This window comes from Paraburkholderia phosphatilytica (genome assembly GCF_003443895.1).
GTDB lineage: Bacteria > Pseudomonadota > Gammaproteobacteria > Burkholderiales > Burkholderiaceae > Paraburkholderia > Paraburkholderia phosphatilytica.
The window spans coordinates 55904-169730 of record NZ_QQOA01000015.1 but is presented as its reverse complement, the minus strand read 5'-3'; the positions used below and the strand labels follow the sequence as shown (position 1 = coordinate 169730).

Genomic DNA, 113827 nt, shown 5'->3' with positions numbered 1-113827 from the left:
GATCGCCTCCAGAGCATGAACTGAACCGCCGTATGCGGAACCGCACGTACGGTGGTGTGAGAGGGCTGAGGGGGTAACCCCTCACCCTACTCGATTGTGCCGAGCATGCCCAACAGCTTGGGGGTGAGAGTCCCCTGCCCAACCTGATGGTGGTGAAGGGCTAGTGAAACGCAAGGGCGTCGTCGTGAGGCGGGGTCTGAAGGAAGCGTGTAGCAAAGCCACGACCTGACGAACAGAAACCAGATACGAGGCCTACCCAGTCGGACGAGCGAGCCATTGATCGCGAAGTCCACGACCATCAAGGGCTGAGGTGATAGATCTGGCAGGTGTGTGGTGAAGGCGGTTGGGCTTACCCCGGGAGGCCTGCGCGGCGTCCTGGAATCAGGACTGAGCGGCCCGCAAGGGCCGTTGAGCGCCGTGCAGGAGTCAGCAGAAGGCATAGTAGGGCGGTGGTTATGCCTGAAGGCCTGAACGGAAAGGAGCGGCGAGTAAGCCGGAGAACTCGACATGGGAGCGCAGCAGAAAACGCATCGCGTCCTCGGCAGCGGAGGCAGGGGTGAAGCCCCGAGGGCCGCAGATCGAGGGGCTGAACCTGTGGCGGCGAACCCCGAGCCTGAAAGCCCGTCGGCTTGTGACCGACTGATGGAAGAAGTCTGCGAAAGGGAGAACCTGAAGCAGGCGTTGAAGCGTGTGAAAGCGAACAAGGGTGCACCGGGCGTGGACGGCATGACGGTTCAGGCATTACCGGCGTACCTGCGGGAGCATTGGCCGACGATAGGGGCCTCACTGCTCGAGGGAACCTACCAACCACAACCTGTGAGACGGGTCGAGATACCCAAGCCGGATGGAGGGGGCGTGCGCAAGCTCGGTATTCCCTCTGCACTCGACAGGCTCGTCCAGCAGGCGGTGTTGCAGGTGCTGCAAAGGCAGTGGGACCCGACGTTCTCGGACTCCAGTTATGGCTTTCGTCCGGGACGCTCGGCGCATCAGGCCGTGGCGCGCGCACAGGGTTACATCCAGGCCGGACATGGCTGGGTGGTAGACCTGGATCTGGCGCAGTTCTTTGACCGCGTGAACCACGATATCCTGATGAGCCGGGTGGCCAGCCGGATCAGCGACAGGCGCATGTTGAAGCTGATCCGCGCCTTCCTGACGGCGGGTGTGCTGGAGAACGGGCTGGTTGGTGCAACGGATGAGGGCACGCCCCAGGGCGGTCCGCTGTCACCGTTATTATCCAATCTGATGCTCGACGATCTTGACAAGCTGCTTGAGCAACGCGGACTGCGGTTCGTGAGGTACGCCGACGATTGCAACGTCTACGTACGCAGCGAACGTGCCGGCCAGCGGGTGATGGCAGGGCTGAAGGCCTTCCTCACCGGCAGGTTGAAGCTGAAGGTCAATGAAGCGAAGAGCGCGGTCGCGCGGCCTCGCATGCGGAAGTTTCTGGGATTCACGTTCTCGGGCGGAGACAGGGCCAAAAGGCGTATTGCGCCCAAGGCACTGGCCCGCTTCAAGGAGCGCATCCGGGAACTGACTCAACGCAAACGAGGGATCAGCATTGAGCAGTTGATGGAGCGGCTAAAACGCTACCTCACCGGGTGGCGTGGCTACTTCGGCTTCTGCGAGACGCCAAGTACATTACAGCGACTTGATGAGTGGGTGCGCCGACGAGTTCGCTGCATCTTCTGGCAACAGTGGGGCAACAGCCGCAACCGGTTCCGGGAGTTGACGGGTCGCGGAATTGACCGGCAACTGGCCGCCCAAACGGTCGGTTCTCCTCACGCTGCATGGCGCCTGAGTCATAGTCCGGCCCTGCAACGTGCACTCACCAACCGCTATCTTGGCTCCCTCGGACTTCCATCGTTGCGACTATAGCCGGTCAACCGGTCCGAGCCGCCGTGTACGGACCCGTACGCACGGTGGCGTGGGAGGGGTCGGGCCGCGAGGCTTGCCCCTATCCCGATCCCACGCATTCCGCCGGCATGGCGAAATACCGCCCATTGATTACGCCGGATTGCACGTCTTCTGCCTGTCATACGGCACTGCTAAGTTCGCCCGCGATGTCATATCGACGGAGGAACGATGGACCCACGGCCGGCGCCCGATCTCGCCCAGTCGCATCCCACGATGCGTACCGCGCGTCCCGCAGCCCGAGCGGCAAAAGCGGCAGACAAGGCGGACACGCGAGAGCGGCCATCGGTGCGGCTGCGCCGTCCGCCGATCGATCTGCGCGCGAACGTCGCGCTCGTCGCCCTCGTAGCAGGCGCGTCGCTGTTGCAGCTGTTCGGGCTCGCGGCGCTGCTACATGCGTACGGCGCCATCATGCTGCTGCTGATCGTGCCGATCGTCGTGCTGACGCCGACGCACTGGGGCCTGATTCACGAAGCGATTCACAGCCAGCTGTTCGCGTCGCGGCGACTGAACGACGTGGTCGCGCGCATGCTGTCCGTCGCGCTCGCCGTGCCGTTCGACACCGTGCGTTTCGGACACCTGATGCATCATCGCTTCACCCGCGAACCTTACGATCAGCCCGATCTGTACGACGGCGCCGGTCCGTTGTGGCGCGCGCGGCTCGTCTATTACGTGCGGCTGCTCGGCGGTCTGTACGCGGGCGAACTGGTGGTGCCGCTGCTCGCGTTCATGCCGGCGCGCTTCGCCAGCGCGCAAGTTGCCGCGGCGGTCGGCGCGAAAGGGCCAGTCGGCGAGCAGGTGCAGCGCCTCTTCGTGAACTTCACCGCGGATGCGACGCGCCGCGGCCGCACGCGCCGCGACTGGCTGATGACGATCGCGCTGTACGGCGCGGCGTTCTGGTTCTACGGAGCATGGTGGCCGGCGCTGGCGGTCGCGATGCTGTTGCGCGGGATGTGGATTTCGATGGCGGACAACCTGCCGCACTTCGACGTCGAACTCGACGAGCCCGGCCGCGCACGCAATTTCGACGTGGCGCCGTTCTGGCGCGTCGTTGTAATGAACCATCATCTGCACCGGCTGCATCACGAGCAGCCGACGCTGCCGTGGACCGCGTTGCCCGCCTATGCGGCGAAACTCGCGGCGCAACAGGAAGCCGATGCGGAGCGCAAGGCGACAGCGCGCGCGCCGATGCCGTATTTCCGTTCGGCGCTGCGCCAGTTCTGTGGACCTAAGCGAGTGGGACAGGTGGAAGGCGTGCCGCAGCGCGCCTGATGCGCTGATCGCACAATCACCCCACTGCCGCGAACCCAACGCTCGCAGCAGCGAACAGTGCCCCCGTCAAACGCGCGCGCAATGACGCGCGCGGAGCGCGGCGCGGCTACATCAGCGCCGGCAGCCCTTCGACGAGCACGACCGCGAATGCCACGCCTAGCAGCGCGCCGATCACCCGTAGCACGTTGTGCCGGAACTCCGTCGCGCACGGCAGTGCGCCAAGGAAGAGCGCGCCGGCCAGCGCCATCGGGATGACCAGAATGAAATCGGCGACCGTGAAATAGTTCGTCATTGCTCGTCTCCTTCTAATCGTACTCATCGGGCGAACCGCGTTGTCGCACGTGCATCGCAGCACGACGGGCGGGCGGTTCGGACCGTGAAACGAGTATAGGAGAGCAGATGGCAGCCGCGTCATCTTGCTGCGCCGCGACATGAGCACGTCGATCGGCGCGAAACGCAGACACAGCAAGGGCTCCGAGCGAACGTGCACTCTTCGGCGGATTGCGAAATCGGCACGTTCGATGCTTACGATCGACTTTCGGATTCTCGCTGCCGCAGCCGTCACGCGTCCGTCACGCGCCTGCGAGGCCGATCACCAGCAACCCGGCGACAGGTGCCGCGACACCGTTCCAGCCCGGCGTCGCCCGGAAGTGTCCGTGCGCTTGTCGATCGATCGCGCGTCAGCCGTTGGTCGCTGCTGTGCTTGCCGCTTTCGGCGCCTTCGCGTCCGGATGCACGAGCTGATCGTCGGTGGGCAGATCGGCGCTGGACCAGCCGCCGCCGAGCGCCTTGATCAGCGCGACGCTCGCCGCCATCCTGCGCCGCGAAATCGAAACGGCCTGGCGTTCGTTGGTGAGTGCGGTGGTCTGCGCGACGACCACATCGAGGTAGGTGATCGCGCCGTTCCTGTAGCGGTCCGACACAACGGCGAGCGAGCGCTTCGCCGCCGCGACGGCCTGGTCCTGCGCGGCCGCTTCCTGTTCGAGCACGCGCAACGCGGCGAGATTGTCCTCCACCTGGCCGAACGCGGTGAGCACGGTCTGCCGGTACTGCGCGACCGTCGCGTCGTACTGCGCGCGCGCCTCTTCCTTCACCGCCGCGCGTCCACCGAAGTCGAGGATCGTGCCCGCGATCGACGGCCCGAGCGACCACATGCGGCTCGGCGCGACGAGCCACGAGCTGAAGTTCGTTGCTTCGAGACCGCCCGTGACCGAGAGCATCAGGTTCGGAAAGAACGCCGCCGTCGCGACGCCAACCTGCGCGTTTGCATTCACCACCTGCCGCTCGGCTGCCGCGATGTCCGGCCGCCGTTCGAGCAGCGCCGACGGTACGCCTGCCGGCGCGACCACCGGCACCGCGACGAGCGGCGCGAACGGCAGCGAGAACGTGGACGGCGATTCGCCGGCGAGGATCGCGATCGCGTGTTCGAGCTGCGAGCGCTGCACGTTCAGGTCGATCGCCTGGGCTTCGGTGGTGCGCAGCTGCGTCTGCGCCTGCGCGACGTCCGCGTCCGTCGCGATGCCGCCGGCGTAGCGGTTCTGCGTCAGCGTGACGGCTTCGCGATAGGCCTTGATCGTGTCGTCGAGCAGCTGGCGCTCTTCGTCGATGCCGCGCAGCTCGAAGTAGTCGGTCGCGAGCTCGGCCTGCATCGACAGCAGCACGCTCTCCGCATCGGCGGCGCTTGCCTGCGCGTTCGCCTTCGCGCCTTCGACGCTGCGCGACACGCGGCCCCACAGGTCCGGCTCCCACGATGCGTCGGCCTGCACGAGGTAGTCGTTGATCGTGAGCCCGGCTTTCGACGTGTACAGCAGGTTCTGCGACGTGCGGTAGCGGTCGAAGTCGCCGCCCGCCGTGACGGTCGGGAAGAACGCCGAGCGATACTGCGCGACGGTGGCGCGCGCTGCGCGGAAATGCGCGTTCGCGGCCGCCACGTTCTGGTTCGCGAGCGCGACCTTCTGTTCGAGCGCATCCAGCTGCGGATCGCGATAGACGCTCCACCAGTCGCCGCGCGTCAGTGCGTCGGCAGGCTGCGCGCGTTGCCAGCCGGTGCCTTCGAGTTCCTTCCACGTGGCCGCGGCGGGCGCGTCCGGACGGTGATAGTTCGGGCCGAGCGTGCACGCGGCCAGCGCGGCGGCCGCCAGCATCAGCGCGATGGTGCGTGGCACTGTGTGCAGCGTGCGGATCACCGTCATTCTCCCGATCCCGACGGCTGCGTGCCCGCCTCGCTGCCGGCTTCGGCGGCGGCGGGCGTCGCGCTGCCCGCGTGCGTCGAACTCGCGCCCGCGGCTTCACTGCCGGCTTTCGACGGCACCACGCGCACTGGTGCGCCATCGACGATCGAGTCCTGCGGATTCAGGATCACCTGCTCGTCACCCGTGAGCCCGGACGTCACGGCAACGCGCGTGCCGAAGTCCGTGCCGAGCGTGATCGGCACGAGCTTCACGTGCTGTTGCGCATCGACCGTCGCGACGCGCACGCCGCCCGGCCGGAACAGCAGCGTGTTGCCCGGCAGCGTGAATGGCGCCGCGCCCGCGCCGAGCGCGAAATGCACCTGCGCGTACGCGCCCGGCAGCAGCGCGCCGCTGCGGTTGTCGACGTCCACTTCGACGAGCATCGTGCGTTGCGTCGGATCCACCGCGCCCGCGGTGCGCGCGACGCTGCCTGGATAGCGCTTCGTCGGCGAGTCGGGCATCGTCAGATACGCGGCCTGCTGCGGCTTCACGTCCGGCGCGTAGGCTTGCGGCACGTTCACGTAGACGCGCAGCCGGCTCGCATCGACCACATGGAACAGCTCTTTCGCGGGGCCGCCCGAGCTGCCCGCATCGATCAGCGCGCCGACGTCGACGTTGCGCGCGGTGACGATGCCGTCGAACGGCGCATAGACCTTCTGGAACGACGTGAGCTTTTCGAGCCGCGCGACATTGAAGCGCGCCGCGTCGAGCGAGCCCTTCTTCGCGAGCATGTCGCCGACCTTCTCGTCGGTCTCCTGCTTCGAGACTGAATTGCTCTTCAGCATCGTGGTCCAGCGGTCCGCGGTGCTCTTCGCGAGCGCGTAGTTCGCTTCGGCATTCGCGAGATCGGCGCGCGCGGCGCGCAGCTGGTCGTCCACTTCCGGCGTATCGATTTCCGCGAGCAGCTGGCCCGACTTCACATGTGCGCCGATGTCCGCGTACCACTTCTTCAGGTAACCGTTGGTGCGCGCGTAGATCGGCGTGTCGAGAAACGCCTGCACGTTGCCTGGCAGCACGAGATCGAGCGCGGCCGTCGACTTCTGCGGCTTCACCACCGCGACGCTCAGCGCGCTCGCGTGATCCGCTTCGCGTTCGAGCGCCGCGTGCGCGCTGTGCCGCGACCAGATGCCCTGCGCGGCGAGCAGCAGCACGACTATCAGCGCGACCACGAGCGGCCAGCGCGAGCGCCGCTTGCGCACAGGTGGCTGCGCGTTGCCGCCGTTCGGTGCGTGTTCAGGATCCGCGGACGCGGGACGTTTGCCTTCCATCGAAGCTCCGGCTCAAGGCGACTTGTGGACCACGGACTCGGCGGCCTTGCGGCGGCGCTCGGCGAGCCGTGAATAGATCATCGAAAACACGACCGGCACGAACACGAGCGTCGCGAGCGTGCCGACCGCGAGGCCGCCGATCACCGCGCGGCCGAGCGGTGCATTCTGTTCGCCGCCTTCGCCAAGGCCGATCGCCATCGGCACCATGCCGATCACCATTGCGAGCGCGGTCATCAGCACCGGACGGAAGCGCGTGAAGCCCGCTTCGATCGCGGCGCGCACCGCGTCGCCGTGTTCGAGCAGCTGTTCGCGCGCGAAGCTGATCACGAGAATCGAGTTCGCGGTCGCGATGCCGATACACATGATCGCTCCGGTGAGCGCGGGAATGGACAGCGTGGTGTGCGTGAGGAACAGCATCCACACGATGCCGGCGAGCGCGCCAGGCAACGCGGTGATGATGATGAACGGATCGAGCCACGACTGGAAGTTCACGACGATCAGCAGATACACGAGCACGATCGCGAACAGCAGCCCCTCGAAGAGGCCGTTGAACGATTCGTTCATCGTCTGCACCTGACCGCGCACGACGATCGACGAAGCCTTCGGCAACTCGGCTTTCGAATCCGCGATGATCTTGTTGATGTCGTCGGACACGCCGCCCAGGTCGCGGCCGTCCGCGGTGCCGTAGATGTCGATCGTGGTCTGCGCGTTGTAGTGCGTCGCGACCGCGTGACCCGCTTCGCGATGCATCGACGACAGCGAGCCGAGGATGTTGCTGTGGCCGTTCGCAGTCAACGGAATGTTCGCGAGCGACTGCAGCGAATCGATCGTGTACTGCGGTGCTTCGGTCACCACGTTGTAGCTCACGCCGTTCATCGGGTTGAGCCAGAACGTGGGCGTGGTCTGCTGGCTGCCGGACAGCGTGATCAGCAGGTCGCTCGCGATGTCTTTCTGCGTGAAGCCTGCCTGCTGCGCACGCGTGCGGTCCACGTCGATGAAGATGCGCGGCAGGTCCGCTGGCTGCTGGATGCGCGCATCGGCGAGACCCGGCACGCGGCGCAGCTTGTTCAGAAGTTGCGCGGCGAACGCGCGGTTCGCGTCCACGTTGCGCCCGACGATCTGCACGTCGATCGGCGACGGCATGCCGAAGTTGAGCGTCTGGCTCACGATGTCGGCCGGCAGGAACGCGAACTGCACGCCGGGAAACTCGTCGGTGAGCGTGCGGCGCAGTGTGCGGACGTAGTCGGCCGTCGGGTGATGATCTTCGTTCAGCGTGATCAGCACGTCCGCGTCCGAGGTGCCGATCGTGCCGGTGTTGCTGTACGACAGGTTGATACCCGACACCGGCAGGCCGATGTTGTCGATGATCGAATGCAGCTCTTTGGGCGGAATCAGCTGTCGGATCCGCTTGTCCACCCGATCGGTGACCACGGCGGTTTCCTCGACGCGCATGCCGGTCTTCGCGCGCAGATGCAGCGCGATGGTGCCCGCGTCGACGGCCGGAAAGAAGTCACGGCCGAGGAACGGCATCAGCAGCAGCGAAGCGAGACAGCACGCGAGAAACACCGCGACGAACGGACCCGGATGCGCGACACGCTCGGTCAGGAACACGCGATAACGCTCGCGCACCGACGTGAAGCCGCGCTCGAACGCGAGATGCGCGCGCATGAACGGGTTCCGCGACGGCGGCGCGTGCGCTCCGTGATGCAGGTCCTGCGGCCGGTGGTGATAGCGCAGCAGATACTTCGCGAGCGTCGGCACGAGCGTCCGCGAGAAGAAGTATGACGCCAGCATCGCGAACACGACGGCTTCGGCGAGCGGAATGAACAGGTAGTGCGCGACGCCTGTCAGCAGGAACATCGGCACGAACACGATACAGATGGACAGCGTGGAGACGAGCGTCGGAATCGCGATCTGATGCGCGCCGTCCAGAATCGCCTGTTCGAGGTTCTTGCCCTGTTCGAGCTGATGGCTGACGTTCTCGATCGCAACGGTCGCGTCGTCGACGAGAATACCCACCGCGAGCGCGAGCCCGCCCAGCGTCATGATGTTGATCGTCTCGCCGAGCGCGGAGAGCGCGATGATCGACGTGATCATCGACAGCGGGATCGACACCGCGATGATCAAGGTGGCGCGCCAGTTGCCGAGGAACAGCAGGATCATCAGGCCCGTCAGGCACGCGGCGATCAGCGCTTCGCGCAGCACGCCCTGCACCGAAGCGCGCACGAACAGCGACTGGTCCGCCACCGGGTCGATCTTCAGCGACTCGGGCACGAGATTGCGCAGCGCCGGCATCATCTCCTTGATGCGGTTCACAATCTCGAGCGTCGATGTGTTGCCGCTCTTGTTGATCGTCAGCAGCGATGCGCGCTGGCCGTCCACGCGCACGATGTTGGTCTGTGGCACGAAGCCGTCGCGCACGTGCGCGACGTCGCGGATGTAGACGGTGCCGGCCGCCGTGGTCCTGATCGGGATGTTGTTGAGGCCGGCGAGCGTGTCGGGGCTCGCGTTCATCTCGATCGAGTATTCGGTGGAGCCGATCTTCGCGGTGCCTGACGGCAGGATCAGGTTCTGCGCGCTGATCGCGGTGACCACGTCCATCGGCGACAGGTTGTTCTGCTGCAGCTTGCGCGAGTCGATGTCGACCATGATCTGCCGCTGCTTGCCGCCGTACGGCAGCGGCGCGGACGCACCGGGCACGGTGGCGAGCTGCGTCTTCAGGAAGTTATTGCCGAAGTCGAACAGCTCCTGCTCGGTGAGCGACGCCGACGACAGCGACAGCCGCAGGATCGGCACCGTGGACGCGTTGTAGCGCAGGATGAACGGTGGCGTGATGCCAGGCGGCAGCGAGCGCACCTGGGCCTGTGACAGGGCCGTGACCTGCGCGAGCGCTTCGTCGATGTTCGCGTGCGGCTGGAAGAAGATCTTGACGACGGCGACGCCGTTCAGCGAAGTCGATTCGGTGTGCTCGATGTCGTTGACCGCGACGGACAGGCCGCGCTCGTAGTTGAGCACGATGCGCTTTTCCATCTCGTCCGCCGGCAGGCCGGTGTACGTCCAGATCACCGAGAGCACCGGGATGTCGATGTTCGGGAAGATGTCGGTCGGCGTGCGAAGGATCGTCATGGGCCCGACGATCAGCAACAGCAGCGCGAGCACGATGAACGTATACGGGCGCCGTAGCGCGAGACGAACGATCCACATGAATCGGCGCGATGTTCAGCAGAGCAGTTGAAAAAGGGGCCACGGGGCCGGCAATCCTTACCCACGTGTGCCGCGAGGCCGGTGACGCGTCGCGCCGGCGCGACAGGACTATAACCTTTAAGCCTCGGCTGCCGGTACCTTTCGCCGGAATTTCAGGGTTATCGCTGAGAAGCGCTATATCACGACATGTTACAAGGGTCGCCGTCAGACTTTCGTAAGTCTTATCTGGCGAATCGCGCGGAAAGCCCCGTTGTTTTTGTGCTTTTCAATATGGCCTAAAACGTTAACAATGGGATTACGCCGTGTGGATCGCGCTGTCCGGTTCAGGTTCGCGCGGCGGGATCATCGAAGCGCCGCTTTTTCGTGTCACGCTGACCGGTGCATCACTGAGGGTGAATGAACCGGCAGCAGCAGAACGGGGAAATATCATGCAAGTCGGTTCCATTGTCCGCTCCGTGCATATCGCCGTGCCCCAGGGCGCACGCGGCATCGTCATGCGCATTCTTGGGGACATGGCCATGGTGACGTGGTACGTCGGCGAGCCCGGCGCGTCCGCGCAACTGAACACCGAGCCCTTCTTCCTCGAAGACCTGATCGACACGGGCGATTTCGTGCGCCCGGCCAGTGCCCAGGTTCATTGACGCGCGTTGACGTTGCTTCGCTACGGGTGAGCATTCCGCAGCGCTGCGTGGGCCGCGCTCGTCTTTGACGGCGACGCGGCGCACAATGCGGGGATGAACACACCACTCGACGACACCCCGAACGCGGAGGACTCCACCGGCGTTCCCTTCGCGCGGCTCACGCCTGAATGCGTGCTCGACGCGATCGACAGCGTCACAAGCCAGGCCGGCGCGCGCACCGACGGCCGGATGCTGCCGCTCAACAGCTACGAAAATCGCGTCTACCAGGTGGGCATCGAAGATGGCCCGCCGGTCGTCGCGAAGTTCTATCGGCCGGAGCGCTGGAGCGACGAAGCGATCCTCGAAGAGCACGCATTCGTCGCCGAACTCGCGGCACGCGAAATTCCCGCCGTGCCCGCGAAGGCCTATGAAGGCCACACGCTGCACAGCTTCGACGGTTTTCGTTTCGCGATCTTCGAACGCCGCGGCGGCCGCGCGCCCGACCTCGACCGGCGCGATACGCGCGAGTGGCTCGGCCGCTTCATCGGGCGCATTCATGCAGTCGGTGCGACGCATCCGTACCAGCACCGGCCCACGCTCGACATCCAGAGCTTCGGTTATGAACCACGCGAGTTCCTGCTCTCGCAGGACTTCGTGCCCGACGATGTGCGCACCGCCTGGGACGCCGCGGTGAAGCTCGCGCTGGAAGGCGTCGAGCATGCGTTCGAGCGCGCGGGCGAACTGCCGCACGTGCGACTGCATGGCGACTGCCATCCGAGCAACGTACTGTGGACGGATGCCGGTCCGCATTTCGTCGACTTCGACGACAGCCGGATGGGTCCCGCTATCCAGGATTTATGGCTGCTGCTGCCGGGCGAGCGCAACGAGGCGTCGAAAGCGTTGACGGATCTGCTGGCGGGTTATGAGGACTTCTGCGAGTTCGAGCCGCGCGAACTGCATGTGATCGAGGCGCTGCGCACGCTGCGGCTGATTCACTACTCAGCGTGGCTCGCGCGGCGCTGGAACGATCCGGCGTTTCCGGCCGCGTTTCCGTGGTTCAACACGCAGCGCTACTGGGAAGACCGGATTCTCGAACTGCGCGAGCAGATCGGCGCGATGCAGGAAGGGCCGCTGTGGCCGATCTAGTTTCGAACTGGCGCGTCGCGTGACGAAGGTGCCGCGCTACACGCGGCACGCATCTCCGCTCGCCGTGACTTCACGCGCAGCCTTCGCACCTTCCACCTGCAAGAGCGTGGGCAACGACACGCCGTTCTTCGCCGCCGTCACTTCCGCAAGAATCGACACTGCAATCTCCGGTGGCGTCCGGCTGCCGATGTAGATGCCGACGGGTCCATGCAGGCGCGCGAGCTCGGCGTCGTTCAGATCGAACTCCTTCAGCCGTTCGCGCCGCGCCGCGTTGTTGCGGCGCGAGCCTAGCGCGCCGACGTAAAACGCCGGCGTTTTCAGCGCTTCCATCAACGCGAGGTCGTCGAGCTTCGGGTCGTGCGTGAGCGCGATCACCGCGCAGCGCTCGTCGAGCTTCATGTCGAGCACGGTATCGTCGGGCATCGTGCGTACGACCTTCGTGCCGGGGATGTTCCACTCGTCCGTGTATTCTTCGCGCGGGTCGCACACGGTGACCTGATAGTCGAGTCCCACCGCGATCTGGCAGAGGTAGCGCGACAGCTGCCCCGCGCCGATCACGAGCATCCGGTAGCGCGGCCCGTGAATAGTCAACAGGCGCTCGTCGTTGAAGTCGACGCCATCGGTGGCCTGCGCAGGACCGATGCGCGCGCGGCCCGTTTTCATCTCGACCGTACGCGCCACCAGTTCGCCACGCTCTACCGCATCGCAGAGATCGGCGACGCCGCTCGCCTTCGTCAGCGGTTCGAGCACGAGCTGGATCGTGCCACCGCATGGCAGACCGAAACGATGCGCTTCCTCCGCGGTGATGCCGTACTTCACCGCTTCGGGATGCGTCTGCTCGATGCCGCGCTGGCGCACGCGGTCGATCAGGTCGTCTTCGATGCAGCCGCCCGACACCGAGCCGACCACGAGGCCGTCGTCGCGTACCGCGAGCATCGCGCCTTCGGGGCGCGGCGACGACCCCCACGTCTTCACGACGGTAACGAGCAGCACGCGATGCCCTTCGTCGAGCCAGCGCGCGCTGGACTTCAGGACCTCGAGATCCACGCTGTCCATGATGTGACCATTCCTTTGAGCCTGGCCGCGCCGACGATAGGGCCACCGCGCGCGTACCTGATGCTTCGATTATGCGTCATCGTCCGCGGGTGCGTCGGCGGCTTCGTCGGCGCCTTCGCCGGTCACCTGCGCGCTGAAGCGCTTGAAGAACTGGCCCGCGAGTTTCTTCGCCGCGCCGTCGACGAGCCGCGAGCCGATCTGCGCGAGCTTGCCGCCGATCTGCGCGCTCGCCGTGTAGGTGAGCTTCGTCGACGCGTCGCCTTCAGGCTCCAGCACCACGCGCGCGCTGCCCTTGCCGAAGCCTGCGCCGCCGCCCTGGCCTTCGAACACGATCGTGTAGGTGTGCGGCGCATCGACGTCGGTGAGCAGCATGCGTCCCTTGAAGCGCGCCTTCACCGGTCCGACCGACGCGCTCATCGACAGCGCGTATTCGTTCTCGCCTTCGGCTTCGATGTTGTCGCAGCCGGGAATCGACGCGCGCAGGATCGCCGTGTCGTTGAGCGCTTCCCATGCGCGTTGCTGCGGCACGGGCAGCATGTAGCTTTCCGTCAGTTCCATCGCGTGTCTCCTCCAGATGGTGGGTGTCGCGGCGACGCGTGCGGCACGCGCGCGAGCTGCGCGAGATCCTGGCCGAACGCGGCCAGGCATTCGAGGTTGTGAACCGGCCGGTGTGCGTCGACGTGCGGCAGGATCGCCTGCACGCCGCGCGCTTTCGGCGCGAATGCGGTGTAGCGCAACAGCGGGTTGAGCCACACGATGCGATGCGCGAAGCGGTGCAGGCGCGCCATCTCGTGTTCGAGCACGTCGATCGCTTCGTGATCCAGACCGTCGGTGACGAGCAGCACGGTGGCCCGTCCGCCCAGCACGCGACGTGCCCAGCGGCGGTTGAATTCCGCGAGCGCGCCGCCGATGCGCGTGCCGCCCGACCAGTCGACCACCTGCTCGGCGATCGTCGCGATCGCGACATCGGGATCGCGCTCGCGCAGCGCGCGCGTCGCGTTGGTGAGCCGCGTGCCGAACAGGAACACCTGCAGGCGCTCGCGCGATTGCAGTAGCGCGTGGCAGAAGTACAGCACCGCGCGCGAATAGCTGCTCATCGAGCCGGAGATGTCGAGCATCAGCACGAGCGGCGGTTTGCGTTCGACGACCGCGCGGTACTTCCACACGGTCCAGTCGCCGCCCGCGCGCACCGCGTGGCGCGCGCTCGCGCGCAGATCCGCGTGCGTGCCGCGCGACGATGCCTTCATCCGGCGCGTCGGTTCGGTCGCGAGCGGCAGCCGATGTGCGCGGATCAGATGACGCAGCGTGCGCCATTCGTCGGCGGTGAGCGTGTCGAAATCGCGGTGACGCAGGCGCTCTTCCGCGCTGAACGTGACGTTCGCGTGCAGCTCGCGTTGTTCGGTCTGCTGAGCGTTGGGCCGTGCAGCGGCTGAGGGCGGCGGGCGCACCGCCAGCGCGTCGGCGAGACGGTTGTTGCGCTTCGGCGGCGGCAGGCCACCTTGCACCTTCGGCAGCAGCAGCGCGCGCAGCTTGCCTTCCCAGTCGGGTGCGTGCCAGAAGAGGTCGAACGCGGCGTCGAAGAGCGGCCGTTCGTCCGGTGCGAACACGAGCACGGCGGCGAGCGCGGCGCGCACGTCGTCGCGCTGCGACAGATCGATGTAGCGCAATGCATCGAGCGCATCGACCGATTGCGCCGGCGACATCGGCAGCCCGGCGCCGCGCAGCACGCGCACGAAATGCACGACGTTGCGTGCGATCGGCGGGGCGTGGTCGTACGTCGGCGTGCTCATGATCGTGTCACTGCGCTTCGGCGAGACACTGCGCGATGCGGTCGTGATCGAGCCGCGCGAGGTCGTCCTGGTACTTCAGCAGCACGCCGAGCGTGTCCTGCACCGACTGCGGATCGAGCTCCGTCACTGAGAGCGCCGCGAGCGCGCGGCACCAGTCGATCGTCTCGGCGATGCCGGGCGCCTTGAACAGGTCCATCGTGCGCAGCTGGTGTACGAAGCCGACCGCTCGCCGCTGCAGATCGGCCGACGTCTGCGGGGCGCGCGCGGCGACGATCTCGAGTTCGCGTTCGCGATCCGGATAGCCGACCCATTGATAGAGGCAGCGGCGCTTCAACGCGTCGTGCACTTCGCGCGTGCGGTTCGACGTCATCACGACGAGCGGCGCATGCTCGGCACGCACCGTGCCGTACTCGGGAATCGACACCTGGAAATCGGACAGCAGTTCGAGCAGGAACGCTTCGAACGGTTCGTCGGCGCGATCGATCTCGTCGATCAGCAACACGCGCTGCACGCCGGGCTGTTGTTCGTCGGGCAACAACGCTTGCAATAGCGGTCGCTTCAGCAGGAATTCGCTGCGATAGAGCGTGTCGTTGCGCGGCGTTTCGCCCGCCGCTTCCGCGAGACGCAGCGCCATGATCTGTCGTGGGTAGTCCCACTCGTAAAGCGCGCTTGCGGTATCGAGACCTTCGTAGCATTGCAGCCGCAGCATCGACGTGCCGAGCATGCCGGCCGCCGCCTTCGCGAGCTCGGTCTTGCCGACGCCGGGCTCACCTTCGACGAACAGCGGCCGCTCCATCTTCAGCGCGAGAAAGAGCGCAGTCGCAAGTTCGCGGCTGGCGAAATAGCCTTGCGCGTTCAACTGCGCATGGGTTTCGTCGATCGAGGCTGGCTGCATGGCGGATCCTGATCCGGGCGCGGGAGGGTGCGGCGAGGCGGCCCGGATGCACCGGGCCGCCTGCCGTCACCTGATCTTCTCACGTTGTACGTCCGTGGGTCGCATGCGCGCCCACGGACTGGCCCCGTCTGCGCAGCTAGCTGTTCGCCTTCGCGACCGCGCGCGCCGCGAGCACCGGAATCAGATGCGCGCGGTATTCGGCGCTCGCGTGCAGGTCGGTCTGCAGATCGCCGGACGACACCGTCACGCCGCGCGCCGCTTCCGGCGTGAAATTTGCCGATAGCGCCTGCTCCAGTTCAGGCGAGCGGAACACCGACGACGCCGCGCCCGTGATCGCGACGCGCACGCCTTGGCCCGTCTTCGCGACGAACACGCCGACCAGCGCGAAGTGCGAGGCCGGGTTGCGGAATTTCTCGTACGCGGATTTTTCCGCGGCCGGGAATTCGACCGACGTGATCAGCTCGTCGGCTGCGAGCGCGGTCTCGTACATGCCGACGAAGAAATCCTCGGCGGCGATGCGGCGGCGGTCGGTGACGACCGTGCCGTTCAGCGCGAGCACGGCGGCCGGGTAGCACGCGGCGGGATCGTTGTTCGCGAGCGAGCCGCCGATCGTGCCGAGCGCGCGCACCTGACGGTCGCCGATCTGCGACGCGAGGAACGCGAGTCCCGGCAGCGCGCGCGCCACGTCGGCATTCGCGGCGACGTCCGCGTGGCACACAGCCGCGCCGATCGACACCGTCTGTCCGTCGACGCGGATCGCCTTCATCGCCGCAATGCGCGTGACGTCGATCAGCTTCGACGGTTGCGCGAGACGCAAACGCATCGTCGGCAGGAGGCTCTGGCCGCCGGCGAGGAATTTCGCGTCGCTATCCGCCTGCAGTGCCGAGACGGCGTCTTTCGGTTCGGTGGCGCGTTGGTAGTCGAATGAATACATGGTGGCGCCTCCGTTAATGTTGAGCCGACTGGGCTGCATGAATCGCGGACCACACGCGGTGCGGCGTCGCGGGCATCTGCAGGTCAGTCACGCCGAGCGGTGCGAGCGCGTCGAGGATCGCGTTGATCACCGCGGGCGGCGAGCCGATCGCGCCCGCCTCGCCGCAGCCTTTCACGCCGAGCGGATTGTGCGTGCACGGCGTGCCCTTTGCGGTTTCGACGGTGAACGACGGCAGGTCGGACGCGTGCGGCATCGCGTAGTCCATGTACGAGCCGGACAGCAGCTGGCCGGTCTCGTTGTCGTACACGCAGCGCTCCAGCATCGCCTGGCCGATGCCCTGGCCGAGCCCGCCATGCACCTGGCCTTCGACGATCATCGGGTTGATCACGTTGCCGAAGTCGTCGACGGCGGTGAAGCGCTCGATGCGCGTCTCGCCGGTATCGACGTCGACTTCCACTTCGCAGAGGTACGCGCCGGCCGGATACGTGAAGTTGGTCGGGTCGTAGAACGCGCTTTCGTCGAGGCCCGGTTCGAGCTTGTCGAGCGGATAGTTGTGCGGCACGTACGCGGCGAGCGACACGTCGACGAAGGTCTTCGTGCGGTCGGTGCCGGCCACGCGGAATACGCCGTCCTTGAACTCGATGTCGTCCGCCGACGCTTCGAGCAGATGCGCGGCGATCTTCTTCGCCTTCGACTCGATCTTGTCGAGCGCTTTCATGATTGCCGAGCCGCCCACCGCGATCGAACGTGAGCCATACGTGCCCATGCCGAACGGAATGCGGCCGGTGTCGCCGTGCACGATCTCGACGTTTTCGAGCGGAATGCCGAGACGGTCCGCGACCACCTGCGCGAACGTGGTTTCGTGTCCCTGACCGTGGCTATGCGAGCCGGTGAACACGGTGACCGAGCCCGTCGGATGCACGCGAATTTCGCCGGCTTCGAAGAGGCCCGCCCGCGCGCCGAGCGCGCCCGCGATGTTCGACGGCGCGAGGCCGCATGCCTCGATGTAGCACGAGTAGCCGAGGCCGCGCCGCTTGCCGTTCTTTTCCGATTCCGCGCGACGTGCCGCGAAGCCTTCGACGTCCGCGAGCTGCAATGCGCGGGAGAGGCACGCTTCGTAGTCGCCGGTGTCGTAGGTGAGGCCGACCGGCGTCGCGTACGGGAACGCCTTGATGAAGTTGCGACGGCGAATTTCCGCCGGATCGAGCTTCATCTCGCGCGCGGCGGTTTCGACGAGCCGCTCGACCACATAGGTCGCTTCCGGCCGCCCGGCGCCGCGATACGCATCGACGGGTACCGTGTTCGTGAACACCGCTTTCACTTCGGCGTAGATCGCGGGCGTCGTGTACTGGCCGGCGAGCAGCGTCGCGTACAGGATAGTCGGCACGCTGGACGCGAAGGTCGACAGATACGCGCCCATGTTCGCGATCGTATGCACGCGCATCGCGAGGAACTTGCCGTCGGCGTCCATCGCGAGTTCGGCCTTCGTCACGTGATCGCGACCGTGCGCGTCGGAGAGGAACGCCTCGGAGCGCTCGGCGGTCCACTTGATCGGCCGGCGCACTTTCTTCGACGCCCACGTGAGCGCGACGTCTTCCGCGTACAGGAAGATCTTCGAGCCGAAGCCGCCGCCCACGTCCGGCGCGACCACGCGCACCTTCGATTCCGGCAGCGCCAGCACGAACGCGGCCATCAGCAGGCGCTCGACGTGCGGGTTCTGGTTCGCGACGTAGACCGTGTAGCTGTCGTCGTGCGGCGAGTACGACGCGTTCACGGCGCGCGGCTCGATCGCGTTCGGCACGAGGCGGTTGTTCACGATGTCGAGCGTCGTCACGTGCGCGGCTTTCGCGAACGCGGCATCGGTCGCGGCCTTGTCGCCGTGGCCCCACGTGTAGCAGGTGTTGTCGGGCACGTCGTCGTGCACCGCGGCCTGGCCGGCGTCCGCGGCATGCGCGGTATCGACGACGGCGGGCAGCTCGTCGTAGTCGACCTCGATCAGCTCGGCGGCGTCTTTCGCCTCTTTCACCGATTCGGCGATCACGATCGCGACCTGGTCGCCGACGTGGCGCACCTTCGTATGCGCGATCACCGGATGCGCCGGCTCCTTCATCGGCGTGCCGTCGATGCTGTGGATCAGCCAGCCGCACGGCAGGCCGCCGACGTTGTCCGCCTGCACGTCCGCGCCGGTGAAGATCGCGACGACGCCGGGCGACTGCTTCGCCGCGCTCGTGTCGACGCGCTTGATGCGCGCATGCGCGTGCGACGAGCGCACGAACACGGCATAGGTCTGCTGGGGCATCACGACGTCGTCGGTGTACTGGCCGGCGCCGGTGAGGAAACGGAAGTCTTCCTTGCGCTTGACCGGCGCGCCGATCATGCGATGGTTGTCGGGTGCGTTCATCGTCGTCTCCTCAGGCGGTGGCCGTGGTTCTGGATGCCGCGCCGGCCTTCATGCCTTCGGCGCCGGCGAGCACTGCCTTGACGATGTTGTGATAGCCCGTACAGCGGCACAGGTTGCCGTCGAGCTGTTCGCGCACCTCGGCTTCGGTGAGGTTGGGGCAGTTCGCCGCAAGCGCGGTCCCGGCCATCACCATGCCGGGCGTGCAGAAGCCGCATTGCAGGCCGTGGCATTCGCGGAACGCGGCCTGCATCGGGTGCAGTTCGCCGTTCTTCGCGAGGCCTTCGATCGTCGTCACGTCGGCGCCTTCCGCCTGGACCGCGAGGATGTTGCACGACTTGATCGCGCGGCCGTCCAGGTGCACGGTGCACGCGCCGCACTGCGCGGTGTCGCAGCCGACGTGCGTGCCGGTCAGATGCAGCTGCTCCCGCAGGAACTGGACTAGCAAGGTGTGAGGTTCGACGCTGGCGGTCACGGGATTGCCGTTGACCGTCAGACGGATGCTGATCGCCATGAACTGTCTCCAATGGATGAGACCCGCTCCGGCCCGGAGTCACTACCTGCCGCTACCTGCTATGAGGGTCGGGGTTGGTCGGTGAGGACTTTTATGGTTCTAGCGAAAAGTAAAGCACAAAACAGGGGCGGCGTTTATGGATTTTTTCCCTGCCCGGCCCGGTTCGATTCAAGGTTCTTCTTTGTGGGGTCCGGAATCTTGCGTTCGTTGTTGTGCGTGCTGCGTCGCCGGTGAGGGCGGCGCAGCAGAATCAAACGCGAGTCACGCTCAGTTCGCGAGCAGCGACCTGCGGCGCGAATAGCCGAAGTACACGACGAGCCCGATCACGAGCCACACCACGAACGCGATCCACGTCGTGCGCTGCAGGTTGAGCATCAGGAACACGCACGACGCAACGGCCAGCAGCGGCACGACCGGCACGCCCGGGCAGCGGAACGCGCGCGGCAGATGCGGGTGCGTTCGGCGCAGGATCAGCACGGCGACCGACACCATCGAGAACGCCGCGAGCGTGCCGATGTTGATCAGCTCCGCGAGCACGTTGAGCGGCACGAGCGCACCGATCAGCCCGAAGAAGATGCCGACGAGCCACGTGGTCAGGAACGGCGTCGCAAAGCGCGGATGCACGCGCGACAGTGCGCCCGGCAAGAGCCCGTCGCGCGACATCGCGAAGATCACGCGCGTCTGGCCGTAGCTCATCACGAGGATCACGGTCAGCATGCCGAGCACCGCGCCCAGATCGATGAAGCCCGCCACCCACTTCTGTCCGGCCACCTGCAGCGCGTACGACACCGGGTGCGAGATGTTCGCGAACTGCGCGGACGGCACGATGCCGGTCACGACGGCGGCCACCACCACGTACAGGATCGCGCAGACGATCAGCGACGCGATGATGCCGATCGGCAGGTCGCGCTTCGGGTTCTTCACCTCTTCGGCGGCGGACGACACGGAGTCGAAGCCGATGAACGCGAAGAACATCACCGCGGCCGCGCCGAACACGCCGTTCCAGCCGTTCGGCATGAACGGATGCCAGTTCGCCGGGTTCACGTGGAAGACGCCGACCGCGATCACCAGCAGCACCACGGTGACCTTGATCGCGACCATCACGTTGTTGATGCGCGTCGATTCCCGCACGCCGACCGACAGCAGCGCGGTGATTGCCATCATCACGAGGAACGCGGGCAGGTTGAAGAGCGTCTCGTGACCGGGCACTGCGCCGGGCGCAGCGGTGAGGGCGTCCGGCAGCGACACGCCGAAGCCCGCCAGCAGCGACTGCAGATAGCCCGACCAGCCGACCGACACCGCCGACGTGGCGAGTCCGTATTCCAGCATCAGATCCCAGCCGATGATCCACGCGGCCAGTTCGCCGAGCGTCGCGTAGGAGTAGGTGTAGATCGAGCCGGCGACGGGAATCGTCGACGCGAACTCCGCGTAGGCGAGCGCGGCGAAACAGCAGGCGATCGCCGCGACCACGAACGACAGCATCAGCGCCGGGCCGGCCTGCACGGCGCCCGTGCCGGTGAGCACGAAGATGCCGGTGCCGATGATGGCGCCGATGCCGAGAAAGGTGAGATCCAGCGCGCCGAGCGCTTTCTTCAAGCCAGCCTGTTGCGCGCCGGCCAGCATGTGCTCGACGTTTTTCTTGCGGAAAAGGGACATGTGCGGTGAGTCTTCTCTTGGGCGCGGCTTGCGGCGGCGCCTTGGTCAGGGAAAACCCGCGAGTTTAGCGGATGCGCGCGCCGCGCCTGGCCGGCGGGGGCAAAACGACGCATCGGAGGGATGGAGGGGAAGGCGCGCCGCTCAGGCGGTCATCACCGGATTCAGGTCGACGAGCCGGTTGCTCATCACATAGAAGGTGAGCTCGGCGTTGTTCTTGAGCTTCATCTTTTCGAGCAGACGCGTGCGGTACACGCTGACCGTCTTCACCGACAGCGACAGCGTCTCCGCGATGTCGGTCAGCCGCTTGCCGGACGCGAGCATGCACAGCGTCTGGTACTCGCGGTCGGAGAGCTTTTCGTGCGGAAGCTGCTCGCCGTCGAACGACACGTAGTCGGCGAGCGCCTCGGCCATCGCCGGACTCACGTACTTGCGGCCGGCCGCGACCTGCTGGATCGCGCCCGTCATCTGCGCCGCGTCGACCGTCTTCGACAGATAGCCCGCCGCGCCTGCCTTCAGCGCACGCACCGCGTACTGGTCCTCGCGATACATCGAGAACATCAGCACCGGCATGCGCGGCGACTTGCGCTTGATGCGCTTCAGCACTTCGACGCCGTTCATGTCGGGCAGCGAGATGTCGAGCAGCACGACGTCGAACGGTTCGTTCGACACGCTCATCAGCGCGGCGCTGCCGGTATCGGTTTCCACCACGTGCCGCGCGATCCCGCGATCGAGCAGCAACTGCCGTACGCCCTGGCGCACGACGATGTGATCGTCGACGAGGAGGATGCGCAGGCTCATGAACCCTTCGTGCTGGTCTGCTTGCGCGATGTACGGGGCGCACGCGATGCGCGCGACGTGACGCGCGGCGCGTCGGCTTCGACGCGCGCGAGCAGTGCGCGCCATGCGAAGCTCGCGCGGACCGTGGTGCCTGCGGTGCCGGTCTTGCTGCCACGTGACTTGCGTTCACCCGGCTTCGCGAGGTCGATCTGGAACGTGCCGTCGAAGGCTTCGCAGCGCGCCCGCATCCCGCCGATGCCGAACTGGCCGCTGCGGCGGCGTTCGGTGGCGCCGATGCCGTCGTCCTTGACGATCAGCGTGAGGAACTCGTCGTCGTGTTCGATCGCGATGTCAGCGGCCGATGCCCTCGCGTGCTTCGCGACGTTGTTCAGCGCCTCCTGCGCGACGCGAAACACGGCCAGCGCGGACTCCGCGGGCAGCCGGGCGAGGCGCCGGTCGGCAGCGGTGGTGAGGCTCACGCGCAGCCCGGTGCGGCTCGCGAATTCGCGGGTCCAGCGCGACAGCGCGTTGACGAGGCCGCGCTCGAGCGTCGGGCCATGCAGATCGGCGACGATGCGGCGCGTCGTCTCGCAGACGGCCTGGAGCGAGCGCTGCGCGGCGGCGAGCGCGTCGACGCACTGTGGCGGCGCGTCGGCGGGCAGCCAGGTGTCGATGCCGGCAAGCGAGAAATGCGCACCGGTCAGCTCCGCGCCGGCGCTGTCGTGCAGCTCGCGCGCGATGTGGCGGTGCGCGGCTTCCTGCGCGCTGACGAGCGCCGCGGCGAGCGCGCGCACGCGTTCACGCAGTTCGGCGACTTCGACAGGATCGGGGGATTCGGTGGACAGCGCGGCGGCCGACACTTTCGCGGCGGCGCGGACTTCGACGAGCGGATCGAACGACGGTGGCAGCGCCTCGCCGGCTTCGGGCGATAACGAAACAGCATGCAGGTTGACCGGAACGACGATCGACGTATCCATGACTCTCCCTCTCAGGAAGCGGCTCTGACTGCGAGCCCGGTGCGCGTCGATGGCGCGAATGCAAAAAGCATCATGCGATTTTCTGGCCTGACAAGCTGGACCGTCGCCTACTGCCGCGACGGATGTTTTCGCTACGAAAGACGTAACGAAATTTACAATTGGTTACATGCAGGGCGCGATGCGGATGTGAATGTTAATTCCATACGCATTGCGCCGCGATCATATCTTAAAAAAAGAAAAATTGCAGTTTCTTCAATACTTAGCGTGCACATTTGAAGCAAATCATCATGAGAACAATGTGACAAACGCGCTCGCATGTCGGAAAAATCCGACAGTTCGGGGTAACCCTGGCGTCGGAATTTGTAACCCACCTGGTCCCTTCTGGTCTGCAGTCTTGGAGGTAATGCATATTTGCATTACAATTTAGCCATTGATCAATGGAGGTAGCGACATGAGCACGCTAACCGTCACCGCGCGGGGCCAGGTGACATTTCGGAAAGAGGTACTGCAGCACCTCGGTATCAAGCCTGGCGAGAAGGTCGAACTGGACCTGTTACCCGATGGCCGGGCCGAATTGAAGGCCGCCCGGTCGACCGGAACGATCGACGGCTTTCTCGGCTTGCTTGCGGGCAAGACCAGAAAGGTCGCAACCATCGAGGAAATGAACGACGCCGCCGCCGCAGGTTGGGCAGGTGAGGAATGAAGGTCACCGTCGATACGAATGTGCTGGTTCGCGGTGTCGTGCGGGACGATGAGGCGCAAGCGCGTGCTGCGGACAAAGTACTGAAAGAGGCTTCGCTGATTGCGGTTTCGTTGCCGTGCCTGTGCGAGTTCATCTGGGTGCTGCGCAGGGTCTACAGCTTTGGCACCGTCGACATTGCCGCGGCAATCCGCGCGTTGATCGCCACGGACAAAGTCGTCATGAACCGCCCGGCAGTCGAGGCTGGCCTCGCGATTCTCGAAGCCGGCGGAGATTTTGCGGACGGCGTCATCGCGTATGACGGCACCTGGCTAGGCGCGGAAACTTTCGTGTCCTTCGACAGGAAAGCGGTCTCGCTACTGACGAAGCAGGGACAGGCCGCACGCATGCCTTGACGGCTGGGCGCAACGGCAGCCCGCCTGGACCGTTGGCGATGCTCGAATCAACAAATAAAAAAACCGAAGCCCTCACGAGCTCCGGTTTTCCTGATTCCGCCAGCGGCGCACCCAGGCGCCGCAAAAATCAGCCGACGAACGCCTTTTCGATCACGTAGTGACCCGGCTTGTTGTTGCTGCCTTCCTGGAAGCCCATGCTGTCCAGCAGTTCGCGCGTGTCGCGCAGCATGTGCGGGCTGCCGCAGAGCATCACGCGGTCGTTTTCCAGCGAGAAGTGCGGCAGGTCGAGGTCTTCGAACAGCTTCTTCGTCTCGATCAGGTCGGTGATGCGGCCGCGGTTCGCGAACGCTTCACGGGTGACTGTCGGGTAGTAGACCAGCTTTTCCTGAATCAGCTCGCCCAGATGCTCGTGCGCCGGCAGATGGTCGGTGATGTATTCCTTGTACGCGAGCTCGTCGACGAAACGGCAGGTGTGCGTCAGCACGACTCGCTCGTAGCGGTCGTACACGTCCGGATCTTTAATGATCGACATGAACGGCGCGAGGCCCGTGCCGGTGGAGAGCAGCCACAGCGTCTTGCCGGGCAGCAGGTTGTCGGCCATCAGCGTGCCGGTCGGCTTCTTGCCGATCAGCACCTGGTCGCCCACCTTCAGGTGCTGCAGCCGCGACGTCAGCGGGCCGTCCTGCACCTTGATGCTCAGGAATTCGAGGTTCTCTTCGTAGTTCGCGCTCGCCATGCTGTAGGCGCGGATCAGCGGCTTGCCCTCGACTTCGAGGCCGACCATCGTGAACTGGCCGTTTTCGAAGCGGAACGCCGCGTCGCGCGTGCAGGTGAAGCTGAAAAGCGTGTCGGTCCAGTGATGGACGCTCAGGACGGTTTGTGGATTCAGGTTGCTCATGATTCCTGGATGGTGCGAAAACAGTGCGGCCAGACGAACGTGTCGGCGGGCGCGAAAAGCGCGAGACGGCGAAAATACTCGGCCCGCGGAAACGGCACGCAAAAACACACGGAAAGCGGCGAAGCAGCGCAAATAACACGGCAAGACGATGCGCAATCCGCTATTTTACCGCGCCTGCTGCCGGAGGGTGGCGGCGCGGGTTCGGACACGCCGGGGTGGCGTTGCGTGTCTCGCGGTGTCGAAGCACTGGAGTGAAGCGCTACGGTGCCGCCTACGGCCAGCGGACCGGGATCGCACGTGCGTCAGCGATCCGGACGACGGACCGTCGATGATACTTGAAGTTTCGGGATGGGGCCGATTAGCCGCGCGTCGCGGCGGGGCTTTTGCAGCGTGGATTTTGCGCGCGGTAGCAGGACGAAGGCTCACTGAAGCGCTGAATTCGACGCTCGAACTGCGAAACGCCGCACCGGCTCAGGCAATCCGCAGCCGCGCGATATACGGCAGATGATCGGACAGCCACGCGGTTTCCTGCGCCGGCTGGATCCGCTCGACCGGCTTCATGCCGCGCACGAACATCTTGTCCAGCGCGAGCGCGGGCGAGAACGCGGGAAACGTGCGCGCCGGCTCGCCGAGCAGCGTCGCCACTTCCTGCATGTCGTGCTCGCCGAAGAGGGGCACCGAGTCGTTGCGCCAGTCGTTGAAGTCGCCCGCCAGCACGAGCGGGCCCTCGGGCGCTTCCTTCGCGATCCAGTGGGCGATCCACTCCATCTGGCGCAGCCGCGCCTGGCGCGTCAACGCGAGATGCGCGCACAGCAGCGTGACCGACTGGCCAGCGAAGGTTGCGCGCGCCACCAGCAGACCGCGTCGCTCGAAGCGGTGTGCCGAAATGTCCCAGCGGCCGCCGAGGTCGAGCGGATGCGGCGACAGGATCGCGTTGCCATGCCGCCAGGACGGCTTGAACACGTTCGGGCCGAGCGCGATCTGCAACTGCAGCGAGCGAGCGATCTCGGTCGCCTGGCAGTGCCAGACGTCTTCGAGCGGATCGCCGAGCTGCGCGCCGAAGGTGGACGACAGCACCGGCGCCGGCATGCGCCGCGCCATCGCTTCCTGCAGGAAATACGCGTCCGCGTGCGTGGACTGAACCCAGCGCTGCATCGCCTGCCACGCCTGAAAACCGAGCGGCGAGCGGCCTTTGTGAAGATTCCAGCTGACCGCGATGAAATCGCGGTCAGGCGCGGTATCGGCTACCGCTTGTTCGAGATTTCGCATGCCACGATCCACGTCGTGCGGTGTCAAGGTGCGGCGCTCGTCATGCAGCTTGCGATTGCGCATCACGAGCGCTTTCGCACGCGTCAGGTGCGTTTTCACGGCTGGCTCACGAGATGGGCACGCACGCGGTAGACGAGCTGTGGGTTCTTGTCGACGATCGTCCAGCTGTTCCACTCGTCGCCGTTCAGCACCATGCCGGGGTGGCTCGCGCTCACCTGGCGCGGCTGCGGCGGCAGCTTGCAGCCTTCGATGGTGATCGGATGGCTGTCGTCTTCGAGCGTTTCCTGCGCTTCGATCGCGAGCGTGACGTGATTCGGGTCCGCGTTGAGCGGCGAGACCGTCAGCGTGCGCGACAGGTCGATGCTGCCGGCCGGTTCATTCTTGCAGCCGACATCGTGCGTGACCGGATGGTGGTGCGTATCGGTGCGCGCCTGGCCGACGGTGGTCGTCGCGCTGAACGAGTCGACCATCTGACCGTCGCGCATCACGTCGATCTGCCACTGTACGGCCTGCTGGGCGGGCACCTGAGCGAGCGTCGGAGCGGACTGCGCGATCAGCGTGGCGCCGAGCAGCACGCCGACGAAACTGGTTTTCCACATTGGGTGGCATCTCCAGAAAAGACTGCGCCGTCGGGTACGTTGAACCGCGAACGGCGGAGGTTTATCTTACGCGCCTCGCCTGGGCGCTGCCTTTTCTGACCGCGAATGCGGGGCCAGGTTCAGCGCAGACGCCAACCCGTCCGTGTTAGCAGCAGAGCCTTGCGGCTGCTGGCTTGCGTGCGATCTGTGCGTCGTTACACTGAAACCGGAGCAGCTTTCACGAGAAGCTGCAACGGGCAGGACCGACAAAACGGGGTGAGCGATGACAACAGCCATGGTGAAACAGGAAATCGCGGTGGCATCGTTCAGCAAGGTCTACGATCTCGACCACGTCGAGACCGCGCTGAACGAACTCGGCGATGGCGCGAACGAAGCACTGCGCGCAACTTACGAAAAAATGATCCGGGTCGGCAATCTGCGCTTCTGCGTGAAGCCGAACCGCATGCCGTCGATCAACGACCTGATCGGCACCCTCCCCAACTTTGCCGAGCCGCTCGACGATGTCCGCAAGCAGGTCGCGCTCTGCCTCGAAACCGACGACCGTCTCGAACTGATGCCGATCCTGCTGCTCGGCGACCCCGGCATCGGCAAGACGCACTTCGCGAAGCAGTTGGCGCGCCTGCTCGGCACCGCGTATCAGTACGTCGCGATGAGCTCGCTGACGGCGGGCTGGATCCTGTCGGGCGCGTCGTCGCAATGGAAGAACGCGAAACCGGGCAAGGTGTTCGAGGCGCTCGTGAACGGCAGTTACGCGAACCCGGTGATCACCGTCGACGAGATCGACAAGGCCACCGGCGACTCGCAATACGATCCGCTCGGCGCGCTCTACGCGCTGCTCGAACACGACACCGCGCAAGGCTTCATCGACGAGTTCGCCGAGATTCCGATCAACGCGGGTCACGTGATCTGGATCGCGACCGCGAACGATGCCGCCGCGATCCCCGAGCCGATCCTGAACCGGATGAACGTCTACGAGATTCCCGCGCCCGACCGCGAGGGCGCGCGCCGCATCGCGCAGGCGATCTATCACGAGATCCGCACCGCGCACGGCTGGGGCTCGCGCTTCCCCGAGCAGATCGGCGATGCCACGCTCGACGTGCTCGCCGCCGGTTCGCCGCGCGAGATGCGGCGGGCGATCCTGAATGGCTTCGGCAGCGCGCGGATCGCGAGCCGCGACCAGATCGAGCCGCAGGATATCCGGCTCGATCACGGCACCCGCCGCAAGCCGATCGGATTCTGAGCTTTTTGCAGAATCCGGGCGATTTTTGGCCTGTTTCGCGCATTAAACCGGCCAGTTTCGCGCGTGGCCGGTTTGAGTTGCGGTCTGCAAGTTGAATGCCATGGCAACTATTGCTGATGACGCAACACTATCGGTCATGTTCGACGGCAGACACGGCATGTCGCCGGGAGCACAGTCGGATGCGCGGGCTGCGGCGTACAATTTTTGAAAGCGCGCCGGGTGGACTGAGGCGCGACCGCCGGACTGCCTTGTGCAGGCGGCCAATTTTCAGGCGCGACGCGCGTCGTCGTGCGGGTGAACATGGATCAGATCGAATGTGTGGTGATCGGCGCGGGTGTCGTCGGGCTGGCGATCGCCCGCGCGCTTGCGATGCGCGGGCGCGAGGTGATCGTGCTCGAAGCGGCCGAGGCGATCGGTGTCGGCACGAGTTCGCGTAACAGCGAAGTCATTCACGCCGGCCTCTACTATCCGCGCGGCTCGCTGAAGGCGACGCTCTGCGTGCATGGCCGCGAGATGCTGTACGAGTACTGCGCGTCGCGCGGCGTGCCGCATCAGCGTTGCGGCAAGCTGCTCGTGGCGACGGCGCGCAACCAGGTGCCCCAGCTCGAAAGCATCCTCGCGCGCGGCAAGGAAAACGGCGTGCTCGACCTGATGCGGATCAGCGGCGCGGAAGCGCAGGCGCTCGAACCCGCGCTCGAATGCTACGAAGCGGTGTTTTCGCCGCAGACGGGCATCGTCGACAGCCATCAGCTGATGCTCGCGCTACAGGGCGATGCCGAGCGCGACGGCGCGATCTGCGCGTTCCACTCGCCGGTCGAAGCGATCGAGGCGACCAATGGCCGCTTCACGATCCAGGTCGGCGGCACATCGCCCACCACCCTCAGCGCGAGCTGCGTGATCAACAGCGCGGGGCTGCACGCGAACGCGCTGGCCAAGCGCATCCGCGGTCTGGACCGCCGTCACGTGCCGCCGCTCTATCTGGCGCGCGGCAACTACTTCAGCATCTCGGGGCGCGCGCCGTTCTCGCGGCTGATCTATCCGATGCCGAACGAAGCCGGTCTGGGCGTGCATCTGACGATCGACCTGGGCGGCCAGGCGCGTTTCGGTCCGGACGTCGAATGGGTCGACACGATCAACTACGACGTCGATCCGCGCCGCGCCGAGTCGTTCTACGCGGCGATCCGCGCGTACTGGCCGGCGCTGCCCGACGACGCGCTGCAGCCGGCGTACGCGGGCATCCGGCCGAAGCTGTCGGGGCCCGGCGAACCCGCCGCGGACTTCGTGATCCAGGGGCCGGCCGCGCACGGCGTGCGCGGGCTCGTGAACCTGTTCGGGATCGAGTCGCCGGGACTCACGGCGTCGCTCGCGATCGCGCAGCGGGTGTGCGAGCTGGCCGGGCGCGCATGAGTGCGCGCATGCCTGCTCGGATGGGTGAATTCGTGAGCGCCTGAGCGAGTCGGCATCCCGCGTCACGCAGTACGGATTCGGTTATGTCCGCCATTTCGGTGCTCACGCGCACGACCATCGTTGCTATGCTTGGGGGCCGCCGTCGCAGAACGGTGCGTATCAAAGCAAAGACACAATGGAGTGAGTCCCCATGAAATCGTCCCGTCGTACGTTTCTGATCACGAGCATCGGCGTCGCGTCATCGCTCGCGCTGTCCCGACAGGCTTTCGCCGACGCGCCGAAAGTCGCCGAAACCGATCCCACCGCCCAGGCGCTTGGCTATAAAGCCGACGCATCCAAGGTCGACAAGGCCAAGTACGCGAAGTACGCGGCAGGCCAGGAATGCGACAACTGCAGCTTTTACCAGGGCAAAGCCGGCGATGCGTTCGCACCGTGCCCGATGTTCGCGGGCAAGCAGGTGTCGGGCAAGGGCTGGTGCAGCGCGTACAACAAGAAGGCGTGATCGCGCGAGGCTTTTGCACCGATCGTGGGCGCCCAGGAGCCGATAGTTCGCAGCCCTGACGTGCGGCCACGTTCTATCACGGCATGATGCACCGCACAAGACGCGACCCGCGGATACGGGCGCGTCCGCACATTTCTCATCGGGCGCCTGTTGTCGAATGACACAGGCGCCTTTTGTCGCTTGAAAACGTCTGATGTGCTCTTTACACTCGCGAGTCGCAGGGTGAGTGCATGTGCACCCCTGCCGGCCGCGCGCTGTCATGCACGAAGCGCGGCGCGAAGCGATATCACGGGCTTTTCATGGCGCATGCGCCGCGCGGCACTTCGAACGCGGGCGCGAGTCTTATCCAATGCAGGGCATCGCTCGAGGACGGGAGATCCCGATGGCGTCAGCATTCCGGAGCCTCAACCGACGAGCCGTCGCGGCGGCCGCGATCGGCAATGCGCTCGAGTGGTACGACTTCACCGTCTTCGGCCTGACCACCGTCATCATCGCGGAACTGTTCTTTCCCGCGGCCAACAGCTACTCGTCACTCTTCTACGCCACCGCGACCTTCGGCGTCGCGTTCTGCATGCGGCCGATCGGCGGCATCGTGTTCGGCCTGTACGCGGATCGCGCGGGCCGCAGAGCCGCGATGTCGCTCGTGATCGCGCTGATGACGCTGGGCATTCTGCTGATCGCGATCGCGCCGCCGTATACAGCGCTCGGCATTGCGGGCCCGCTGATCGTCGTGCTCGGACGGCTGCTGCAAGGCTTCTCCGCCGGCGGCGAATTCGCGAGCTCCACCGCGTTGCTGATCGAAGCCGCACCGTTTTCGCGCCGCGGTTTCTACGGCAGCTGGCAGATGTCGAGTCAGGCGGCCGCGCTGCTGCTCGGCGCGATCGTCGGTGCACTCGTCACGCGCGGTTTGCCGGCCGACTCGCTGCGCGCGTGGGGCTGGCGCGTGCCGTTTCTCGTCGGCCTCGCGATCGGGCCGGTCGGCTACTACATCCGCCGTCGTCTCACGGACTCCGAAGCCTTCCTGCACGCGCAGAAGAGCGCGCGCCGCGCGACGCTGCGCGAGGTGTTCGCGGGACACAGCCGCGAGGTGCTGTGCGGCTTCGGCCTCGTGATCGCGCTGACGGTCACCATTTACGTGCTGATCGCGTATCTGCCGACCTTCGCGGTCACGCAGCTGAAGCTCTCGTATTCGGAGTCGTTCTATGCGGTGATCGTCGGCAATCTGCTGCTCGCGGCGCTGTCGCCGGTCGCGGGTGCGTGGTCGGATCGGATCGGGCGCAAGGGCCTGTCGCTGTGGTCGCTGGGTTTGACGCTGGTGCTGATGTACCCGCTCTTCTCGTGGCTCGATGCGGCGCCGAGCGTGCCGCGTCTGATTCTCGTGCAGGCTGTGCTGTCGACCACGCTGTCGGGCTACTACGGTCCGTTCGGCGCGCTGATCGCCGAGCTGTTTCCCGCCAACGTGCGTTCGACGGGTCTCGCGATCTCGTACAACTTCGCGGTGATGGTGTTCGGCGGCGGCGGGCAGCTCGTCGTCACGTGGCTCATCAAGACGACCGGCTCGCCGCTCGCGCCGACGTGGTACGTGATGGCGGGGCTTGCGCTGTCGATGGGCGCCGTGGCCTGCATTCCGGCGATGCGTCACGCGGACCTCGACGCGCGGCGCAAGCCGGCGTGAGGTGTGGGGTTCAACGTCAGCGCGCGCGCACCAGCGGCGGGCGTTTATCGAACCATGGCCGCGCCTGTTCCAGCTGCGCGGCGAGCGCCAGCAGGGTCGCTTCGCCGCCCTCGCGCGCGGCGAACTGCACGCCGATCGGCAGGCCGCGCGCATTCCAGAAGAGCGGCACCGACATCGCCGGCTGACCGGTGAGATTGAAGAGCTCGGTACAGCCCGCCCACGCGAATGCCTTGTTCGACACTTCGGTAAGGAGTTTGCGCATCAGCGCTTCGACTGGCATCGCCGTGACTGCGCGCATCTGCACGCGCTCGAACTGCGTCGGTTGCCGCTCGCCGATCTTCAGCGGCGCGCCCGCGAGCGTCGCGCACAGCAGCACGTCGTAGCGGTTCAGCAGATCGGTGAGCGTCGTGGTGACGCGTCGCTGTTCTTCGAGCGCGTCCGCGAGGCCACGCCGACCGAGGCGCCGGCCGATGTGCGCCATCGCCCATGTCGCGATTTCGAACTCGTCGCGATGCGGTTTCTGTCCGCTGATGTTCGCGGCGTTCAGCACGAACTCTTCGGCCACCACCGACCACAGCATCAGAAACGCTTCGCGCAGCAGAGGGAAATCGAGACCCAGCGACACCGGTTCGATCGTGTGACCGAGCGTTGCGGCGAGCTGCGCGGCATCGTCGATCGCATCGCGTGCGTCGGACGATAGCGCTTCCGCGAACATCGGGTCCGCGACGAACGCGATATGCAGACGCTTGCCGCTTTCCACCGGCGCACCGGGCAGGCCGACTGCACCGAGGAACGTGCCCGGCGCGCCCGGTGGGCGGTCGGCGTTGCCCGACGTGAGGTCGAGCAGATACGCGCTGTCTCGCACGCTGCGCGAGATCACGTGATCGACGCCGAGTTCCCCCGGCGTCGGCAACGTCGCCGATGTCACGCGTCCGCGCGACGGCTTCAGACCGAACAGGCCGCAGCATGATGCGGGAATGCGGATCGAGCCGCCGCCATCGGACGCATGCGCCATCGGCACGATGCCGGCCGCGACGGCCGCGGCCGCACCGCCGCTCGAACCGCCCGGCGTGTGATCCAGGTTCCACGGGTTGCGGCACGGGCCGAACAGTTCGGGCTCCGTAAAAGGCATCTGGCCCAGCTCGGGCGTGTTGGTCTTGCCGAAGATGTTGAGGCCGGCGGCCTTCGACAGCGTGACGATCGGCGCGTCTTCCTTCGGCACGTAGTGGCGATAGTGGCGGCTGCCGAGCGACATCCGCAGGCCCGCGACGGGCGCGCCGAGATCCTTGATCAGATACGGCACGCCGGCGAGCGCGCCGGCCGCGCCCGCGTCGCCGTTCCAGGCCGATGCACGCTTGCGCGCGGCATCGTAGTCCTTCAGCACGATCGCGTTGATTGCGGGATTGACCGCTTCCGCGCGAGCGATCGCGATGTCGATCAGTTCGCGCGGACTGGCTTCGCCGCGGCGAACGAGATCGGCGAGCCCGATCGCGTCGCGGGCGAGATAGTCGTCGGATTGCACGTGCGCTCGGCCTCCCCGGTGTGCATTCCGCGCAAGCTTACAGGCGTTCGCCCAGGAATGTCAGCGTGCGGCCGTGCGCGAGCGCCGACGCGTGCTGGTTGTACGACGCGCGCTCGGAGCAGTTGAAGCCGTGATCGGCGTTCGGGTAGATGTGAAACTCGACGTCGTCGCGGCCGATGAAGCGTTCCTTCACCTGACCCACATCCGACTGCGGAATGTGCGCGTCGAGTTCGCCGTAGTGGAACTGCATCGGCACCTTGACCTTCGCGGCTTCGTCGAGATTGCGCTGGATGCCGCCGCCGTAGTACGCGACCGCTGCATCGACCGTACCCTGCGCGGCCGTCAGATACGCGAGCAGGCCGCCGAAGCAGTAGCCGATCGCGCTGATCTTGCCCGTGACTTCCGGCAGCGAGCGCAGCAGCTTCGCCGTAGCGCCGAGGTCCGCAACCGTCTGTTTGATGTCGGTCTTCTGCATCAGTTCGATGCCCTTGTCGCGATCGGCGCCGGCATAGACCAGCTCGACGCGCGGCTGCGTGCGCCAGAAGATGTCCGGCGCGATCGCGACGTAGCCATCCTGCGCGTACTGTTCGGCGACCGAGCGGATATGCCCGTTCACGCCGAAGATCTCCTGAATGATGACGACTGCCGGACCTTTGCCGGCTTTCGGCAGCGCCAGATAGCCTTCGAAGCCATCTTTGTCCGTCGGGATATCGATCCAGCGGGTAGTCACGCTCACGTTGCTCTCCTTGATCCTTGATACGGGGTGAATACGGGGCGCCCAGTGTGCCACCAAACGTTTCGCGCTGCAGTGCCGGGGCCGCGTGCGCGCCTTTTGTTCGTCTTCCCCGCGCTTTCTTCGCGTGTCCGGTTTTCCTGCGCCGCAAGCCACGTTCTCGTAAGCGGATTGAAACGATCTCGATTATTCATTTTCCCGGCGACGTGCGCTTCGGTAGAGTCGATCGTGTCTACCGTGGCGCGTGCGTCGCGGTTCCGGCCTGGCGCTGTGAGCAGCATGGCGTCGCCGTCGTGTCATGGACGTGTCGGAAAGGAATCCATCATGAATACCAGTCAACACACAGCGCGCTTCGCATCGCCGTTCGCTGAACGGTTCGGCATGCGCGTACCCATCGTGCAGGCGCCGATGGCGGGCGGGCCCACCACGCCGGAACTCGTCGCGGCCGTGAGCAATGCGGGCGGCCTCGGTTTTCTCGCGGGCGCAGCGCTCGACGCAGAACGGATGCAGAAGGACGTCGCGGCGATCCGCGCGCTGACGGACAGGCCGTTCGGCGTGAACCTGTTCGTGCTCGATCGCGCATCGCCGGACGAAGCGACGGTGCGCCGCGCGCTCGACGCCATCGATCCGCTGCGCGCCGAAATCGGCCTGCCGCCGGGCAAGGCGCTCGAACGCTATGCGCCGGATTTTCGCGCGCAGCTCGACATGCTCGTCGAACTGCGCGTGCCGGTGGTCAGCTTCACGTTCAATGTCCTGCCGGATGCGGACGTCGCGCGACTCAAGGCCGCGGGCAGCTTCGTGATGGGCACCGCGACGAACACGGCCGAAGGCATCGCGTGGCGCGATGCGGGCGCGGACGGCATCGTCGCGCAGGGTTCGGAAGCGGGCGCGCATCGCGGCACGTTCATCGGCCGCTTCGAGGATGCGCTCGTCGGCACGATGGCGCTGGTGCCGATGCTCGTCGATGCGACGGGGCTGCCGGTGCTCGCGGCGGGCGGCATCATGGACGGCCGCGGCATCGTCGCGGCACTCGCGCTCGGCGCGCAGGCGGCCGCGATGGGCACCGCGTTTCTCACCACTGCGGAAAGCGCGATTCCCGACGTGTGGAAAGCGCGCCTTCGCACGGCCGACGATACGTCGACAACCGTGACGCGCGCGATCACCGGACGTCATGCACGCGGTATCCGTAATACGATCATCGAACAGTTGAGCGAACACCCGGAACGCATCGCGCCGTATCCGGTGCAGAACGCGCTCACGCAGGAACTGCGGCGAACCGCGGCGGGTGCGGGCAAGAGCGAATATCTGTCGTTGTGGTCGGGACAGGGTGCATCGATGGGGCGGAAGCGCCGCGAAGGCATCGGCGCGGCCGAATTGATGGCGGAACTCGAAGCGGAGTGGCGGGCTGCGCTGGCCGGCGTCGCCGCATCCGCGCAAACGGCCTTACGGTGAATTCCAGCAGAGCACCCGTCTGATGTTGCATCGATGTCGGACTGCTTGAGCATGGTCCGACGTGTGACTTTGAATTGACATTCGCTCGTCACGCACTCAGTGCAAACGCCGATTCGAACCACTAAAAAATGCGCGCGACGCGGTGTCCGGCTGCATGCGGAGGGTTGCGCGCAATCGTTGCACTGCCCGGAAACCCGCATGCAGAGCCATTCTCCGGGGTGTCAACGGCATGGGTTATTCGACCTCGCCGGATAAACGCTATCAGTATTCACACCAGTTTCCCAAAAAAATCCCCTAAATTAATTTGATCGCCTACACTTGCGCGCAAGCGAGGGTTGCCGTCTGCCAAAAACAGGCGGACACGCGAGCTTGTCAAGTGCATAACGATGCATCCGGCGTGGTCGTCCGCGGGACTCATCCAAACTGGATGAGAGCGGGGAAACTGGACGATTGCGTTGTTTTTGGGACCGAAACTGGAGACTTACATGAATACCAAGCTTCAAAAGCTGTTGCCGATTTCCGCCGCTGCCCTGATGTTCGCGGCGATGGCAACGACTGCCGCGGCCGACCAGGTCGTCAAGATCGGTCACGTGGCACCGCTGACGGGTGGCATCGCTCACCTCGGCAAAGACAATGAAAACGGCGCACGTCTCGCAATCGAAGAAATCAACGCCAAGGGTCTGACGATCGGCGGCCAGAAGATCACCCTCGAACTCGACGCACAGGACGACGCCGCTGACCCGCGCACGGCAACCCAGGTTGCGCAGAAGCTCGTCGACGACAAGGTCGTCGCCGTGGTCGGCCACCTGAACTCGGGCACCTCGATCCCGGCTTCGAAGATCTACAGCGATGCTGGCATCGTCCAGATCTCGCCGTCGGCAACGAACCCGGCCTACACGCAGCAAGGCTTCAAGACGACGTACCGCGTCGTTGCGACCGATGCGCAGCAAGGTCCGGCGCTCGCGAACTACGCAGCGAAAGATCTGAAGGTGAAGAAGGTCGCGATCGTCGACGACTCGACGGCATACGGCCAGGGTCTCGCGAACGAGTTCGAGAAGACCGCGAAGTCGCTGGGCATGGACGTCGTGTCGCATGACGCGACGAACGACAAGGCCGTGGACTTCCGCGCGATTCTGACGAAGATCAAGGGCGAAAACCCGGACGCGATCATGTACGGCGGCATGGACGCCACCGGCGGCCCGTTCGCGAAGCAGGCGAAGCAGCTGGGCCTGCGCGCGAAGGTGCTCGCGGGTGACGGCGTGTGTACCGACAAGCTGTCGGATCTCGCCGGCGACGCAACCGACAACGTCGTCTGCTCGGAAGCTGGTATGGCGCTCGAGAAGATGGCGGGCGGCGCAGCGTTCGAAGCGAAGTACCAGAAGCGCTTCGGCCAGCCGATCCAGATCTACGCTCCGTTCACGTATGACGCTGTGTACATCATCGTCGACGCGATGAAGCGCGCGAACTCGACGGATCCGGCGAAGATCCTGGCTGAAATGCCGTCGACGGACTACAAGGGCGTGATCGGCGAAACGACGTTCGATTCGCACGGCGACCTGAAGCACGGCGTGATCTCGCTGTACAACTACAAGGGCGGCAAGAAGACGCTGCTCGACGTGGTCAAGATGTAATACCCACGTCGCGGCGCGCGGGCGGAGTTTTCCGCCCGGCGCCGGCGAACGCAGAAGGCACGCGGAGCTTTTGGCCGCGTGCCTTTTCTTTTGGGCGCTTGCGTGAGATGCTAAACCTCATAACAAATGACACGAGAGAGGGGCAGCATGAACCGCAGTTTCGACGACGAATGGCGCCGGTGGATTGCTGAAAACCTGATGCTCGACGGGCAACCGGATTCGATCCGTGCTGTGCTGTTGGCGAACGGTTTTGGCGAAGTCGACGCGACGCGCGAAATCGAAGCGGTGCTCGCAAGTCCCTATTTTCTGGGCGCGAATCGCCTGCGTAACCGTTTGCGCAAGCGCGACTGGATGCTGTCGGTGTACGGCGCGCTGAACCGGATGCGCGCGGGCGGCGCGACGATCGAGCGGCGCGCGACATTGTCTCGCGGCGAATTCCATGAGCAGTACTACGTTCAGAACCGGCCGGTGATCATCACTGGCATGTTCGACGACTGGCCGGCGCGGTCACGCTGGAACTTCGACTACTTTCGCGCGCGCTGCGGCGACGCCGAAGTGGAAGTGCAGTTCGGGCGCGATACGGATCCGAGCTACGAGATCAACCAGCCGACCCTCAGGCGCACGATGCGCTTTCGCGATTACGTCGATCTGATCGAGCGCAGCGGACCGACCAACGATTTCTACATGACGGCCAACAACACGTCGCAGAACCGCGTCGCGCTCGCGGCGCTGTGGGACGACGTGCGACCGATCGCCGAGTATCTCGATCCGGCTTCGCCTGACACGGGCTTCTTCTGGTTCGGGCCCGCGGGCACGAAGACGCCGTTCCATCACGATCTGACGAATAACTTCATGGCGCAGGTGATGGGCCGCAAGCGCGTGAAGCTGATTCCATTTCATGACACGCCGTTGGTCTACAACCATCTGCACTGCTACTCACAGGTGGATGGCAGCGCGATCGATACCGCGAAGTTTCCCGCGCTAGCGGATGCGCAGGTGCTGGAGTGCACGTTGTCGCCGGGTGAGCTGCTGTTTCTGCCGATCGGCTGGTGGCACTACGTGGAAGGACTCGATGTTTCGGTGACGATGACGTTCATCAACTTTCTCGCGGGCAACGAGTTCGGTGCGTCGTATCGGACGTATCACGAGGTGTGACGGAGTGTGATCTGGCGTGCGTCGACGGCGAACCGGTTGCCCGGTTCGCCGCCTCCCTGACGCTTGTTGCTACCGCTCCCAACTGCCGTCGTTATTTTTTCTGTGACGCGAGGCTGCCGAGCAGCCCGGTCGAAGTCGTGCCGCTGCTGCCTGTTCCTGCTAACCCGCCGGTGAGCGACGTCACGAGACCTGTGACAGGGGCGAGCAGGTTCGCGGTGCCGTTACTTCCGCTGCCGCTTCCGGTGGTCGAGCCGGAGCCGCTTGCCGAGCCGGCGGTGCTCGCGACAGTCGACACCACGGTGGTCAGGGTGGTGGTGATGGGCGCGAGCGGATTGCTGCCGGAGCCGCCGCTTCCGCTCGAACTACCCGGGTTGAAGATGTCGGTGAGGCCGCCGAGCGGATTGCTACCTGTGGCGCCGCCTGCGGTAAGCAGCCCGCCGGCCGAGTTCACCGTGTCGCCGAGTTTCGTCACTACATTGCCGAAGTTCTGCGCGACCGGGTTGCCGCTCGCATCGGTGATCCGCGTGCCGGCGCTGTCGAGCCCGTGGCCGACGGTCGACAGCAGGCCGTTCAGCGGCTGTCCGAGTCCGGTCGTGTCGCCGACCGTCTGCGTCGTCTGACCGAGCGTCGTCGTGATCGGCGTGATCGCGGTGCTCAGCGACTGCGTGAGCTGCTGCACCGGCGCGGTCGAGATCGACGTGCCGAGCTGGGTGCCGAGACCGCTCACCGTGTTGCCGACAGTCGAGACCGTGCTGCCGAGCGGCGTTGTCAGCGGGCTGAGCGGCGCGAGCGATCCGGAGCCGAGGCTCGAGACCAGCTGGCCGGCGCTGTTCACCGACTGTCCGGTGGAGTACACGAGGCCGCCGCTGCTCGCGAGCGTGACGCCGAGCGGATCGGTCGAGTTGCCGAGCTGGCCGAGGCCGTTCGCGGTGCCGAAGCCGAGCGTCGTCACGCCGGTGCCGAGGTTCGACACGATGCCGCCGAGCGAGGTCGTCGTGGCTGGGCTCGTGCCGGGGATCGGCGTGAGACCGCTGATCTGGTTGCCGCCGGCCGTCACCGTTTGGCCCGTCGCCGTGATCACGTTGCCGACCTGCTCCAGCACGTGGCCTACGGCGTTCGCGCTTGGCGTCGGTGTTGGCGTCGGCGTCGGCGTTGGTGTCGGTGTCGGTGTCGGTGTTGGCGTCGGTGTTGGCGTCGGTGTTGGAGTTGGCGTTGGCGTTGGTGTCGGCGTTGGTGTCGGCGTAGGCGTAGGCGTCGGCGTCGGTGTTGGTGTTGGTGTTGGTGTTGGCGTCGTGCCACCTCCGCCGCCCGAGCCCGAACCGCTGCCTCCCGCGCCCGCACCGGATCCGCCGCCGGTGCCTGCACCCGCACCCGATCCGCCTGGCAGCGTCGCGGTCGGAACATGGAGGGTGGTCGAGCCGCACGCGCCGAGCGCGAGCAGCGACGTCACGCTCAACGCGATCGCGGTCAGTTTGAAGTTGAAGCGGTGATGCATGGCTGGTCTCCCCGGAAGATGATTTGGGGGAGCAATCTGCAAGGCCTATGCCATTCGCCACCAATCAAACAATCAGGATGACAAACCGAATGAAATCAAGGCTTGCGAAGAACCGACGCGGTCAGCCGATCGAGCAACACAGCGCGATGTGTCGCGGAACAGAACCGCGTGGGCGATCGGACGTAACGTAACGGGTAACGGCAAGCCGGGCCGTCAGATCTTCAACCGCCGCAGCACTTTCGGCGCGGCCACCGCGACGACCGCCGCACACAGCGCGACCATGCACAACCCGACGCGCAGCCCGGCCGCCTGCGCCACGCCGCCGATCACCACTGGCCCCAGCAGCAGCCCGAAGTACGCGAGCCCCGCGACGTGCGCGAGCCCTTCGGCCGCGTGAATCCCGTCGACGCGCGCCGCCGCCGCGAACAGCACCGGCATCATGTTCGCGAGGCCGAGGCCCATCATCGTGAAGCCGATCAGCGCGGGGATCGTCCACGGCAGCAGCAGCGCGCCGATCATCCCGGCGCACGCGAAGAGCGCGCTCGCCATTACCAGCTGCGGCGCGCCGAAGCGGGCGCGGACCTTGTCGCCGGCGAAACGCGCCGCGGACATGCCGCCGGAGAACGCGGCGTACCCTGCGCTCGCGAGCGCGGGCGTCGAGATCACGACGTCGCGCATGTAGACCGTCGCCCAGTCGTACATCGCGCCTTCGGCGATCAGCGCAATCAGCGCGATCGCGCCGAGCGCCCACAGCGCCGGCGAACGCCAGCGGTTCGCGCGCGGCGCGTGCGGGTCGGCGTGTTCGTCGTGCGGCACGTGGGGCAGCACCGCCGGGCACGAGATCACCAGCACCAGCGCGCTGACCGACGACGCGAGCGCGAGATGCACCGCGCCCCGCATGCCGTGCGACAGCAGCGCGCCGCCGGCCGCCGCGCCCGCCATCCCGCCGATGCTGAACATGCCGTGCAGCGCGGACATGATCGGCCGGCCGATCGCGATTTCGACGGCGCTTGCTTCGGCGTTCATCGCGACGTCGAGCGTGGCCATGCCGGCGCCGAACAGCGCCAGCACGACGAGCAGCATCCAGTACGCCGGCACCACGAGGATCAGCGCGGCGCAGACCGCCATCGTCAGGCCGCCCGCGAAGCAGGCGCGCCGCGTCCCGACCCGCGCGATCCACTTCGCGTTGGTCGCCATCGCCGAGATCGAGCCGCCCGCCACCGCGAACAGCGCGAGCGACAGCAGCGCCGGGTCCAGATGGAAGCGGTCGCGCACGGTCGGCACATGAATCCCCCACGACGCGTACATCATCCCCGCGATGAAGAACAGCGCCATCGTCGCGTAGCGTGCGCGCTGGCGCGCCGCGAACGGCAGGTCGCGATGCGCGGCGGGAGCGGGAGCGAAGCTGGAGGATTGGTCGGACACGGTCGATCTCGGTGAGGCGGGCGGCGCTTCGCGTTTGCGCCACGGGCTGGCGGATGCGAAGCGCATGGAAAGCGCGTTGAAAGCGAAACCACGATTCTATCGAAGCATCGTGCCAGCTGCTGATAGCGACTCAGGCGTTGGATTGCCGATGTCCGCGGCATGTCATCACGCGTGCGCGGCGCGTGGATCCATTAATATCGACTGCACCCGCCCTCACATTCCTGCTCGCGAGGCCATCGTTTGAAGATTCCCGCCCACGCTCCGCTGCATCTGCTGCATCAGGCCGCCGCCGGCACGCTCGCGACGCATTCGCGCGAGCCGCAGGCGGGTTTCCCGTATCCGTCCGTGCTGCCGTTCGCGCCGGACGCGCAGCATCGCCCGACGATCCTCGTGAGCCGTCTCGCCGAGCACACCCGCAACCTGCAGGCGGATGCGCGCGCCGGCTTCGTCGCCGTGCATGCGCCGGACGGCGACGTGCTGAACGGCCAGCGCGTCACCTTGCTCGGCGCGTTCGACCAGGTGGACGCGACGCCGGGCGTGGTGGACCGCTATCTGCGCTATCACCCGGACGCGGAACGGTACTTGGCGCTTGGCGATTTCTCGTTCTGGGTGATGACGCCGGAGCGGTTGCGCTATATCGGCGGCTTTGGCGCAATGGGCTGGCTGGATGGCACTGAACTGGATCCGCTCGAGCCGCTTTCGCATGAAGACGAGCGCGCGCTGATCGAAATCGCGGCGCGCTATCCGCAGCGTCCGGCTGCGCTCGATGTGATTGGCATCGACCGTTATGGCGTCGACCTGACTTTCGACGGTACGCGATCGCGCTTTATCTTCGAAGCGGCATTCGAGGATATCGAGTCGCTTCGCGCCGGCGTGGTGGATTGTATCGAGCGTCATGCGCAATGACCGGCGGCGCGCGGCCGAAATCATGCCATTGCGATCGCGAAGTTCGCATCCGATGAAAGGATGCGGAATGAAATTACCGGCCACATTTCATTTTTCGACAGGTAATTAAGCCATTCGCGAACTTATTTCTCGGTATTTTCCCTTGACGCAATTTTTTCATACAGTTCATCGCGTTGTGCTGGGTTGAACACGACGGCTTTCGATGAAACCCGCGATAATGAAAGCGTGGATTAAATCTTTTCCGTGCTTTCCATTTTGTGTTAATCTCGCGTGCAAATTCCGAGGCATGAACACCTTCAATTGACGAATCGGCTCAGACCGAGGTCACTTAACCATCTGTCAAAGGGAATCTATGTCTTCTTACAAGGAACTGCTCGCACAGCGAGAGAAACTGGAAAAGCAGATCGAGGAAGCCAAGGCGCGTGAATACGCAGAAGTCCTGGGCGAAATCAAGCAGAAAATGGCCGACTACGGCATCACGCTCGCCGAACTCGGCGGCGGTCGTGCGAAACACGCTAAAGCAGCCCGCCCGCGCGCAGGCGTGGCACCCAAATATCGCGATCCGGACTCGGGCAGCACGTGGTCTGGCCGTGGCAAACCGCCGCGCTGGATCGCCGGTCAAGACCGCGAAAAGTTCTTGATCGACAACTAAACTTTGCAGTTCCAGAACTAAACGTTTCGCGGGCTTTCTGCCCGCACCCGCAGAAACCGCGCAGCCGCCAGTGCGCGGTTTTTTGTTTGTGCGTTCGGCGGGTTTGCTCAATCCGCAGGCGCGGCCGGATCCGAATGGCATCATGCGCTGGAATGCGAATGCGTCGCGTTATGATAACCGGCTGATTTAAAAGAGAAATTTACGGTAATTAAAGCTGGGTTTCACATTCGGGCGATAGAATGTCGAGACTGACAAATCCTTCCGCATCCAATCCGACATGACCGCCGCCGCCCAATCCACAGAGAAATACGAGGTCGCGCGTAAAAGCACGCTGGTGAGCATCGTTCTCAACTCTGTGCTGGTGGTGCTGCAAATCGCAATCGGTTTTATCGCGCATTCTCAGGCGTTGATCGCCGATGGCGTCCATTCGCTTGCGGACATCGTTTCTGATTTCGTCGTCCTGATTGCCAACCGGCATAGCGGCACCGGCCCGGATGCCGACCATAACTACGGCCATAGCCGCTATGAAACCGTCGCGTCGCTGTTTCTCGGCGGGCTGCTGATTGCCGTGGGCGTCGGCATGCTGTGGCGCGCGGGCACGCGGCTCGCCGATATCGATTCGATCCCCGCCGTGCACGCAAGCGCACTCGTGGTTGCGATCATCGTGCTGGTTTCGAAGGAAGGGCTCTTCCGCTACATGCTGCGCGAGGCGCAGCGGGTGCGCTCGGCGATGCTGGTGGCGAACGCGTGGCATGCGCGCTCGGATGCGGCGTCGTCGCTGGTGGTGGCGATCGGCATTATCGGCAGCCTCGCGGGCGTGCGGCTGCTCGACCCGATCGCCGCGGCGATCGTCGGCTTCATGGTGGCGCGCATGGGCTGGGTGTTCGGCTGGGACGCGCTGCAGGATCTGTCCGACCGCGCCGTCGACGAAACCGCGGCCGCCGATATCCGCGCGAAGCTGATGTCGACGGCCGGCGTGCGCGAAGTTCACGAGCTGCGCACGCGCAAGACCGGCGATCTCGTGCTGGTCGACGCGCACATCCTCGTTGATCCGCTGATCTCGGTGTCCGAGGGGCACTACATCGCGGAGTCCGCGCGGGCGCGCGTGCTGACCGACGGGCGCGTGCTCGACGCGCTGATCCACGTCGATCCGGAGAACGACGCGCTATCGCGCCCGCCGATCAACCTGCCGCCGCGCGAGCGCGTGGTCGCGGAAGTGGAGTCGGCGCTCGCCGCGCATCACGTGCGCGCGCAGACCATCAACCTGCACTACCTGAGCTCGGGACTCGACGTCGACGTGACGTTGCCGCCCGATCCGCTCGGCGCATCGGAGCGCGATGCGCGTCTCGTGTCGAAGCTCGAACTCGAAGCCGTGAAGCAGCGGCTCGGCGTGCGCCGGCTGACCGTGTTGCGGTCGCTGGAGATTTCGGATGAGCGCGCGCCCGTGAGCGGCGAGCGGCACGACGTGGCGTGAGCCGCGGCGACCGCGGGGCCCACGCTTGCATTCGGATGGCAGCCAGCGCGATAGCAGAGACGGCGCGGCGCGCTATTCACGCACGCCACGCACGCCGCACGCGACCACTCAAAGCGGCAACTGCGTATCGAACTTGATCTCACGCAGCACGACACTCGTTCTCACCTGCGCGACCGCCGGGATCTTGAAGATCCGCTCGTGCAGAAAGGTGTCGTAGGCCTTGATATCCGGCGCGACGATCTTGAGGATGTAGTCCGATTCGCCGGTCGTGCTGTAGCACTCGGTCACTTCCGGGCAGGTGGCGATTTCGCGTTCGAACTGCTCGACGCCGCCTTCGGTGTGACGCGTGAGATGGATATGCGCGAGCGCGCACACGTGCAGGCCGAGCTTCTCGCGATCGAGCAGCGCCGTGTAGCGCTGGATGATGCCCGACTGCTCCATGTCCTTGATGCGACGCCAGCACGGCGTGCTCGACAGGCCGACCTGGTCGGAAATCTCTTGCACGGAACGGCGGGCGTCCAGTTGCAACAGGCGCAGGATCTTCTGAGAGAACGTATCGAGTGTCAACTGCGCCTCCGTTGGCGTCGCCGTTTCCAGAATGTTAGAGGGCGCGAAAACGGAAGGCAATGTAAAACGGTTGGTCTGAGGCAGATTCCCTAATTTGTCTCGCCGTCAGCGGGGTTTTGCCCTGAGTCGTCCCTTTCAGTGGACGCTGTCAAGGTTGCCGCCTGCTGCGCGCGCAGCTCGGCCAGCATGTTGCAGAAGAGGGCGCCTTGCTCGATCGCATCGTCGAGCGCGACGTGGGTGTGCGGATGGTCGTCGAACCAGTGTTTCGGGAAGCGCGGCTTGATGCATTTGCGATAGGGCAGGCCCGTCATCGCGAACGCGAGCGTCTTGATGTCGAGCGCGGACCACGAGAACGGGCAGCGGCCAGCGAAGCGCATCATGTACCAGAACATGAACGTGAAATCGAAGCCCGCCGGCATCGCGACGAACACCGGCTTGCCCGGCAGCGCTTCGACCCATTCCACGTACGCGACCAGCGCCGACGCTGGCGCCTGCAGATCCTTGCGGCAGGCCGCCCACGCTTCCGGCTGCGTCTGCCACCACGCAGCCTGCACCGGGTGCGGCGCCGAGCCTTCCAGCAACTCGAGGTTCGCCGAGAACGTGCCGATCAGCTGCTTGTCCGGCGTGTACGCCGCCGACGCGAAGCTCAGCATCGAGTGGGGGCCGGGGATCGGGCCGTCCGCTTCGACGTCGGTGCTGATGTAGATTTCGCCGATGGCCGTCTGGTTCGCGCTCATGCGCCCACTCCGTCCGCGACGTACGGATTCGTGCGCCGCTCCTCGCCGAACGTCGACGTACGGCCATGACCCGGCACGAACGTGACGTCGTCGCCGAGCGGCCAGAGCTTCGTGCGGATCGCGTTGATCAGGTCCGCGTGATTGCCGCGCGGAAAATCCGTGCGGCCGATCGAGCCGGCGAACAGCACGTCGCCGACGAGCGCCAGCCGATGCGCGCGGCTGAAGAACACTACGTGACCCGGCGTGTGGCCTGGGCAGTGATAGACCTCGAACTGCTCGTCGCCGACCTGCACCGTGTCGTTGTCGTCGAGCCAGCGGTCGGGTTCGAAGTTCTCCGCGGCCGGGAAACCGAAGCGCTTGCTCTGCGCCGGCAATTGCTCGAGCCAGAAACGCTCGTCGACGTGCGGCCCTTCGATCGGCACGCCGAACTCGGTGGCGAGCGCGCGGGCGCCCGCGCAGTGATCGACGTGACCATGCGTCAGCAGCACTTTTTCGAGCGTGACCTGCTGGCGCTCGATCTCGCCGCGGATGCGATCGAGGTCGCCGCCCGGGTCGACGGCCGCCGCGCGACCGGTCGTTTCGCAGACAAGCAGCGAGCAGTTCTGCTGGAACGGCGTGACGGGAATCAGGGTGACTTTCATCGGCGGCTTGAGGGTGACGGTGCGAGCGGGCGGTTGTGAGTCACAGAGAAGCGCAACGCGATCTGACGTGACGGCCCGCAAAAGCTGCGATTGTACCGGCGCGTGTCGCGTTGCGCCGATCCAACCGCTCCTTCAAAACGGCATGGAACCTGCGTCGTTTCATACGACCGTCCCAGCCGCCAGCCCGCCGATTGTCTCAGCAAAGGTAAAGATTGGTTACAACTAGGACCTGGCTGGGAGCACAGAATGCATCTTTAGGTATAATGCGGTCTTTCGCACGGGCACCCCGTGCTTTCAACCGACGATGTGGCACCGGTTTCAACGAACGGGTACCCGTCATCATCAAGTGATTGCCGTCGCGTTTGACGGCATATCCAGCACCGGTTCTTTTGGTGCACACGTCTTGTCCAGCCGGGCGCCACGCGCTCGCAACGGCCTTGCTGCCGTGACGCTGGATGGGGCCTACGCCGCCGTTCCTGCGCGCTGAATTTGCGTGCGCGAGCGTGATGTCCATGCTCAATGGCGGCTTGTGGGGTCTGGTCAGGCTGCCGGGGACAGGTTGCGCCAGACGTGAAAACTAACCAGCGGTCGCGGCGTATACGTCGCATCCGGGCCTTCAGGCGCCAGCGCGTCCGCGTTTGGCCATGCCCGGCCGCAGCGAGCTACAGAGCAGTCGCGCAGCACTTCGAAAGCGTGCTGTGGCTCGGTCATGTAGATAGACACGTCTTATGAATACTCGGCAGACCCGACGTATCGGGATTCTTTTTGCCTTTTTTGTGCTTGGTGGCTGTGCGATGCCCCCGGGCGGTCCTGCCTCCCAGGCTGACAACGCGCTCTCCACCAGGGGCGCGCAGGTTACGAGCGCCGCAAACGCCGCGCCACAGGGCTTCGACTCCGGCATCGCGAAAGTCGCGGATGAGAAGGGCAAGACGTCGCTGGCCGACGCCGAGCCGCTGACGGATCACGACGCAGCCATCGCCGACTTCCACCAGAGCGGCCGCGCGTCCTGGTACGGTCGGCTGTTCCATGGCCGCAAGACCGCGAACGGCGAGCGCTTCAACATGAACGCGCTCACCGCCGCGCACCGCACGCTGCCGCTCGGCTCGTACGTCCGCGTGACCGACAAGGCCACGGCGCGTTCGGTCGTGGTGCGGATCAACGACCGCGGCCCGTACGTGCATGGCCGCGTGATCGACCTCTCGTATGCCGCCGCGCGCGTGCTGCATCTCGCGCACAGCGGGACGGCGGACGTGAAGATCGAAGGCCTGACGCCGCGCGAAGCCAAGCAGGAAATGAACGAGATGCTGGCGTCGAACAACGCGAGCAACGACAGCGGCAAGTAAGCTGCGTTACGTCAGTCGAATGACGGCTGGCGGATTGAGATGTAACCAAATGCAAGTGCGAGGCGGGTGTGCGCGGGTGCTGTTATCCCGCTGCCGTCTCACATAGCGGGCCGCTCGATGCGGCCTTTTTCATTTCTTCAATTCGAGCGCCCGGGCGTACAACGCGTTTTTCGACGCGCCCGTCAGCGCCGCCGCCACCTTCGCCGCGCCCTTCACCGGCATTTCCTCGAGCAGCAGCGTGAGCAGCCGGTCGTGATCGGCTTCGCTCGCGTCCTCTTGCGGCGCACCTTCCACCACGAGCACGAACTCGCCGCGCTGACGGTTCGCATCTTCCGCGAGCCACGTTGGCCCTTCGGCCAGGGTACAGCGATGCACGGCCTCATGTAACTTCGTCAGCTCACGGGCAATCAGCAGACGGCGCGTGCCACCGAATGCATCGGCCAGCGCCTGCACGCTTTCCAGCACACGATGCGGCGCCTCGTAGAACACGAGCGCGTGCGGATGGCTCGCGAGCGTGGCGAGCTCGGATTCGCGCTGCTTCGCCTTTGGCGGCAGGAAGCCGATGAACGAGAACGTCGCGGCGAAGTCGCCCGCTACGGATAGCGCCGTGGCCAGCGCGCTTGCGCCAGGCAGCGGCACGACCGGCAGATGCGCTTCGCGCACCGCGTCGACGAGCTTCGCGCCGGGGTCCGAGATGCCGGGCGTGCCGGCGTCGGAGACGTACGCGATGCGCTCGCCTGCCTGCAGCCGGTCGACGATCTGCTGCGCGGCCGCGCGTTCGTTGTGCTGATGGACCGCGATCAACGGCTTCGAGATGCCGTAGCGCGACAGCAGCTGGCCGGTGTTGCGCGTGTCCTCGGCGGCGATGCGGTCGACGAGACCGAGCACGTACAGCGCGCGCAGCGTGATGTCGGCGACGTTGCCGATCGGCGTCGCGATCACATAGAGCGCGCCCGCTGGATAGTGCTGACCTTGCGCGAGTTCGGAGAGAGGGATCATGAGGCAGAAGACACTGACGGGACACGACGAGGCAAGGCCGGTATTGTGCCACGCGGGCAGCGTGGACCTGGGCGGCGGGCGTGCGACGGTGGATCTGGCGATGCCGCGGCGGCAAGACCGGTCTCGTGACGGGCGAGCGTGACAAGACGCGCGTGTTTGCAGGAGTGCGCGCGGAGAAACGCCGGCGGCGGATTCTCACCGTGCAGCTCTATCCGGTGACTCACGAGATGCCCGTGGGGCGCTTGCCGGCATGCCGCTTCAATGTAATCACGTTCGAGGTCGGACGGGGCGTCTGGCTTCGCGACGCGTTTCGCGCTGTCGACGTCTGGACGAATGATGTATCGAATTGTTCGGTTCCCCGGTACGGCGCAGCGAGTAAGTTAAACTTGCGCTCCGACGGCCTGCGGTCGAACCTGGCACAGGCGCCAGGTGCAAATAAAATGAAGCGGCACAGCGCAATTCGAAGGTGAACGGGGCGGGGATGTCCTGTATCCTGGAGATCGTGCGAGGTGCCTTCGGTGCGCCATCGCCGATGGCTGCCGTGCAGCACACGATAGAGAAGTACACGAAAGAGAGTCGATGTCAGTAGAACGCATTCAACGGCATTTCCGTGAAAGTGCGGAGCTCAAGCAGGCCGCACTCGAAACCCTGTCGGTGCCGATCGCAGCGGCGATCGACACGATGTTCACCGCACTCGCGAACGGCAACCGGATCCTCGCCTGCGGCAATGGCGCCTCGGCGGCGGACGCACAGCGCTTTGCCGCTGGCCTCATCGATCGCTTCGAGCGCGAACGTCCTGGCCTGCCGGCCATTGCCTTGACCACCGATACCGCGGTGCTGACCGCGATCGGCAGCAGCGCCGACACGTTCGACCAGGTCTACGCGAAGCAGGTGCGCGCGCTCGGCCAGCCCGGCGACGTGCTGCTCGCGATCAGCGCGACCGGCGACGCGGCGAACGTGGCTGCTGCGATCGACGACGCGCACGAGCGCGAGATGATCGTGATCGCGCTGACCGGCAGCGGCGGCGGTCACGTGGGCGAAGCGCTGCTCGACACGGATATTCACCTGTGCGTTCCGTCGGAGCGCACGGCGCGCATTCACGAAGTGCACCTGTTAACCATCCACTGTCTCTGTGACGGCATCGATGCGATGCTGCTTGGCGAAGACTGACTGGCAAGGAGATCAAGTTGATGAGCGGAATCCGCATCACGAAGTTGCTTGCGACAGCCACGCTGGTCGCTGGTGTCGCGGCGTCGTTGCAGGGCTGTATCCTCGCCCTGGGCGCTGCGGCGGGCGGCGGCGCGCTGGTTGCAACGGATCGCCGGACGGTCGGCTCCCAGACCGAGGACCGCGAGATCCAGGTGAAGGCGCTCGCGCAGCTGCACAGCGACCTGCCGGACGATTCGCACGTGAACGTTTCGGTGTTCAACCAGCGCGTGCTGATGACGGGTGAAGTGCCCGACGAGCAGTCGAAGCAGAAGGCCGACGCGATCGTGCGCAACATCACGAATGTCGGATCCGTGGCAAACGAGCTGGCCGTGCAGCCCTCGGTTGATTTTTCGTCGCGCACCAACGATTCGTACCTCGAGGGCCGGGTGAAGACGGCGCTGATCGCGGAGAAGGGCATCTCGGCGAACAACTTCAAGGTGGTGAGCGAGCGGGGGATCGTCTACCTGATGGGCCTCGTGACCGTCGACGAGGGCAACCGCGGCGCCGATGCGGCGAGCCGCGTGCCGGGCGTCATGCAGGTGGTGAAGGTGTTCCAGTACATCCAGCCTGAGGATGTGGCGGCGGCGAATGCGGCGGCTTCGGCATCGGGTGCTTCGGGCGCCGCCGCGTCCGCCCAGCCGCCTGCCGCGGACGAGCCGACGGTGGGGGCGGTGCCGGATTCGTCGGTGACGTCGCAGCCGTTGCAGCAGCAGGCGCCGGCGCCGGTTGTTAACTCCACGACTGTGCATCCGGCGGGGGCGTCGCAGTGAGGTTTTTGTTGGGCGTTGGGGTGGTGGCTGGTTTTGCTGCTTCTGCTGCTGTTCCTGTTTCTGTTTCTGCCGGTTCGGCGGCTGTGGTCGATCCGGTTCGGGCGCAGGCGATCGTGCGCGGGAATGCGTGCCTCGGGTGTCATGCCGTCGACCGGCGAGTCGTCGGGCCTTCGTTCCAACAGATCGCCGCGAAATATAAAGGCGATGCTGGGGCTGAGGCTCGGTTGATTCGGAAGGTCAAGGACGGTGGGTCCGAGGTGTGGGGGGCGATTCCGATGCCCTCCCATCCTGCTATGAATGATGCGGATATTCGGACGGTTGTGGATTGGGTGTTGGCGGGGGCGCCTGCTTCTGTGGCTGCGGCCTCTGCTGCTGGTGCCGGGAAGTAGGGCGGTTGCGGGTTGGTGTTTTCCCCGGTGTTTTGGCGCGCTTCTCTCACGTCTGACATGTTGGCACACGCATTGCCCAATGTGCTAGAATCGGCGCTTCATTGGGGCGGTAGCTCAGCTGGGAGAGCGTCGCGTTCGCAATGCGAAGGTCGGGAGTTCGATCCTCCTCCGCTCCACCAAGATTCGTCAAAGAACGGCGCACTGCAAATGTAGTGCGCCGTTTTGCGTTTGGCAGCGGATTGATCACCCGGTTTATTCCTGTACCGGTCGACCGTTCTCGATCCAGCTCATCAGCTCCCTCTGCCTTAGGCGGTAGCGAGCAAAGTTGTGCTCCCCGAGCCGGCTTAAATCGCCTTTGACCTCTTGGATGATTCGACCCGCGTCTTGCTCGTGAAGGCCGAGATCGTCCACGGCTTCGTGGAGGGAGTCTCGTTCACGAACGACTCGACAGACTACCTCGTTGATTGCTTCCCGATGCTCCGTACGAAACTGGTCGGGCAAGCCCGCTGCCTGAATCTGTGCCGCGTATTTCTGGATAGATCGACGATAGGTCCACGCGAAGAGATCCGCCGCGACGCTGGTATCCAGTCGCTCATAGACGCCGATCTTTGCGCGACTGTAGTCGTCTTCACTCACATCGAGAAAGCTTAGTGGCGCACAGTTGTACATCAGAAGCGGGATGTTGGCGCAGAGACGACTGGTTCGCTTGTTACCGTCCTCAAACGGTTGGAGATAGGCGATGTTAATCCAGAGAAAGAACGCGCCTTCCACCGGATTCTTTATGTCTCGAGCTTTGCCCACGATGATCTCCAGCATCTCGCCGAGCAACGAAGGCATCTGCGCAGGCACGTAGACCGTATTGCTGATACTGACGACCTTCTGGCGAACGGCGCCGAGCGCATTTTCATCGTGCAGCAGGCCCTGCATCAGCAGGGTATGGATGTTACGAACGACCATGGGAATCAGTCCGTACATCGGCACTTCGTCGATGAGGAATTCGATCGCGCGCTTGTGATTGAGCAGCATGATCGCATCGGTGTCGTGCGGCTCTGCTTTCCCCGAAGCGAACAGGACCTCCGTGTCGAGTCGGGAGTATCGATTCCCTTCGAGTTTGGATGACGAGAAGGACAGGTCGATCAGCAGAGGTGCGATGACGTGTCTCGCATAGGTGCCAGCTGGCTGCTGCCCCTGCATTCTCCCTTCCCGATAGAGATCATCCGCCAACGATTGCGGCAGCAGAAATGTCTCGTTTGGTTTGTAGTCGTCGACGAAATGTCGTTGGTAACTGACCGGTGTACGGGCGCCAAGAGGCTGATCAAGCGCATCCAGAAGCTCTTTTGCGGCCGGAGACCATGCGGGCAACACCGTCAGTCGCGCTGAGCCTGTCGTCGCCACGAGCCCCGTGGCACCCAAGTTCACCGTCACTTGACGGTGCGTGAGACCGTATCGTGACGCAGACGTATTTCCTGATTGCTGAACCTTCCCGTCGGCCTTCAGTTGGTTCAGGTAACGCAGGATTGTCGATGGCGACTCGCCGAGCGCCGTCGCAATGTCTGTGCGGGACACGCGGTCCTGTCCTACAGCTTGCTGGTCGGCAAGGAACCGCAGGATTGAGTCGTATAGTTCGCGCTTCGCCATGTTTCACCGAGTGTCGCAACGGATTGGTGGAAATTGATTCTTGATTCGATCTTGGGCCAGAAAATTGAGCAAGCTCGGTAAAAATGAATCGAGAGTGGCCTATGAATGGATTATGATTCAAAACTTGGAGCATGTGCATCCGGACATCGAGCCTCGGCCGAAGATTGGGCCGGATTTGCTACGTCGTGGCCGGGGAGTGGGGAAGGCCGAGCAACTGAAAGGTGCGCTCCAGCATTTTCCGGTCATGCGCTCGCGCAAGACGAATGGCGCTCGGACCATCAGACTACAATCTGACTTTCCGGATTCGATCTTTTCCAATCCAGACCGTATGGCGGCATCGACCACCCTCCCGGCTCATTCTGCGCGCGACGTAACACGCAGATGACAGACTCGGACACACCCGTGCGCGTGTTCACCTATACGCCCGGTCGCGGCAGCAAGCTGGCAGACAAGCTGTTCGACGGCATTCGCGAAGGCGCAGTGCTGATGACCGACGGCTACGCCGCATACGACGGTATCGCGCAGCGTCATCGGCTCGTCCATCTCGCATGCTGGACGCACGCAAGGAGGGGCTTTGTAAAGGCGGAAGACAACGTACTGTCATCGAGCACCAACTGGCCCACCAGGTGCCGGATGCGCTCGGAAGCGCTTACAACCAGACCCGGTTTATCGACGACCGGATCGCGATGATGCAGACGTGGGCCGATTATCTGGATCGACTGAAGGCAGGGGCGGAGGTGGGGCCGGTGCGGCCGAGGGGAGCTTGACGATTGATTTCCACCAGCGGATCGCCTACCCTGATACTAGGTAATACCTTTGGATACCATTTGATATGGCAACCTCGATCAAATTAGATACGACCCTGCAGGACCGGGTCCGGCACTTGGCCGAGCTGCGCCGACGCACGCCGCACTGGATTATGTGCGAAGCGATTGCACAGTACGTGGAGCGTGAAGAAAAGCGCGAGTCGTTCAAGCAAGAAGCGATGCAGGCGTGGCAAGACTATCAGGCGACGGGCCTACACGTTACCCACGAGGAAATGGATGCCTACCTCGCCAGACTTGAAGCCGGTGAAGATGTGGAGCCGCCGGCGTGCCACGATTAATCTGGACCCGAACTGCCCAACAAGCGATTGCTCGCCTCCATCGTTTTCTTGCCGACCAGGACGCCGCCGCAGCCAGGCGCGCGATCCAGTCGATTCGCGCTGGCGTCAACGTGCTCGTTCGCCAGCCCCGGCTCGGCCGCCCTGTCGATGATCTCGACGCAGCTTTCCGCGAATGGCTGATCGACTTCGGCGACAGTGGCTATGTGGTTTTGTACCGGATCGACGACGAAGCAGTGACGATCCTGACCATCCGGCATCAACGCGAAGTCGGATATTGAAACAGGGCCAAACCGTTACATCCTTGCGCCATCGATTTGCCGTCTGTCGTTTGCGTCAACTCGACAAACATCGCGCTCAGTTGTTTGCTCGTCACGCATCGTGTCAGCACAAGCCATCAGGTCGTCGAGCGCGATGCGACGATCTGTTCGACCATACGATGATTCAGCCTGTCGCCTTCAAGTTGCCGGATAACGAATGGTTAGCACGCGACAAGGAAATGAGCCGCCTCTACTGCGGTGAACTCGCGGTCAGGTGGCACGACAGTGATCGTGCGGCTAACGCATGCAGTCACCGTCGGACTCGACTGAGACGCGCATGAGCGCGTTGCCGCGAGCTGTCGAGTCGCCGGGTTCTTCCAGCCGAAGCAGGAAATCGAAGTGTCGTTCGGCGAGCTTCGTATACTGTTCCTGTACCGCACCAAGCCTGATCAGGCATTGGGCCTGCCAGTTCATGCCGACAACCAGCCAGCGCGTCACGCCATTCCACTCGCTAAGGAGCACTGCGGCAGTCGTCGCGTACTCCTCCGCAAACCTTTCGATTCGTTGCTCGATGTGGCGCACGTCATCACGCATCAGCGTGCCGGCGATGCGCATTGAAACGGCCTGCGCCACTTTGTCGAGCTTCAGGTGTACGGTCGCGATTCCACCCAGATGCCGCGCGAGCCGGTCGAGCTGCCCGTTGTCCACGTCGTCGTGCACTGGCAGGGCGCCGGAGAGCACATAGCTTGCAGGTTCTTCCATGTTCAGACTCCTGCCGGTTCCACCGCCAGATGAGGTCTGGCGATCACCGGCCGGAACAGGTCATCGTCCCTGCCTTGCCGATTCGGATTCTGAAGTTTCTGAAGGAGCCACGCCTCGCGTCGCAGGAAAGTCCGCAACTGCACATGTTCGTCAGCGAGCTCCTGGAGCAGTCCCACGTGGCAGGCGAGTCCGACGGCAAGGAACGACGGTTCGCCGTACCGCACGCGACTGAAGATGGCGCCGGCCCGAGCCCATTTCTGGGAGAATTGGGAGAGCGCTTTTTCGACCGACTCGATCTCGTCGTCGCAGAGAGCGCCGCGAATGCGGATCACGAGGGAATGAGTGACTGTGTCCGTGGCGAAATAGACGCAGGCCCGTTCAACCAAACCCTGTGCGAACCGCCGGGCATGGTTATGCCTGCAATGAGCGACAACGGGTAGAGCTCCGCTGATCTCGTAGGTGAATGGCATCAGATTTCTCCCGAGACGAAAGACGTCGTTGGACGCGCATGTTCGGATGGCTGGACTGCGACCTGTAGATCCATTTTATATTCAAATGACCATATGTCAACAAAAATGTCGATGTCGGACATATTCGCTATCCGTCTGAGGCATGAGCGCAAGCGGTTGGGGATGAATCAGACGGACTTCGCCGCCGCCGGAGGCGTGCAGCAACATGCACAGGTCAACTATGAGAAGGGAGCCAGGTACCCAGACGCAGGCTATCTGGTCGGAATCGCAGAACTCGGTGTGGATGTCCAATACCTGCTGACAGGAAGACCTGCGAATCTGGGTACGCTCGAGTTGGACGATGATGAGGAACGTCTCCTCGCGGGCTTTCGCGAGCTAAAGGTGCGGGAAAAGCGTGGTGTGCTCGCGCTGGTGGGCGCAATCACTGGAACGCCGTTGGGGGATCCGGAAGACGCCGGGGAATCCTGACGGCGCGGTTGGTGCTGGAGATATCACAACGACGAGCATGAAGTGCCGGATGCCATTAACAGGCGCCACACTCCTGCTCCTGCCTCACGCTTCCTCGAGTACTGTGGCGGAGCACTCTCATGCGCGCTATCCGCTGGGCTCTCGACCGACTGCGGCTGTGCGCCTCAGTGGCGAAGGCGCCCAGCGCCGTCGCCGCCGAACCGTGCTTCGAACACCTTACCTTTCTTGATTGCGACGCAAAGCCACTGGAAGCCGCCGTCTGATGCCTCACTACCGCAACGCCGCGAGGGCTGCGTGTGGAGCCGCCAACGTAGGCGCCAGTGATCGACGCCCCGCTGGCGCGGCAAAGCCTTCCTGTCATGCCGGGTCCGACAGGCGAAGCGTCGTGTTTGCCGTCGTCGCGCGTCTTGCCACTGCGACTCTGGAAAAAGAAACCCCTGACTCACGCCAGCTGCGCGTCGCTACCGTCGGGCCTTCGCGCGGTACGCGTCGAGCCCCTTGAGGGCCCGTGCGCGGATCGCCCGCTGCACGAACGGCGTCCACCCCAGCAGTGCACCCTTGAACCCAAGCGCCTGCCGTGCCCATCGCCAGAGGTCGAACGAGTCGCGATGTACGGCGATCAGCCCGTCACGAAACTCGAAGCGTGCGTCGATCCGGTTCACCACGACGCGCCCGGTCTGACTGAACACGTAGGTCGCAATCCAGCGCGCGCGCCCGTCACGATCATTCGCGACAACGTCGGAAAACGTCAGCGAGAAATCCTTTGCCCGCTGCGTCAGCATGCGCCACATGTCACGCGCTTCCTCGCCGCGCAGCTCTCCAAACGCGGGATCAGAAAAGACAACATCGTCGGCATAACAGCGCGCCATCGCTTCAGCATCGAGCTTCCGGAAAGCCTCATAGAAGCGCGCCACCAGCAAGGCATTCGAATGTCGGTTATCCATGGACATAGCCATAAGCGCACTCACACCGTCCTCAACATGCCGCCATCGACGAAATACGTCGACCCGACGCTGTAGCTCGCCCGATCCGAGCAGAGAAACACGATGAAATCAGCGAGCTCTTCAGGAGACGCGAACCGGCGGATCGGTGCGAACTCATCGGCCACCTGCTGCAGATGACCTTCCCAGTCGCCGCCGCTATCCTGCGTGAGCTGCCTTGCGGTCTTGATCCAGTCGGGCGTCAGCACGAGACCTGGATTGATCGTATTCACACGGATGTTGTCCTTCACCACCTCGTTTGCGAGGTTCTTCGAGAACATCATCAGCGCCGCCTTGGTCACGTTGTAGACTGGCTCGTAGCCGAGCGGCTGCACCGCGCAGATCGATGCGTTGTGCAGGATCGCGCCGCCACCGCGCTGCTTCATCAGCGGCACGAGCCCGCGCGCGAGCCGCACGGCCGCCATCACGTGCAGGTCCCAGTAGGCCTGCCACTTGTCGTCCGGCGCTTCCATGATGGTTTCGTTGCTGCCGGTGCCCGCGTTATTGAACAGGATGTCGGCACCGCCGAACTGCGCGACCGTCGCGTGAACCAGCTGCGCAACGCCTTCCGCGCTCGCCACATCGCACGCCACCGGCAACGCCTGCACGCCGTGACGCGCGGCGATATCGCTGGCGGCGGCGTCGAGCCGCTCGCGCTGCCGCGCGGCCAGCACGAGGCTCACGCCCTCGGCGGCGAATGCGTTCGCAACAGCGAGCCCGATGCCGACGCTCGCGCCCGTCAGCACCGCGACCTTTCCTCGCAGTTTCAGATCCATCAGTAGTCTCCGGTGTCGTGTTGTCCGTCCTGCTGCATCAAGCATGCATCATAGGGCAACGCGGCACACCGTCGACTGCCGTCAGTCACCCACCTTGAACGCCGCCGTCAGCTCGCTCAAACTCCGCGCCTGATCCGCCAGCGATGAAGCTGTCGCCGCACTCTGCTCGACGAGCGCCGCATTCTGCTGCGTCACCTCGTCCATCTGCGTGACGGCCAGGCTCACCTGCCGGATGCTGTCGCTCTGTTCCCGCGACGCCGTCGCAATCTCGCCGACGATCTTCGCAACCCGCGCGATCGCGCCTTCGATGTCGTGCATCGTGCCGCCCGCATCGTCGGCGACGCCCGCGCCACGTTCCACTCGCGTCGTCGCATCCGCGATCAGCGTGCCGATCTCCTTCGCGGCCGCGGCGGAGCGCTGCGCGAGGCTTCGCACTTCGCCGGCCACTACCGCGAAGCCGCGTCCTTCCTCGCCGGCGCGCGCTGCTTCGACGGCCGCGTTTAACGCGAGGATATTGGTCTGGAATGCGATGCCTTCGATCGCCGTGATGATGCCGGTCATCTTCGCGGAGTTCGCGTGGATCGCACGCATCGTGTCGACCATGCTGCCCACCGCGTCGCGGCCGCGCGATGCCATGCCGGATGCGTCGTGCGCGAGCTGGCTCGCGTGCTGGGCGCTGTCGGCGTTGAGCTGCACGGTCGAGGTGAGCTGTTCCATCGCCGAAGCGGTCTCTTCGAGCGACGCCGCCTGTTCTTCGGTGCGCTGCGAGAGATCGAGGTTGCCCGCCGCGATCTGCTGCGTCGACGATGCGATCGCATGCGAACCGGAGCGCACGGACGTCACCGTCGCACGCAGCCGTGTCTGCATCGCGTCGAGCCCGCGCAGCAGCGCGCCCATCTCGTCGTCGGCGCGGACCGGCGCGCGCGTGGTCAGCTCGCCGGCGGCGATCGCGTCGAACTGGCGCAGAGCGTCGTGCAGCGGTGTCATGATCGCGCGGCGCAGCGTCCACCAGCTCAGCACCGCCACCGCGAGCCCCACGACAATGCTCGCCACGCTCGCGACCAGCAGCATCCGGAACAGCGCGGCCGAATGATTACTGGCGGCCTGCGCGGCATCGTCCAGATAGTGTTCGAGCGCGGCCTGGCTCTGGTTCATCGCGGTGTAGAGGCCGATCAGATGCTTCGCGCGGCTCTCGTCCATCCAGCTCGTATCGCCGGCGTGAATGGCCTGGATCAACTGGTCGATGCCATCGTGCAGCACGGCAGCGCGCTTCTGTTCGAGGTCATCGGTCAGGCGCTGCAAGTCGTCGGTCTTCGGCAGCGCGCGGAAGCTGGCCCACCAGCGGTCGGAGTCGGCGAGCAGCGTGCTCGCGCGGTCAAGCTGCACCTGCAGTTGCGACGAGTGCGGATTGCTCATCGCCCAGTCAAGTCCGAAGCGCGCCCGCGACATCGCCGTGCCCGACTTGCCCAGCGCAACGACGGACGCGAAGTGCACCGCGTACGCGTCGCGCTGCGCGCGGTTGCTGGCGTTCATGCCCAGGATGCCGAGCAGCCCCGTTGCGATCAGCAGCAGCCCAAGGAACGCGATCGTCAAAGCGATTCGCGCGTTGATGGTGAGCGTCTTCATCGGAGTAGTCCCCTCGTCGTGCCGCTCGCCAGTTATCACGTACTGGCAGGCGTATGTTCCATAAGTGGATAAAATAACCATGAATGGAATAGTTAACGACACGCTCACGAAAAATTTAAGGGTTAAAAGAGAGGAGGGCCGCTGCGCGCTGTCTGCGGAGCGCCGGGTCGCGCGAGTACCGGGGGTACATCGCCGGGTTCGGCTGCTATGCTCCGCAAGGCGCGCCCGACCGACGTCCACGACCACGGAGAATCCGACATGACCGACAAGCCACCTGTGTCCACCGCGCCGTCCCAGCCGGATGGTCCTGAGGATCCCGAGCGCCGCCGCGTACTGGGTGGCCTCGCCGCGTTCGGGATGGGGCTGGCGCTGGGCGGCTGCCAGACGCCGGGCGCGTCCGCCGCGAACGACCCGCGCGTCGACGCGGCGCTGCGCGGGCAGGTGCGCAACATCGTGGTGATCTACGCGGAGAACCGCAGCTTCGCGAACCTGTACGGCCACTTCCCCGGCGTGCGGCATCCGCTGTCGGACCTTTCGCCGGATCGCTACGTGCAGCTCGACCGCGACGGCAAGACGCCGCTGCCGCAGCTGCCGAAGATCTGGGGTGGCCTCGTGCCGCAGACGCAGACCGTCGACGGCACCGCGTATCACGTTGCCGAAAGCGATGTGATGGGGCTGCGCAACGGGCCGTTCCTGATTCCCGATGCGCAGGGCAAGCCGCTGCCGAACGGTGTGATCACGCGCGACCTGTGGCATCGCTTCTACCAGAACCAGATGCAGATCAACTCGGGGCGCAACGACCAGTTCGTCGCGTGGGCGGATTCGGGTGGCCTCGTGATGGGCCATTACCGCAGCAATGCGGAAGATCTGAAGCTGTGGAATCTCGCGCAACAGTACACGCTGTGCGACAACTTCTTCATGGCCGCTTTCGGTGGCTCGTGGCTGAACCACCTCTTCCTGATTTCCGCGCAGGCGCCGTACTATCCGGACGCGGCGAACAGCAACGTGAAGCATCTGCTCTCCGTGGTGGATGGCGATCCGACCAGCCCGCGTCTGAAGATCGCGGCGGATAGTCCCGCATCGGCGTTGGATGGTCCGCCGAAGTTCGTGCGCGACGGCCTCTTCACTGCGGATGGCTACGCGGTCAACACGATGGCGCCGCCTTACGAGCCGAGCAACGTGCGTCCGGCGAAGGGCGGCGATCCGCGCTTCGCCGACCCGGGCGAGCCGCGCGTGCTGCGGCCGCAGAACTACGCGACGATCGGCGACCGTCTGTCGGACAAGGGCATCGACTGGGCGTGGTATTCGGGCGCATGGCAGTTCGCGCTCGATCACTGGAACGAAGACGGCGCGGTGCCCGACTTCCAGTATCACCACCAGCCGTTCAACTACTTCGCGAGCTTCGCGCCGGGCACCGCGGCGCGTGCGCAGCATCTGCGCGATGGCGGCATGGGCGACGATCCGTCGACCAACCGCTTCATCGCGGATATCGATGCGGGCCGTCTGCCGGCGGTGACGTTCTACAAGCCGCAGGGCAATCTGAACATGCACGCGGGCTATGCGGACGTCGCGTCGGGCGATCGTCACATTGCGAACATCATCGAGCATCTGCAGCATTCGCCGCAGTGGCAGAACACGGTGGTGATCGTCACCGTCGACGAGAACGGCGGCTGGTGGGATCCGGTCGCGCCGCCGAAGGGCGACCGCTGGGGTCCGGGCTCGCGCATTCCGGCGCTCGTGATCTCGTCGCTCGCGAAGACGGGCCACGTCGATCACACGTTCTACGACACGGGTTCGATCCTGCGCTTCATCACGCGCGTGCACCAGTTGACGCCGCTCGATGGCGTCGTCGCGCGCGATCGTTCGTTTGCAGATAGCGGCGCAACGCCGCCGGGGGATCTGACGCTGGCGTTGCAGCTCGTGTGATCGCTCGCGATGAAATGAAGTGAAGGAGCCAGGGCAACCGGTGAAGGTTGCCCTGGCTTTTTTGCGCTCCGCTGCGCCAGACTTCAGAGGCGAACGCGCGAATCAGCCATCGCGGAAGATGAAGCTGTAACCGTTCAGCGCCGGCACGCCGCCCAGGTGCGCGTACAGCACCTTCGATCCTTCCGGAAATTCGCCGCGCCGCACCTTGTCGATCATTCCATGCATCGACTTGCCCTCGTACACCGGGTCTGTCAGCATGCCTTCGAGTCGCGCGCACAGGCGGATCGCTTCGAGCGTGCCTTCGTTCGGCAGCCCGTACTCGGGGCCGCCGTAACGCTCGTCGAGTACCACGTCCTTCGCGGTGATGTCGCGGCCCAGCTCCACCGCTTCCGCGGTGCGCTTTGCAATGCGCGTGATCTGCTCGCGCGTCGCGTCGGGTTTCGCCGATGCATCGATACCGATCACGCGATCCGCGCGGCCATCCGCCGCGAAACCGACCACCATGCCGGCCTGGGTGCTGCCCGTCACCGAGCACACCACGATGTAGTCGAACTTGAAGCCGAGTTCCTTCTCCTGCTGCCGCACTTCCTCAGCAAAGCCGACGAAACCGAGACCGCCCAGCGGGTGATCCGAGCAGCCGGCCGGAATCGCGTAGGGCTTGCCGCCTTCGGCGCGCACGCTTTCGAGCGCGTCTTCCCAGCTCTTGCGAAAGCCGATGTCAAAGCCGTCCGGCACGAGCCGTACGTCGGCGCCCAGAATGCGCGACATCTGGATGTTGCCGACGCGGTCGTACACGGCGTCGGAGTAGTTCACCCAGTTCTCCTGCACGAGTACGCACTTCATGCCGAGATGCGCGGCGACGGCGGCCACCTGGCGCGTCTGGTTCGACTGGATGCCGCCGATCGACACCAGCGTGTCGCAGCCCTGCGCAAGTGCCTCGGGAATCAGGTACTCGAGCTTGCGGGTCTTGTTGCCGCCGAACGCGAGGCCGCTGTTGCAGTCGTCGCGCTTCGCATACAGCTCGACCTTGCCGCCCAGATGCCCGCTCAGGCGCCTGAGCGGATGGATCGGCGTCGGGCCGAAGGTGAGCGGGTAGCGGGGGAATTTCTGCAGGTTCATCGCCTGGCTCCTCCAGTGGGTGATTCGTTGATCAGGGACGGCGGCGTGCCTGGAGCACGGTGTGCCCGTTGCCGCGGTGATGAAAATGGTATGAAATCGCGAAGGAAATGAGCTTGCGAAAAAAATGCCATTCACCTTATTCACGAACGTGACAAGTCAAGACGACTTATCTGGATTGCGGGAGCATCGCGATGTGCGCAACAAAATTACGTCAGCAGGCCAGCAGGCAGGACGACGCCGCGCCGCAGTTCGATCGCATCGACCGCGCGATCCTGCGGCAGCTGCAGCGCGACGCGTCGATCTCGAACGTGAGCCTCGCCGCGAAGGTGAATCTCAGCGCGCCAGCGTGTCTGCGCCGCGTCGAACGGCTGAAGGAGTCGGGCCTGATCCGCGGGGTGGTCGCGCTGCTCGAGCCGAAAGCGGTGGGGGCGGGCATGCTCGTCTTGATCGGTGTGGTGCTCGACCGCTCGACGCCCGAATCCTTCGCCGAATTCGAAAAGGCCGCGCAGAAGGTGGCGGGCTGCATGGAGTGCCACGTCGTCACCGGCGAGTTTGACTACTTCATGCTCGTGCGTACACGCGACAGCGACAGCTTCAACCGGCTGCACGCGGAGCAGCTGCTGTATCTGCCCGGCGTGCGGCAGATCCGCAGCTTCATGGTGCTGAAGGAAATCCTGTCGACCACGCGGTTCCCGGTGTAGACCGCACCCCGGACCTGTCTTGCACCGGAAGCATATCAACGATATGATTGAGCAATCACTCATTAATTATCGCAGCTGAAAGCAGCCGTTTAATGTCCACATGGCCCGTCCCAAAAGCGAAGACAAGCGCAACGCGATCCTTGCCGCCGCGATCCAGGTGATCGACGCGCAGGGCATCGGCGCGCCGACCGCGAAGATCGCAAAAGCGGCGGGCGTCGCGGAGGGCACGCTTTTCACCTACTTCGCGAGCAAGGACGAGCTGCTGAACCAGCTGTATCTCGAGCTGAAGATGGAGCTGCGCGACGTGATGGCCTCGCACTTTCCGCGCACGGGCAGCATCCGCGAGCGGGCGCAGCACGTGTGGAATGCGTATGTGGACTGGGGCGTCGCGCAGCCGCACAGGCGCAAGGTGATGACGATGCTGGGCGCCTCGCACCTCGTCACCGATGCCAGCAAGGCAGCCGGCATGGAGGCCTTCGCGGACGTCAACGCGACGATTCACGAGGCGTTCACGAGCGGTGTACTGAGGAATCATCCGCCGGCGTTCGTGTCGGCGATCATGGGCTCGATTGCAGAAACCACGATGGACTTCATCGCGCGCGAGCCACAGCAGCACGGGCAGTACCGGAACACCGGCTTCGAGGTGTTCTGGCATGCGGTGGCCGCACCGTGACCTTGCGGCCTTTTTTTCGTCTTTTAATGAGTGATTACGCGCTCAACTAATCATCAAAGGAGCAGATAATGTCGAAAGTCTGGCTGGTTACCGGCAGTTCGCGCGGCCTTGGCCGTCTTGTCGTGCAGGCGGCGCTCGCCACCGGCGACCGTGTCGTTGCGGGCGCACGCGATCCGCACACCCTCGCGGATCTCGTCGAGCAGCACGGCAGCGCGCGCCTTCGCGCCGTCGCGCAGGACGTGACGGACCCGGTCGCCGCCGAAGCCGCGGTGCGTACCGCGCTCGATGCGTTTGGCCGCCTCGATGTGCTCGTCAACAACGCGGGTTACGGCCACTTCGCGCCGTTCGAACAGGCCGATGCCGACGATTTCCGCGCGCAGATCGAGACCAGTTTCTTCGGTGCGGTGTACACCACACGTGCTGCGCTGCCAGTCATGCGCGAGCAGAAATCCGGTCATATCATCCACGTATCGTCGGTTGGAGGTCGCTTAGGAACCCCAGGTCTTGCTGCCTATCAATCTGCGAAGTGGGCGATGGGCGGCTTCGCGGAAGTCCTGCGCGAAGAGGTAAAGACTTTCGGCGTGAAGGTGACGGCGATCGAGCCTGGTGGCATGGGCACAGGCTGGGGACCCGAGGCGCGCAACAGCCTGCCGCCTCTCCTGCCGGAGTACGAAGCATCCCTGGGCCCGCTTGTTGCGATGTTCGACCAGTACATCGGCAACGAAACGGGCAGTGCCGCACGGGTCGCAGACGTGATCGTGAAGCTCGCGCGCCACGACGATCCGCCCGCGCACCTGCTACTCGGAAGCGATGCGGTGCATTATGCATCCATGGCCGAAGCCGCTCGCGCGGAAGCGGATTCACGTTGGCGCGAAGTCAGCCTTTCAACTGATCTTTCCCGCAACGATCCGGTTCCGCCGTTTCCTCAAACCTGATGACAAAGGAAGAGTGCGATGCCGAACTGGACGACCAGCGATATTCCATCGCAGACCGGCAGGATCGCGGTGATCACCGGTGCAACAGGCGGTCTCGGGTATGAGACGTCGCTCGGGCTCGCGCGCGCAGGGGCGAACGTGATCCTGACCGGGCGTAACGCGTCCAAAGGAGAGGTTGCCATGGAGCAGATCCTGCGGGCGTGCCCGCAGGCGTCCGTGCGCTACATGGACCTCGATCTCGCGAGCCTGGGCTCCGTGCGCGAGTTCGCGAAGCGCTTTGCCAGCGAATACGGCGTGCTCGATCTGCTCGTGAACAATGCGGGCGTGATGACGCCGCCCAAACGCTACACGACCGCCGATGGCTTCGAACTGCAGTTCGGCACCAACTTCCTCAGTCACTTCGCGTTGACGGCGCGCCTGCTCCCTTCGTTGCGCGCTGCGCAGGCGCCGCGCGTCGTCAACCTCAGCAGCATCGCGCATCGCACGTTCGCGGCGATTCACTTCGACGACCTGCAGTCGATGCGCCACTACCGGCCATGGCGCGCGTACGCGCAGTCGAAACTTGCGATGCTGATGTTCGCGATCGAACTGCAGCGCCGCAGCGATTCACACGGCTGGGGGCTGGTTTCAGTTGCGGCGCACCCAGGCTATGCGCGAACCGACCTGATCGCGAACGGCCCCGGCGACACGTGGATGCAACGGATCAACGCGGTGACGTTCGAGCCGCTCCTGAGCCAGTCCGCGACGCGCGGTGCACTGTCCTCGCTGCTTGCTGCCACGTCGCCCGACGTGGAGCCGGGCTGCTACTACGGGCCGACCGGCCCATTCGAGCTGAAGGGTACGCCCGGCAAGGTGCACATCAGCCATCAGGCGAAGGACAGGACGCTCGCCGCACGCCTTTGGGAAGTGTCATGCGGGCTCACGAATACGTGGTGGCCCGAGCAGCAGGGCGCATCAGCGGAGACGACCGAAGTACTCGGAGGCGCCGGTTGAAGGTCCTGATCTATGGCGCGACCGGGATGGTCGGGCAGGGCGTGCTGCGCGAGTGTCTCGCCGCGCCGGATGTCGAGCTCGTGCAGATCATGGGACGCCGCGCCACAGGCATCAGCGACCCAAAGCTGCGCGAGGTCATCCAGACGGACCCTGGAGACAGCCGTTCGATCGAGGCCCGGCTGGGCGGCTTCGACGCGTGCTTCTTCTGCCTTGGCGTGTCCTCAGTCGGCGTGAAAGAGGCCGCTTACACGCGCATCACCTATGATCTGACGATACGCATCGCGGAACCGCTCGCGCGGCTCAATCCGCAGATGACGTTCGTCTACGTTTCCGGCGCCAGTACGGACAGCACGGAGCGCGGCCGCAGCATGTGGGCGCGCGTGAAAGGGCGCACCGAAAACACGCTGCGCACGATGCCGTTCAGGGCGGTCTACCTGTTCCGCCCGGGTCCGATCCAGCCACTGGGCGGCATCCGCTCCAAAACCGCGCTGTACCAGCTCTTCATCGTGCTCGCCAGGCCGCTCTGGCCGCTCATGCGGCTCGTCGCGCCGGACCGGATCGTGACTACCGCCGAAGTGGGACAGGCGATGCTGGCGGTCGCGCGGCACGGCGCGCCCGTCGCGTTCGTCGAGGCGCCCGACATCCTCGCGCTCGCGCGCGGGCAAGCCCGCGGAGAAGCCGGCGCGACGCCGGCAGCCAGCCGGTCGGACTGAGCCGCACCAGGCCCCCATCCGCATCACGCAGGCAACGTCAGGCGGTCGTAAAACTCCCCAAAAACGCGCACAATAGCCGCTCACCGGCCGACGTTGTCCGGGCCTTTGCCAGACCGCATTGCCGAACCAGCCGCCTGACAGCCTCATCGGCCGCTCCCGTCATCCGCCGCTCCTGCGTGTCGGTGACGCGACCCCCGCGCCTGTCAGGTGATCCCGAACCGCGCCGCGTGCCCGGCATGCCGCGCCAGCTTGCCTGCCACAGGAAACCACCGCCAGCATGGTGACGCGTCGTCCGACCAGCGTGATCGCAATCAGCCTCGTGCTCGCCGCCGCGATCCTCGCCATCACGATCGTCGTGCTGGTCGAGATGCGCGAAGACGCGCTGCGCCGTGAGCAGGAGGCGGCAAACAACATCGCGCTGCTGGTGGACCGCGACACCTCGCGCAATCTCGAAGTCTACGATCTCTCGCTGCAGGCCGTGATCGAGGCGCTCGCGCGCCCCGAGGTGATGAAGCTGCCGCCCGACCTGCGCCGCATGGTGCTGTTCGACCGGTCGACCACCGCGAAGTACATCGGTTCGATCCTCGTGCTCGACGAAACCGGCAAGCTGATCCTCGATTCGCGCGATGAGACGCCGCTTGGCGGGAGTTTCGCCTACCGCGACTACTTCACCGTGCAACGCGATTCGCCGAATGTCGGCCTGTACATCAGCCACCCGTTCGCGCCGCTTCTGCACGAAGGCGGCCCGACCATCGCGCTGAGCCGGCGGCTCACGCACGCGGACGGCAGTTTCGCGGGCGTGGTGGTCGGCACGATGCGGCTTGAGTACTTTCACGACCTGTTCGCAGGCATGAAGCTCGGGCCGAACGGCTCGATGGCGCTGATGCTCGCGGACGGCACGATGCTGATGCGCCGCCCGCTCGATCCGAAGCTGATCGGCTCGAGCCTGAAGCACACCGCGAACTACGAGCGCTTCGTGCTGCAGCCGAGCGGGGAATTCTTCGGTACCGCGTCGATCGACAACGTGCCACGCTGGTACAACTTCCGGCATATCCAGAGCTATCCGCTGATTCTCGACATCGCGCTCGCCACTGGCGACATCTACACCGAATGGCGTCGCCGCGCCTGGATCATCGGCTCGATCGTCGCGGCGCTTGACCTGCTGATCGTCGCGCTCGCGGTGCGTTTCTCGAAGGAGCTGACGCGGCGTCTGAAGGTGGAGGAAGAACTGCGCGTGCTCGCGCGTACCGACGGCCTGACGGGGCTCGACAATCGCCGCACCTTCGAGGCTCACGCCGACGTCGCGTGGCGCAACGCACAGCGCACCGGGCGGCCGCTGTCGCTGCTGCTGTTCGACGTCGACAGCTTCAAGGGCTACAACGACTTCTACGGTCACTCCGCCGGCGACGACGCGCTGATCTCGGTCGCGCGTTCGATTGCGCACTACACGCGCCGGCCGCTTGACTGCGCGGCGCGCTATGGCGGCGAGGAGTTCGCGCTGCTCGCGCCGGACACCGATGAGGATGGCGCGATGCAGCTCGCGGAGAAGATTCGCGCGGCAGTACAGACGCGCTCGATCCATCACGTCGCGAGCACGCACCATGTGCTGACGGTGAGCGTCGGGGTCGCGTGCACGAGCATGCATCCGTTCGGAACCTGGCGCGCGCTGGTGGATGCGGCCGACGCCGCGCTCTACGACGCGAAAGACGCCGGCCGCAACCGCGTGCGCTGCTATCAGGCGAACGCAGCGACCAGTGTGCCGGACCCGGCGGTGCCGCTCGGACAGCTTGGGCAACCCGGGCGCTGACCGGAAAGAACGCCGCGCACGCCAGGATGGATGAACGGCTGAACCGCAAGGCCGCAACGCGCGCGTGTAACCCGGCGCGCGTCCCCCGGCGCGTCACGCAGGCACGCCAGTGTATGGAGCCCCTTTTTATCGCCATATCGGATAGCGCCTGATCCGGAGTGCCCCCACCTTCTTCTCCCCGCAATCTGTTTCGTTCTCCTTTCACTGCGCGATGCTTCGTCGAGGCAGTGGAAGCGCTGTCATCTGTCCCGCGTTATTCCCGCCATCGGTCAGTCAAGTCGCATACGGGCCGGCCGTAAACGACCTTATGCAGGCATGCGTGTGTGCGTTCGACGCATCGCCGTTTCAATTCAGGCTCGCTCAAGGAATCAATAATGAAGTGGTTTGACAGCATGACGGTGTTCAGAAAACTGCTGGTCGCATTTGCCGTGGTGATTGCGTTCGGCATGGTGGTGGGCGCATCGGGGCTGATGTCGCTGTCGTCGGTTCACGACATCACGAACACGATTGCCGATCGCCACATGGACGGCCTCTACTACATGGAAGAGGCGAACCGCAACAAGCTCAGCTCCGATCTCGATGCCGCCAATCTCGGCTACGCGCCGGACGACGCCGCGCGCCAGAAACTCAAGGATGAAATCGCCGCGCAGCTGAAGACGATGCACGACGACTTCGACGGCTATCGCGCGACGATCACCGACTCACGCGCGCAGGAACATTTCGATGCGGTGCTGCGCGGCGCGGCCGCGTGGGAAGCGATCGTGCGCGAGCAGATCGGCGCCGATCCGGTTCCCGCAGGTGTCGACAACGCGGAGCTGGTGCGCCGCGCGATCGCGGCAAGCGAAGCATTGCGCGACGAGATCGCGACGGCCGTTCAATATCGCCGGCAGCAGGCGACTGCATCGAAAGAGACCGCCACGCAGACCTACAGCACGATGCGCGTGACAGTCAGCGCGCTCGTGCTGGTGTCGATCGTGGTGGGCGCGCTGCTCGCATGGTTCATCGCGCGGCGACTCTCACGCCAGCTTGGCGGCGAGCCGGGCTACGCGATGGAAATCGCGAGCCGCATCGCGGGCGGCGACCTGACTGCGCGCGTCGAACTGCGCGACGGCGACCACAGCAGCCTGCTCTATGCGCTGAAGGACATGCGCGACCGGCTCGCATCGATCGTCTCGGGCATCAGCACGTCGAGCGAATCGATCCTGCTCGCATCCGACGAGATCGCACAGGGCAACGCCGATCTGTCGCAACGCACGGAAGAGCAGGCGGCCTCGCTGCAGGAAACCGCGTCGAGCATGGAAGAGCTGACCTCCACAGTGCGTCAGAACGCCGAGAACGCGCAGCAGGCGAGTGGTCTCGCGAACGGCGCATCGAGCGTCGCGCAGCAGGGCAGCGAACTCGTCGACGACGTCGTCGCGACGATGCGCGAACTGGCCGCTGGCTCGAAGCGCATGACCGACATCATCGCGGTGATCGAGAGCATCGCGTTCCAGACCAACATCCTCGCGCTGAATGCGGCGGTGGAAGCGGCGCGCGCCGGCGAGCAGGGCCGCGGCTTCGCGGTCGTCGCGGGCGAAGTGCGTTCGCTTGCGCAGCGCAGCGCCGTCTCCGCGAAGGAGATCAAGGAGCTGATCGAATCGTCGACGTCGCGCGTCGGCAGCGGCGCGACGCTCGCCGAGCGTGCGGGCACCGTGATGACCGAAGTGACGACGGCCGTGCGCCGCGTGACCGACATCATGGGCGAGATCTCCTCGGCGTCGAACGAGCAGAGCACGGGAATCGAGCAGGTGAACCGCGCGGTCGCGCAGATGGATCAGGTCACGCAGCAGAACGCCGCGCTCGTCGAGCAGGCCGCGGCCGCCGCGGGCTCGATGGCCGATCAGGCGAAGCAGCTGCAGAGCGCGGTGTCGGTGTTCGAAATCGAAGGACGGCGCGCGCGGCACGCGTGAGCACATAACGTTCTGGCCTCTGACCTGTTCAGCAGGCCCGTCACAGCCGGACGCCGGCCCGTGCAACGCACGGAGCCGGCGTTTCGCATTCGGCGGCTCCAGCCCTAACGTCATGCCGGACCGATTTTCGTCAGCTTGTCAGCGCCTGCCTGCATCCGTACACTCGCGCCTGACCGCACGACGACGCCGGCCATGCCGCGCAGCCGCAACCACAGCGCCGCATCATGCCGTCGCGTTCCGTCACACCCCACCACCCGCCAATACACAGAGGAGTACTCCCACATGGCCGATTCCTGGTTTCCGCGCTGGCGCGCCCTGCCGCCTTCGACCGAAGCGCGTGTCGTCAACATCGATGAACGCCTGCCCGGCCCGCAGATGATCGCGATGGGCGTGCAGCACGTCGTCGCGATGTTCGGCTCGACGGTGCTCGCCCCGCTCCTGATGGGCTTCGATCCGAACCTGTGCATCTTCATGTCGGGCATCGGCACGCTGCTGTTCTTCGTGCTGGTGGGCGGCCGGGTGCCGAGCTACCTCGGTTCGAGCTTCTCGTTCATCGGCCTCGTGATCGCGGTCACCGGCTACGCTGGGCACGGTCCGAACCTCAATATCCCGGTCGCGCTCGGCGGGATCATCGCGTGCGGCGTCGTGTACGGCGTGATCGGACTGATCGTGTCGGGCGTCGGCACGAAGTGGATCGAAACGCTGATGCCGCCGGTCGTGACCGGTTCGATCGTCACGGTGATCGGCCTGAATCTCGCGCCGATCGCGGTGCATGGCGTGAGCGGCTCGAACTTCGACTCGTGGATGGCGCTCGTGACCGTGCTGTGCGTCGGCGCGGTCGCGGTGTTCACGCGCGGCATGCTGCAGCGCTTGCTGATCCTGGTCGGCCTCCTGATCGCCTACGCGATCTACGCGGTCGTCACGAACGGCCTTGGCATGGGCAAGCCGATCGACTTCTCGATCGTCACGAACGCGGCGTGGTTCGGCATGCCGCACTTCATGGCACCGAGCTTCGATCCGCACGCGATGGCGCTGCTCGCGCCGGTCGCCGTGATCCTGGTCGCGGAGAACCTCGGCCACATCAAGGCGGTGAGCGCGATGACGGGCAAGAGCCTCGACCGCTACATCGGCCGCGCGTTCATCGGCGACGCGATCGCGACGATCGTGTCGGGCTTCGCGGGCGGCACCGGCGTGACGACCTACGCGGAAAACATCGGCGTGATGGCCGTGACCAGGATCTATTCGACGCTGGTGTTCGTGATCGCCGCGCTGATCGCGCTGCTGCTCGGCTTCTCGCCGAAGTTCGGCGCGCTCATCCAGACGATTCCGGGGCCGGTGCTCGGCGGCGTGTCGATCGTCGTGTTCGGGCTGATCGCGGTGACGGGCGCGCGCATCTGGGTCGTGAACCGCGTCGACTTCTCCGACAACCGCAACCTGATCGTCGCGGCCGTCACGCTCGTGCTGGGTGCGGGCGACTTTTCGCTGAAGCTCGGCGGCTTCGGCCTCGGCGGTATCGGCACCGCGACCTTCGGCGCGATCATTCTCTACGCGCTCCTGCGTGGCAAGCCGGTGCAGGAAGCTGCGGTCTGAACGCGGTTCCGCCTACCCCTGCCCCTACCCCTGCCGCGTTCCCCTGAACCTCGTGGCCGGCCTGCTGGACCCGGTGGCGAGGGGGCAGCATCGCAGGCTCAAAGTGTGCGCCGCGCTCCGCATCGCGACAACGGCCTCGCGGCAGGAGTATCAACCAGTGAGCCGACGGGGTGCCGGCGCGCGTCGGGCCTCCTGATGCTGCGCCGGCTGCATCGTCAGCCCTTGTTGCGGCCGCGGGTGGTCAGTGCGGTCTCGGCCAGGTCCACTTCGCGCATCAGCTTGTTCAGCGTCTCGTCGTTGATCTTCGAGCTGTTGCGCAGCGCCAGCAGTTCGGCCCGTTCCGCGCGCATGCCGGCGAGCTTCATCCGGAATTCGAACGCTTCCGCGCGGCGCGCTTCGTCGGCGGGCTGCTTGTCGTCGGTGAGGGTGGCGAGGCGCCGCCGGTACACGTCCATCACGCGGGCGGTCACGTCGGTTGCGTGGGCGGCGGCTGCTTCGTCGAGCCCGGCGGTCGTCGTTTCGTGCAGGCCGTCCACCGCGCGAATCGCCGCCTGCGCCGCGAGCTTGCGCGCGAGCCGTTCCTCCGCCACCGTGCGCGGATCGCGCCCGCGCTTCGCGCCATCCAGCAGCAGCGGCAACGCCACCACGGCGATCGCGAGCGATGCCAGTATCACGCCGGACGCGATGAAGATCGCGACGTCGCGCCCCTGCAGGTCCACACCATTGGCCAGCACCTCCGGCACGGAAAGCACGCCCGCCAGCGTCACCGCGCCGCGCACGCCGGCGAACGTCATGATGCCCACCGTGCGCAGCCCCGGCACCGCGTTGACGATGCCGTGACGCGCGGCGCCGCGGCTCGCGAACCAGCGCAGCAGCCACACCCACGCGAAGCGCAACGCGTACAGCGCAACCGCCACCGCGGCCACGTAGCCGACCAGCCGCCACATCTGCGCATTGCCGGACTCGTGCGCGTCGAGCAGCGCGCGGCCGATGATGTGCGGCAGCTGCAGGCCGAGCATGATGAACACCATACCGTTGAAGACGAACTCGATCATCGTCCACGTGCTGTCCGCGCGCACCCGCGCCGACACCGGCCCCGCGTTCGCGAGGCTCGCGTAGTTCATCGTCATGCCGGCGGAGACGGCGGACAGAATCCCCGAGCAGCCGATGTGCTCCGCGAACAGGTAAGCCGCGAACGGAATCAGCAGCGTCATCACGACGCCGGGTGCGGGGTCGCCCTCCGGCGTCACCGCGAGAAAGCGCGCCGACACGATCGAGAACAGCCACGCGACGGCCGCGCCCACCGCGAGACCGCCGGCCGCGATGATCACGAAGCTGATCGACGCATCGCGCAGCGAGAACACGCCGGTCAACGCCGCCGCGATCGCGAACTTCAGCGCGACGAGACCGGACGCGTCGTTCATCAGCGCTTCGCCTTCCAGGATATGCATCAGATGCGGCGGAATCCGGTCGCGGCCCGCGATACCGGTCAACGCGACCGCATCGGTGGGCGACAGCACCGCGGCGAGTGCGAACGCCACGGGCAGCGGAATCTCGGGCGCGAGCCAGTGAACGAAGTAGCCGATCGCGAGCACCGTCATGAACACGAGCCCGAGCGCGAGCATCAGGATCGCGCGGCGCGCCATGAAGAACTCGCGCTTCGGGATCCGCCAGCCGTCGGCGAACAGTAGCGGCGGAATGAACAGCAGCATGAAGAGTGCAGGATCGAACCGGACGTGCAGGCCCGGGTTCGGCAGATCGAGCAGCGCGCCGAGCGCGATCTGCACGAGCGGCAGCGGCAGCCTGAACGGCAGCAGGCGCACGATCACGCCAGAGAGCGCGACGGCAAGCAGCAGGATCAGAACGGTGAAGACAATTTCCATCGGACCGGGCGTGCGGCGACGCAGAAGGAATACGCGAATGGCGCAGGAAGCGATGACGAAGCAAGACGACATAACGGGACGACAAAGCGCCGCGCGACAGTGTAGCCCGCCACGATGAAAGCCGATCGCAAACCGCGCATCCGGCCGACGGCGCAACACCGCCTTTCCAGGCCACAGACTGCACCGAAGCGGTGCGTCGCGCGCCCCGCCGCGATGCGCGAAGCTTGTACCGGTGCAACCGCAGGTCAAATGATCGTGCAAGTGTGCGGCAGCGCGTGCACGGACCTTGCTTAATAGCGGCCTCTGACGCAGATTGAAGAAAGACAGGCCGTCGCGAACGGATACCTGAGAGGAACGCATGAGCATCGCGCAACAGGAAAGAATGGCGGCATCGCCGTACGGCTTCGAGATGAGCGTGAGCTCGGGGCTGCAACGGTACTCGGCGCGGCACGGCGACCTCACGCTGACGAGCGTCTTCCAGCCGGTCTTCAGCCTCGCGCACCTGCGCGCGGTCGGTTACGAAGGCCTGCTGCGCTCGCACGACGCGCTCGACCGCGCGGTCTCGCCGCTCGACGTGTTCGGCCAGGCGTCGCGCTTCGGCGACCTGCTGCACGTCGACCGGCTCACGCAGGCGTTGCATCTGGAGAACTTCAACGTACTCGGCGCGGAGCGCGAGTGGCTGTTCCTCAACGTGCATCCCGGTACGCTGACGGACCCGTATCACGCTGCGGCGCTGCTCGCGAATCTGCGCCGGCTCGAACTGCCGCCGCGCCGCATCGTGCTCGAAGTGCTCGAGCAGCGCGCCGAAGATCTGGACCGTCTCGCCGATGCCGTGAAGCAGTTCCGCGACCGAGGTTTCCTGATTGCGCTCGACGACTTCGGCGCCGGCCATTCGAACATCGAACGCATCTGGCAGCTGAACCCGGATATCGTGAAACTCGATCGCATCATGCTGTCGCATGCCGCGCATCGCGCCGACATGGCAACGATCCTGCCGGGGCTCGTCTCGCTGCTGCACGAAGCGGGCAAGCTGGTGCTGATCGAAGGCGTGGAGACCGAGCACGAAGCGCAGCTCGCGCTCGGCTGCGATGCGGATTTCGTGCAGGGCTTTTTCTTCGGCCGCCCGAACCCGGGGCTCGCCGACAGCGTGCACGCGACCGAGTGCATCGCCGATGTGACCGAGCGCTATCGCGCGCTGACGGAGGAGCGCGCCCGCCGTAACGCGACGCGTCTTGCGCCGTACATCCGTGCGTTCGAGCGCGCGGCGGAGCGTCTGGTGGCAGGCGAGCCGCTCGAGGAAGTCTGCTGGAATTTCCTCGCGCTCGACGATGCCGCGCGCTGCTTCCTGCTCGATGCGCGCGGACGTCAGGCGGGCCGCAACGTCGTGCTGCGCGCGGACCGCGCGTCGCACGAAACGCGCTTCCTGCCGCTCGCGGACGCGCAGGGCGCGAACTGGCTGCGCCGGCCGTACTTCCATACCGCGATCGAAGCGCCGGAGCGCGTGCACGTGACGCGCCCGTATCTGTCGATCAACGAGGCGGTGCCGTGCGTGACGCTGTCGCTCGCGACGCGTATCGGCGAGCAGATGTGCGTGCTGTGCGGCGATATCGACTGGCACGAGGACATCGCGCCGGCGTGACGCGGCGGATGCGCTCGTCTACCATGGGCGCCGTTGCCGGTTGCGGCGTCGGTGCTCCTTGCCAGCCATGTCATTCGAATCCCCGTTGCTCGAAATCATCGCGACCACGGTCGCGGACGCGAAGCTCGCCGAAGCGGGCGGCGCGGACCGGCTCGAACTCGTCACCGCGATGGGCGAGGGCGGCCTCACGCCGAGCGTCGGGCTGATCGAAGCCGTGGTCGACGCGGTGGCGATTCCGGTGAACGTGATCGTGCGGCCGCACAGCCGCGCGTTCGTGTTCGATGCGGACGACCATGCGGTGATGGCGCGCGACGTGAACGCCGCCGCGGCGGCCGGCGCGAACGGCGTGGTGATCGGCATGCTGACACCGTCGCGTGAAGTGGATACCGAGGGCCTCAAGCGCTTGATCGATGCGGCCGACGGACGGCTCGCGATCACCTTCCATCGCGCATTCGACGAAGCCCGAGACCTGCACGAAGCGCTCGACGTGCTGCTGCGCTTCGACGCGATCACGAACGTGCTGACCTCGGGCGGCAAGCCTTCGGTGCTGCTGGCCGAAGATACGATCCGCGCGTTGCTGCGAACAACCGAAGGCTCGACGTGCACCGTGCTGGCGGGCGCCGGCCTCACCGCCGATGCGGTGGCCGGCTTCGTGGCGCGCACGGGTGTGCGGGCGGTGCACTTCGGTTCGGGCGTGCGGGTGGGCGGCAACGGGCTTGCGCCCGTCGATCGCGAAGCGGTAGCGAAGGTGAAGCGGCTGCTCGCGCAGCGTTAAGCAACACAGCCGCCGCCAGAAACTACTTCGCCACCACCACCGGAATCCCGCGCAACTGGCCGGCGCCTTTCACTTCATCGAGCGCGCGTTGCACCGCAGGGCTCGTCGCCGCGTCGATGCCGAGCCGCTTCGCCTGCTCGCGTTCGCCGCGCTTCACGCCCGCGAGATTCGCGAGCTTCACGTGACCGTATCCGCGCACGCGTGCGTGCAGCGCCGCAAACTGCGCGAACGCTTCGACGTTGTCCGCATCGACTGAAGAGAAAGCACGCGCCAGCGTGAGCTCGTAATCATCGGCGAGCGCGCGTTCCATCCGGCGTTCGGTCGTGCGGCCGAACGGATCGAGTGCGGTGCCGCGCAGCCCGCGCCACTTCGCGAGCATGCCCAGCGCCGGCCACATCCACTGTCCGAACTGACGCTTGCGTGGCACGTCGCCGTGTTTTGCGCGCGACAGCGTTGGCGGCGCGAGATTGAACTTCACGGTGAAGTCCTTGCCCGCTGAGCCTTCGAACTGCGCTTCGAGCGATGCGCGAAACGCCGGGTCGGTATGCAGGCGCGCCACTTCGTATTCGTCCTTCACCGCGAGCAGGCGATAGAACGTGGTCGCGACCGCGCGCGACAGCGCATCGGAACCCGTTGCGCGCTCCGCCGCGCGCGCCGCGTCGACGAGCGCGCGATAGCGCTTCACGTATGCGCTGCCGCCATACGCGGCGAGCCGCGCCTCGCGATCCGCGACGATCCGCTCGACCGTGTCGGGTGCGAGCTCCGGTTGTGCGCTGTGACGCTGCGCCCACAGCGCGTCGAGCGCCGCCGGGTCCGCTGCCGCGAGACGGCCGACCGCGAACGCGAGCTGGTTCGCCGCGACCGCGACGTTGTTCAGCTCGATCGCGCGCATCAGCGCTGCGAACGACACCGGCACGAGCCCGAGCTGCCACGCGAAGCCGAGCATCAGGATATTCGCGCCGATCGTATCGCCGAGAAACCTGCCGGCGAGCGACTGCGCATCGCACATGGACAGCGGTTCGCCGCCGGCAGCCGTCGCGGCTTCGCCGCGCACCGCGTGCCGCATCTTGTCGAGCAGCGCATCCGCGTGCAGGTTCGCATCCGGGTTCTGCACGAACGACGCGTTCGGGATCGCATGCGTGTTCACGACGATCCGCGTGCGGTCTGCCCGCACGGTCTGCAATGCATCGGCGCTCGCGCCGACCACCATGTCGCACGCGAGCAGCAGGTCCGCCTGCTGCGTATCGATACGCACCTGGTTCAGCCATTCGTCGCGCGCGGCGAAGCGCACGAACGACAGCACCGAGCCGCCCTTCTGCGCGAATCCCATGAAGTCCAGCACCGACGCGCTCTTGCCTTCCAGGTGCGCAGCCATGCTGATCAGCGCGCCGACTGTCACGACGCCCGTGCCGCCCACGCCGGTGACGAGAATGTCGTACGGCGCGGCGTCCAGATGGGTCGCGGGCACCGGCAGCGCATCGACGCGCGCGGCGAGCGCGGCTGCATCGAACGCGACGCCCGCGGCCTTCTTCAGCTTGCCGCCTTCGATCGTGACGAAGCTCGGGCAGAAGCCATTCACGCACGAGTAGTCCTTGTTGCACGACGACTGGTCGATGCGGCGCTTGCGGCCGAGTTCGGTCTCGACGGGTTCCACCGAAAGACAGTTCGACTGCACGCCGCAATCGCCGCAGCCTTCGCACACTTCTTCGTTGATGAAGAGGCGCCTGTCCGGGTCGGGGAATTCGCCTTTCTTGCGGCGGCGGCGCTTCTCCGCCGCGCAGGTCTGGTCGTAGATCAGGATCGTCACGCCTTCGGTGTCGCGCAGCTCGCGCTGCACCGTGTCCATTTCGCTGCGATGGTGGAAGGTCGTGCCGTCGGGAAACTGGTCATGGTGGCCGTCGTACTTCTCCGGCTCGTCGCTCACCACGACGAAGCGCGACACGCCTTCCGCCTCCACCTGCCGCGCGATCTGCGGCACCGAGATGCTGCCGTCCACCGGCTGGCCGCCCGTCATCGCGACCGCATCGTTGTAGAGGATCTTGTAGGTGATGTTCGCCTTCGCCGCGACCGCCTGACGGATCGCGAGAATGCCGGAGTGGAAGTAGGTGCCGTCGCCAAGATTCTGGAACACGTGGCGCGTTTTCGTGAACATCGAATGCGACGCCCAGTCCACGCCTTCGCCGCCCATCTGGATCAGCCCGGTCGTGTCGCGCTCCATCCACGACGCCATGAAGTGGCAGCCGATGCCGGCCTGCGCGATCGAGCCTTCCGGCACCTTCGTCGACGTGTTGTGCGGGCAACCCGAGCAGAAGTACGGTGTGCGGCGCACCGCGTCCGCCGCGTTGGAGAGGATCTGCGGTGCGACGAGATCGACCACGCGCTCGCGGCGGTCGAGCGCCGGCTTGTGCTTCGCGAGCCAGCCGGCGAACACCGGCAGGATGCGCGACGGACGCAGCTCGCCGAGCGACGACAGCAGGAGCGAACCGTCGGCGGCATGCTTGCCGATCACCGCCGGCCGCGCGCCTGCGCTGCGGTTGTACAGGTAGTCCTTGATCTGCTGCTCGATCACCGGGCCTTTCTCTTCGATCACGAGCACTTCGGCGAGCCCGTCGACGAACTGTTCGAGCCGCGTCATCTCCAGCGGGAACGACAGCCCGACCTTGTAGATGCGCACACCGGCCGCGTCCAGATCGGCGACGGTGAGATCGAGCCGGCGCAGCGCTTCCATCAGGTCGAGATGCGCCTTGCCGCAGGTGACGATGCCGACGTTCGCGCGCGGGCTCGGCGCGATCCACCTGTCGATGCTGTTTGCGCGCGCGAACGCGCGCACCGCGTCGAGCTTCGCGTGCAGACGCTGCTCGATCGTGAGGCTCGGCAGATCGGGCCAGCGGTTGTGCAGGCCGCCGGCGGGCGGCTGAAAATCATCCGGGTTCGTCCACCCGGTCTGCAGCGCGTCGAGGTCGACCGTCGAGCCGGATTCGACCGTCTCCGAGATCGCCTTGTAGCCGACCCACGCGCCGGTGAAGCGCGACAGCGCCCAGCCGTAGAGGCCGAACTCGAGCATGTCCGCGACGTTCGACGGATTCACGACCGGCATGTGCCACGCGATCATCGCGAAGTCGCTCTGATGCGGCATCGACGACGACACGCAGCCGTGATCGTCGCCCGCCACCACCAGCACGCCGCCGTGCGGCGACGAGCCGTACGCGTTGCCGTGCTTCAGCGCATCGCCGGCGCGGTCGACGCCCGGCCCCTTGCCGTACCACATCGCGAACACGCCATCGACGGTGCGCTCCGGGTCCGATTCCACGCGCTGCGTGCCGAGCACCGCGGTGCCGCCGAGCTCTTCGTTGATCGCGGGAAGAAAACGGATGTCGTTCGCGGTGAGCTGCTTCTTCGCTTTCCACAGCTGCTGGTCGACCATGCCGAGTGGCGAGCCGCGATAGCCGCTGATGAAGCCGGCGGTGTTCAGGTCGCGCGCTTTATCGAGCGCGCGCTGCATCAGCACGAGACGCACCAGCGCCTGGGTGCCGGTGAGGAAGATGCGGCCGCACGTGGCGGTCAGGTTGTCGGTGAGCTTGTAGTCGGCGAGCGCGGGGCTCAGCGTATCGGTGGGGAGGCGGTCGACGCCCATGCCTGTCTCCGGAGCTTGATTGGTCTCTCCGGATTGTTGGGCACACGGGCGAGCAATTTATTGCAAATTTGCTTGAGTGCGCGGCAGAGTCGGCAAGGAATGATTTTGGCGCGCGGAACTTCGAGTGAAATTTTTCTCGCGATCGAACCCCGCCGTGGAAACCCTCAGAACACGCCCTGCGCGGAAGGCGTCGGTCCGGGCGACGGTGTCGCTTCGTCGAGCGCTATGACTTCGTCGAAGTTGTGGTAGTCGATGTGCTCGACGCCGTCTTCCTCGTACATCAGATCGACATAGCGGTGATGCCAGCGGACATTGCCGACCTTCCACGCGTAGCGGGCGGTCATGGTCTGCGACGTGGTCTCGTCCGAACCTTCGATGGTGAGCAGCAGCATCGCGCGGCAGCGGTCCAGACTTTCGGCCGTTTCGCCGAACAGCGGGCTCGCTTCGTCGATCACGTGCATCAGGTTCCAGCCGAGCTGGAAGATCGGATGCTGGTCGCGCACCAGCGTGAGGTCGTGCAGCTTGCGCAGCGTGTAGCCCTCGGCGCTCGTCTCGACCCGCAGCAGGCGCAGCCGCGCGCGCGCTTCCGAGATCACGTTCTGGCGCTCGTTGGCGGCGCGCACCATCAGCGTTCGGCGGCCTTCCACCGGATGCACGACCGCGTAGCGGGCGAACATGATCTTCGCGCGCGGGCGCGAGAAGCGCGCGAAGATCAGCCCCGTCGCCAACGCAATCGACGACATCCCCACGAAGATTTCGAGCGTCGCGATGACATGCGCGTAGAGGGTCTGCGGATGCATGTCGCCGTAGCCGACCGTCGCGAGCGTCTCGACGCTGAAGAAGAACGCGCCGAGGAAGCCCTGCGGAAACTGGTTGGCGATCGGCGCGGCGCCGAGCTGGAACAGCACGGCGAAGACGGTGTTGAGCAGCAGGAACAGCGCGCCGAGCGACGAGAAGAACAGCGGCCAGCTGACGTTCAGCGCGGCGTGATAGAGGTCGCCGAAGCGGTGCTCCGGCAGGCCGTGCACAATGATCTTGCGCGAGCCGGCCTGGATCTGCGCGACGCCGTGCCGCGTGGTGCGCTGAAAGACCGCCTGGGATTCGTCGATGGGGTCGTTGACGGCCATTGCCTGCTCGCGGGATGAGAACGCGGCAAGCGTAGCACCAGGACGCGGGCAGCGGAATGCCGCGCGTCGGCACGGGCGCGTGCTGAACGCGCCGTGTGAACGCGATTCTTCCGGCGAGCGCGAAGCGACGCGTCAGGTCACGGAAAGGCGCGCGGCTTCGGGATGCCGGCGCCGTGCTCGATGTCGATCACGGCCTGGCGGTGCGCGAAGTCCACCGCGGTCGCTTCGTCGTCGTAGCCGGCGTCGCCGCCCACCGTCAACCACTTCTGCACCGTCTTTTCGTTGTGCCGGATCTCGTACTCGGCGTCCCAGCGCGCGCCTTGCAGCGCGAGCGGCCGGACGTGGATCGAGTAGACGCCATAGAGGAAGAGCTGATCTGTCATCATCGCCGTCTCCAGCGGGTTCGTCGAAGAACCTGTGACGTGCCGCAAGCGGCGCGCCACGCGCCTCCTACAGTTCGATCTCGCCGAGGATGCGATGCGCGAGCGCCTTCGCTTCCTCGAGTGCTTCCGCTTCGCTCGGCGAGGCCGACTCGACTTCGTAGACCGTGTTTTCGGTCTCGCTGCCTTCGTCGCGCGCGAGCGTTACAACGCCCTGGAACTGGCCCTGCCCGACCGGGCGCACCGCGGCGGTGGCCGTGTAGATGCCTTTGGTGTAGGTGAGGTCGTCCATGATGCCTCTCCTGCAAGGAGGAGATTTCATCGTAGCACTTGAACATGACGGCCGCGTGGGCCGTCATGTTCCGATGTTACGAGGGCACTCAGATGGACGTTCCGGTGGACGTTCAGGCGGACAGCAGCGCGACCACTTCGTCGAGCGACGGCGAATGCGCGCCCGAATGGCGGCACGCGGCCGCGCCAGCCGCGAGCGCGAACGCGAGATGCTCCGGCCAGCCGCGCTGCGGCGCCGCCATCAGGCTGTAGAGCAGCCCGCCGATCGACGCATCGCCGGCACCGACGGTATCCGCCACTTCCACGCGCGGCGGGCGCGCCTCGAAGCGCTCGTCGCCGACGATCAACGTGGCCGTGTCCGAGCCGCGCGTGAGCAGCACCGTCGCGGCCGGATTCATCTCGTGGATGCGCGTGAGCGCGTCCGCTTCGCTCAGGCCTTTGAACAGCATCCGCAGGTCTTCGTCGGAGACCTTGATCAGATCGGCGAGCGCGGCCATCCGGCGCAGCGTCGGCTCGTAGCCGTGCTCCATCAGATTGCGGTAATTCGGGTCGAAGCTGATCTTCACGCCGCGCGCGCGCAGGTCGGCGGCGAGTGTGGCGAGCGTTTCGCCGAGCGGCTGGCGCACGAGGCTGATGCAGCCGAAATGCGCCCACTTCGCGTGCTCCATCCAGCCGGCCGGCAGATGCGCGGGATCGAACGCGAGATCGGCGCCGTTGTCGCCCATGAAGAAGTAGGTGGGCGGATGGGTCTCGTGCACGATCGCGAGCAGCGGCGGGCGCGATACGCGCTGCATGAAGCGCATGTCGAGACCCGCGGCGACGCTCGCGTCCCACAGTTCGTCGGAGAACCAGTCGACGCCGAGCGAGCCCGCGCTGGCCGTCGGCAGGCCGAGCCGCGCGACCGCGCGCGCGACGTTCCAGCCGGCGCCGCCGGGGCGCGACAGCCACGACGAATCGCCGGTGCGGACGAGGTCGGTCAGGATGTCGCCCGCCGAGATGAAGACAGGAAGTTCGTTGCTCGCGCTCATGATGCTCACCGTTTTGCTCACCGTTGGTCTGCTTGTATCGATCACGCCTGAGGCGTCGTCGAGGCGCTGAAGGCGGCCGTGGCGGTCGCATCGCCGTGCTGCAACGCGTGCATCAGCACTTCGTAGCAGGCGCCCATCGTGTGATAGTCGGTCTTGCCGGCCGGGCTCTTTTCGTCGCTGTACTTGCGATTGTCGCAGGTGAGGATGCGATACCACGCGCCATAACGATGGTCGACGAAATGCGCCCAGCTGTAGCGCCAGATCTCGTCGTACCAGTCCCAGAAGCGCTCGTTGCCGGTGCGCTTGCCGAGCAGCGCCGCGCACGCGAAAGTCTCGGCCTGCACCCAGAAGTACTTGTCGTGATCGCAGACCGTGCCGTCCGGACCGAAGCCGTAGTAGAGGCCGCCGTGGTCGTTGTCCCACGCGTGCGTCATCGCGGCGTCGAACAGCTCGACTGCGCGCGGCATCAGCCACGGCAGCGGACGGTGCCGCTCGAGAATCAGCAGCAGCTTCGCCCACTCGGTTTGATGGCCCGGCTGGAAGCCCCACGGACGGAAGATGTTCGAGCTGTCTTCCTCGTTGTAATGCCAGTCCACCGACCAGTCCGCGTGGAAATGCTCCCACACCAGGTTGCTCGACAGCTTCGCCTGGCGCAGCGTGATGTTCGACGCGACCCGTTCAGCACGGTCCAGATACACCAGATGGCCGGTCGCTTCGTACGCGGCGAGCAGTGCTTCCGTCGTATGCATGTTCGCGTTCTGGCCACGATACGTGCTGACGTGCCAGTCGGCCGTGGCTTCGTCCGCGTAGAGGCCGGCGGCCGCGTCCCAGAAGCGGTGTTCCATCAGCTCGAAGGTCGCGCCGATCATCGGCTTCGCTTCCTCGATGCCGGCCATCGCCGCGTGCGAATACGCGAGCAGCACGAACGCGAGGCCGTAGCAGTGGCGCGTGCCGTCGAGCGTGCGGCGATGTCCGTCGCGCCAGTCGAGTTCCCAGTCGTAGCCTTCGTTCTGCGCGTCCCAATGCGCATCGCGCAGAAAGCGCATGCCGTGGCGCGCATATTCGAGGTACTGCGGATCGCCGAAGTGACGGTACGCCATCGCGTAGTTGAACACGTACCGGCAACTGCTCACCAGATGCCGCGTCGCGCGGTTGTAGATCGTGCCGTCGTCGCGGAAGAAGTGGAAGAAGCCGCCGCTCGGGTCGTACACGTGCGGCGCATAGAAGCGCAGCGTGTCCTCGATGTGCGACAGCAGAAACGCCGGGTCGCGGAAACTCGCGACGGGCGGCACGCTGACGGCGGTCGGGGAGGCGGTCGAGGTGGTGGTTTTCGCGTTTTGCGTCATGGTCATTTCACCAGGGTACTGGCACGGGCAATCAGGTGAACGGGCAGCCGGACTTCGGCTGCGGCGGGCGCATCGTCGAGCAGCAGTTCGACGCCGCTGCGGCCCAGTAATTCCTTGTCGACGGCGATCGTGGACAGCGGCGGGGCGGCGTGCGCGGCGGCGGGAATATCGTCGAAGCCGATGATCGCGAGGTCGTCCGGCACCCGCAGCCCGCGGGCGAGGCACACCCGCAGCGCGGCCAGCGCTGCACTGTCGTTATAGGCGAACACGGCGTCGGGGTGCGGGCCGGGTGCGTCGAGCAGGCGCTGCATCGCGAGCTCGGCGCCGGCATCGGCGTCGAGGCCGGCGTCGATCGTCAGTTCCAGCGACGGGTCGAACAGCAGGCCCGCCTCGAAGAACGCGCGCCGGTAGCCGAGCGCGCGCTGAGCGATGCTGAAGTGCGCGAGCGAGCCGCCGATGAACGCGACGCGCCTGCGCTGCTGCGCGAACAGATGCTGCATCGCGAGCGCGGCGCCGGCGGCGTTGTCGAGGTTCACGGAGCGCAGCCCCGGCGCCCACAGGTCGATCAGCACCAGCGGCCGTTGCAGGGCGACGAGCGTCGCGAGCGTTTCCGGTTCGATGAAGCCGGCCACCGCGATCGCGTCCGGCGCGTGCAGGCGCATCTGCTGCACGACGTCGTCCGTGGGGCCGGCCGTCAGCAGCGACGGCACGATGCCGCGTTCGCGGCACGCGTCTTCGACGCCATGCAGCACGTGCGAGAAGAACGGACTCACCGCGAAGTTGTTGTGCTGGCGGTGTAGCAGAAACGTGAGACGGCGAATGCGCGGACGCAGCTGCGCCGGGTCGTAGCCGAGCTGCCGCGCGACTTCGACCACGCGCACCCGCGTGGCTTCGGAGAGCCCCGGCTGGTTCTTCAGTGCCCGCGAGACCGTGCCGATCGACACGCTCGCCGCGCGGGCGACATCGCGAATGGTTGTCCCCATGTTGTCCGTCTGTGGCGCGGCCTGCTGGTGCTGCCGTGCCCGTTGTCAGGTCGGAGGCGATTGTATAGTAAAACAGGCTGAAAAATGCTCAACCTCCGGGTGATGCCTGGGCGTAGATACCCGTACTGCATGGCAATGTATGCATTTTGTGTGTTTAGTAAAAACGGCTAAACGCGGTGTTGCGGTGGGCTGGGCGCGGGTGGACGGGCGTGTTTAGACAAGCCGGTCGGCTCGAATCCGGAGGGACGGGCAGGGCCGGCGGAGGGGATAGGAAGAACGTGCGACCACGTCCGTCGCGCCTTGCGATGCGCAGGGCGGACGCGTGAGCCGGGAATGGAGGCTGGAGGCCTAGTTCAGCGTGGTGCTGAGCGACGCATCGATGCGCTCATGAAGCAGGTGGATGCTCTGCTGCGCATCGAGCAGCACGATGCCCGAATCTTCCTGCTTGGCGCGCCGCTTCGCGAGCGCGGCGACGGACGCGATCTCCTCGCTCGTGAAGCGCGCGTTGCCGCCGCCCGCGGCTACGTGCACGCAGCCGATTGCCATCGTGACGAAGCCGAAGAAGGTCGGATTGCCGTGCCGGTCTTCGCCGTGGATGCCGCCGGCGATGCGGTCCTCGGGCGCGTAGAAGCGCTGCGCGCCTTCGTTGAAGGTGTCGATCGCGCGGCTTGCGCGTTCGAGGCAGTCCTCGCTCTGGAACAGGATCAGGAAGTCGTCGCCGCCTACGTGACCGAGGAAGTCGCGCGTCGGGTCGCACACGTCGGCGAGCACGGCCGCCGCGAACTTCAGCACTTCGTCGCCTTGCCAGTAGCCGTACTGGTCGTTGAACGGCTTGAAGTGGTTCAGGTCGACGTAGCACGCATGGAAGCCCGCGTCGGCGCCGAGCAGCCGCGCGATGTGCGAGCTGATCGGAATGTTGCCGGGCAGGAAGGTCAGCGGGTTCGCGTAGCGCGCCGCTTCGATGCGCACTTCGGTCACCGCGCGCACCAGGTTCTCACCGGTGCCAAGGCCCGCGTACTTGCCGTTGTCGGTGATCACGAAACCGTCGGCGAGATAGCGCTGGTCGTCGCTCGCGAGGAGCTTCGCCATCTGCTCGACCGTCATCGACTTCTCGATTACCACCGGCGATGCATTCGCGAACTGCAGACATGGCCGCTTGCCGAACAGCTCGCGGTGATACGGCAGTGCGTAGCGGTCCATGAACGCGCGCCGGTTGATCAGCGCAACCGGCTCGTCGTGCTCGACCACCGCGACCGCGTGCAGATCGGGGAGACGGTTGAAGAGTTCCAGCACGTCGTTGTTGGTTGCGGTGCGCGGCAGCGCGGGCGCGGCGACCAGCATTTTCGCGGACGCCATGCCGCCCGACGGCGACGCGCTCGCGTTGCGCGTGGCTTCGGGAAACACCGCGATGTGGCCTGCGCGGATCGCGTCGCGGGCTTTCTCGGCGACGGAACGTGGCGGCTTCGCATGCGGCCGGCCGAAGAAGAAGCCCTGGCCGCAGGCAATGCCCATGTCGCGCAGCACGATCGCGTCCGCTTCCGTTTCGATGCCTTCGGCCACGAGCCGCGCGCCACTCGCGCTCGCGAACTGCTGCATCGCGCGCACGGCTTCGAACTTGAGCGGGTCGTTCGCGATTTCGTGGATAAAGAAGCGGTCGATCTTGATGACGTCGGGCTGCAGCTGAACCCACAGGTTCATGTTCGCGTTCGCGGTGCCGTAGTCGTCGAGCGCGAACTGCGCACCCTCCGTGCGTAGCGCGGCGATGGCGGGCATGAAACTCGTCACGTCGGGAATCGCGCTCTGCTCGGTCAGCTCGATCACCACGCGCCGGATGTCGAAACCGGACGCGCGCAGCAGGCCAAGGATGTCGTCGCTGGCGCACGCCAGTTCGCAGATCGCGCCCGCGCTGAAGTTCAGGAACAGCTTGCCCTCGTAGTCCAGTCGCGCGAAGGCCTCCAGACAGACGACGGCGGCCGTGCGCTCCAGCTCGACCAGCCTGCCTTCCTCGTCGGCCTTCGTGAACAGCGCGAAAGGCGATTCCAGCGGCGAGCCGACCGGGCCGCGAATCAGGCCTTCGTACCCGAGAATGGTGCCATCGACGAAGTCGACGATCGGCTGGAATACGGCGTTCAGGTCACGGCGAGCGATCAGATCGTCGATGCTCGGCGTGGGGTGCGCGAGGGGCGAGCGAGATTGCATGGAACGGAGTTGCCTGAATAGGGACGGTCGGCTTATCGGCGGGTATTCCTCAGACTTGAATGAATTTTTGGTGACAGCGACCAATGACAGGGTTGGGAAGGATGTGTCCCCAGGTTTGCCCGTTTCGGGACCTCGGCCGGACGGGCCAGCGCCCGGTGATTTCCGGCCGAGGCGAGGGCCGGCGCGGACCGGCGTTCAATAGCGAACGGTCAACGGCGGAAACGAACGAAGCCACCGAAGCCAGTCGACGTGGCGGTGGCGGTGGCGGTGGCGGTGGCGGCTTCGGCGGCCCGTCAATCCGCACGGGAAGGAGGAGGGAATGAATACGGCTACGGGTAGGGCTGTGGGTATGACGATAAGCGCGGCTGCGAGTGGGGCTAAACGCAGGCCCGCGCTGGCGGGCAGTTCGCGGCGCGCGTCAGCGCCGCGCGACGGCGGGCGCTGCGCGATGTGCTGCGGCCTGCTTTTCCGCGCTGAGATCGCGCGCGCCCCAGCGCTGCGCGAGCGCCGCGCACACCATCAGCTGGATCTGGTGGAACAGCATCAGCGGCAGCACCACCGCGCCCACGGCATGCGACGCGAAGATCACCTTGGCCATCGGCACGCCGGCCGCGAGGCTCTTCTTCGAGCCGCAGAAGATGATCGTGATCTGGTCGGCGCGCGAGAAGCCGAGCCGCTTGCTGCCGAAGATCGTGATCGCGAGGGCGGCCGCGAGCAGCACGGCGTTCACGATGACGAGGCCGCCGAGCGCGGTCAGCGGAATGTGATGCCACAGGCCTTCGTTGACGGCTTCGCTGAACGCCGCGTACACCACCAGCAGGATCGAGCCCTGATCGACGAACTTCAGCACGTTGCGGTTGTGCTCGATCCAGCGGCCGATCACCGGGCGCAGCAGTTGTCCTGCCACGAACGGCACGAGCAGCTGAAGCACGATGTCGCCGACCGTATGCCAGGCGGAGCCGCCGCCCGCGGCCTGACTGGTCACGATCAGGCTGACGAGCGCCGGCGTGATGAAGATGCCGAGCAGGCTGGACGCCGACGCGCTGCACACGGCCGCCGGCACGTTGCCCTTCGCCATCGACGTGAACGCGATCGAGGACTGCACCGTAGACGGCAGCGTGCAGAGGAACAGGACACCGGTGTACAGCGCCGGCGTAACAAGCGGCGAAAGGACCGGTTTCAGCGCGAAACCGAGCAGTGGGAACAGGACGAAGGTGCTGAGTAGTACGACCGCGTGCAGACGCCAGTGCGTCGCGCCCGCGACGATCGCCTCGCGCGACAGCTTCGCGCCGTGCAGAAAGAACAGCAGGCCGACGGCGACGTTCGTCAGCCAGTTGAAGCCGACCGCGGCCTGCCCGTGCACGGGCAGCACGCTGGCAAGGGTCACCGTGCCGATCAGGCAAAGCGTGAAGTTGTCGGGAAGGAATTTAGGTCGAGCCATTCTGGGATTCTCATGACGCTCTCGAAGCGTCCAGCCTGTTTCATCGAAGTATGTATTGTCCTCGCGACGCTATTGAAAAAGCAAATTCATTTGAAGAATTGATTAATGCGCTTTCAGAATAAGATGCGCCCGGCATGAAATGCGGTTGCGGGAACATCTAACATCAGTCGAAACCGTGGGTTACGGACGGGTCGCAGATGCCGTCCGCGATCGGTCCTGAGGGCCGGTTTCCATGTCGTCTAAATCTAACGTTCGCGTGCGGAAAGCCACTTTTGCCGGTGGCTCCGCAAAGCGCGTTTCCCCTTTTTACACAATGGGTTAGAAGCGAGCCCCGGGACCGGTAACATGGTGTTACAACAGCACCTTGGACCTAACACTTTTCGGCTCGACACCCTCCTGCACCGACCATAAATTACTTGCTCACAGGCCGAAGGGGGCCGGCGGTTTCTCGGCAGTTCGCAAACCGTTGAAGTCGCTCCCCGGCACGGATTTCGCCAACGCCCGGGCGCGAAATTCGCGGTGAGCAGTCGGGCAGGACAACGATCGTGAACGTTGGCAGGTCGAGGACAGGACGCTGGATCATCGGCGTGGCGCTAGCCACGCTGGCGCCGCTCGCCTGTGCCAACGAGTTCGGCCAGCACGGCGGCGGTCATTTCGGCGGCGGTCATGGCGGTGGCGGCGGCAGGGAAATGAGCCGTCCAGCCGGGCCGGCGTTCGGTGGCCATGGCTCGCCGCAGAACGGGCGCGCGGCAAGTGCCGGCAATCATGCGTTCCCGTCGTACGCCCGCCAGGCCAGTCAGGGGCTACGCGCACCGCGCGCGGCGCAGGATTTCCCGGTCAACGGTTTTGCGCCATCGGCGCCGCAGCGCGCGCCCATGATGCGCGATGGCGACTGGCACGGCGACGGGCTGGAAGCCGCCCGTTATGGCGGCGGTATCACGCCGGTGAGCGCGGAAACGCGCGGGGTGCCGCGCCCGCCCGCTGATTCCGCGATGGTCCGCGCCGGCTCCATCCGCGAGGACGTTGCGCGCTACAACGAAGAGCGCTCCACGCGCCCGGTGCCGCGCCCGCCGGAAGATATGTCGCGCGCGCCCGGCCCCTCTCCCTACCGCAACTAATTCGTCGCACTGATTGAGCGAACGGGCGGCGCGCGAAGCGTCGTCCGCGCGTCCGTTTGCGTTCGTGTACGCGTTCGCGCGGAGCCTGCGGCCGCACCAGGCGTCTCAAGCACCCATCGGTAGCACCCCTCACCACTGCCTCGTCCATTTTCCGGCGTCCATCGCGACGCGGGCCGGTGACGTGCGCGCGCCACACATTTTTGAAAATTCTCGTCATAAGACAGACGAATGACATTCAATCGCCATTCGTTGTGGCGGTGCGTCAATGTTGCGGCCGATGTCGGCGAAAGGGGCGGAAACCTCCAGTCGGCGCGGGTGTCGGGCGTGACGGACAGGGATGACGCGCCGCAGCGCAAAAGTACCGCATGCGCCGCTAGCAGCATCATTTTTCGCGAGCTTATGCAGAACGATATACCGGCGATAACCCCCGGTATTTTTGTTCCGGGAAATGGTCCGCAAAGATTGACCGGCCCAGATTGGCTCGGCAGTCGATGAAGCAGTGAAGCGCAGAACAAACGGTCAGCTCGAGTCCCCCCTCGCACAGCCACACCCACTTTTGACAAAGACAGGAGAACCCATGAAAACAAGCGTCAGCCGTGCGCTGAAATTCACGTTGAAGACGGGCGCCATTGCCGGCGTGCTCGCCGCGGCGTCGTCGTCGGTGTATGCGCAATCGAGCGTGGATCTTTACGGGCAGGTCGACGAATGGGTCGGCGCGCAGAAATTTCCGGGCGGGCAGCGTGCGTGGCAGGTATCGGGCGGCGGCATGTCGACGTCCTACTGGGGCATGAAAGGCGCCGAGGATCTGGGCGGCGGCTACAAGGCGATCTTCACGCTGGAAAGCTTCTTCCTCGCGCAGAACGGCAACTACGGCCGCTTCACCGGCGACCACTTCTTCGCGCGCAATGCGTACGTCGGCATCGAATCGCCGTACGGTACCTTCACCGCGGGCCGCCTGACGTCGCAACTGTTCGTCTCGACGATCCTGTTCAACCCGTTCATCGATTCGTACGAGTTCTCGCCGATGGTGTTCCACACCTTCCTCGGCCTGGGCACGTTCCCGACCTACACGACCGATCAGGGCGTGGTCGGCGATTCGGGCTGGGACAACGCGGTCCAGTACTCGTCGCCGGACTTCAATGGTCTGACGGGCTCGGTGATGTACGGTTTCGGCAACAACGCCGCCGACAACGGCCTGAAGAAGTGGAGCGCGCAGGCGTTGTACTTCCACGGCCCGTTCGCCGCGACGGCGGTGTACCAGTACGTTAACTTCAACACCAGCGTGCCCGCCAGCACGACGGACCTGACCGATCTCGTGTCCGGCATGAAGAGCCAGAGCGTCGCGCAGCTGGGCGTGAGCTACGACCTCAAGTTCGTGAAGCTCTACGGCCAGTACATGTACACGTACAACGACCAGCAGCTCGGCAGCTGGCACGTGAACACGGCACAGGGCGGCGTCAGCGTGCCGCTCGGCACGGGCACCGTGATGGCGTCGTACGCGTACTCGCGCGACCGCGGCGGTCTCGACCAGACGCGCCAGACGTGGGCGCTCGGCTACGACTATCCGCTGTCGAAGCGCACGGACGTCTACGCCGCGTACATGAACGACCACTTCACGAGCCAGTCGACCGGCGACACCTTCGGCGTCGGCATTCGCGCGAAGTTCTGACGTGCTCTGAAGCGGGCGGGCTGCGCGGTTTGCGGCCTCCCTCCGTCACGCTCATGCAACTCGAAGCCCCGTGTTCCATCAGGACACGGGGCTTTTTCATTGCGCCGCCGGTGCCAGAGCCGGTGCTGGCTCACTGCGTTTCACGCAGCTTCTTTGATAAAGTCCGCTCGTGCGTCGTCATTGATTCCCGCTGTGAACGAGTGAGCGAGTGAGATGGATACCCTGATCAGCCTGAAAGTGTTTCGCCATGTCGTCGAGATCGGCAGCTTCGTCGGGGCGGCCGAGAAGATGGACATGTCGGCGGCGATGGCGAGCAAGCACGTGATGCATCTCGAACGCTATCTCGGCGCGCGCCTCCTGAACCGCACGACGCGCCGCGTCGCGCCGACCGAAGCGGGCCGCGAATACTACGAGCGGCTGAGCCAGGTGCTGGGCGAACTCGAGGAGGCAGAGCAGGCCGTCGGCGCGGCGACGGTGATGCCGCAGGGGCGGCTGCGCGTGTCGTCGCTGTCGGCATTCGGGCTCAAGTACGTGATGGGCGCGGTGGCCGACTACGCGGCGGCGCACCCGCAGGTGAACGTCGAAATGACGTTCGCGGACCGCGTGGTCGAGCTGATCGACGAAGGCTACGACGTGGCGATCCGCGCGGCGCCGACGGGGCTCAAGTCGTCATCGCTGGTGGCGCGGCAGATCGCGACCGCGCACATCGTGCTGTGCGCGTCGCCGGAGTACCTGCGCGAACACGGCGCGCCGAAGACGCTCGCCGATCTCGCATCGCACAACTATCTGCAGTACGCGGGCGTGTCGTTCGCGGACATGGCGCAGACCGAAGCGGCGCGCAGCTCGCGCGTGCGGGTGGTCGGCAACATCTCCGTCAATCATCTGGAGGCGATGCGCGTTGCCGTGCTGCAGGGCGCGGGCGTTGCGATGCTCGGCAGCGAGGCGATCGGCGCGGATATCGCGGAGGGTCGTCTCATTCCGCTGCTCGTCGATGAGATCGGTCCGCGCGAGCTGCCCATTCATGTCGTGTATGCGAGCCGGCGCTATCTGTCGGCGAAGGTGCGCTCGTTCGTCGACTTCATGGTGGACCGCTTCGCGGGCCAGAAACTGTGGCCGACGCTCGACGAGATTCGCGAGGCGGCGGAGCGACATCGTTGAACGATCGGCGATACACTCCAGACGGACACCCACAAGGTGTGACGATCTGGGGGAGACATGACCGATCTATCCACGCCGCAGCGCACGTCGCGACACACGCCGCAGCGCATCGACGGCGACGCCGCGGTGCGCGCCGGCACACAGCGCCTGCGTTTCGTGACGGCTGCCGCGCTGTTCGACGGACACGATGCGTCGATCAACATCATGCGCCGCATCCTGCAGGCGAGCGGCGTCGAGGTGATTCATCTCGGCCACAACCGTTCCGTCGACGAAGTCGCCACCGCCGCGTTGCAGGAAGACGCGGACGGCATCGCGGTGTCGAGCTATCAGGGCGGCCACATCGAATACTTCCGCTACCTGGTCGACCTGCTGCGCGAACGCGCCGGGTCGCGTATCAAGGTGTTCGGCGGCGGGGGCGGCGTGATCGTGCCGCACGAAATCGACGAGTTGCAGACGTATGGCGTCGAGCGTATCTATTCGCCGCAGGACGGGCAGCGGCTCGGCCTGCAGGGGATGATCGACGACATGATCGCGCGCTGTGCGGCGGCGGCGCGCGAGCGGGAGGTTGCGAGGCAATCGCAGTCGCAAGGTCAGGGCTCGGATGAGCCGCAGTTTGCACTCGGCGCGTTGAACCGCGCATCTAATGGCAGCGCCAAAGATCCTGCGCAAACCGCCGCGGTGTTCCGCCAGCTCGCCGAACTCATCACCTCACTCGAAGCGGGGCATGCCTCCTCGGCATTGCGCGAATCGCTTTCCCACTACGCGCAGACCGCGCGCATTCCGGTGCTCGGCATCACGGGCACGGGCGGCGCGGGAAAGTCGTCGTTGACTGACGAACTCGTGCGGCGTTTCCGCCTCGACTACGACGACACGCTGAACATCGCGGTGCTCGCGATCGATCCGTCGCGACGCAAATCCGGTGGCGCGCTGCTCGGCGACCGTATTCGCATGAACGCGATCGGCGACTGGGGCGCGGGGCCGCGCGTGTTCATGCGATCGATGGCGACGCGCGAAGCGTCGAGCGAACTGTCCGCCGCGCTGCCCGATGCGATCGCCGCATGCAAGGCGGCGGGCTTCGATCTGATCGTCGTCGAGACGTCGGGCATCGGGCAGGGCGACGCGGCGATCGTGCAGCACGTGGACCGTTCGCTCTACGTGATGACGCCGGAGTTCGGCGCCGCGAGCCAGCTCGAAAAGATCGACATGCTCGATTTCGCCGATACGGTCGCGATCAACAAGTTCGATCGCAAGGGCGCGGCCGATGCGCTGCGCGACGTCGCGAAGCAGGTGCAGCGCAACCAGGCGCGCTTCAGCGAAGCGCCGGACGCGATGCCGGTGTTCGGCACGATCGCGTCGCACTTCAATGACGATGGCGTGACCGCGCTCTATCAGCACCTCGCGGCATCGTTGCGCGAGCATGGCCTGCGAGAAGGCGGACAGCGCTTGCCGTCGCTGACGGGCGTGCGTCATTCGACGGGCCGCAACGCGATCGTGCCGCCACCGCGCGTGCGTTATCTGTCCGAGATCGCGGATACGGTGCGCGCGTATCGCGAGCAGGTCGACGCGCAGTCGAAGCTCGCGCGCGAACGCTGGCAGATCGACGAAGCGCGCCGGATGCTGCGCGAAGCGGATGGCGTGTCGAACACTGCTCAACCAAACGATCGCCTCGACGCGCTCTACACGCAGAAGCACGCACAACTCGGCGAGCGCGAAAAAGCGTTGCTTGCCGCGTGGCCCGACACCGTTGCCGCGTACAGCGGCGACGAACACGTGACGCGCGTACGCGATCGCGAGATCCACACCACGCTCACCGTGACAACGCTATCCGGCTCGCAGGTCCGCAAGGTCTCGCTGCCGAAGTACAGCGACCCCGGTGATCTGCTGCGCTGGCTGATGCTCGACAATCTTCCGGGTCATTTCCCGTTCACCGCGGGCGTGTTTCCGTTTCGTCGGGAGAACGAAGATCCGACGCGGATGTTCGCCGGTGAGGGCGATCCGTTCCGCACGAATCGCCGCTTCAAACTGCTGTCCGAAGGTATGCCGGCGAAGCGCCTGTCCACTGCATTCGATTCCGTCACGCTCTACGGCGAAGAGCCGCACGAGCGCCCGGACATCTACGGCAAGGTCGGCAATTCGGGCGTATCGGTCGCGACGCTCGACGACATGAAAACGCTCTACGACGGCTTCGATCTGTGCTCGCCGCAGACATCGGTGTCGATGACGATCAACGGTCCCGCGCCGTCGATCCTCGCGATGTTCTTCAACGTCGCGATCGATCAGCAGATCGCGGCCGCGCGCGCGAAAGCGAAGGACGATGGGCGCGAAGCGACGGCGGAAGAACTGCTCGCCGCGCAACAGCACGCGCTGGAAAATGCGCGCGGCACCGTGCAGGCCGACATTCTCAAGGAAGACCAGGGGCAAAACACCTGCATCTTCTCGACCGAGTTCAGCCTGAAGGTGATGGGCGACATTCAGGCGTACTTCGTCGAGCATGGCGTGCGCAACTTCTATTCGGTGTCGATCTCGGGCTATCACATCGCGGAGGCCGGCGCGAATCCGATCTCGCAGCTCGCGTACACGCTCGCGAACGGCTTCACGTATGTCGAGGCGTACCTCGCGCGCGGTATGAAGATCGACGACTTCGCGCCGAACCTGTCGTTCTTCTTCTCAAACGGGATGGACCCGGAATACACGGTGCTCGGTCGTGTCGCGCGCCGCATCTGGGCCGTCGCGATGCGCGAGCGCTATGGCGCGAACGAGCGCAGCCAGAAGCTGAAGTATCACGTGCAGACGTCGGGCCGCAGCCTGCACGCGCAGGAGATCGACTTCAACGACATCCGCACCACGCTGCAGGCGCTGATCGCGATCTACGACAACTGCAACTCGCTGCACACCAACGCGTTCGACGAAGCGATCACCACGCCCACTGAAGAATCGGTGCGCCGCGCGGTCGCGATCCAGCTGATCATCAATCGCGAATGGGGCTTGACGAAGAACCAGAATCCGAGCCAGGGCAGCTTCGTGATCGAGGAACTCACCGACCTCGTCGAAGCCGCGGTGCTCGCGGAGTTCGATCGTCTGACGGAACGCGGCGGCGTGCTCGGCGCGATGGAGACGGGGTATCAGCGCGGACGCATCCAGGACGAGTCGATGCTGTACGAACACCGGAAGCACGATGGCTCGTACCCGATCGTCGGCGTGAACACGTTTCTTGCCGCGCATTCGCACGATGCGCCGCCGCCGATCGAACTCGCCCGTTCCACCGATGAAGAGAAGCAGAACCAGCTCACGCGCCTGCGCGACTTTCAGGCGCGCAATCAGCACGCGGCGCCCGCAGCGCTTGGCAAGCTTCGGCAGACGGTGATGGACGACGGCAACGTGTTTGCCGTGTTGATGGAAGCGGTGCGCGTGTGCTCGCTCGGGCAGATCACGCACGCGCTGTTCGAGGTGGGCGGACAGTACCGGCGCAACATGTAGCGGTTGCGCCGGCTTTGGATGTAGAACGAAGCGGGAAAAGAAGCGCGGAACGAAACCTCAGCGAATCGCGAGCCGCGCTTTCGCCGCGTCGTATTCATCTTTCAGACGCGCGACGAGCGTCGCGACGTCGGGCACGTCGTCCATCAGGCCGACGGCTTGCCCCGCGCCCCAGATGTCCTTCCACGCCTTGGCCTTGTCGCTGCCGAAGTTCATCTTCGTCTTGTCCGACTCCGGCAGCGCATCGGGATCGAGGCCCGCATTCACGATGCTTTCGCGAATGTAATTGCCGTGCACGCCGGTGAAGAGATTCGTGTAGATGATGTCCGATGCGTTCGCGCCGAGGATGGCCTCCTTGTAGCTCTCCACCGCGTGCGCTTCCTTCGTCGCGATGAAGCGCGTGCCCATGTACGCGAGGTCCGCGCCCATCGCCTGCGCGGCGAGGATCGAGCCGCCGTTCGCAATCGCGCCGGACAGCACGATCGGCCCGTCGAACATGCGACGCACTTCGCCGACGAGCGCGAACGGCGACGTGGTGCCCGCGTGGCCGCCGGCGCCGGCCGCGACGAGAATCAGCCCGTCGACGCCCGCTTCGAGCGCCTTCTGCGCATGGCGCAGGTTGATCACGTCGTGCAGCACGATGCCGCCGTAGCTGTGCACCGCGTCGACGATCTCACGCGCCGGCGCGCGCAGGCTCGTGATGAAGATCGGCACCTTGTGTTCGACGCACACGCGAACGTCGTGCTCGAGCCGCGCGTTCGACTGATGCACGATCTGGTTAACTGCGATCGGGCCGATGATCGCATCCGGGTTCAAGCGTTGGTGTTCGGCGAGCGACGCCTGGATCTGCGTGAGCCATTCGTCGAGCAGTTCGGCGGGGCGCGCGTTCAGCGCCGGAAACGAGCCGACGATGCCGGCCTTGCACTGCGCGAGCACGAGCTCCGGGTAGCTGACGATGAACATCGGCGATGCGACGACAGGCAGCGCGAGGTTCTGCAATACGGCGGGCAAGGCCATGACGGAAGTCTCCTTGTCTTGTGCATTGTTCGGATGTGGACAGCATGCGATAGCGTGACGCGCCCCGCATGTTTTTGCACGATCGTTCGATTATAGGTGAAGCGTGCTGTGCATGTGCATCGTTCGACACGTCAAGCGTTCGAATAAGTGCTCGGGTTCTACGCATTAGTGGCCTATCCAACGAGGCACACGTTTGGCGCGCTCTTACAATGGCCGCACCGACCACGACGGGAATGCACAACATGCCTTTCGAGGACTTCACGCCCTTCCGTTTGAGAGAGGGCGACGTCGACATCTACGGTGTCAAGGGCGGATCGGGGCCACCGCTGCTGCTGCTGCACGGCCATCCGCAGACGCACATGATCTGGCATCGCTGCGCAGCGGCGCTTGCGCAGCACTTCACGGTGATCGCCACAGATCTCCGCGGCTATGGCGCGTCGGGCAAACCGCCGAGCAACGCCACGCACTCCCCGTATTCGAAACGCACGATGGCGGCTGAGCAGGTCGCCGTGATGCGGCACTTCGGCTACGAACGCTTCCTTGTCTGCGCACACGATCGCGGCGCGCGCGTCGCGCACCGGATGGCGCTCGACTTTCCGGAAGCCGTCGAGCGCCTGATGCTGCTCGACATCGCGCCGACGCTCGCGATGTACGAAGCCACCGATCGCACGTTCGCGACGCTGTACTTCCACTGGTTCTTCCTGATCCAGCCGGCGCCGTTGCCGGAAACGATGCTCAGCGCGAACCCGGACGTGTACGTGGAGCGCGTGATGGGGAGCCGCTACGCGGGCCTTGCGCCGTTCGCGCCCGAAGCGCTCGACGCGTATCGCGCCGCGCTGCGCCAGCCGGGCGCGGTGCACGCGATGTGCGAGGACTATCGTGCATCCGCCACGATCGATCTCGAGCACGACCGTGCGGATATCGAGCGCGGGCATAAGCTTGGGTGTCCGGTGCGCGTGCTGTGGGGCGAAGAAGGCGTGATCGCGCGCTGCTTCGATGCGCTCGCCGAATGGCGGAAGGTGGCGCGCGACGTGAGCGGCCGCGCGCTGCCGTGTGGCCACTACATCCCTGAAGAAGCGCCGGACGCGCTCGTTGAAGAAGTGCTGTCGTTCTTCGAGCCGCTCGCGCGCTGACAGTGGTCTTCAGACGAGCGGCGGCAGCCGCCTCGCGATCGGCGTCGACTTGATGATCGCCGTGCTGGTCTCCGCGCGCTCGGTCACTTTCCCGAGAATGCCATCGAGCTGCTCGATCGAACGCAGATAGAGGCGGCAGACGAAGCAGTCGTCGCCCGTCACCTTGTCGCATTCCACAAACTCCGGAATGCGGCGAATCACCTCCTCCACCAGATGCAGCTGACCCGGCAGCGGCTTCACGCGCACGATGGCCTGCAGCGTGTAGCCGAGCGCGCGCGGGTCCAGCTCGACCGCGAAACCTGCGATCACGCCTTGTGTTTCCAACCGCCGTATCCGGTCGGTGGTACTCGGCGCTGACAGGCCGATGCGCTTCGCGAGCTCGCTGACCGGCTGCCGAGCGTCTTCGGCGAGCGCGGCGATCAGCTCGCGGTCGGTGTTGTCGAGGGTGGCGGGTGCCACGGTTTGCGGTGAAAGGCGTTTGCTCATCTTGACCTTCGATTGCAAGGTGAATGGATCGTACAGCCTTAGTTTAGCCATAGTTTTGCGCTTGTCGAGTTCCTAAACTGGTCTCCATCGGCTCGCGGTACGGGCCTTCGATCCAATGGAGCGGGAACATGGCTTCTGCAGAAATTCGTCGCGGCGCGCTGGAGATGTCGGTCGCGATGCTGATGTCGGGGACGATCGGCTGGCTCGTCGTGTCGTCCGGGCAGTCCGCGTTGAACGTGGCGTTCCTGCGCTGCGTGTTCGGCGCGGTCGCGCTGACCATCGTGTGCGCGAGCCGCGGCCTGTTCCGGCGCGAGCTGTTCTCGTGGCGGATGATCGGCTTCGCGGTGCTGGGCAGCGCGGCGATCGTGTTCAACTGGGTGCTGCTGTTCGCGTCGTACTCGCGCGCGTCGATCTCGATGGCGACCACCGTCTACAACACGCAGCCGTTCATGCTGGTCGCGCTGGGCGCGGTGATCTTCCGCGAACGGATCACCGCATCGACGATCGTGTGGCTGCTGGTCGCGTTCGCGGGGCTCGTGCTGATCGTCAGGGTGGAGCCGGCCGTGCTCGCGATGCCGGGCCAGTACCTGACGGGCGTCGCGCTCGCGTTCGGCGCGGCGCTGCTGTGGGCGGTGTCGTCGATCGTCACGAAGCATCTGAAGGGCACGCCGCCGCATCTGCTCGCGTTGATCACCACGATCTCCGGCATCGTGCTGCTGGCGCCGTTCGTGCATTACGGTGCATTACCCGATACCGGCGCGCACTGGCTCGAAGTTGCGACGCTCGGCGTGGTCAACACCGGCGTGATGTACGTGCTGATGTACGGCGCGATCCAGAAGCTGCCGACTTCGATGACGGGCGCGCTGTCGTTCATCTATCCGGTGGTCGCGATCGTCGTCGACCGCGTGGCGTTCGGGCAGAAGCTTGCGTGGGTGCAGTTCGCGGGCGCGGTGCTCGTGCTGGTGGCTGCGGCGGGCGTGAACCTCGGCTGGCGGATCGTGCCGCAGAAACTGCGCGCAATAGCGGGCTGAAAGCCTGGTGAATGCAGGGTACCCGACGATTAGTATGGATTCCGGAGTATTTTCCGTAAGGTCCGACAGGTAAGTTCTACCGTCATCGACGTCATGGACATTTAACGAATTCGCGTTCGCCGCGCCTTGTCAAGGTTTTGTAGGGAAATCACCGATGCGTCGCAAATTTGGCGGCGCGTATCATTTCATCGACGCTTGATCACGTCATCAAAATTCCGCCGTTCGCCAGTTGCTGGCGAGCGGCTTTCTTTTTGTGGGGCGTGAAAAAGCGCGTCAGCGCGCCTTAAGGGACGCTTAAGCGCCCGACACGATCCGTTCGCCGTCAGCGTGCAGCGCGCCGTTCTTCACGAGCTCGTCGACCAGCGTGCGCAGCAGCGCGGACCAACCGGATGCCGGCGCGAGCATCGCCGCCGCCGCGCGCATGGCCTGCGCGCTGTCAAGCATCCGCAGCAGCGCATCGAAGGTCATCGCGCGTTCGTCGAGCAGACGGAACACGATCAGCACCTTGAGCGCGTTCTTTGCGTTGCGCGCGGGGTCGGCGCGCAGCCACGCGACGCGCGAGCGCGCGCGTTCCAGCGCAAGCCCGACGTTGGTAAAGGGCGCGCCGTGCCCGGGAATGACGATGTCGACCGCGAGCGTCGCAATCAGCTCCAGCACCGCCTGCTGTTCCGCGAAGCCGCTCTCGCCTTCCAGCTCTGGAAAAATCACGCCGAAGCCGTTTTCCCACAGCGCATCCGCGCTGATCAGGATGCGTTCGTCAGCGCTGTACAGCATCAGCGAATGCGGATCATGACCCGGTGCGCCGAGTACGTCCCACCGTAGGCCGCCGAGCGTCAGCGCGTCGCCCGGCGTGAGCGTACCGGTGAATCCGAAGCCCGCGCAGTGCTGACCCGTCGCGCGAAATGTCAGACGCGCTTCGTCCCAGTTGCGCACCGCGTCTGCTTCCGCGTCGGGAATGACGGTGCGGCACGGCCATGCCGCCTGCAGGATCGCGTTGCCGCCGCAGTGATCCGAATGCAGGTGCGTGTTGACGATCAGATCGAGCGGACGATTGCCGAGCGCGTTCTGCACGAGCGCGAGCGTCTGCTGTGCATGCGACGCGTAACCGGTATCGACGAGCGCCGTCGCGGCATCGTCGACGAACAGCACGTTGTTCGACGACAGCCAGCCGCGCTCGAACACGCGCATCGTCGGCGGCAGCTTCATGATGCGGTGCCGTCGCGGTCCGGCTTCGGCATCACGAGGATCGTCGATGCGCCGACCACCACCGTCTCGCCGCGCTGATTGACCACCGTTCCTTCGAGCTTCGTAAGATCGCCGTTGAGGCTGGATTTCCAGTACGCGTCACGCACGGTCCACGTCATCGTGAGCGTGTCGTTCGCGTGCGCGGCCTTCTTCAGCTTCATGTCGAATTCGAGGCCGAGCGGCTGCGCGTACTGCGAGAAATGCGTGGCGAGCAGCGCCATGAAGTACGCGGTGGGCTGCGTGCCCGATGCGATCAGTCCACCGAAGCGACTCGCGGCGGCGTAGGCGTCGTCGTGATGCAGCGGGTTCAGATCGACGACGAGCGTCGCGAACGCCTTCACCGATTCGCACGACAGCGACAGCGTCGTGCTGAACGACTCGCCGATGGTGACGATGCGTGGCGGCGCGTTCATCGGTGCGACTCCAGCCACGCGGCGTGACGCGCATCGATCGCATTCCACACCGCGCGCTTCGCGTCGTCGTCGAAGGTCGACCAGTTCGCGATTTCGTCGATGGTGCGCAAGCACCCCTCGCACAGCCCCGTCGATGCATCCATCCGGCAGATGTCGATGCAAGGCGACGGCACCGGCGTCATGTCTTGCGGCCGCCGCGTGGGCTGCGATGCGCCACCGCCGCTCATGCGGTTTCGCGCAGCGCGACGTCGACGACCGGCGCGCCCGTCAGCGCGACGAGTTCGTCGGCGGTCAGGTTGAACACCGCGTGCGGATGACCGGCCGCGGCCCACAGGCTGCCGAGCGCGAGTAGGTCGCCGTCGATTAGCGTGACGGGCGTGACCGCATGTCCGATCGGGCACACGCCGCCAATCGCATAGCCCGTTTTCTCGCGCACGAACTTCGCATCCGCGCGCCCAACTTCACCGACGTGCGCCGCGACCTTCTTCTCGTCGACGCGGTTCGCGCCGCTCGCGATCACGAGTACCGGCGCATCGTCTTCGCGACGGCGAAACAGGATCGACTTTGCGATCTGCGCGACCGAGCAGCCGAGCCCCGCCGCCGCTTCGGCGGAGGTCTTACCGGTCTCGGCAAGCATCACGACATGACCCGCATGGCCGCGTTCGCGCAGCAGCAGGGCCACGCGGCGCGCGGAATCGGGCAGCGTGTCGAAGTTGTCGTGAGCGGGCGTGGCGGTCGTACTCATTTCAGGCGGTTCCTTGTCGTTGCTGTGGTTCGCTTTGATTGCGCGTCGTTCAGGCGCAGGTATCACGCGCAATCGATCTGCTGGCTGCGCGCCTTCGCGAGCAGCGCCTTGCCGGCGCGCGACACGTTCGGCCGGCCGATCGCGGTCGAGATGAAGTCGCCGATTTCGACGACCTGCGCGAGGTCGATGCCGGTCCTGATGCCGAGGCCGTCCATCAGGTACAGCACGTCCTCCGTCGCGACGTTGCCGGTTGCGCCCTTCGCATACGGGCAGCCGCCGAGCCCTGCCACCGACGCGTGATAGATCTCGATGCCTTCCTGCAGCGCCGCGTAAATATTCGCGAGCGCCTGGCCATAGGTGTCGTGAAAGTGCCCGGACAGCCGCTCGCGCGGAAACACGCGCGTCACCGCTTCGAACACGCGGCGCACGTGGTCCGCGGTGCCGACGCCGATCGTGTCCGCGATGTCGATCTCGTCGCAGGCGAGCGCCTTGAAGCGCTCCACCACGTCGACCACCGACGCGATCGGCACGTCGCCCTGATACGGGCAGCCGAACGCGCACGAAATGCTGCCGCGCACGCGCAGCCCCTGGTCTTTCGCGGCCTTCGCGACCGGCACGAAGCGCTCGATGCTCTCCGCGATGCTGCAGTTGATGTTCTTCTGCGAGAAAGCCTCGCTGGCCGCGCCGAAGATCACGATCTCGCCCGCGCGCGCGGCGATCGCACCATCCAGGCCGCGCATGTTCGGCGTCAGCACCGAGTAGATCGTGCCGCGCCGGCGTTCGATGCCGGCCATCACGTCGGCGGCATCGCCCATCTGCGGTACCCATTTCGGCGACACGAACGACGTGGTTTCGACGTTCGGAAAGCCTGCCGCGGCGAGCCGGTTCACGAGCTCGACCTTGGTCTGCGTCGGCACGAATTCCTTTTCGTTCTGCAGGCCGTCGCGCGGGCCGACTTCGACGATCTTGACTCTTTGAGGTAACGCCATGATGTGTCTCCTGCCGCGCGTTCGCGGCGTATCGAATGCAACGTCGTTACAGCATCAGTAGCCGCGCGTGAGATCGACGATGCCGCCGATCGTCTCGCCGTTTTCGAGCGCGTGGATCTTGCGCCCGATCTGTTCGATCGATTCCGCGCGCAGCGTCAGCGCGGCCGAATGCGGCGTGATCGCGATGCGCGGATGCCGCCAGAACGGATGCTCGCGATCGAGCGGCTCTTCGCGAAACACGTCGAGCATCGCGCCGGCGATCTGGCCGCTATCGAGTGCCGCGAGCAGATCCTCTTCGACGAGATGCCTGCCGCGCGCGAGATTCACGACGTACGCGCCGTGCGCGAGTTTCGCGAACACACTCGCGTTCAGCACGTCGTGCGTATCCGGCGTGTAGGGCAGCAGATTGATCAGCACCTTCACGCCATCGAGGAACGCATCGAACTGCGCCTGGCCCGCGAAGGTCGTCACGCCTTCGATGCTGCGCGCGTTGCGGCTATAGCCGCGCACCGGGACGCCGAGCGTCGCGACGCGCTCGGCGACGTGCGTGCCCAGCAGACCGAGCCCGAGCACGCCGACGGTGAAGGTTTCGCGCGGATGCGGCTCCAGCATCTCCCAGTTGCGCTCGTTCTGCAGCAGCGCATATTCGTCGAAGCGGCGCAGGTAGCGCAGCACTGCGTGCATCGCGTACTCGGCCATCTGCGGTGCCATGCCGCTGTCTTCGAGGCGCACGAGCGGCACGTTGCGCGGCAAGGTGCCGGGTTCGCGCGCTTCGATCGCGAGAATCGCATCGACGCCCGCGCCAAGGTTGAACACCGCGCGCAGCGTGTCGCGTCCCGCGAGCATCTCGTGCGGCGGACGCCAGACGATCGCGTAGTCGGCGGCCGCGTGGTCGCCAGGCTGCCATTCGCGCACTTCGGCATCAGGCATCGCGTGCACGAGATCGTGCAGCCAGAGCTCAGCGTCGCTGGTCGGCGAATAGAAAATGATCTTCATGCGAAGGCTTGCAGCGGGCGCTGCAGAACGGATGGGGATGATGCTGCTGCTGCGAACATGGCGGCTCCAGATCGAGGCAAGCCCTCATTTTACGGTCTCGCGCGCGTTGTCGCGCGGCTCGCGGCAAGTAGATGGCACTTATACGGTCCGTCGCGGCGCGCTTGTACCGCTGCCCATAAACTAAGCACGAAAAATTGGTTCGGCTGCGCGCGACCCGGCGCCACAATGATCTACGGATGCCCGCAGCGAGGAACAATCATGCTTTCATGCAGCACATCGGCGTGGCCGCCACGGCTCGTCACGGTGCCAGGCCTGCACGGCAGCGAAGGCGCGCATTGGCAGAGCTGGCTCGAGCGGCAGTTCGCGAGATCGCTGCGAGTCGAGCAGACGGACTGGGACGCGCCGGATCTGGCGCGCTGGGCGCAGCAGGTGCGGGCGCTGCTCGCGCGCGAGCGCGGCCCGTTCGTGCTGGCCGCGCACAGCTTCGGCTGTCTCGCGGCCGCGCAGGCGTTGCAGCAGGGCCAGCATGCGGCGGATGTGGTGGGCGTGCTGTTCGTCGCGCCCGCGAGCCCGAAAAAGTTCGAATTCGCGGGGGCGTTCGACGCGCGGCGGCTGGGCGTACCGTCGATCCTGATCGGCAGCGAGACCGATCCGTGGATGCCGGTCGCCGATGCGCGCGATCTCGCGCGACGCCTCGGCAGCGCGTTCGTGAATCTCGGCGACGCGGGGCATATCAATACCGCGGCCGGTTATGGTCCGTGGCCGCGCGCGAAATACTTCATCGATACGCTCGTGCACTGCGCGGCGCCACTGCGCTTCGGCGAAGATCCTTTCGAGCTCAAGCATCACGCGTTCGTCTGAACGCGTGAGCGCGCGCTGCGGCGCGCTGCTTTAGTTCGCCGCTGAGCGTGGATGATCGCAGCCGCGGTGCTCGCAGCCCGCTGCATCGGCGGGGAGCTGCTGTGCCGTCTCCGCGCGAATGCCGAGGCGTGCGAGCAGCTTGCGGTCGGCCTCAGCCTGCGGGTTGCTGGTGGTCAGCAGCTGATCGCCGTAGAAGATCGAGTTCGCACCCGCCATGAAGCACAGCGCCTGCAGCGCCTCGTCCATCTGCTCGCGTCCCGCCGAGAGCCGCACCATCGCGCGCGGCATCGTGATACGTGCCACCGCGATCGTGCGGACGAACTCGAACGGATCGATCGCTTCCGTGCCGGTCAGCGGCGTGCCTTCCACCTTCACCAGATTGTTGATCGGCACCGATTCCGGATACGGGCTCATGTTTGCGAGCTGCGCGATCAGGCCCGCGCGTTCGCGGCGCGATTCGCCGAGACCGACGATGCCGCCGCAGCACACGTTGATGCCCGCATCGCGCACGCGTTCGAGCGTGTCGAGGCGGTCCTGATAGGTGCGCGTCGAGATGATCTGCCCGTAGAACTCCGGCGACGTGTCGAGGTTGTGGTTGTAGTAGTCGAGGCCCGCATCGGCGAGACCTTGCGCCTGGTGCGGTTCGAGCATGCCGAGCGTCACGCAGGTCTCGAGGCCCATCGCCTTCACGCCGCGGATCATCTCCTTGATCGGCTCCAGATGCCGGTCCTTCGGATTGCGCCACGCGGCACCCATGCAGAAGCGCGTCGCGCCGTTGTCCTTCGCGACGCGCGCGGCGGCGAGCACGTCGTCGACGGGCATCAGCTTTTCGGCCTGCAGACCGGTGTCGTAGTGCGCCGACTGCGGGCAGTACTTGCAGTCTTCCTCGCAGCCGCCGGTCTTGATCGACAGCAGCGTGGAGAGCTGCACCGCGTTCGGATCGAAGTGCTCGCGATGCGTCTGTTGCGCGCGGAACAGCAGGTCGTTGAACGGCAGCTCATACAGCGCGACGACGTCGACGACTCGCCAGCGGGCGCCCGATTCGTTTGCGACAGGCTGCGAGGCGGCGCTCGGGGATGCGGTGGACTGGATCTGGCTCATGGTGTCGGATTCGTTTGTTCGTTATGTGCGATGGAAGTGATGCTCACGCCGCGTGCGCGCGCAGCGCGGCGAGCAATGCATCGGTATCGAGGTGATTCGCGGCGGCTTCGGGCGAAGGCGGATCGAGCCGCGGCACGACGCCCAGCAGCGGCGCGTGATGATCGCGCTGCAGCCACGCGCGGATCGTGGCGATGTTCTCGTCGGCGAACTGCATCGACGGGTCGACACGATTCGCGACCCAGCCCACGAGTTTCAGGCCGCGCGCCTTGATCGCATCGGCCGTCAGCAGCGCGTGATTGATGCAGCCGAGCCGCATGCCGACCACCAGCACGACGGGCAACTGCAATGCGCGCGCGAGATCGGCAGTGTCGCGCTCGCCGTCAAGCGGCACGCGAAAGCCGCCCACGCCCTCCACGACCACGACGTCCGCGCGCTCCAGCGCCTGCTGGTGACACGCGACGATGTGCTCGATATCGAGCGTGACCTGCTCGCGTTCGGCGACGATATGCGGCGCGGCCGGTGCTTTCAGCAGATACGGCGTGCGCAGTTCCGGCGGCAGCGGCGCGTTCGCGGCGGCATCGAGAACGTCCGCGTCTTCGTTGTGCCAGACGCCGTCCACTTCGACGGCGCCCGCCACGATCGGCTTCATCGCCGCCGCGTGCAGGCCGAGGTGGGCGAAACCGCGCAATAGCGCAGCCGAAACGAGCGTCTTGCCGATCTCGGTGTCGGTGCCGGTGATGAAGACGGAGAGGGCTTTGGTCATCATGCCTCCCGCCGGGCCGCCCCAAGGGAGGCATGCGCCCCCTCGGGGGGCAGCGAACGAAAGTGAGCGTGGGGGTCGTTCATCATGCCGCCTCCTGTGCGGCACTGGCGTCGGCGGCCCTAGACAACGCCGCCTCAAGCCGATCCAGATCTTCATGCGAATGCGCGGCGGACAGCGACACGCGCAGACGCGACGTGCCGACCGGCACCGTCGGCGGCCGGATCGCGGGCACCCAGAGTCCTGCATGATCGAGCTCGGCGGCGAGCGCGAGCGTCGCTTCGTTGCTGCCGATGATGAGCGGCTGCACCGCGGTGTGCGAATCCACCGGCTGCCATGGCGTGCGTTTCAGGAGCGTGCGCGTGCGCGCAATCAGCTCGCGCAGATGCGCGCGCCGCGCGTCGCCTTCTTCGCCGCCGATGATGCGCAGGCTCGCCGACACCGCGAACGCCGACGCGGGCGTCGACGCGGTCGTGAAGATGTACGGCCGCGCGCGCTGCACGAGCCATTCGATCACCGTGTCGTGCGCGACGACGAACGCGCCGGACACGCCCGCCGCCTTGCCGAGCGTGCCGACCATCACGAGATGCGGTGAGCGCAGCGCGGCTTCGGCAATCGCGCCACGACCAAGCGGGCCGAGCACGCCGAAGCCATGTGCGTCGTCGAGCACGAGCCATGCGCCGTGCTGCTCGGCCAGTGCGAGCAGACGCGCGAGCGGCGCGACGTCGCCGTCCATGCTGAACACCGTGTCGCTGACGATCACCTTCGTTTCGGCATCCGATGCATCGAGCAGCGCGCTCAATGCGTCGACGTCGCCGTGCGGATAGATCTTCACGTCGGCGCGCGACAGGCGTGCACCGTCGATCAGCGACGCGTGATTCAGCGCATCGGAGAACAGCGTCGCGCCGCGACCTGCGAGCGCGGTCAGCGTCGCGAGGTTTGCCATATAGCCGGTGCTGAAGTACAGCGCGCGCGGCGCGTCGACGAAACCGCCGGCAAATGCCGCGAGATCGTCTTCGAGCTGCGCGTGCGCGCGCGAGTGGCCGCCCAGCAGATGCGAGCCGCCGCTGCCCGCGCCATAGCGGCGCGCGCCTTCGGCGAGCGCGTCGATCAGCTGCGGGTGCGCGGCGAGACCGAGATAATCGTTCGACGCGAAGCCGACGATCGGTCGGCCATCCACCGTCATGTGTGCCGCGCACGCGGTGTCGGCCGTGCGGCGGCGACGACGCAGCCCTTGCGCGTCGATGTCCTTCAGGCCCTGTTCGAGCTGGCGGAGCAGTTCCATCAATGCACCTCGTCTGCGAGTGTGGCGTCGAGCGTGTCACGCGTGCGCGCGGCGAGCCACGCAAGTTCGTCGTCGCTCAGGATGTACGGCGGCATCAGGTAGACCGTGGTGCCGATCGGGCGCAGCAGCAGTTCGCGTTGCAGCGCGTGGTCGAAGAAGCGGCGCGAGAACGTGCGCGCGGCTTGCGCATGATCGATCGCGACGTCGAAGGCGAACAGCGTGCCGCACTGGCGCAGATGCCGCACGTGCGGATGCGCGCGCAGCGGTTCGAGCGCGGCGCGCAGCACAGCGGATTTGCGCGCGTTCTCCGCGAGCACGTTGTCGCTCGCGAACAGATCGAGCGTCGCGAGCGCCGCGCGGCACGCAAGCGGATTGCCGGTGTACGAGTGCGAGTGCAGGAAGCCGCGCGTCGTGTCGTCGTCGTAGAACGCATCGAAGATGGCGTCGCGCGACAGCACGATCGACAGCGGCAGATACCCGCCGCTGATGCCCTTCGACAGGCACAGCAGATCCGGCCAGATGCCCGCCTGCTCGCACGCGAAGAAGGTGCCGGTGCGCCCGCACCCCACCGCGATTTCATCGGCGATCAGATGCACGTCGTACTCGTCGCACAGCGCGCGCAGCCCCGCGAGATACGACGGATCGTGCATCGCCATGCCGGTCGCGCACTGCACGAGCGGCTCGACGATCAGCGCGGCCAGCTGCTCGCCGCGCGCGGCGAACAACGCGCGCACGCTGTCGAGCGCGCGTCGCGCGACGTCCGCGGCGGATTCGCCGGGCGCGGCAAGCCGTGCATCCGGCGATGCGACCACGTGCGCGTGGCGGATCAGCGGGTCGTACGCGTCCTTGAACAGCGCGACGTCGGTCACGCCGAGCGCGCCGATCGTTTCGCCGTGGTAGCTGTTCGCGACGCACGCGAACTCGCGCTTCTCCGCGCGGCCGCGATTGCGCCACGTGTGGAAGCTCATCTTCAGCGCGATTTCGACCGCCGATGCGCCGTCGGACGCGAAGAACGCGTGGCCCAGCGTGTGATCGGTGAGGGCGGCGAGACGTTCCGCGAGTTCGATCGCGGGCTCATGCGTGCAGCCCGCGAGCATCGCGTGTTCGAGCGTATCGAGCTGCGTTTTCAGCGCCGCGTTGATGCGCGGATTCGCGTGGCCGAACAGGTTGACCCACCACGAACTGATCCCGTCGAGAAAACGGCGGCCGTCGCGATCATAGAGCCACGGGCCGGCGCCGCGCGCGATCGGGATGAGCGGCATGCGCTCGTGGTGCTTCATCTGCGTGCAGGGATGCCACACGGCGCGCAGGCTGCGGGCGACCCAGTCTTCGGTTGCAAGTGTGTCCAAGAACAGCTCCAGCTTAAGGCGGGCGAAACGGACCGCGGCACGCGATCCATCCCGGCGGGAGCGAGATTAACGCGTTCCCGGACGACCGGGAACCCACCTTCAGGTGCCTGGATTTAAGACCCGGCGCGAGGTTTGGAGCCGTTTGCGACGGCTCGGAACCGTTCGGATGTGATCGCGAGAGATGGGTGGAGATGGCGACGGCAAAGTTATGGGAGGTAGTGGAAAAAAATCTGGGTGGGAGGCGGTGGCGCGGCGGTGCCTGTTGTCGCACAGAGTCGCATTTCGAGGGACGAACCGGCCAATTTGTCGTTTTCCTTCGCACAAGGACGCGCTTTCGTCGTTTTCCCTCGCACTTAGCCGTGAAGGGGCCCCGACGCCTGGTCGGGCGGAAAGTCATCAAAGGAAACCGACCGCGCGAGCGGACCAAAGTCCAATAGAGGGGAGATGAGCGCACGCCGCGAACGGGCGCGCGATGACAGCGTTAATTACGGCTTGCGAGCGCGTGCGCCTGATCCGGTTGATCGCCGCCGATGTCCGAAGCGCCGGCGGGCTTCGTGCCCGCGATGTTGGCTTTGGCGTTGTTCGCGGCATCCTGCTGGTTGCCAGCAGCATCATCCGCCGGCTTCGAATCGGCCACGCTGGTCTTGCCCGCCTGGTCGTTCCACACCACCTGGTCGTTGACCGCGTAGAGCTTGCACGGCGAGCTGCTTTCCTTCTCGCAGTTCGACACGGCCACCGACATCGGATTGTCGCCGCCCTCGGCCCACGACCACGCGCCGGAGGTCGACACCGCGAACGCGCGGCTCGGGTATTGGTGCAGGAAGTTCTGATAACCCTTGCGGCCGGAGTCGTCGAGGTAGGGCACCGCGTCGACGGAATCGAGTTTTGCGAAGTGCGTGGCCTTCGGCATGGCTGGGTCCTGCACTTCGTAACGGATACCGGTGGGCATGCCGTTGCGCGCGAGGAACGATTCGACCGACGGCCACCACACCGCGACGCCGTCGCGATCGCCGACCAGACGGTGCGAGTCGTTCTTGTACGAGCCGTAATCGACCATCCGCGCTTCGGCGCCGTGCGCGGTGTACGCGGTGTACATCTGCGTGATCAGCTGCGACGACCAGATCGAATCGTTATCGCCGTACAGCCACAGCGACGGCACGCGCACCTTCGAACCATACGAGCCGAACGCGTCGGTCAGGTTGTGCTGCCAGCCGTCGCAGGCATCCTGGCGGAGGCCGCCGGAGAAGTTGATCAGCGCGCGCACGCCGGGCGCGGCTTCGGTGCCGTAGGCCATCGTCGCAAGGCCACCATGCGACGTGCCCGCCACCGCGATGTGCTGCGCGTCGACGTACGGCTGCTTCGCCATGTAGTTGACGGTCGTGGCGACGTCCGCGGCCTGGTCGATGCCGTTCTGCGTGACGTCGCAGCCGTCCTGCTCGTAGGCGCCGCCGGAGCCCGCGAAGCCGCGGCGGTTCGGCGCGACGACGACGTAGCCGCGGCGCACGAATTCGCGCGCGAACGGAACGGGATCGCTGCGCGCCTGGTCGCGCGGGTCGCCGTGGATCTTGCCGTGGTTGAACACGATCATCGGGAACGGACCCGGGCCGTCGGGACGATAGATCGTGGTTTCGAGCGAAACGTTTGCCTGACCGTCCACAGGAATGCGGATGACCTGCTCGTTGAGATTGGTCTTGACGGTGGGGAGCCAGTTGTCGTCGAGCGCGATGCGCGGCACGCGGGCGCTGCCGAGCGGGCCCGCCGCGGGTTCCGACGAATAGACGAGCGGATCGGCGTGAGCGAAGGATGCGGCGATGAACGCGCAAACGATCGCGGACCCCGTCAAGAATTTACCAAACACCATCCGTCTAACCCATCCCGCCGTGAAGCGCCTGCTGAATACCGAGGCTTGCTGCCGTCCAACGAGTTGTGCGTTTTGGAGAGCACAACAAGCCTCGCGCACAGTGCGTATTCGCGTGTGCGCCGTTGCAAGCGCCATTGATGAAACCCGAAACCGGCCGGTCACGCGTCTGCATGCCCGTTGAGATGAAGCGTTGCGTTCGACCTTCGCGAAGTGACCGTTTCAATCGCCGCTGAACTCACACCCAGCGATGGATCGGACCCCTCTGTAAGGGCGTCGTAACGCTTGCACTACCCAGCATTAATACTGGCATGACAATTTTCTCTTGCGCAATCCAGGACAATCCCCGCACTGCAAAAAATTCCGCATTCACCGAATGGGGCCGGTTGGCAAAGTCAGCCATCGAGCCCGCTTCGGCGCGATCGGTATCGTCTACCGATGTGGTGTCTCGCCAACAACGCTGTGCTTTCCAATGCTTAACGGCAAACGTGAGATTGCGCTTGAGGTCCGCGCCCAGCAATTTGCACTCCGTTGCTATCTTTGTGAAAGCAACGAATGGGTTCGCAAACTGGAAAGGATTACCGAACGATTGTACGGGCGGCATGCGAAGTGTGCATGACGCAAAGCAGCAAGATGGACGGAATTCAGTGGTCGCTCACATCGCCGTCGACGTAGCGCCAGCGCCCATCTTCGCCGCGTGCGAAGCGGCTGGTTTCGTGCAGCCGTTGTGCGCGGCCACCGGTCTTGAAGCGGGCGACGAATTCGACCTCGGCATGCGTTGGGTCGATCGCCGCGTAGCGTTTGATCTGCAGACCGAGCCACTTCGGCGCGCCGGGCGCGTCGGCGTCCACGTCGAGATCCGCGGGGCAGGTCGACGCGTCCCAGGTTGCGCGCAGATACGCCGTGTCGCCGAGCACGTACGCGCTGTAGCGCGAGCGCATCAGCTCCCACGCGGTGGGCGCGGCCTCGCCGCCATCGATGAAACGGCCACAGCATTGTGCGAAGCGCGGCGGCTTCGTATTGCCGCGCTGATCGGGTGCGGCGCCGCCGCACGGACAGTCGAGCGGGCGCGCCGCCGGGGATGACGTTGTCATGAGCGGATGGGTCGCAAGATCAAGCGAGGCTGCGTGCGATCAGGATCTTCTGGATGTCGCTCGTACCCTCGTAGATCTGGCACACGCGCACGTCGCGGTAGATGCGTTCGACCGGAAAATCGTTCAGGTAGCCGTAGCCGCCGTGAATCTGCAGCGCGTCCGAGCAGATGCGCTCCGCCGCTTCCGATGCGAACAGCTTCGCCATCGCGGCTTCCGCGAGGCAGGGCTGGCCGGCGTCCTTGAGCGCCGCCGCGTGCCAGATCAGCTGGCGCGCGGCTTCCAGCTTCGTCGCCATTTCGGCCAGGCGGAACTGCACCGCCTGGTGCGAGAACAGCGGCGCGCCGAAACTCTCGCGCTCCTTCGCATACCCGAGCGCCGCCTCGAACGCCACGCGCGCCATGCCGACGCTTTGCGACGCGATGCCGATGCGGCCGCCTTCGAGTCCCGACAGCGCGATCCGGTAGCCTTCGCCCTCCGCGCCGATCCGGTTCGCAGCGGGCACGCGGCAGTCCTCGAACAGGATCTGCGCGGTATCCGACGAATGCTGGCCGAGCTTCTCTTCGAGCCGCGCGACGTGATAGCCCTGCGTGTCCGTCGGCACGATGAACGCGCTGATGCCGCGCTTGCCGGCGGATTTATCCGTGACCGCCATCACGATCGCGACCTGGCCGTGCTTGCCGCTCGTGATGAACTGCTTCACGCCGTTGAGCACATAGTGGTCGCCATCGCGCGTCGCGGTGGTGCGCAACGCCGATGCATCGGAGCCGGCCTGCGGCTCGGTCAGGCAGAACGCGCCGAGCATCTCGCCGCGCGCGAGCGGCGTCAGCCAGTCGCGCTTCTGCTGGTCGTTGCCGTAGGTGAACAGGATGCTGCACACCGGACAGTTGTTGACCGAAATCGCGGTGGACGTGCCGCCGTCGCCCGCGGCGATCTCTTCGAGTATCACGGCGAGCGCGAGCGCATCGAGCCCCGCGCCGCCGTAGCTGTCGGGCACCATCACGCCATACGCGCCGAGTTCGGCGAGCTGGCGATGCACGTCGTGCGGAAAGGTGCGCTCGCGGTCCCATTGCGCCGCGTGCGGGGTCACCGCCTCGCGCACGAAGGTCCGCACCGCGTCGCGGATCATCGTGTGATCCTGATCGAGCACCATGTCGTTACGTCTCCTCGAATGTCTCTGACGACCGATGAGCGCGTGGCGCTTACCAGTCGAGCTGGGTGCCGTCGTACTGGACGAAGCACCCGTTGTAGTCGCGATGGCTGCCGCCCGCGAGCGCCAGCACCTTTCGCATGCCGGTCACGCTCTCGCGCGGATCGACCGCGGCCTGCGCACCACCCATGTCGGTGCGGACCCAGCCGGGATGCAGCGCGACGCAGGTCGCGCGGCGCGTCTGCAGCGACGTCACCTTCAGCGCGCTGTTGAGCGCCGCCTTGCTCGCGCGATACAGCCAGCCGGTGGTGCCGGTTGCCTCGCTGATGCTGCCCATCCGGCTCGACAGCACCGCGAGCACGCCGTTCGCGTCTTCGACGAACGGCAGCAGCACGGGCATCAGTTGCATCGGGCCGCGCACGTTGGTGACCATCACGTGATCGAAGTCTTCCGCGGTGATCGTCTCGACGTCCTCGGTGCGCGGGCCGTACACGCCCGACACGAGGATCGCGACATCGAGCCGCTCGCCGTCGAGCTTCCAGCCGAACGCGGCGATTTCTTCCGGCTCGGTCACGTCGAGCGGGAAGGTTTCGGCGCCGAGTGCGCCGAGCGAATCGAGTGCGGCGCCGTCGCGCGCGGTGGCGACCACGCGCCAGCCGTCTTCACGATACTGGCGCACGAACTCGTGCCCGATGCCGCGCGAGGCGCCGACGATCAGCGCTGTCTTCATGGTGAGGTCCTTTTCGTTTTTATCGAGGCGGCGTGGGCCGCCTCGATCGGGCGCATCAGATCAGCTCGATGCCCATCGCCGTCGCTTCGCCGCCCCCGATGCACAGGCTCGCGACGCCGCGCTTGCCGCCGCGCGCGCGCAGCGCGCCGATCAACGTCACGAGAATGCGCGCGCCCGATGCGCCGATCGGATGGCCGAGCGCGCACGCGCCGCCGTTCACGTTGACCTTGTCGTGCGGCAGGCCGTGCTCTTTCATCGCGGCCATCGTGACGACGGCGAACGCCTCGTTGATCTCGTACAGATCGACATCCCCAGCCTTCCAGCCGTTGCGCTCGAACAGCTTGCGGATCGCGCCGACCGGCGCAGTGGTGAACTTCGCGGGCTCCTGCGCGAACGTCGAATGGCCGACCACGCGCGCGAGCGGCGTCACGCCGAGCCGCGCGGCCGTCGACGCGCGCATCATCACGAGCGCCGCGGCGCCGTCGGAAATCGACGACGAGTTCGCGGCCGTCACGGTGCC

At 65.6% G+C, this 113827-nt stretch carries 100 protein-coding genes, 1 tRNA gene and 3 pseudogenes (1 of these 104 only partly in view); 44 read left to right on the top strand and 60 right to left on the bottom strand.

The features are described from left to right. Positions 1-507: 507 nt before the first annotated feature. Positions 508-1875: a group II intron reverse transcriptase/maturase gene (gene ltrA / locus DVS29_RS18165; protein WP_118181860.1), complete on the top strand. Its 1368-nt coding sequence runs from the start codon at positions 508-510 to the stop codon at positions 1873-1875. A gap of 207 nt (positions 1876-2082) precedes the next feature. Continuing rightward, positions 2083-3183, top strand: coding sequence for a fatty acid desaturase family protein (locus DVS29_RS18160; protein WP_240655675.1), 1101 nt, complete (start codon positions 2083-2085; stop codon positions 3181-3183). Positions 3184-3289: 106 nt separating this feature from the next. On the opposite strand, the gene DVS29_RS18155 is transcribed toward DVS29_RS18160, so the two are convergent. The 4 genes from DVS29_RS18155 to DVS29_RS18140 form a co-directional block, all read right to left on the bottom strand. After that, on the bottom strand, positions 3290-3475 hold the full coding sequence (locus tag DVS29_RS18155; protein WP_118181858.1) for a hypothetical protein: 186 nt from the start codon (positions 3473-3475) through the stop codon (positions 3290-3292). 388 nt (positions 3476-3863) lie between these two features. Beyond that, entirely contained in the window at positions 3864-5375 is a 1512-nt protein-coding gene (locus DVS29_RS18150; protein WP_118181857.1) for an efflux transporter outer membrane subunit, read from the bottom strand. Then, a complete protein-coding gene (locus DVS29_RS18145; protein ID WP_118181856.1) occupies positions 5372-6682 on the bottom strand; it encodes an efflux RND transporter periplasmic adaptor subunit in 1311 nt (436 codons plus the stop codon). Before DVS29_RS18145 ends, DVS29_RS18150 begins: the two co-directional genes overlap by 4 nt. A 12-nt stretch (positions 6683-6694) precedes the next feature. Beyond that, positions 6695-9886: an efflux RND transporter permease subunit gene (locus DVS29_RS18140; protein ID WP_118181855.1), complete on the bottom strand. Its 3192-nt coding sequence runs from the start codon at positions 9884-9886 to the stop codon at positions 6695-6697. 428 nt (positions 9887-10314) lie between these two features. Here DVS29_RS18140 and DVS29_RS18135 point away from each other — a divergent pair, with 428 nt between their 5' ends. Both DVS29_RS18135 and DVS29_RS18130 read left to right on the top strand, forming a co-directional pair. Beyond that, complete coding sequence (locus DVS29_RS18135) at positions 10315-10527, top strand: hypothetical protein (protein WP_118181853.1); 213 nt, start codon at positions 10315-10317, stop codon at positions 10525-10527. Positions 10528-10620: 93 nt separating this feature from the next. Then, entirely contained in the window at positions 10621-11652 is a 1032-nt protein-coding gene (locus DVS29_RS18130) for a serine/threonine protein kinase (RefSeq protein ID WP_118181851.1), read from the top strand. A 36-nt stretch (positions 11653-11688) separates the two neighbouring features. Here DVS29_RS18130 and DVS29_RS18125 read toward each other — a convergent pair whose 3' ends face one another. The 10 genes and pseudogenes from DVS29_RS18125 to DVS29_RS18080 all read right to left on the bottom strand — a co-directional run bounded on the left by DVS29_RS18125 (position 11689) and on the right by DVS29_RS18080 (position 22649). After that, complete coding sequence (locus DVS29_RS18125; protein ID WP_118181850.1) at positions 11689-12708, bottom strand: XdhC family protein; 1020 nt, start codon at positions 12706-12708, stop codon at positions 11689-11691. Continuing rightward, positions 12681-13266 (bottom strand): annotated as a pseudogene (locus DVS29_RS18120) (CoxG family protein). The gene DVS29_RS18125 and the pseudogene DVS29_RS18120 overlap by 28 nt, the downstream one beginning before the upstream one ends. Further along, on the bottom strand, positions 13257-14498 hold the full coding sequence (locus DVS29_RS18115; protein ID WP_118181847.1) for a vWA domain-containing protein: 1242 nt from the start codon (positions 14496-14498) through the stop codon (positions 13257-13259). Before DVS29_RS18115 ends, DVS29_RS18120 begins: the two are co-directional and overlap by 10 nt. A gap of 7 nt (positions 14499-14505) precedes the next feature. Then, the gene (locus DVS29_RS18110) at positions 14506-15393 is read right to left on the bottom strand and encodes an AAA family ATPase (RefSeq protein ID WP_118181845.1); all 888 of its coding nucleotides are present in this window, start codon (positions 15391-15393) and stop codon (positions 14506-14508) included. Between the two features lie 136 nt (positions 15394-15529). Continuing rightward, the gene (locus DVS29_RS18105; RefSeq protein ID WP_118181843.1) at positions 15530-16327 is read right to left on the bottom strand and encodes an FAD binding domain-containing protein; all 798 of its coding nucleotides are present in this window, start codon (positions 16325-16327) and stop codon (positions 15530-15532) included. Positions 16328-16340: 13 nt separating this feature from the next. Then, complete coding sequence (locus tag DVS29_RS18100) at positions 16341-18728, bottom strand: xanthine dehydrogenase family protein molybdopterin-binding subunit (protein ID WP_118181842.1); 2388 nt, start codon at positions 18726-18728, stop codon at positions 16341-16343. Positions 18729-18738: 10 nt separating this feature from the next. Next, positions 18739-19239: a (2Fe-2S)-binding protein gene (locus DVS29_RS18095; RefSeq protein WP_118181841.1), complete on the bottom strand. Its 501-nt coding sequence runs from the start codon at positions 19237-19239 to the stop codon at positions 18739-18741. Between the two features lie 267 nt (positions 19240-19506). Next, a complete protein-coding gene (locus DVS29_RS18090; protein WP_118181840.1) occupies positions 19507-20895 on the bottom strand; it encodes a branched-chain amino acid transporter BcaP in 1389 nt (462 codons plus the stop codon). Positions 20896-21036: 141 nt separating this feature from the next. Then, positions 21037-21693: a response regulator transcription factor RqpR gene (gene rqpR / locus DVS29_RS18085; protein ID WP_118181839.1), complete on the bottom strand. Its 657-nt coding sequence runs from the start codon at positions 21691-21693 to the stop codon at positions 21037-21039. Further along, complete coding sequence (locus DVS29_RS18080) at positions 21690-22649, bottom strand: sensor histidine kinase (RefSeq protein ID WP_118181838.1); 960 nt, start codon at positions 22647-22649, stop codon at positions 21690-21692. Before DVS29_RS18080 ends, rqpR begins: the two co-directional genes overlap by 4 nt. 451 nt (positions 22650-23100) lie before the next feature. Here DVS29_RS18080 and DVS29_RS18075 point away from each other — a divergent pair, with 451 nt between their 5' ends. After that, the gene (locus tag DVS29_RS18075; protein WP_118181837.1) at positions 23101-23352 is read left to right on the top strand and encodes an AbrB/MazE/SpoVT family DNA-binding domain-containing protein; all 252 of its coding nucleotides are present in this window, start codon (positions 23101-23103) and stop codon (positions 23350-23352) included. Continuing rightward, positions 23349-23744 (top strand): type II toxin-antitoxin system VapC family toxin, encoded by a 396-nt coding sequence (locus DVS29_RS18070; RefSeq protein WP_118181836.1) that lies wholly within the window; start codon positions 23349-23351, stop codon positions 23742-23744. Before DVS29_RS18075 ends, DVS29_RS18070 begins: the two co-directional genes overlap by 4 nt. A gap of 127 nt (positions 23745-23871) precedes the next feature. Here DVS29_RS18070 and DVS29_RS18065 read toward each other — a convergent pair whose 3' ends face one another. From DVS29_RS18065 to DVS29_RS18055, 3 genes are all read right to left on the bottom strand, one after another. Then, entirely contained in the window at positions 23872-24642 is a 771-nt protein-coding gene (locus tag DVS29_RS18065) for a ferredoxin--NADP reductase (protein ID WP_118181835.1), read from the bottom strand. Between the two features lie 471 nt (positions 24643-25113). Then, the gene (locus DVS29_RS18060) at positions 25114-25911 is read right to left on the bottom strand and encodes an endonuclease/exonuclease/phosphatase family protein (RefSeq protein ID WP_118181876.1); all 798 of its coding nucleotides are present in this window, start codon (positions 25909-25911) and stop codon (positions 25114-25116) included. 95 nt (positions 25912-26006) lie between these two features. Beyond that, entirely contained in the window at positions 26007-26510 is a 504-nt protein-coding gene (locus tag DVS29_RS18055; protein WP_118181834.1) for a hypothetical protein, read from the bottom strand. A gap of 262 nt (positions 26511-26772) precedes the next feature. On the opposite strand from DVS29_RS18055, the gene DVS29_RS18050 reads away from it, so the two are divergent. The 4 genes from DVS29_RS18050 (at position 26773) to DVS29_RS18035 (ending at position 31334) form a co-directional block, all read left to right on the top strand. Beyond that, the gene (locus tag DVS29_RS18050; protein ID WP_118181833.1) at positions 26773-27750 is read left to right on the top strand and encodes an AAA family ATPase; all 978 of its coding nucleotides are present in this window, start codon (positions 26773-26775) and stop codon (positions 27748-27750) included. Positions 27751-28050: 300 nt separating this feature from the next. Next, the gene (locus DVS29_RS18045) at positions 28051-29157 is read left to right on the top strand and encodes an NAD(P)/FAD-dependent oxidoreductase (protein ID WP_118181832.1); all 1107 of its coding nucleotides are present in this window, start codon (positions 28051-28053) and stop codon (positions 29155-29157) included. A gap of 190 nt (positions 29158-29347) precedes the next feature. Continuing rightward, positions 29348-29659: a high-potential iron-sulfur protein gene (locus DVS29_RS18040; RefSeq protein WP_118181831.1), complete on the top strand. Its 312-nt coding sequence runs from the start codon at positions 29348-29350 to the stop codon at positions 29657-29659. A 382-nt stretch (positions 29660-30041) separates the two neighbouring features. Further along, on the top strand, positions 30042-31334 hold the full coding sequence (locus tag DVS29_RS18035; protein WP_118181830.1) for an MFS transporter: 1293 nt from the start codon (positions 30042-30044) through the stop codon (positions 31332-31334). 16 nt (positions 31335-31350) lie between these two features. Here the strand turns inward: DVS29_RS18035 and DVS29_RS18030 are convergent, their stop codons facing one another. After that, on the bottom strand, positions 31351-32856 hold the full coding sequence (locus DVS29_RS18030; RefSeq protein ID WP_118181829.1) for an amidase: 1506 nt from the start codon (positions 32854-32856) through the stop codon (positions 31351-31353). A gap of 37 nt (positions 32857-32893) precedes the next feature. After that, entirely contained in the window at positions 32894-33592 is a 699-nt protein-coding gene (locus tag DVS29_RS18025; protein ID WP_118181828.1) for a dienelactone hydrolase family protein, read from the bottom strand. A 321-nt stretch (positions 33593-33913) separates the two neighbouring features. On the opposite strand from DVS29_RS18025, the gene DVS29_RS18020 reads away from it, so the two are divergent. The 3 genes from DVS29_RS18020 to DVS29_RS18010 all read left to right on the top strand — a co-directional run bounded on the left by DVS29_RS18020 (position 33914) and on the right by DVS29_RS18010 (position 37827). Further along, positions 33914-35041: an NAD(P)H-dependent flavin oxidoreductase gene (locus DVS29_RS18020; protein ID WP_118181827.1), complete on the top strand. Its 1128-nt coding sequence runs from the start codon at positions 33914-33916 to the stop codon at positions 35039-35041. A 485-nt stretch (positions 35042-35526) separates the two neighbouring features. Continuing rightward, on the top strand, positions 35527-36672 hold the full coding sequence (locus DVS29_RS18015; RefSeq protein ID WP_118181826.1) for a branched-chain amino acid ABC transporter substrate-binding protein: 1146 nt from the start codon (positions 35527-35529) through the stop codon (positions 36670-36672). Positions 36673-36819: 147 nt separating this feature from the next. Next, positions 36820-37827, top strand: coding sequence for a cupin-like domain-containing protein (locus tag DVS29_RS18010; protein WP_118181825.1), 1008 nt, complete (start codon positions 36820-36822; stop codon positions 37825-37827). 91 nt (positions 37828-37918) lie between these two features. Here DVS29_RS18010 and DVS29_RS18005 read toward each other — a convergent pair whose 3' ends face one another. Then, entirely contained in the window at positions 37919-39322 is a 1404-nt protein-coding gene (locus DVS29_RS18005; protein WP_118181824.1) for a collagen-like triple helix repeat-containing protein, read from the bottom strand. A 213-nt stretch (positions 39323-39535) separates the two neighbouring features. Beyond that, positions 39536-40813, bottom strand: coding sequence for an MFS transporter (locus DVS29_RS18000; RefSeq protein ID WP_118181823.1), 1278 nt, complete (start codon positions 40811-40813; stop codon positions 39536-39538). Positions 40814-40987: 174 nt separating this feature from the next. On the opposite strand from DVS29_RS18000, the gene DVS29_RS17995 reads away from it, so the two are divergent. The 3 genes from DVS29_RS17995 (at position 40988) to DVS29_RS17985 (ending at position 43779) form a co-directional block, all read left to right on the top strand. After that, positions 40988-41653 (top strand): HugZ family pyridoxamine 5'-phosphate oxidase, encoded by a 666-nt coding sequence (locus DVS29_RS17995; protein WP_118181822.1) that lies wholly within the window; start codon positions 40988-40990, stop codon positions 41651-41653. Between the two features lie 352 nt (positions 41654-42005). Next, positions 42006-42305 carry an H-NS histone family protein gene (locus tag DVS29_RS17990; protein ID WP_118181821.1) on the top strand — a complete coding sequence of 100 codons (300 nt, stop codon included), beginning with the start codon at positions 42006-42008 and terminating at the stop codon, positions 42303-42305. A 277-nt stretch (positions 42306-42582) separates the two neighbouring features. Then, positions 42583-43779, top strand: a complete 1197-nt coding sequence (locus DVS29_RS17985; RefSeq protein WP_118181820.1) for a cation diffusion facilitator family transporter — start codon at positions 42583-42585, stop codon at positions 43777-43779. Between the two features lie 108 nt (positions 43780-43887). Here DVS29_RS17985 and DVS29_RS17980 read toward each other — a convergent pair whose 3' ends face one another. From DVS29_RS17980 to DVS29_RS17970, 3 genes are all read right to left on the bottom strand, one after another. Continuing rightward, positions 43888-44346, bottom strand: coding sequence for an Lrp/AsnC family transcriptional regulator (locus DVS29_RS17980; protein ID WP_075155524.1), 459 nt, complete (start codon positions 44344-44346; stop codon positions 43888-43890). 89 nt (positions 44347-44435) lie between these two features. Next, on the bottom strand, positions 44436-45083 hold the full coding sequence (locus DVS29_RS17975; protein ID WP_118181819.1) for a 3'-5' exonuclease family protein: 648 nt from the start codon (positions 45081-45083) through the stop codon (positions 44436-44438). Next, on the bottom strand, positions 45080-45724 hold the full coding sequence (locus DVS29_RS17970; RefSeq protein WP_118181818.1) for an MBL fold metallo-hydrolase: 645 nt from the start codon (positions 45722-45724) through the stop codon (positions 45080-45082). The genes DVS29_RS17975 and DVS29_RS17970 overlap by 4 nt, the downstream gene beginning before the upstream one ends. Before the next feature lie 728 nt (positions 45725-46452). Between DVS29_RS17970 and DVS29_RS17965 the strand changes: the two genes are divergently transcribed. Further along, entirely contained in the window at positions 46453-47067 is a 615-nt protein-coding gene (locus DVS29_RS17965; protein ID WP_118181817.1) for a septal ring lytic transglycosylase RlpA family protein, read from the top strand. A 129-nt stretch (positions 47068-47196) separates the two neighbouring features. Here the strand turns inward: DVS29_RS17965 and rsmI are convergent, their stop codons facing one another. Then, on the bottom strand, positions 47197-48066 hold the full coding sequence (rsmI, locus tag DVS29_RS17960; protein ID WP_118181816.1) for a 16S rRNA (cytidine(1402)-2'-O)-methyltransferase: 870 nt from the start codon (positions 48064-48066) through the stop codon (positions 47197-47199). A gap of 579 nt (positions 48067-48645) precedes the next feature. On the opposite strand from rsmI, the gene DVS29_RS17950 reads away from it, so the two are divergent. From DVS29_RS17950 to DVS29_RS17935, 4 genes are all read left to right on the top strand, one after another. Continuing rightward, positions 48646-49236 (top strand): phosphoheptose isomerase, encoded by a 591-nt coding sequence (locus DVS29_RS17950; RefSeq protein WP_118181815.1) that lies wholly within the window; start codon positions 48646-48648, stop codon positions 49234-49236. A gap of 20 nt (positions 49237-49256) precedes the next feature. Next, positions 49257-50045: a BON domain-containing protein gene (locus DVS29_RS17945; RefSeq protein ID WP_118181814.1), complete on the top strand. Its 789-nt coding sequence runs from the start codon at positions 49257-49259 to the stop codon at positions 50043-50045. Continuing rightward, positions 50042-50434 (top strand): c-type cytochrome, encoded by a 393-nt coding sequence (locus tag DVS29_RS17940; RefSeq protein ID WP_240655673.1) that lies wholly within the window; start codon positions 50042-50044, stop codon positions 50432-50434. The genes DVS29_RS17945 and DVS29_RS17940 overlap by 4 nt, the downstream gene beginning before the upstream one ends. A gap of 103 nt (positions 50435-50537) precedes the next feature. Next, a tRNA-Ala gene (locus tag DVS29_RS17935) sits at positions 50538-50613 on the top strand. Positions 50614-50686: 73 nt separating this feature from the next. Here the strand turns inward: DVS29_RS17935 and DVS29_RS17930 are convergent. After that, complete coding sequence (locus DVS29_RS17930) at positions 50687-52072, bottom strand: Fic family protein (protein WP_118181813.1); 1386 nt, start codon at positions 52070-52072, stop codon at positions 50687-50689. Positions 52073-52450: 378 nt separating this feature from the next. On the opposite strand from DVS29_RS17930, the pseudogene DVS29_RS17925 reads away from it, so the two are divergent. The 4 genes and pseudogenes from DVS29_RS17925 to DVS29_RS17910 form a co-directional block, all read left to right on the top strand. Further along, positions 52451-52669: pseudogene (locus DVS29_RS17925) on the top strand (IS66 family transposase); the annotation flags it as partial. A 2-nt stretch (positions 52670-52671) separates the two neighbouring features. Then, positions 52672-52839, top strand: a pseudogene (locus tag DVS29_RS17920) (integrase); the annotation flags it as partial. 65 nt (positions 52840-52904) lie between these two features. Continuing rightward, a complete protein-coding gene (locus DVS29_RS17915) occupies positions 52905-53177 on the top strand; it encodes a CopG family ribbon-helix-helix protein (RefSeq protein WP_118181812.1) in 273 nt (90 codons plus the stop codon). Then, positions 53165-53455 (top strand): type II toxin-antitoxin system RelE/ParE family toxin, encoded by a 291-nt coding sequence (locus DVS29_RS17910; protein ID WP_118181811.1) that lies wholly within the window; start codon positions 53165-53167, stop codon positions 53453-53455. Before DVS29_RS17915 ends, DVS29_RS17910 begins: the two co-directional genes overlap by 13 nt. Positions 53456-53731: 276 nt before the next feature. On the opposite strand, the gene DVS29_RS17905 is transcribed toward DVS29_RS17910, so the two are convergent. Both DVS29_RS17905 and DVS29_RS17900 read right to left on the bottom strand, forming a co-directional pair. Beyond that, a complete protein-coding gene (locus DVS29_RS17905) occupies positions 53732-54196 on the bottom strand; it encodes a hypothetical protein (RefSeq protein ID WP_118181810.1) in 465 nt (154 codons plus the stop codon). A gap of 2 nt (positions 54197-54198) precedes the next feature. Next, entirely contained in the window at positions 54199-54666 is a 468-nt protein-coding gene (locus DVS29_RS17900) for a hypothetical protein (RefSeq protein ID WP_240655672.1), read from the bottom strand. 162 nt (positions 54667-54828) lie between these two features. On the opposite strand from DVS29_RS17900, the gene DVS29_RS17895 reads away from it, so the two are divergent. Further along, entirely contained in the window at positions 54829-55134 is a 306-nt protein-coding gene (locus tag DVS29_RS17895) for a helix-turn-helix domain-containing protein (protein WP_240655671.1), read from the top strand. A 461-nt stretch (positions 55135-55595) separates the two neighbouring features. Here DVS29_RS17895 and DVS29_RS17890 read toward each other — a convergent pair whose 3' ends face one another. The 3 genes from DVS29_RS17890 to DVS29_RS17880 all read right to left on the bottom strand — a co-directional run bounded on the left by DVS29_RS17890 (position 55596) and on the right by DVS29_RS17880 (position 58516). Continuing rightward, a complete protein-coding gene (locus DVS29_RS17890) occupies positions 55596-56078 on the bottom strand; it encodes a nuclear transport factor 2 family protein (protein ID WP_420816124.1) in 483 nt (160 codons plus the stop codon). A 20-nt stretch (positions 56079-56098) separates the two neighbouring features. After that, on the bottom strand, positions 56099-56890 hold the full coding sequence (locus DVS29_RS17885) for an SDR family NAD(P)-dependent oxidoreductase (protein WP_118181807.1): 792 nt from the start codon (positions 56888-56890) through the stop codon (positions 56099-56101). 81 nt (positions 56891-56971) lie between these two features. Continuing rightward, on the bottom strand, positions 56972-58516 hold the full coding sequence (locus DVS29_RS17880) for a methyl-accepting chemotaxis protein (protein WP_118181806.1): 1545 nt from the start codon (positions 58514-58516) through the stop codon (positions 56972-56974). 258 nt (positions 58517-58774) lie between these two features. On the opposite strand from DVS29_RS17880, the gene DVS29_RS17875 reads away from it, so the two are divergent. Next, complete coding sequence (locus DVS29_RS17875) at positions 58775-60442, top strand: acid phosphatase (RefSeq protein ID WP_118181873.1); 1668 nt, start codon at positions 58775-58777, stop codon at positions 60440-60442. Positions 60443-60544: 102 nt separating this feature from the next. Here the strand turns inward: DVS29_RS17875 and DVS29_RS17870 are convergent, their stop codons facing one another. Next, positions 60545-61561, bottom strand: coding sequence for a 1-aminocyclopropane-1-carboxylate deaminase (locus tag DVS29_RS17870; RefSeq protein ID WP_118181805.1), 1017 nt, complete (start codon positions 61559-61561; stop codon positions 60545-60547). A 191-nt stretch (positions 61562-61752) separates the two neighbouring features. Here DVS29_RS17870 and DVS29_RS17865 point away from each other — a divergent pair, with 191 nt between their 5' ends. The 8 genes from DVS29_RS17865 (at position 61753) to DVS29_RS17830 (ending at position 70922) form a co-directional block, all read left to right on the top strand. Continuing rightward, a complete protein-coding gene (locus DVS29_RS17865; RefSeq protein ID WP_118181804.1) occupies positions 61753-62262 on the top strand; it encodes an Lrp/AsnC family transcriptional regulator in 510 nt (169 codons plus the stop codon). Positions 62263-62362: 100 nt separating this feature from the next. After that, positions 62363-62935 (top strand): TetR/AcrR family transcriptional regulator, encoded by a 573-nt coding sequence (locus tag DVS29_RS17860; protein ID WP_118181803.1) that lies wholly within the window; start codon positions 62363-62365, stop codon positions 62933-62935. A gap of 68 nt (positions 62936-63003) precedes the next feature. Continuing rightward, the gene (locus DVS29_RS17855; protein WP_118181802.1) at positions 63004-63870 is read left to right on the top strand and encodes an SDR family NAD(P)-dependent oxidoreductase; all 867 of its coding nucleotides are present in this window, start codon (positions 63004-63006) and stop codon (positions 63868-63870) included. Between the two features lie 18 nt (positions 63871-63888). Further along, on the top strand, positions 63889-64863 hold the full coding sequence (locus DVS29_RS17850) for an oxidoreductase (protein ID WP_118181801.1): 975 nt from the start codon (positions 63889-63891) through the stop codon (positions 64861-64863). Beyond that, positions 64860-65576: an NAD-dependent epimerase/dehydratase family protein gene (locus DVS29_RS17845; protein WP_118181800.1), complete on the top strand. Its 717-nt coding sequence runs from the start codon at positions 64860-64862 to the stop codon at positions 65574-65576. Before DVS29_RS17850 ends, DVS29_RS17845 begins: the two co-directional genes overlap by 4 nt. 277 nt (positions 65577-65853) lie before the next feature. Next, positions 65854-67383, top strand: coding sequence for a sensor domain-containing diguanylate cyclase (locus DVS29_RS17840; RefSeq protein ID WP_118181799.1), 1530 nt, complete (start codon positions 65854-65856; stop codon positions 67381-67383). Positions 67384-67757: 374 nt separating this feature from the next. Continuing rightward, positions 67758-69332: a methyl-accepting chemotaxis protein gene (locus tag DVS29_RS17835; protein WP_118181798.1), complete on the top strand. Its 1575-nt coding sequence runs from the start codon at positions 67758-67760 to the stop codon at positions 69330-69332. Between the two features lie 282 nt (positions 69333-69614). After that, a complete protein-coding gene (locus DVS29_RS17830) occupies positions 69615-70922 on the top strand; it encodes a solute carrier family 23 protein (RefSeq protein ID WP_118181797.1) in 1308 nt (435 codons plus the stop codon). A gap of 215 nt (positions 70923-71137) precedes the next feature. Here the strand turns inward: DVS29_RS17830 and DVS29_RS17825 are convergent, their stop codons facing one another. Beyond that, positions 71138-72805 (bottom strand): Na+/H+ antiporter, encoded by a 1668-nt coding sequence (locus DVS29_RS17825; protein WP_118181796.1) that lies wholly within the window; start codon positions 72803-72805, stop codon positions 71138-71140. Positions 72806-73163: 358 nt separating this feature from the next. Here DVS29_RS17825 and DVS29_RS17820 point away from each other — a divergent pair, with 358 nt between their 5' ends. Both DVS29_RS17820 and DVS29_RS17815 read left to right on the top strand, forming a co-directional pair. Then, positions 73164-74444: an EAL domain-containing protein gene (locus DVS29_RS17820; protein ID WP_118181795.1), complete on the top strand. Its 1281-nt coding sequence runs from the start codon at positions 73164-73166 to the stop codon at positions 74442-74444. Positions 74445-74511: 67 nt separating this feature from the next. Next, positions 74512-75219, top strand: coding sequence for a copper homeostasis protein CutC (locus DVS29_RS17815; protein ID WP_118181794.1), 708 nt, complete (start codon positions 74512-74514; stop codon positions 75217-75219). A 22-nt stretch (positions 75220-75241) separates the two neighbouring features. On the opposite strand, the gene DVS29_RS17810 is transcribed toward DVS29_RS17815, so the two are convergent. The 9 genes from DVS29_RS17810 to DVS29_RS17765 all read right to left on the bottom strand — a co-directional run bounded on the left by DVS29_RS17810 (position 75242) and on the right by DVS29_RS17765 (position 87648). After that, positions 75242-78853, bottom strand: a complete 3612-nt coding sequence (locus tag DVS29_RS17810) for an indolepyruvate ferredoxin oxidoreductase family protein (RefSeq protein ID WP_118181793.1) — start codon at positions 78851-78853, stop codon at positions 75242-75244. Positions 78854-79017: 164 nt separating this feature from the next. Further along, on the bottom strand, positions 79018-79980 hold the full coding sequence (locus DVS29_RS17805; protein ID WP_118181792.1) for an ion channel: 963 nt from the start codon (positions 79978-79980) through the stop codon (positions 79018-79020). 137 nt (positions 79981-80117) lie between these two features. Continuing rightward, on the bottom strand, positions 80118-80363 hold the full coding sequence (locus DVS29_RS17800) for a hypothetical protein (RefSeq protein ID WP_118181872.1): 246 nt from the start codon (positions 80361-80363) through the stop codon (positions 80118-80120). A 67-nt stretch (positions 80364-80430) separates the two neighbouring features. Continuing rightward, the gene (locus tag DVS29_RS17795; RefSeq protein WP_118181791.1) at positions 80431-80652 is read right to left on the bottom strand and encodes a hypothetical protein; all 222 of its coding nucleotides are present in this window, start codon (positions 80650-80652) and stop codon (positions 80431-80433) included. A 112-nt stretch (positions 80653-80764) separates the two neighbouring features. Then, entirely contained in the window at positions 80765-81679 is a 915-nt protein-coding gene (locus tag DVS29_RS17790) for a carbohydrate kinase family protein (RefSeq protein ID WP_118181871.1), read from the bottom strand. 41 nt (positions 81680-81720) lie between these two features. Continuing rightward, the gene (locus DVS29_RS17785) at positions 81721-83025 is read right to left on the bottom strand and encodes an AGE family epimerase/isomerase (protein WP_118181790.1); all 1305 of its coding nucleotides are present in this window, start codon (positions 83023-83025) and stop codon (positions 81721-81723) included. Between the two features lie 2 nt (positions 83026-83027). Beyond that, positions 83028-84008, bottom strand: a complete 981-nt coding sequence (locus DVS29_RS17780) for a LacI family DNA-binding transcriptional regulator (RefSeq protein WP_118181789.1) — start codon at positions 84006-84008, stop codon at positions 83028-83030. Between the two features lie 348 nt (positions 84009-84356). Next, positions 84357-86207 carry an EAL domain-containing protein gene (locus DVS29_RS17775; protein WP_118181788.1) on the bottom strand — a complete coding sequence of 617 codons (1851 nt, stop codon included), beginning with the start codon at positions 86205-86207 and terminating at the stop codon, positions 84357-84359. Positions 86208-86625: 418 nt separating this feature from the next. Next, on the bottom strand, positions 86626-87648 hold the full coding sequence (locus tag DVS29_RS17765) for a bile acid:sodium symporter family protein (protein ID WP_118181787.1): 1023 nt from the start codon (positions 87646-87648) through the stop codon (positions 86626-86628). 587 nt (positions 87649-88235) lie between these two features. Between DVS29_RS17765 and DVS29_RS17760 the strand changes: the two genes are divergently transcribed. The 4 genes from DVS29_RS17760 (at position 88236) to icmF (ending at position 95070) form a co-directional block, all read left to right on the top strand. Further along, positions 88236-88766: a hypothetical protein gene (locus DVS29_RS17760; RefSeq protein ID WP_240655670.1), complete on the top strand. Its 531-nt coding sequence runs from the start codon at positions 88236-88238 to the stop codon at positions 88764-88766. A gap of 577 nt (positions 88767-89343) precedes the next feature. After that, positions 89344-90435, top strand: coding sequence for a porin (locus tag DVS29_RS17755; RefSeq protein ID WP_118181785.1), 1092 nt, complete (start codon positions 89344-89346; stop codon positions 90433-90435). A 213-nt stretch (positions 90436-90648) separates the two neighbouring features. Continuing rightward, positions 90649-91593, top strand: coding sequence for a LysR family transcriptional regulator (locus tag DVS29_RS17750; protein WP_118181784.1), 945 nt, complete (start codon positions 90649-90651; stop codon positions 91591-91593). A gap of 57 nt (positions 91594-91650) precedes the next feature. After that, positions 91651-95070, top strand: coding sequence for a fused isobutyryl-CoA mutase/GTPase IcmF (gene icmF, locus DVS29_RS17745; RefSeq protein ID WP_118181783.1), 3420 nt, complete (start codon positions 91651-91653; stop codon positions 95068-95070). A 57-nt stretch (positions 95071-95127) separates the two neighbouring features. Here the strand turns inward: icmF and DVS29_RS17740 are convergent, their stop codons facing one another. Beyond that, a complete protein-coding gene (locus tag DVS29_RS17740) occupies positions 95128-96084 on the bottom strand; it encodes an NAD(P)H-dependent flavin oxidoreductase (protein ID WP_118181782.1) in 957 nt (318 codons plus the stop codon). Positions 96085-96326: 242 nt separating this feature from the next. Here DVS29_RS17740 and DVS29_RS17735 point away from each other — a divergent pair, with 242 nt between their 5' ends. After that, on the top strand, positions 96327-97217 hold the full coding sequence (locus DVS29_RS17735) for an alpha/beta fold hydrolase (RefSeq protein WP_118181870.1): 891 nt from the start codon (positions 96327-96329) through the stop codon (positions 97215-97217). A gap of 9 nt (positions 97218-97226) precedes the next feature. On the opposite strand, the gene DVS29_RS17730 is transcribed toward DVS29_RS17735, so the two are convergent. After that, a complete protein-coding gene (locus tag DVS29_RS17730; protein ID WP_118181781.1) occupies positions 97227-97703 on the bottom strand; it encodes an Lrp/AsnC family transcriptional regulator in 477 nt (158 codons plus the stop codon). A gap of 128 nt (positions 97704-97831) precedes the next feature. On the opposite strand from DVS29_RS17730, the gene DVS29_RS17725 reads away from it, so the two are divergent. Next, the gene (locus DVS29_RS17725; RefSeq protein ID WP_118181780.1) at positions 97832-98734 is read left to right on the top strand and encodes a DMT family transporter; all 903 of its coding nucleotides are present in this window, start codon (positions 97832-97834) and stop codon (positions 98732-98734) included. Between the two features lie 294 nt (positions 98735-99028). Here DVS29_RS17725 and DVS29_RS17720 read toward each other — a convergent pair whose 3' ends face one another. The 6 genes from DVS29_RS17720 to DVS29_RS17695 form a co-directional block, all read right to left on the bottom strand. After that, positions 99029-99940, bottom strand: coding sequence for an MBL fold metallo-hydrolase (locus DVS29_RS17720; protein ID WP_420816123.1), 912 nt, complete (start codon positions 99938-99940; stop codon positions 99029-99031). Next, complete coding sequence (locus DVS29_RS17715; RefSeq protein WP_118181778.1) at positions 99937-100392, bottom strand: MaoC family dehydratase; 456 nt, start codon at positions 100390-100392, stop codon at positions 99937-99939. The genes DVS29_RS17720 and DVS29_RS17715 overlap by 4 nt, the downstream gene beginning before the upstream one ends. Beyond that, positions 100389-100619: a DUF1289 domain-containing protein gene (locus DVS29_RS17710; protein WP_205962475.1), complete on the bottom strand. Its 231-nt coding sequence runs from the start codon at positions 100617-100619 to the stop codon at positions 100389-100391. The genes DVS29_RS17715 and DVS29_RS17710 overlap by 4 nt, the downstream gene beginning before the upstream one ends. Beyond that, the gene (locus DVS29_RS17705) at positions 100616-101137 is read right to left on the bottom strand and encodes a YbaK/EbsC family protein (protein WP_118181777.1); all 522 of its coding nucleotides are present in this window, start codon (positions 101135-101137) and stop codon (positions 100616-100618) included. Before DVS29_RS17705 ends, DVS29_RS17710 begins: the two co-directional genes overlap by 4 nt. A gap of 62 nt (positions 101138-101199) precedes the next feature. Then, positions 101200-102126 carry a hydroxymethylglutaryl-CoA lyase gene (locus tag DVS29_RS17700; protein WP_118181776.1) on the bottom strand — a complete coding sequence of 309 codons (927 nt, stop codon included), beginning with the start codon at positions 102124-102126 and terminating at the stop codon, positions 101200-101202. 54 nt (positions 102127-102180) lie between these two features. Then, on the bottom strand, positions 102181-103122 hold the full coding sequence (locus DVS29_RS17695) for a 2-hydroxyacid dehydrogenase (RefSeq protein WP_118181775.1): 942 nt from the start codon (positions 103120-103122) through the stop codon (positions 102181-102183). A gap of 258 nt (positions 103123-103380) precedes the next feature. On the opposite strand from DVS29_RS17695, the gene DVS29_RS17690 reads away from it, so the two are divergent. Continuing rightward, positions 103381-103983 (top strand): RBBP9/YdeN family alpha/beta hydrolase, encoded by a 603-nt coding sequence (locus tag DVS29_RS17690; RefSeq protein WP_118181774.1) that lies wholly within the window; start codon positions 103381-103383, stop codon positions 103981-103983. 30 nt (positions 103984-104013) lie between these two features. On the opposite strand, the gene bioB is transcribed toward DVS29_RS17690, so the two are convergent. The 10 genes from bioB to DVS29_RS17645 all read right to left on the bottom strand — a co-directional run. Continuing rightward, the gene (gene bioB / locus DVS29_RS17685) at positions 104014-105084 is read right to left on the bottom strand and encodes a biotin synthase BioB (protein WP_118181773.1); all 1071 of its coding nucleotides are present in this window, start codon (positions 105082-105084) and stop codon (positions 104014-104016) included. A 43-nt stretch (positions 105085-105127) separates the two neighbouring features. Continuing rightward, complete coding sequence (gene bioD / locus DVS29_RS17680) at positions 105128-105847, bottom strand: dethiobiotin synthase (RefSeq protein ID WP_118181866.1); 720 nt, start codon at positions 105845-105847, stop codon at positions 105128-105130. A gap of 82 nt (positions 105848-105929) precedes the next feature. Further along, positions 105930-107129 (bottom strand): 8-amino-7-oxononanoate synthase, encoded by a 1200-nt coding sequence (bioF, locus tag DVS29_RS17675; RefSeq protein WP_118181772.1) that lies wholly within the window; start codon positions 107127-107129, stop codon positions 105930-105932. After that, a complete protein-coding gene (gene bioA / locus DVS29_RS17670) occupies positions 107129-108478 on the bottom strand; it encodes an adenosylmethionine--8-amino-7-oxononanoate transaminase (RefSeq protein ID WP_118181771.1) in 1350 nt (449 codons plus the stop codon). Before bioA ends, bioF begins: the two co-directional genes overlap by 1 nt. Positions 108479-108959: 481 nt before the next feature. After that, positions 108960-110339 (bottom strand): dienelactone hydrolase family protein, encoded by a 1380-nt coding sequence (locus tag DVS29_RS17665; RefSeq protein ID WP_118181770.1) that lies wholly within the window; start codon positions 110337-110339, stop codon positions 108960-108962. A 235-nt stretch (positions 110340-110574) separates the two neighbouring features. Then, on the bottom strand, positions 110575-110940 hold the full coding sequence (locus DVS29_RS36935) for a hypothetical protein (RefSeq protein WP_124800666.1): 366 nt from the start codon (positions 110938-110940) through the stop codon (positions 110575-110577). 40 nt (positions 110941-110980) lie between these two features. Continuing rightward, positions 110981-111430, bottom strand: coding sequence for a YchJ family protein (locus tag DVS29_RS17660; RefSeq protein ID WP_118181769.1), 450 nt, complete (start codon positions 111428-111430; stop codon positions 110981-110983). A 19-nt stretch (positions 111431-111449) separates the two neighbouring features. Further along, the gene (locus DVS29_RS17655) at positions 111450-112580 is read right to left on the bottom strand and encodes an acyl-CoA dehydrogenase family protein (RefSeq protein WP_118181768.1); all 1131 of its coding nucleotides are present in this window, start codon (positions 112578-112580) and stop codon (positions 111450-111452) included. Positions 112581-112629: 49 nt separating this feature from the next. Beyond that, on the bottom strand, positions 112630-113307 hold the full coding sequence (locus tag DVS29_RS17650; protein WP_118181767.1) for an SDR family oxidoreductase: 678 nt from the start codon (positions 113305-113307) through the stop codon (positions 112630-112632). A gap of 55 nt (positions 113308-113362) precedes the next feature. Then, positions 113363-113827 carry the 3' end of an acetyl-CoA C-acetyltransferase gene (locus DVS29_RS17645; protein WP_118181766.1) on the bottom strand. It continues 729 nt past the right edge of the window, so the window shows 465 of its 1194 coding nt (coding positions 730-1194); the start codon falls outside the window, past its right edge; it ends in the stop codon at positions 113363-113365.

Coding starts and splice junctions, on each gene's coding strand:
- ltrA (WP_118181860.1), top strand. CDS start 508: ATGGGAGCGCAGCAGAAAACGCATCGCGTCCTCGGCAGCGGAGGCAGG.
- DVS29_RS18160 (WP_240655675.1), top strand. CDS start 2,083: ATGGACCCACGGCCGGCGCCCGATCTCGCCCAGTCGCATCCCACGATG.
- DVS29_RS18155 (WP_118181858.1), bottom strand. CDS start 3,475: ATGACGAACTATTTCACGGTCGCCGATTTCATTCTGGTCATCCCGATG.
- DVS29_RS18150 (WP_118181857.1), bottom strand. CDS start 5,375: ATGACGGTGATCCGCACGCTGCACACAGTGCCACGCACCATCGCGCTG.
- DVS29_RS18145 (WP_118181856.1), bottom strand. CDS start 6,682: ATGGAAGGCAAACGTCCCGCGTCCGCGGATCCTGAACACGCACCGAAC.
- DVS29_RS18140 (WP_118181855.1), bottom strand. CDS start 9,886: ATGTGGATCGTTCGTCTCGCGCTACGGCGCCCGTATACGTTCATCGTG.
- DVS29_RS18135 (WP_118181853.1), top strand. CDS start 10,315: ATGCAAGTCGGTTCCATTGTCCGCTCCGTGCATATCGCCGTGCCCCAG.
- DVS29_RS18130 (WP_118181851.1), top strand. CDS start 10,621: ATGAACACACCACTCGACGACACCCCGAACGCGGAGGACTCCACCGGC.
- DVS29_RS18125 (WP_118181850.1), bottom strand. CDS start 12,708: ATGGACAGCGTGGATCTCGAGGTCCTGAAGTCCAGCGCGCGCTGGCTC.
- DVS29_RS18115 (WP_118181847.1), bottom strand. CDS start 14,498: ATGAGCACGCCGACGTACGACCACGCCCCGCCGATCGCACGCAACGTC.
- DVS29_RS18110 (WP_118181845.1), bottom strand. CDS start 15,393: ATGCAGCCAGCCTCGATCGACGAAACCCATGCGCAGTTGAACGCGCAA.
- DVS29_RS18105 (WP_118181843.1), bottom strand. CDS start 16,327: ATGTATTCATTCGACTACCAACGCGCCACCGAACCGAAAGACGCCGTC.
- DVS29_RS18100 (WP_118181842.1), bottom strand. CDS start 18,728: ATGAACGCACCCGACAACCATCGCATGATCGGCGCGCCGGTCAAGCGC.
- DVS29_RS18095 (WP_118181841.1), bottom strand. CDS start 19,239: ATGGCGATCAGCATCCGTCTGACGGTCAACGGCAATCCCGTGACCGCC.
- DVS29_RS18090 (WP_118181840.1), bottom strand. CDS start 20,895: ATGTCCCTTTTCCGCAAGAAAAACGTCGAGCACATGCTGGCCGGCGCG.
- rqpR (WP_118181839.1), bottom strand. CDS start 21,693: ATGAGCCTGCGCATCCTCCTCGTCGACGATCACATCGTCGTGCGCCAG.
- DVS29_RS18080 (WP_118181838.1), bottom strand. CDS start 22,649: ATGGATACGTCGATCGTCGTTCCGGTCAACCTGCATGCTGTTTCGTTA.
- DVS29_RS18075 (WP_118181837.1), top strand. CDS start 23,101: ATGAGCACGCTAACCGTCACCGCGCGGGGCCAGGTGACATTTCGGAAA.
- DVS29_RS18070 (WP_118181836.1), top strand. CDS start 23,349: ATGAAGGTCACCGTCGATACGAATGTGCTGGTTCGCGGTGTCGTGCGG.
- DVS29_RS18065 (WP_118181835.1), bottom strand. CDS start 24,642: ATGAGCAACCTGAATCCACAAACCGTCCTGAGCGTCCATCACTGGACC.
- DVS29_RS18060 (WP_118181876.1), bottom strand. CDS start 25,911: ATGCGAAATCTCGAACAAGCGGTAGCCGATACCGCGCCTGACCGCGAT.
- DVS29_RS18055 (WP_118181834.1), bottom strand. CDS start 26,510: ATGTGGAAAACCAGTTTCGTCGGCGTGCTGCTCGGCGCCACGCTGATC.
- DVS29_RS18050 (WP_118181833.1), top strand. CDS start 26,773: ATGACAACAGCCATGGTGAAACAGGAAATCGCGGTGGCATCGTTCAGC.
- DVS29_RS18045 (WP_118181832.1), top strand. CDS start 28,051: ATGGATCAGATCGAATGTGTGGTGATCGGCGCGGGTGTCGTCGGGCTG.
- DVS29_RS18040 (WP_118181831.1), top strand. CDS start 29,348: ATGAAATCGTCCCGTCGTACGTTTCTGATCACGAGCATCGGCGTCGCG.
- DVS29_RS18035 (WP_118181830.1), top strand. CDS start 30,042: ATGGCGTCAGCATTCCGGAGCCTCAACCGACGAGCCGTCGCGGCGGCC.
- DVS29_RS18020 (WP_118181827.1), top strand. CDS start 33,914: ATGAATACCAGTCAACACACAGCGCGCTTCGCATCGCCGTTCGCTGAA.
- DVS29_RS18015 (WP_118181826.1), top strand. CDS start 35,527: ATGAATACCAAGCTTCAAAAGCTGTTGCCGATTTCCGCCGCTGCCCTG.
- DVS29_RS18010 (WP_118181825.1), top strand. CDS start 36,820: ATGAACCGCAGTTTCGACGACGAATGGCGCCGGTGGATTGCTGAAAAC.
- DVS29_RS18005 (WP_118181824.1), bottom strand. CDS start 39,322: ATGCATCACCGCTTCAACTTCAAACTGACCGCGATCGCGTTGAGCGTG.
- DVS29_RS18000 (WP_118181823.1), bottom strand. CDS start 40,813: ATGCGCTTCGCATCCGCCAGCCCGTGGCGCAAACGCGAAGCGCCGCCC.
- DVS29_RS17990 (WP_118181821.1), top strand. CDS start 42,006: ATGTCTTCTTACAAGGAACTGCTCGCACAGCGAGAGAAACTGGAAAAG.
- DVS29_RS17985 (WP_118181820.1), top strand. CDS start 42,583: ATGACCGCCGCCGCCCAATCCACAGAGAAATACGAGGTCGCGCGTAAA.
- DVS29_RS17975 (WP_118181819.1), bottom strand. CDS start 45,083: ATGAGCGCGAACCAGACGGCCATCGGCGAAATCTACATCAGCACCGAC.
- DVS29_RS17970 (WP_118181818.1), bottom strand. CDS start 45,724: ATGAAAGTCACCCTGATTCCCGTCACGCCGTTCCAGCAGAACTGCTCG.
- DVS29_RS17965 (WP_118181817.1), top strand. CDS start 46,453: ATGAATACTCGGCAGACCCGACGTATCGGGATTCTTTTTGCCTTTTTT.
- rsmI (WP_118181816.1), bottom strand. CDS start 48,066: ATGATCCCTCTCTCCGAACTCGCGCAAGGTCAGCACTATCCAGCGGGC.
- DVS29_RS17950 (WP_118181815.1), top strand. CDS start 48,646: ATGTCAGTAGAACGCATTCAACGGCATTTCCGTGAAAGTGCGGAGCTC.
- DVS29_RS17945 (WP_118181814.1), top strand. CDS start 49,257: ATGAGCGGAATCCGCATCACGAAGTTGCTTGCGACAGCCACGCTGGTC.
- DVS29_RS17930 (WP_118181813.1), bottom strand. CDS start 52,072: ATGGCGAAGCGCGAACTATACGACTCAATCCTGCGGTTCCTTGCCGAC.
- DVS29_RS17915 (WP_118181812.1), top strand. CDS start 52,905: ATGGCAACCTCGATCAAATTAGATACGACCCTGCAGGACCGGGTCCGG.
- DVS29_RS17905 (WP_118181810.1), bottom strand. CDS start 54,196: ATGGAAGAACCTGCAAGCTATGTGCTCTCCGGCGCCCTGCCAGTGCAC.
- DVS29_RS17900 (WP_240655672.1), bottom strand. CDS start 54,666: ATGCCATTCACCTACGAGATCAGCGGAGCTCTACCCGTTGTCGCTCAT.
- DVS29_RS17895 (WP_240655671.1), top strand. CDS start 54,829: ATGAATCAGACGGACTTCGCCGCCGCCGGAGGCGTGCAGCAACATGCA.
- DVS29_RS17890 (WP_420816124.1), bottom strand. CDS start 56,078: ATGGATAACCGACATTCGAATGCCTTGCTGGTGGCGCGCTTCTATGAG.
- DVS29_RS17885 (WP_118181807.1), bottom strand. CDS start 56,890: ATGGATCTGAAACTGCGAGGAAAGGTCGCGGTGCTGACGGGCGCGAGC.
- DVS29_RS17880 (WP_118181806.1), bottom strand. CDS start 58,516: ATGAAGACGCTCACCATCAACGCGCGAATCGCTTTGACGATCGCGTTC.
- DVS29_RS17875 (WP_118181873.1), top strand. CDS start 58,775: ATGACCGACAAGCCACCTGTGTCCACCGCGCCGTCCCAGCCGGATGGT.
- DVS29_RS17870 (WP_118181805.1), bottom strand. CDS start 61,561: ATGAACCTGCAGAAATTCCCCCGCTACCCGCTCACCTTCGGCCCGACG.
- DVS29_RS17865 (WP_118181804.1), top strand. CDS start 61,753: ATGTGCGCAACAAAATTACGTCAGCAGGCCAGCAGGCAGGACGACGCC.
- DVS29_RS17860 (WP_118181803.1), top strand. CDS start 62,363: ATGGCCCGTCCCAAAAGCGAAGACAAGCGCAACGCGATCCTTGCCGCC.
- DVS29_RS17855 (WP_118181802.1), top strand. CDS start 63,004: ATGTCGAAAGTCTGGCTGGTTACCGGCAGTTCGCGCGGCCTTGGCCGT.
- DVS29_RS17850 (WP_118181801.1), top strand. CDS start 63,889: ATGCCGAACTGGACGACCAGCGATATTCCATCGCAGACCGGCAGGATC.
- DVS29_RS17840 (WP_118181799.1), top strand. CDS start 65,854: ATGGTGACGCGTCGTCCGACCAGCGTGATCGCAATCAGCCTCGTGCTC.
- DVS29_RS17835 (WP_118181798.1), top strand. CDS start 67,758: ATGAAGTGGTTTGACAGCATGACGGTGTTCAGAAAACTGCTGGTCGCA.
- DVS29_RS17830 (WP_118181797.1), top strand. CDS start 69,615: ATGGCCGATTCCTGGTTTCCGCGCTGGCGCGCCCTGCCGCCTTCGACC.
- DVS29_RS17825 (WP_118181796.1), bottom strand. CDS start 72,805: ATGGAAATTGTCTTCACCGTTCTGATCCTGCTGCTTGCCGTCGCGCTC.
- DVS29_RS17820 (WP_118181795.1), top strand. CDS start 73,164: ATGAGCATCGCGCAACAGGAAAGAATGGCGGCATCGCCGTACGGCTTC.
- DVS29_RS17815 (WP_118181794.1), top strand. CDS start 74,512: ATGTCATTCGAATCCCCGTTGCTCGAAATCATCGCGACCACGGTCGCG.
- DVS29_RS17810 (WP_118181793.1), bottom strand. CDS start 78,853: ATGGGCGTCGACCGCCTCCCCACCGATACGCTGAGCCCCGCGCTCGCC.
- DVS29_RS17805 (WP_118181792.1), bottom strand. CDS start 79,980: ATGGCCGTCAACGACCCCATCGACGAATCCCAGGCGGTCTTTCAGCGC.
- DVS29_RS17800 (WP_118181872.1), bottom strand. CDS start 80,363: ATGACAGATCAGCTCTTCCTCTATGGCGTCTACTCGATCCACGTCCGG.
- DVS29_RS17795 (WP_118181791.1), bottom strand. CDS start 80,652: ATGGACGACCTCACCTACACCAAAGGCATCTACACGGCCACCGCCGCG.
- DVS29_RS17790 (WP_118181871.1), bottom strand. CDS start 81,679: ATGAGCGCGAGCAACGAACTTCCTGTCTTCATCTCGGCGGGCGACATC.
- DVS29_RS17785 (WP_118181790.1), bottom strand. CDS start 83,025: ATGACGCAAAACGCGAAAACCACCACCTCGACCGCCTCCCCGACCGCC.
- DVS29_RS17780 (WP_118181789.1), bottom strand. CDS start 84,008: ATGGGGACAACCATTCGCGATGTCGCCCGCGCGGCGAGCGTGTCGATC.
- DVS29_RS17775 (WP_118181788.1), bottom strand. CDS start 86,207: ATGCAATCTCGCTCGCCCCTCGCGCACCCCACGCCGAGCATCGACGAT.
- DVS29_RS17765 (WP_118181787.1), bottom strand. CDS start 87,648: ATGGCTCGACCTAAATTCCTTCCCGACAACTTCACGCTTTGCCTGATC.
- DVS29_RS17755 (WP_118181785.1), top strand. CDS start 89,344: ATGAAAACAAGCGTCAGCCGTGCGCTGAAATTCACGTTGAAGACGGGC.
- DVS29_RS17750 (WP_118181784.1), top strand. CDS start 90,649: ATGGATACCCTGATCAGCCTGAAAGTGTTTCGCCATGTCGTCGAGATC.
- icmF (WP_118181783.1), top strand. CDS start 91,651: ATGACCGATCTATCCACGCCGCAGCGCACGTCGCGACACACGCCGCAG.
- DVS29_RS17740 (WP_118181782.1), bottom strand. CDS start 96,084: ATGGCCTTGCCCGCCGTATTGCAGAACCTCGCGCTGCCTGTCGTCGCA.
- DVS29_RS17735 (WP_118181870.1), top strand. CDS start 96,327: ATGCCTTTCGAGGACTTCACGCCCTTCCGTTTGAGAGAGGGCGACGTC.
- DVS29_RS17730 (WP_118181781.1), bottom strand. CDS start 97,703: ATGAGCAAACGCCTTTCACCGCAAACCGTGGCACCCGCCACCCTCGAC.
- DVS29_RS17725 (WP_118181780.1), top strand. CDS start 97,832: ATGGCTTCTGCAGAAATTCGTCGCGGCGCGCTGGAGATGTCGGTCGCG.
- DVS29_RS17720 (WP_420816123.1), bottom strand. CDS start 99,940: ATGAAGCTGCCGCCGACGATGCGCGTGTTCGAGCGCGGCTGGCTGTCG.
- DVS29_RS17715 (WP_118181778.1), bottom strand. CDS start 100,392: ATGAACGCGCCGCCACGCATCGTCACCATCGGCGAGTCGTTCAGCACG.
- DVS29_RS17710 (WP_205962475.1), bottom strand. CDS start 100,619: ATGAGCGGCGGTGGCGCATCGCAGCCCACGCGGCGGCCGCAAGACATG.
- DVS29_RS17705 (WP_118181777.1), bottom strand. CDS start 101,137: ATGAGTACGACCGCCACGCCCGCTCACGACAACTTCGACACGCTGCCC.
- DVS29_RS17700 (WP_118181776.1), bottom strand. CDS start 102,126: ATGGCGTTACCTCAAAGAGTCAAGATCGTCGAAGTCGGCCCGCGCGAC.
- DVS29_RS17695 (WP_118181775.1), bottom strand. CDS start 103,122: ATGAAGATCATTTTCTATTCGCCGACCAGCGACGCTGAGCTCTGGCTG.
- DVS29_RS17690 (WP_118181774.1), top strand. CDS start 103,381: ATGCTTTCATGCAGCACATCGGCGTGGCCGCCACGGCTCGTCACGGTG.
- bioB (WP_118181773.1), bottom strand. CDS start 105,084: ATGAGCCAGATCCAGTCCACCGCATCCCCGAGCGCCGCCTCGCAGCCT.
- bioD (WP_118181866.1), bottom strand. CDS start 105,847: ATGACCAAAGCCCTCTCCGTCTTCATCACCGGCACCGACACCGAGATC.
- bioF (WP_118181772.1), bottom strand. CDS start 107,129: ATGGAACTGCTCCGCCAGCTCGAACAGGGCCTGAAGGACATCGACGCG.
- DVS29_RS17665 (WP_118181770.1), bottom strand. CDS start 110,339: ATGGTGTTTGGTAAATTCTTGACGGGGTCCGCGATCGTTTGCGCGTTC.
- DVS29_RS36935 (WP_124800666.1), bottom strand. CDS start 110,940: ATGCCGCCCGTACAATCGTTCGGTAATCCTTTCCAGTTTGCGAACCCA.
- DVS29_RS17660 (WP_118181769.1), bottom strand. CDS start 111,430: ATGACAACGTCATCCCCGGCGGCGCGCCCGCTCGACTGTCCGTGCGGC.
- DVS29_RS17655 (WP_118181768.1), bottom strand. CDS start 112,580: ATGGTGCTCGATCAGGATCACACGATGATCCGCGACGCGGTGCGGACC.
- DVS29_RS17650 (WP_118181767.1), bottom strand. CDS start 113,307: ATGAAGACAGCGCTGATCGTCGGCGCCTCGCGCGGCATCGGGCACGAG.